Genomic DNA, 115,343 nt, shown 5'->3' on the forward strand with positions numbered 1-115,343 from the left:
GCTGAAAGCATCTAAGCGGGAAGCCTGCTTCGAGATGAGGACTCCCACCCACTTGATGGGGTAAGGCTCCCAGTAGACGACTGGGTTGATAGGCCAGATATGGAAGCCCGGTAACGGGTGGAGTTGACTGGTACTAATAGGCCGAGGGCTTGTCCTCAGACGCTCGCGTTCACTGTGTTGGTTCTGAAACCACGACCATGTCGCCGTAAGGCGTTCCGGTTGATAGTTTCATAGTGTTTCGGTGGTCATAGCGTGAGGGAAACGCCCGGTTACATTCCGAACCCGGAAGCTAAGCCTCACAGCGCCGATGGTACTGCAGGGGGGACCCTGTGGGAGAGTAGGACGCCGCCGAACAATTTTTGGGAAAACCCCCGCATCGTTTCGATGCGGGGGTTTTCTGCGTTCAGGAGTCGGTGTCCCTGAAGGGACGGCGGTGGACCGCGCTCTCAGAGCCGGCCCGCCGCTTTCAGTGCCAGATAGGCATCGGCTAGCGCCGGCGCCAGATCCTCCGGAATCGCATCCACCACCGTCACTCCGTGACGACGGAGCTGTTCCGCAGTGCGCCGACGTTCGCTCTGCGCCTGCGCCGCAGCGGCCGCCTCGTACACGGCCTCCGCGTTGCCCCTGGCCTCCGCCATGCGGGCAATGTGCGGATCGGCTACCGAGGCGACCAGAACGGTGTGGCGTTGAGTGAGCTGCGGAAGTACCGGCAGCAGACCCTGCTCGACCGGTGCCGCGTCCAGTGTGGTGAGGAGCACGATCAGCGAACGCCTAGGCGCGGTTCGGAGAGCGGTCGCGGTGAGGCCACGGGCGTCGGTCTCGACCAGTTCGGGTTCCAGCGAGGACATCGCGTTGACCAGGGACGGCAGCACGTCACCCGCTGAGCGGCCCTGGACCAGGGCGCGTACCCGGCGGTCGTAGGCGAGCAGGGCCACGCGGTCGCCGGCGCGGGAGGCGAGGGCCGCGAGCAGCAGCGCCGCGTCCATCGAGGCGTCCAGGCGTGGGGCGTCGCCCACCCGGCCGGCCGAAGTTCGGCCCGTGTCCAGGACCAGGAGGATGTGCCGGTCGCGTTCGGGCCGCCAGGTGCGGACGGCGACGGAGGACTGCCGGGCCGTGGCTCGCCAGTCGATCGAGCGGGTCTCGTCTCCGGGGACGTACTCGCGCAGGCTGTCGAACTCCGTTCCCTCACCACGGGTCAACACGCTGGTGCGGCCGTCGAGTTCACGCAATCGGGCGAGTTTCGACGGCAGATGCTTGCGGCTGGTGAACGGGGGCAAGACTCGTACCGTCCAAGGCACCTTGTGGGCGCCCTGGCGGGAGAACAGGCCGAGGGGGCCGTAGGAGCGGATCGTGACGCGGTCGGCCTGGCGGTCGCCCCGGCGGGTGGGGCGCAGCCGGGTCGTCACTCGCCGGCGTTCGCCCGGGGGGACGGACAGCCGGTGCCGGGAGGACTCGATCTCGGTGCCCGGCTGCCAGCTGCTCGGGGGCCACGCGTCCCGTACCTGCGCCCGCAGCTGGCGGCGGGACGGGTTGGTGATGGTGAGCGTGACGTCGGCGGTGTCACCGAGGCGGGTGGAGGTGTCGCCGGAGCGGGTCAGCAGCAGACGGCGTACCGGCGCGGCCAGTGCGTAGTCGCAGGCGCAGGCCAGCGCCAGGGGGCCGTTGACCGCGAGGATGCCCGTCCAGCCTGGTTCCAGGATGCCGACGGGGATCGAGCCGAGGGCCGCGAGGAGGGCGGCGCGTCCGGTGAGTGCCATCAGCGGGGGACCGGGACGTGGGCGAGGATCGCGTTGATGACCGCGTCGGCGGTCACGCCCTCCATCTCTGCCTCGGGGCGCAGCTGGACGCGGTGACGCAGGGTGGGCAGGGCGAGGGCCTTCACGTCGTCGGGGATGACGTAGTCGCGGCCGGTCAGCCAGGCCCACGCGCGTGAGGTGGCGAGCAGGGCGGTGGCGCCGCGCGGGGAGACGCCGAGGGTGAGAGAGGGCGACTCGCGGGTGGCGCGGCAGATGTCGACGACGTAGGCGGTGATCTCCGGGGACACGGTCGTCTTGGCGACGGCTGCGCGGGCCGCTTCGAGGTCGGCGGGGCCGGCGACCGGGCGCACGCCGGCGGCGCGCAGGTCGCGCGGGTTGAAGCCCGAGGCGTGCCGGGTGAGGACGTCGATCTCGTCCTGCCGGGAGGGCAGAGGGATCGTCAGTTTGAGGAGGAAGCGGTCCAGTTGGGCTTCGGGGAGGGGGTAGGTGCCCTCGTACTCGACCGGGTTCTGTGTCGCGGCGACGAGGAACGGTTCGGGGAGTGGGCGCGGGGTGCCGTCGACCGTGACCTGGCGTTCCTCCATGGCCTCCAGGAGGGACGACTGGGTCTTGGGCGGGGTGCGGTTGATCTCGTCCGCGAGGAGCAGGTTGGTGAAGACCGGGCCGGGCTGGAAGGAGAACTCGGCGGTGCGGGTGTCGTAGACGAGGGAGCCGGTGACGTCGCTCGGCATCAGGTCCGGGGTGAACTGGACGCGCTTGGTGTCGAGTTCGAGTGCGGATGCGAGGGCCCGGACGAGCAACGTTTTGGCGACCCCGGGGACTCCTTCTAGTAGGACGTGTCCGCGGCAGAGGAGGGCGACGACGAGGCCGGTCACGGCGGGGTCCTGGCCGACCACGGCTTTGGCGATTTCGGCGCGCAGGGCTTCCAGGGAGGCCCGGGCGGTGCCAGGGTCTCCGCTCTGCCCGGCGTTGTCAGTGGTCGGGTCCATCATGAACGGCGTACCTCTCTTTCGAGGGCGTCGAGTTGGTCGGTGAGTGCGATGAGGGCCGCGTCGTCGCCGGGCGGCGGTCCGAAGAGGAGGGAGTGCAGGGTCTGTCCGTCGCCGGAGAGGTGTGCGGACAGGGCGGGGAGCAGGGCCTCGGGCGTGTGTGCCTGTGCGACGGGGACGCCCACGAGGGGGGCGAGGCGGGTGCGGGTGGCGGCGCGAAGGGCGGCGGCGGCGCGTTCGCGGGCGTTGGCCTTGCGGTAGAGGCGGGCGCGGCCTTCGGCGGTCTCCGAGGCGCGGATCGCTACGGGGAGTTTTTCGGGCACGAGGGGGCCGAAGCGGCGTGCCCGCCAGAAGGCGGCGAGGGCCGCCGCGATGAAGAGCTGCAGGGTCGCCCAGAGCCAGCCCGAGGGGAGCAGCTCGAGGAAGCTTTTCTGCTCGCCGGTTTCGGTGGTGGCGGAGTCGGACAGCGAGGGGAGGTACCAGACCAGATGGTGGCGGGAGCCGAGGAGTTGGAGGGCGAGCGACGCGTTTCCCTGCTCGTCGAGGCGGTCGTTGTAGAGGATGTCGGGCGCGCCGAGCACGACGGTGTCGCCGCCTCCGGAGGCCGCGGGGATGCGCAGCAGGGTGGCGAGGCGTGCGCTGGGGTAGCAGGAGTCGGCGTCGAGGTGGGTGGTGGTGTAGCGGATGCCGCCGGTGTCGGCGGTGCCCGCGCGCCGGGCCTCGGGCAGGGTGCAGTCCGGGGCGAGTGTGTCTTCGCTGCTGGTGGCGGGGTCCGCGGTGACCCCGGGGACGAGCCGTTCGACGGACCAGATGCCGGGCGCGACGAGGACGGTCCGTCCACCGGAGGACGCTGTCGCGGCGTGCAGCCGGGTTTGCTGACGGTGGCTCAACAGGTCGGGTACGGCCACCAGAAGGGTGGTGTCCGGGCCGGCGGCGGCGCGGGCCGCACCGAGTGTGGTGACCACGCGGGTGGAGACACCCCGCTCGGCGAGGAGTTGGGCGACGGCCCGGCTGCCGTAGGGGTCGGCGGAGCGTGGGTCCAGTTCGCCGTGCCGGGCTGTGGAGCGTACGGCGGCCATGGCGACGGCCGCGGCCAGGAGCAGTACGACGGCGAGCGCGATGCCGCGTGCCCGGGTCCACACCTGGCGGCCGGTGGGCGCGAGGGAAGTGGTGGTCGACGTGGCCTCGGTGGTCACTCGGCTGCCCCCTGGCGGGTGCTGGGGGCCGTGCTGGTGGCACTGGCGGGGCTGTTGGCGAGGGCCGGCTTGGTGCGTTCCAGGTCGCGGTCGAGTTCGGCGAGGCGGTGGTACGACTGCTCACCGGCCCGGCGTCCGCCGTATGTCACGTCGTCGAACTCGCGGGCGGCGGCGCGCAGCCGATCCGTGTGCGCGGGGAGGACGCGGCCGGCTTCGGCAGCCGCCTCGTCGGCGGTGCGTCCGGGGCGTACGTCGAGCAGGGCGCGTTCTTCCAGGGAGCGGACGAGGGCTCGCATGCGCTCCTGGACGGCTTGGTTCCAGTGGCCCTGGGCCGCGTGGGCCTCGCTGGCGGCGCGGTGTTCGGCGGCGCTGCGGGGGCGCTCGTCGAACAGGACGGCGGTTGAGGTGGGTTGGCGGCGGGGGGTGCCCAGGCGCCACCACAGGGCGGCCAGCACGGCGACGACGGACAGGATCACGACGAGCAGGCCGACGGTGCCGCCCGGGGTCGCCGAGGCCGCTGTGCTGAACAGCCGGTCGACCCAGTCCCAGAACGCGTTCAGGGCGCGCTGGAGCAGGCTGGGGTCGTTCTCGTGGTACATCCGCTTGGACAGCTCGCGCCGGGCCGCTTCCTGGGCGGGATCGCGCGGGATGGTCAGCGGCGGTTCGTCTCCCGAGCCGCCGGCCGCCAGGACGGCGTGGTCCGACGCGCGCAGCAGCCGTCGTACGGCGGTGGCGGCGGCGCCCGATGGGGATGCCGCCGTGAGAACTTCCCCCGTGAGGCTCACCGCATCAGCTCCCGGGGACGGGGCCGGCGGGGCCGGTGCCGTAGCCCTGGACACCGGCGGCGCGGGCCAGTTCGAGGTCGAGGGCCTCGCGGCGGATGCGCTGGTCGATGTAGAGGAGCACGGTGACGCCGGCGCTGATCGGGAGGGTGAGCGTGGTGCCGATCAGGGAGCCGATGCCCCGGATGATCAGGAACGTCCAGCCGACGTGTTCGCCGCTGGTGCCGAGGAAGTTGTCCATGCCGTCGCCGCTCACGGCGGCTCCGATGAGGGCGAACGGGATGGTGATGATCGCCGAGATGATGTTGGCGATGAGCCAGGCGAGCAGCTGGATGCCGAGGACGCGCCACCAGGAGCCGCGCACCAGCTTGGCGGAGCGGCTCATGGACTTGGTGATGCCCTGGCGTTCCAGCATCAGGGCGGGTGCGGCCAGGTAGTAGCGGATGGCCAGCCACACCGCGACGACGACGCCTGCGAGGATGCCCAGCGCGAACAGCGCGGCTCCGCCGGCGTCGCTGCCGCCGGCGATCAGGACCAGGAAGCCGGGCAGTGCGCCGGTGATGATCACGCCGACGGTGATCAGGCCGAGCAGGATGAGCAGCCCGGCCAGCTTCGGGATCTGTGGGCGGGCTTCCCGCCAGGCCTCGCCGGCGCTGACCGGCTTGCCGAGCACGGCGCGGCTGGTGATGGTCGTGAGCAGGGCGGTGGCGACGATGACGGCGGCAGCGGAGATCACGGTGACGATCCCGCTGCCGATCATGGACTCGCGCAGGGCGCGGTAGACGTCGTCGGGGGTGGCGGTCCGGCTGTCGAGCTGCGCACTGGCGAGGGCGTCGTTGAGGAAGAGGCCCTGCACCAGGACGAGGCAGGTGTCGGTGACCGCGGCGACGGCCAGCGCGATGCCGAGGACCGTGCGCCAGTAGGTGCGCATGGTGGACACGGCGCCGTCGAGGATCTCACCGACGCCGAGCGGGCGCAGCGGGATGACACCGGGCTTGGCCGCGGGCGGGGGGCCTCCCCAGCCGCCGCCCCAGGCGGGGTAGCCGCCCGGGTGTCCGTAGCCGCCGTGGCCGGGCGGAGGGCCGCCGTAGCCGCCGGGAGGGCCGCCGTATCCGCCGCCGTAGCCGCCGGGGCCTGGGCCGCCGGGGTGCTGGCTGCCCCAGCCCGGGCCGGGCGGTGCGGGCGGCGGGGCCTGGTGGGGGCTCGGGGCACCGGTGGGAGCCGACCACTGGCCGGGTGGCGGCTGCTCCTTGGACCATTTCCCGCCTGGGGCCTGCGGGTCCGTGCCGGGCTGCGGCGCGGGCTCGGTGGGGCCGGGGCGGTCGGCGGGCTCGGCGGGGCCGGACGCACCGGGTTCCCGACCCTCGGACGACGGGGCGGATCCGGGCGAGGCCCAGCCCGGAGTGTCTGTCATCGAAGCTCCTTCTCGGTGCCCGTCCGCGGTCGCGGCGGCAGGTTGGCAGCCATCGTGCCATGGGCTGGTCACCGGGGTACCGGCCGCGGTAGGGGGCGGCCACCTTCAATTGTCCGCCGGATCCGGGGCAGACTTGCGGCATGGCTGATCAGCAGGCGCGAACCAGCAGCGGGGACAAGCGGCCGACCGAGATACCTGCAATCCGATGGGAGGAACCACCAGAAGGTCCCGTACTGGCCCTTCTTGATCAGACGCGGCTCCCGGCCGAAGAGGTCGAGTTGGTGTGCACGGACGCGGCGGCGCTGGTGGAGGCGATCCGATCGCTCGCCGTGCGCGGAGCGCCGCTGCTCGGAATCGCGGGGGCGTACGGCGTCGCGCTCGCCGCCGCGCGCGGCTTCGACGTGGCCGAGGCGGCGCGGGCGCTGGAGGAGGCCAGGCCCACCGCGGTGAACCTGTCCGTAGGGGTGCGCCGGGCCGAGGCCGCGTACCAGGCGGCGCTGGCCAGGACCGGCGACCCCACGGCCGGCGCCGTGGCGGCGCTGGCCGCGGCGCGGGCGCTGCACCAGGAGGATGCCGAGGCCAGTGCCCGGATGGCGGCGCATGGTCTGGCGCTGCTGGACGAACTGCTGCCCGGCGGCGGGCACCGGATCCTGACCCACTGCAACACCGGTGCGCTGGTGTCGGGCGGGGAGGGCACGGCCTTCGCGGTGGCTCTCGCGGCACACCGGGCGGGCCGGCTGCGGCGGCTGTGGGTGGACGAGACGCGTCCGCTGTTGCAGGGCGCCCGTCTGACGGCGTACGAGGCGGCCCGCAGTGGCATGGCGTACAGCCTGCTCACCGACAACGCGGCGGGTTCCCTGTTCGCGGCGGGTGAGGTGGACGCGGTGCTGATCGGGGCGGACCGGATCGCGGCCGACGGTGCGGTGGCGAACAAGGTGGGGAGTTATCCGCTCGCCGTGCTCGCCCGGTACCACCATGTGCCGTTCATCGTGGTGGCGCCGGTGACGACGGTGGACCTGGACACGCCGGACGGGGCGTCCATCGAGGTCGAGCAGCGTCCCGGCTTCGAGGTGACCGAGGTGATGGCGCCGCAGGTGCCGGTGGCGGGACCGGGCGGCGGGGTTCCGGTGGCCCCTCTGGGGACGCAGGCGTACAACCCGGCGTTCGACGTGACGCCGCCGGAACTGGTGACGGCGATCGTCACCGAGGAGGGAGCGGCCTCACCCGTGACGGCCGAGGCGCTTGCGGAACTGTGCGCCAGGTCGCGTCAGGTGACGACGACCTGATCAACGAGGTCCTGAGTCCCCCCGTGACAGCGAGGTGGGGAGGGTGAAAGGGCGGGGGCACGGCGGTCCGGCCTCCCTGCCGCTCTCCCCGCCGGGCCCGAGAAGTCCGGTGGTCGGCGGCCAGGGGCAGACAGTGACGGCTCCGTACGACTATCGTCACCGGCCAGTGACCTCCCTCACCAGGGCGCCTGTCGCTGTTATGAGAATGGGATGATGTCGTTTATGAAGGGACGAGTCCTTGTCGTCGACGACGACACGGCACTGGCCGAGATGCTCGGCATCGTGCTGCGTGGTGAAGGTTTTGAGCCGTCTTTCGTAGCCGACGGCGACAAGGCGCTGGCCGCTTTCCGTGAGAGCAAGCCCGATCTGGTGCTGCTCGACCTGATGCTGCCCGGGCGGGACGGCATCGAGGTGTGCCGGCTGATCCGGGCGGAGTCCGGGGTGCCGATCGTGATGCTCACGGCCAAGAGCGACACCGTCGACGTGGTCGTGGGCCTGGAGTCGGGCGCCGACGACTACATCGTCAAGCCGTTCAAGCCGAAGGAGCTGGTGGCCCGTATCCGGGCGCGGCTGCGGAGGTCCGAGGAGCCGGCGCCGGAGCAGCTCACCATCGGTGACCTGGTCATCGATGTCGCCGGGCACTCGGTGAAGCGGGACGGGCAGTCGATCGCGCTGACACCGCTGGAGTTCGACCTGCTGGTCGCGCTCGCGCGCAAGCCGTGGCAGGTGTTCACCCGCGAGGTGCTCCTGGAGCAGGTGTGGGGCTACCGGCACGCGGCCGACACGCGGCTCGTGAACGTGCACGTCCAGCGGCTGCGCTCGAAGGTCGAGAAGGACCCGGAGCGGCCGGAGATCGTGGTGACCGTCCGTGGTGTCGGTTACAAGGCCGGGCCGAGCTGACATGTCCGGGGACAGCGCCGCTTCGGCCCCCGGCGGTTCCGGGGCCCGTCCGGGGCGGTCTGTCGGCAGGCCGGCGGTGCGTGCGCGTTTCCGGGGCCTGTTCGACGGCGGGCTGCTGGAGGGCGGTGTCCAGGGCAGCCCGGTGCTGCGGCTGTTCCTGCGCTGGGTGCGCCGTCCGCTGCTGCCGGTGATGCGGCTGTGGCGGCGCAACATCCAGCTCAGGGTCGTCGCCACCACCCTGCTGATGTCGCTGGGTGTCGTCCTGCTGCTGGGCTTCGTCGTGATCGGGCAGGTGCGCAACGGCCTGCTGGACGCGAAGGTGAAGGCGTCGCAGAGCCAGGCCACGGGCGGGTTCGCGGTGGCCAAGCAGAAGGCCGACGAGGCGGCCAGCGGCACCGGTGCGGGCACCGGTGACGGCACCTCGACCGAGGACGGGCGGCAGTCGCAGAACGTCATCCCGTGGATGAGCGACCTCGTGGAGTCGCTGTCCAGCGGCGGCGCGGGCGCCTTCGACGTGGTGACGCTGCCCGTGGGCGACGACAGCGGCGGCGGGCGCAGCCCGCGCGGCTCCGGGAACGTCAACCCGACCTCCAGTGTGCCCGCGGCCCTGCGCGAGCGGGTCAACAGCGGTACGACGGCCGTGCAGAGCAACACGCGGATCGTCTACTACGGCGGCAAGGAGTCGCAGCCGGGCCTCGCCATCGGCAAGCAGGTCAACGACCCCAACGGCCGCCCGTACGAGCTGTACTACCTCTTCCCGCTCACGCAGGAGGAGAAGTCCCTCAGCCTGGTCAAGGGCACCCTCGCCACGGCCGGCCTGTTCGTCGTCGTCCTGCTCGGAGCCATCGCCTGGCTGGTGGTGCGGCAGGTCGTCACGCCGGTGCGGATGGCGGCCGGGATCGCGGAGCGGCTGTCCGCCGGGCGGCTGCAGGAGCGGATGAAGGTCACCGGCGAGGACGACATCGCGCGTCTGGGCGAGGCCTTCAACAAGATGGCGCAGAACCTCCAGGTCAAGATCCAGCAGCTGGAGGACCTGTCGCGGATGCAGCGGCGGTTCGTCTCCGATGTCTCGCACGAGCTGCGCACCCCGCTGACCACCGTCCGCATGGCCGCCGACGTCATCCATGAGGCGCGGGAGGACTTCGACCCGGTGACCGCGCGGTCGGCCGAGCTGCTCGCCGACCAGCTGGACCGGTTCGAGTCGCTGCTCGCGGACCTGCTGGAGATCAGCCGTTTCGACGCCGGCGCGGCCGCGCTGGAGGCCGAGCCGATCGACCTCCGGGAGGTCGTGCGGCGGGTGGTGAGCGGTGCCGAGCCGCTCGCCGAGCGCAAGGGCACGCACATACGGGTGGTCGGCGACCAGCAGCCCATCGTCGCCGAGGCGGACGCCCGGCGCGTGGAGCGCGTCCTGCGCAACCTCGTCGTCAACGCCGTCGAGCACGGCGAGGGCAAGGACGTCGTGGTCAAGCTCGCCGCGGCGGGCGGGGCCGTGGCCATCGCGGTGCGGGACTACGGCGTCGGGCTGAAGCCCGGCGAGGCGACCCGGGTCTTCAGCCGGTTCTGGCGGGCGGACCCGGCACGCGCGCGTACCACCGGCGGCACCGGTCTCGGGCTGTCGATCGCCCTGGAGGACGCGCGGCTGCACGGCGGCTGGCTGCAGGCCTGGGGGGAGCCGGGCGGCGGCTCCCAGTTCCGCCTGACGCTGCCCAGGACGGCGGACGAGCCGCTGCGGGGCTCGCCGATACCGCTGGAGCCCAAGGACTCGCGCCGCAACCGCGGCCTCGACGACGCCGGCGCGTCCCGCGGGGGCGGGGAGAAGCGGGCGACCGTTCCGGTGCAGCAGGCCGGCGCCCAGGCGCCCGCGCTGCCGCCGCGGAACCCGATCGCGCCGCGACTGTCCGCCACCCCGGCCGCCGACCCGACGGCCCTGCCCGGCAACGGCAACGGCGCGCGCGTGGTGCCCCGGCCCACCGGTGGCGGACGGCGTGCGGGCGACGGGCCCGCCGCACCTGCCGCGCCCGAGGCGGACGCGGGCCGGACGGAGGCGCCCGCGCCGCAGGACTCGACGGCGCCGCAGGACTCGACCGAGCCAGGGGAGGCATTTCGTGGCCGCTGACCGCAAAGGGGGCGCACGGCGGCGGTCGGCGCGCGCGGCGGCGTACGCCGCCTTGGGTGTCGTACTGCTGGCCGGTTGTGCCTCCATGCCCGACAGCGGGGACCTGCGGGACGTGGAGTCCACGCCGCGGCAGGACACCGGGGTCCGGGTGTTCGCCATGCCGCCGGCCGACGGCGCCGGTCCGGGCGAGATCATGCAGGGCTTCCTGGAGGCCCTGACCAGCGACGACCCGGAGTACGACACGGCGCGCAAGTACCTGACGGCCGACGCGGCGGACAGGTGGCGGCCGGAGCGGTCCACCACCGTCCTCGCGAACGGGCCGACCATCGAGACCGACTGCCGGCCGGGCGGCCGCGAGGAGACCAACAGCGTCACCTGCCTGCTGGCCGGCACCCGGGTCGCCACGGTCGACGCGCAGCAGGCCTACCAGCCCGCCGACGGCTCCTACCGCAAGAAGCTGCATCTGACGAAGGACGCCAAGAGCGGGCAGTGGCGCATCGACGGGCTGCCCGACGGCGTCGTCATGGGCAAGTCGGACTTCCAGCGGAACTACACGTCCGTCGACAAGTACTACTTCGCCTCCGAGGCGGCGGCCGGGGCGGGCGGGCAGCCGGTGGCGGTCGCCGATCCGGTGTTCGTGCGCAGCAAGGTGGACCCGATGACCCAGATGGTCCGCTCGCTGCTGAAGGGGCCCACCGACTGGCTCGAACCGGTGGTCAGGTCCAGCTTCCCGACCGGTACGGCGCTGGAGAAGGGCACCTCCGGCCTGGCGCCGGACGACCAGAACAAGCTGACGGTGCCGCTGAACCTCAAGGCGTCCCAGGTCGCCGCGGGCAAGTGCACCGAGATGGCGACGCAGGTGCTGTTCACGCTGCGGAACCTGGCGCCGACGCTGGAGTCCGTCGAACTGCGCGGGACCGGCGACGACCGGCTGTGCGAACTGACCGAGGAGCGCGCCGAGTCCACCGCCTGGCACGGGGCGACCAAGCGCCCCGAGTACCTGTACTTCCTCGACGGCAAGCGCCGGGTGGTACGGATGCAGACCGGGAGCACCGGCACCGGGTCCGTGCCGGTGCCGGGGCCGCTGGGCGAGGGCGGCAGGGGACTGCGGTCGGTGGCGGTGTCGCGGGACGAGCACACCGCGGCCGGGGTCGGCGACGAGGGCCGGTCGCTGTACGTGACGTCGCTGGCGTCGGGCGGTTCGCTCGGCGAGCCGCAGGTGACCAGCGGGGGGCCGGCCCCCGAGCAGCGGCTGACCACTCCGAGCTGGGACGCCCGCGGTGACCTGTGGGTGGCCGACCGCGACCCGAACCGGCCGCGGCTGTTCGTCCTGGGCCAGGGCGTGGAGAAGCCGGAGCAGGTCGCCGTCCCGGACCTGCCCGGCCAGATCAAGGACGCCCGGGTGGCCGCGGACGGGGCGCGTATCGCGCTGGTCGTGGCCGCGAAGGACGGCAAGCAGTCCCTGTACATCGGCCGGATCCAGCGCGACGACGGCACCGGCCAGGGCATCTCGGTGGACGGGCTGCGGTCGGCGGCGCCGGACCTGGAGCAGGTCAGTGCCATCTCCTGGGCCGGGGACAGCAGGCTGCTCGTCGTCGGCCAGGAGCAGGGCGGTGTGCAGCAGATGCGGTACGTCCAGGTCGACGGCTCCACGCTCGACGGCCCGGCTCCGGGCGCGCTGACCAGCGTGAAGGCGATCGCCGCGTCCGAGGACGAGCGGGTGCCGCTGGTGGCCTACTCGGAGGACGGGATCGTACGGCTGCCGTCCGGGGCGCAGTGGCAGAAGGTCGACAAGGACGGGACGGCGCCGGTCTATCCGGGCTGACGGCCGGTCTCCGCTGACGGTCTGACCGGGCCGGACGGTCTGTCCGGGCCGGTCAGCCGGATGTGCCCTCGCCGTACCTGCGGCGCGCGGCGCGCGGTGCACCGAGTTATCCACAGGGCGTTGTCCACAGGGGTGGCCGCCCGGCCCCGGCATTGGCACAGTGGTGGTCATGCGGGGGTGGTGGCAGGACCTCACCGACCTGGTGCTGCCGGCCGACTGCGCGGGCTGCGGTGCACCTCGTACGGCGCTCTGCCCGAGGTGCCGGGTCACGCTGGAGGCGGGTGTGCCCCGGCGGGTGCGGCCGGTGCCGGAGCCGGCCGGGCTGCCGGTGGTGCACGCGGTGGCTCCGTACGCGGCGGAGGTGCGTGCGCTGCTGCTCGCGCACAAAGAGCGGGGCGCGCTGCTCCTCGCGGGAGTGCTGGGTACGGCGCTGGCGGCGGCCGTTCGGGTGAGTCTCGGCGACGGTGGTGCCGGTGCGCGGCCGGCCGGGTTGCCGGGGGGTGGGCCCGTGCTGCTGGTGCCGGTGCCCTCCGCGCGGTGGGCCGTGCGGGCGCGTGGGCACGATCCGGTGCGGCGGATGGCGCTCGCGGCCGCCGGCGAGCTGCGGCGCACCGGAACGCCGGCCCGGGTGACGGCCGTGCTGTGCCAGCGGCGGGCCGTGGCGGACCAGGCGGGGCTGGACGCGCGGCGGCGCCTGGAGAACCTCGCCGGGGCGCTGGAGGTGAGCCCGGGCGGTGGCCGGCTGCTCGGCACGGGCCGGGTCGTGCTCGTCGACGACCTGATGACGACGGGCGCCTCTCTCGCGGAGGCGGCGCGGGCCCTGCGGGAGGCGGCGGTATCCCGTCGGGAGGGTGGATCGGCCGTGTATCAGGCCATAACTCGGGAAGGTAGGGAGGAACGACGGATCGGTGTACGGCGGGAGCGGACGGAGTGGGTGCACAGTGCACCGGAAAAGGCGGCCCCGAAGGCCCTCGGCAAGGTGCTCCATGCCGCAGTGATCGCCGCTCCGCACGATTCTTTCGAAATAAACAGGAACTGACCGCCGACCTGCATCGTTGCAGGTAGTGAGACGGCTAATTCACCTGAACGGAGGTACGCCGCAGTAGAGGGTGACGACATCCGTCCGGGCGAGATATGTTCGGGTGTGAGGAAAGGCGCAGGCCACACCTCGCATATCCGAATGCCGTGCCGCGGGTTTTTCCGCAATCACCCGCGCCGGTGGGGTGGAGCTCTCGCCCATGGGGGAGGAGGAGGTGGAAGTCACCGAGTCCGAGGTCCGGTGATCACCGGACCTGGTGCAAAAGGGAGATGCTCCGCCGATGCAGCGGAGCGATCCGGGAACGGAGTTCTGCGTGGACATCGTCGTCAAAGGCCGCAAGACCGAGGTGCCCGAGCGGTTCCGCAAGCACGTGGCCGAGAAGCTGAAGCTGGAGAAGATCCAGAGGCTCGATGCCAAGGTGATCAGCCTCGACGTCGAGGTGTCCAAGGAGCCGAACCCCCGTCAGGCCGACCGCTGTGACCGAGTGGAGATCACGCTCCGCTCCCGCGGTCCGGTGATCCGGGCGGAGGCGGCGGCCAGCGACCCGTACGCGGCACTCGACCTGGCGGCGGAGAAGCTGGACGCCAGGCTGCGCAAGCAGCACGACAAGCGGTTCTCGCGCCGAGGTGCGCGCCGGATCTCGGCGGCGGAGGTCCCCGACCACGTCCCGGGCGCGGCGACACTGAACGGCAGCGGCCTCCCCGTCCAGGAGGAGGAGACGGACGGCGTGCCGACCAAGAAGATCGGTTCCCTGGAGGTCAAGGGCGAAGGCCCCCTCGTCGTCCGCGAGAAGACCCACGTCGCCTCCCCGATGACCCTCGACCAGGCCCTCTACGAGATGGAACTGGTCGGCCACGACTTCTACCTCTTCGTCGACTCCGAGACGAAGGAACCGAGCGTCGTCTACCGGCGACACGCCTACGACTACGGCGTGATCCACCTCAGCACGGACCCGATGGTCGCCGAGGCGCAGCCCCCCGCGGCGGGTGGCACGCTGGGCGGCTGACCCACCCGGCTGAAGCTGAGCCGGTGCCCCTGGAGCGCGTGTGCGCCCCCAGGGGCACCGGTGTGCGACCACTTCGCGCCCCGCACGTCACCTCGGTGCCGTCCGAGCATGAAATCATGGCCGCACCGGCCCAACCGGTGGGCCGCTGCCTTGGGTTGGCGATGGCACAGGACCACAGGCCACAGCCTTCAGGGGGAGGAACGATGGCGGACACCTTCGGACCGATGCGGGACGGGGACGCCGACGACGATGTCATCGGCAGGCACCCGGACGCGGGCTCGTCACGCGACGAGCCGATCAGAGTCCTGGTCGTGGACGACCACGCCCTCTTCCGGCGCGGCCTGGAGATCGTGCTGGCGGCCGAGGAGGACATCCAGGTCGTCGGCGAGGCGGGCGACGGGGCCGAGGCCGTCGACAAGGCCGCCGATCTGCTGCCCGACATCGTGCTGATGGACGTCCGCATGCCCAAGCGCGGCGGGATCGAGGCCTGCACCTCCATCAAGGAGGTCGCCCCCAGCGCCAAGATCATCATGCTGACGATCAGCGACGAGGAGGCCGACCTCTACGACGCGATCAAGGCGGGCGCGACCGGATACCTCCTCAAGGAGATCTCGACCGACGAGGTGGCCACCGCCATCCGCGCGGTGGCCGACGGGCAGTCGCAGATCAGCCCGTCCATGGCGTCGAAGCTCCTCACGGAGTTCAAGTCGATGATCCAGCGCACCGACGAGCGCCGGCTGGTGCCCGCGCCCCGGCTGACCGACCGCGAGCTGGAGGTCCTCAAGCTCGTCGCCACGGGCATGAACAACCGGGACATCGCCAAGGAGTTGTTCATCTCCGAGAACACCGTGAAGAACCACGTGCGCAACATCCTGGAGAAACTGCAGCTGCACTCCCGGATGGAAGCCGTGGTCTACGCGATGCGCGAGAAGATCCTGGAGATCCGCTAGCGCCTATCCGAGCAGCCCGGCGACTTCCCTTCCGAGGGGCTCGCGCAGCTCGGGGGCGTCCACCCGCTCCACGCGGACGTTCGTGCAGTTCACCCATGCCGCCGCCTCGACCAGGGCCTGGGCGACCGCCGGGACCGCCTTCGGGCCGTCCAGGGTGACCTGCTTGGCCACCAGCGTGCGGCCCTCCCGGGCCGGATCGACACGCCCGACCAGCCGGCCGCCCGCGAGCACCGGCATCGCGAAGTAGCCGTGGACCCGCTTGGGCTTGGGGACGTACGCCTCCAACCGGTGGGTGAAACCGAAGATCCGCTCCGTGCGCGCCCGCTCCCAGATCAGCGAGTCGAACGGCGACAGCAGCGTGGTGCGGTGCCGGCCCCGCGGCGGCGTCGCCAGGGCCGCCGGATCCGCCCAGGCCGGCCTGCCCCAGCCCTCGACCTCGACCGGTACCAGCCCCGAGTCCGCGATCACCGCGTCGACCTGCTCGGCCTTGAGACGGTGGTAGTCGGCGATGTCCGCGCGCGTGCCGACCCCGAGCGACTCGCCCGCCAGCCGGACCAGTCGGCGCAGACACTCGGTGTCGTCCAGCTCGTCGTGCAGCAACGCGGCCGGGACCGCGCGCTCGGCGAGGTCGTACACCCGCTTCCAGCCGCGCCGCTCCACGCACACCACCTCGCCGTACATCAGCGCGCGCTCCACGGCGACCTTCGTGCCCGACCAGTCCCACCAGTCGTTCGTCTTCTTCGCGCCGCCCAGTTCCGTGGCGGTCAGCGGGCCCTCGGTGCGGAGCTGCTTGATGACCTGGTCGTAGGCGCCGTCGGGGAGTTCGTGGTGCCAGTGCGGGCGGTCGCGGTAGGCGCGGCGGCGGAAGGCGAAGTGCGGCCACTCCTCGATGGGCAGGATGCAGGCCGCGTGCGACCAGTACTCGAACGCGTGGGCGTCCGTCCAGTACGCGGCCTCCACGGTCTGGCGGCCGACCGCGCCCAGCCGGGCGTACGGCACCAGCTCGTGGGAGCGGGCGAGGACCGAGATGGTGTCGAGCTGCACCGCGCCGAGGTGGCGCAGCACCCCGCGGACACCCGCGCGCCGGTCGGGCGCGCCGAGCAGGCCCTGGGCCCGCAGGGCGATCCGGCGGGCGTCGTCCGCGGTGAGCGTGGTGGTGGGGCGCGGCTGGGTCGTCATGTGCCGGACGATAAAGGGTGCCACTGACAGTCCGCGACGACCTGCGCGTTCACCAGGACCGTCCCGGGCGCGGGGCTCAGGAACGCGCGGGCAGGTACGGCGCCGTGGAGGGCAGGCCCAGGTCCGAGGGGAGCAGGGAGCCGACCCAGCAGTCCCGGCGCACCCCCTTGTTGTTGATGCCGGAGCGCAGGGTGCCCTCGATCGTGAAGCCCGCGCGTTCCGCCACCGCGCGGGAGGCGTGGTTGCCGACCTCGGCCCGCCACTCGACACGGTCGACACCGACCTCGGTGAACACCCACCGGCAGGCGGTGAGCGCGGCCTCCACGACATACCCGCGGCCGCGGTGCTCCTTGGCCGCCCAGAAGCCGATCTCGGCCGTGCCCAGCGAGCGCATCGTGAGGGCGAGCATGCCGGCCAGCTCGCCGCCGCCGAGAAAGACGCCGAAGGTGAACATCGACCCCTGCGACCAGCCGTCGGGGACGACCTGCTCGGTGAAGCTGATCGCGTGTTCCGGCAGATAGGGCGAGGGGACCGTCGTCCAGCGCCGGATGTCGGGATCCTGCACGGCCTCGTACACCGCGTCGGTGTCGCGGGGGCCGACCGGGCGCAGCAGGAGACGGTCCGTGGTGAGCGTGACGGGTTCCATCGGCCGATTCTGCTCGGGACGCCCGTCCGGAGTCATGGATTTTCGCGATGCGTGAGCAGGCGATCACATTTCGCGTAATTCCGTGCCTCGATGCGGCACTATCCGGATGCACCGTCCGTTGTCCCGGGTGAAGCAGCCGTCGGGCCGCCAGGCCTCCCGGCGCAGCCGGGTCCTCGCATACGATGGCCGTTGCTCAGTACGTCAGAAGGAAAACCGACCGTCCCAGGCCCGACCGGCAAGGAGACCAGCCCCCGTGTCCGTCCTCTCGAAGATCATGCGTGCAGGCGAAGGCAAGATCCTGCGCAAGCTGCACCGCATCGCGGACCAGGTCAACTCCATCGAAGAGGACTTCGTCGACCTCTCCGACGCCGAGCTGCGGGCCCTCACCGCGGAGTACCAGCAGCGCTACGCCGAAGGTGAGAGCCTGGACGACCTGCTCCCCGAGGCGTTCGCCACCGTGCGCGAGGCCGCCAAGCGCGTCCTCGGCCAGCGGCACTACGACGTGCAGCTGATGGGCGGTGCCGCGCTCCACCTCGGCTATGTGGCCGAGATGAAGACCGGTGAGGGCAAGACCCTCGTCGGCACGCTGCCCGCGTATCTCAACGCCCTGTCCGGGGACGGCGTCCACCTCATCACGGTCAACGACTACCTGGCCGAGCGCGACTCCGAGATGATGGGCCGCGTCCACAAGTTCCTGGGCCTGTCCGTCGGCTGCATCCTCGCCAACATGACGCCGGCTCAGCGCCGCGAGCAGTACGCGTGCGACATCACCTACGGCACGAACAACGAGTTCGGCTTCGACTACCTGCGCGACAACATGGCGTGGTCGAAGGACGAGCTGGTGCAGCGCGGCCACAACTTCGCCATCGTGGACGAGGTCGACTCCATCCTCATCGACGAGGCCCGCACGCCGCTGATCATCTCCGGCCCGGCCGACCAGGCCACCAAGTGGTACGGCGACTTCGCCAAGCTGGTCACGCGCCTCAAGCGCGGCGAGGCAGGCAACCCGCTGAAGGGCATCGAGGAGACCGGCGACTACGACGTCGACGAGAAGAAGCGCACGGTCGCCATCCACGAGTCCGGTGTCAGCAAGGTCGAGGACTGGCTGGGCATCGACAACCTCTACGAGTCGGTGAACACCCCGCTCGTGGGTTACCTGAACAACGCGATCAAGGCCAAGGAACTCTTCAAGAAGGACAAGGACTACGTCGTCATCGACGGCGAGGTCATGATCGTTGACGAGCACACCGGCCGTATCCTCGCCGGCCGCCGCTACAACGAGGGCATGCACCAGGCGATCGAGGCGAAGGAAGGGGTGGACATCAAGGACGAGAACCAGACGCTCGCCACGATCACCCTGCAGAACTTCTTCCGCCTCTACAAGAAGCTCTCCGGCATGACCGGTACGGCGATGACCGAGGCCGCCGAGTTCCACCAGATCTACAAGCTCGGCGTGGTCCCGATCCCGACCAACAAGCCGATGATCCGCAAGGACCAGTCGGACCTGATCTACCGCACCGAGGTGGCCAAGTTCGAGGCGGTCGTGGACGACATCGCCGAGAAGCACGAGAAGGGCCAGCCGATCCTCGTCGGCACCACCTCCGTCGAGAAGTCGGAGTACCTCTCGCAGCAGCTCAGCAAGCGCGGCATCCAGCACGAGGTGCTGAACGCCAAGCACCACGAGCGCGAGGCGCAGATCGTCGCCCAGGCCGGCCGCAAGGGCGCCGTGACGGTGGCCACCAACATGGCCGGCCGTGGTACGGACATCAAGCTCGGCGGCAACCCCGAGGACCTCGCCGAGGCGGAGCTGCGCCAGCGCGGCCTCGACCCCGAGGAGCACATCGAGGAGTGGGCCGCTGCCCTGCCCGCCGCCCTGGAGAAGGCCGAGCAGGCCGTCAAGGCGGAGAAGGAGGAGGTCGAGGAGCTGGGCGGCCTCTACGTCCTCGGCACCGAGCGGCACGAGTCGCGGCGCATCGACAACCAGCTGCGCGGCCGTTCCGGCCGTCAGGGCGACCCGGGCGAGTCCCGCTTCTACCTCTCCCTCGGCGACGACCTGATGCGCCTGTTCAAGGCCCAGATGGTCGAGCGCGTGATGTCGATGGCCAACGTGCCCGACGACGTGCCGATCGAGAACAAGATGGTCACGCGCGCGATCGCGTCCGCGCAGTCGCAGGTCGAGCAGCAGAACTTCGAGACCCGTAAGAACGTCCTGAAGTACGACGAGGTGCTCAACCGGCAGCGCGAGGTCATCTACGGCGAGCGCCGGCGCGTCCTGGAGGGCGAGGACCTGCACGAGCAGATCCAGCACTTCATGGACGACACGATCGAGGCGTACGTCCGCGCCGAGACCTCCGAGGGCTTTCCCGAGGACTGGGACCTGGACCGGCTGTGGGGTGCCTTCCGGCAGCTGTACCCGGTGAAGATCACCATCGAGGAGCTGGAGGAGGCGGCCGGCGACCGGGCCGGTCTGACCGCCGAGTTCATCGAGGAGTCCATCAAGGAGGACATCCACGAGCAGTACGAGGCCCGTGAGGCGCAGCTCGGTTCCGAGATCATGCGTGAGCTGGAGCGGCGGGTCGTGCTGTCGGTCCTGGACCGCAAGTGGCGCGAGCACCTCTACGAGATGGACTACCTCCAGGAGGGCATCGGCCTGCGCGCGATGGCGCAGAAGGACCCGCTGGTCGAGTACCAGCGCGAGGGCTTCGACATGTTCAGCGCCATGATGGACGGCATCAAGGAGGAGTCCGTCGGCTACCTGTTCAACCTGGAGGTCCAGGTCGAGCAGCAGGTCGAGGAGGTGCCGGTCGAGGAGGCCCAGCCGGTGGGCGAGGGCGTGCAGGACACGGTGCCGGCGCAGGCGGGCGCGCGTCCCGAGATCCGTGCGAAGGGGCTGGACGTTCCGCAGCGGCGGGATCTGCACTTCTCCGCGCCTACGGTGGACGGTGAGGGCGGCGTCGTCGAGCGTGACCTCGAGGACGAGGAGCCGGTGCGGTCCGAGTCGGACGGGCTGACGCGGGCCGAGCGGCGGCGGCAGGCCAAGGGCGGCCGGCGCCGGAAGAAGTAACGCCGGCGTTTGAGAAGGGCCGGGTCTCCTTTCGGGGGCCCGGCCCTTCTGTGTGCCCACCGGTGCCGCACCAGCGGCGCTGTCGGCGGCGCTACGGCGTGCCCGTTTCCACCGCTGTGCAGCGCCAGCGGAGGTCCTTGCCGCGTTCCAGGCGGAAGGCCATGGCGCGGAGTCGGTCGCCGGCGGCGATGCGGGCGAAGACCTCCAGGGCGCCCTCGCTGGGGACGTAGTAGCCGATGTCGTGGACGACGGGGCGGGCGCCGAGGGTGCGCAGGGGCCTGCGTGCGGCCAGGCGGGCCAGTTCGTCGTAGGCGTGGCCGGCGGTGTGCCGGAGCATCCAGTGGACGGGGCGCTGGCCGCTCAGGACGGCCAGCAGACGCTCGGCGAAGAGGTCGGTGGGCCGTGGCTGCCCGGCGGCCGTTCCGGGCGGCGTACGGACCGTCTGTGCCCGCGTGGCCGCCGGACGGCTGGGCGTGCGGGGTGGGGCGCCGCCGGGGCGGCGGGAGTCGCGGCGGGTCGGCGGGCGGTGCCGCGGGCGGGGCTGGGCGGTACGGCTCATGACCTTGTTCATGGGGGTCCCCGTTCGGGCGGGGCCCGGGGATACCGGGCGGTAACTCGCTGGTGGGGATCTTGTACGGGGTGCCGGAGGGGTGGGCAAGGAGACGGAGGCGGGCGGGAGGGGGCCCGGAATGTTCACCTATCCGAGGGGTACGGGGAGGCGGGAACCCCGTGGGCAGGCGGCGGGACAGGGTGAACACCGGGCGCGGAGTGGACGCCTCCACGGGGGCGGGCAGGCGCCCGAAAGGGGACGGCGCACGTATCCTGAAGGCCCCTTCGGGAGACGCGCCAGCCGCCCTCCCCGAGGCCCCAGCGGAGCCTTCACCAGGAACAGGAAAGAGCGGCCAGCATGCGCGTCTACGTCCCCCTGACCCTCCCCGCTCTCGCCGAGGCGCACAAGACGGGTGAGCTGGGGAGCGGTCCCCTCGTCGCGTACGCCGTCACGCCCGCGCTCCGCGAGTGGTACCTCTCCGAGGACATCGAGGAGCTGGAGTACGCGGCGCTCGGCCGGGCCGCGCTGGCCTCGCTGCGGCTGCTGGCGGCGGACCCGGACGCGGTACGGCGCCGGGTCGTGATCGCCGTGGACGTGTCCGACGGCGCCGTGAGCGCCGACCCCGGCCGCGGGCTGGAACCGTCCGCCCTCGGCGAGGTCACCGTGACGGTGCCGGTGCCGCTCGCGAAGGCGGCCTCCGTGCACGTCGACGCCGAGGACGCGGAGCCGGACGTGGCCGCGGCGGCGGACGCGCTGGAGGCGGCGGACGGCGGGGACGACGACGCGCAGTTCGTCGTGGACGAGGCGGACGACCACGAGCTGCTGTGGTACGCCACGCAGGAGATCCCCAACCTCGTCGGGCAGGGCTGACCTGGGCCGATGCCGGGTGGCGCCGTGATTGTCAGTGGTGGCGGGTACGGTCTTGGACATGGGGATGCACGGAAGCGCGCACATCGTCTGGGACTGGAACGGGACGCTGTTCCACGACAATGACGCGATCATCGGGGCGACGAACGCGGCCTTCGCCGAGCTGGGGCTCGCGCCGATCACGCTGGAGCAGTACCGGGCGCTGTACTGCGTACCGGTGCCGAAGTTCTACGAGCGGCTGCTCGGCCGGCTGCCGACCGACGTCGAGTGGGAGCTGATGGACGGGGTCTTCCACCGGTACTACGCCGAGCACCGGGTGCGGTGTTCGCTGACCGAGGGCGCGGAGGAGCTGCTCGCAGGGTGGCGGTCGGCGGGGCACAGCCAGTCGCTGCTGAGCATGTACGGGCACGAGGAACTGGTGCCGCTGGTACGGGGCTTCGGGATCGAGGCGCACTTCATACGGGTCGACGGGCGGACGGGGCCGTCCGGGGGCAGCAAGGCCGAGCACATGGTGCGGCATCTGGAGGCGCTGGCGGGGGCGGTGGCGCCGGAGCGGACCGTGGTGATCGGGGACGCGGCGGACGACGCGGTCGCCGCGGGGTATGTGGGGGCACGGGCTGTGCTGTACAGCGGGGGGTCGCACAGCCGGGAGAGTCTGGAGGGAGCGGGGGTGCCGGTGGTGGACACGTTGGCCGAGGCGGTGGCGGAGGCGCGGCGGATAGCGGCGTAGCCGGAGGGGGACTTCTCGGCGTCCTGTGCTGCGGTTCCCCAGGGGCACAGGGAACCGCGCGAGGCGAGCACCACGGACCGGCAGCCGGGGGCGCACCGTCTGCGCGACGGCGCGTCCACGGCCCCAAAAACCCTTCAGCTCACCGGTGCCTTGGTCCGCAGCACCCCCAAGAACTCCCGCATCCAAGCCGGATGGTCCGGCCACGCGCGGGACGAGACCAGGGTGCCGTCGACGACCGCCTCCGTGTCCTGGAAGCCCGCTCCCGCGGCCTGCATGTCCGGCTCCAGCGCGGGGTACGCCGTGACACGGCGGCCCCGGAGGGAGTCGATCGCGGCGGTGAGCAGCGGGCCGTGGCAGATCTGCGCGACCGGCTTGTCCGCGTCGAAGAAGGCCTTGAGGATCTTGCGGAGTTCGGCGTCGTTGCGCAGGTACTCGGGGGCCCGGCCGCCGGGGATGACGAGGGCCGCGTAGTCACCGGGGTCGACCTCGGAGAAGGCCAGGTCGGCGGGCCAGGTGTAGCCGGGCTTCTCGGTGTAGGTGTCGTAGCCGGGTTCGAAGTCGTGGACGACGAAACGGAGGGTCTTGCGGGTGGGGGCCGCGATGTGGACCTCGTACCCTTCCTCCAGCAGCCGCTGGTAGGGGTAGAGGACCTCCAGGGACTCCGCTGCGTCGCCGGTGACGATGAGGATCTTCGTGGGCATGTCGGCTCCTCCGGTCGTACTCCGGGCTCTGCGGTGGGACTCCGGGCACCGTGCCCCCGCCGGGCGCGCTTGCCAAGAGGGCCCGGTCCTTTTCAGAGTGCGTCCGGGGGCGCGGCGGCGCGACCGGTTACGCCACGCGCCCCCGCCCCGCCGCTGTGCAGAACGTCAAACTTCACCCCTCGGTTTTGTACACATACGGCTCATGACGGGCCCCGGGTAAGTGGCGATAGCCTTGTGGCGTGATCAGCGCGATAGCTCGCGGGGGCGATCCTGCTCCTGCCCTGCGCCCGGGTTGCACGGAACACCTCCGTGACCGGGCGGCGGTCGCTGGTCTTCGCGGGCGGGACGGGGGCGCCGACGCCCCCAGGACGCCGAGGACGCTCCGGGACACGGCGGTGCCGAGCGCAGCGTCGCAGTCGACGGGCATGCCGAGAATGGCCGAATACCCCCCGCTCATCTCACCTCGCGGCATAGCGTCGGATCGGACCGGACACCCCGGGCCGTGGCGTCGAGCCGGAGGGAAAGAGACCGTACTTCCTTCTACGTCACGCAACGGCGCGCGACAGGAGCCAGAGGACAATGCAGACCAAGCTGGACGAAGCCAAGGCCGAGCTGCTCGAACGGGCCGCCCGGGTAGCTGAGAACAGCCCGGTCGGGGGGCACCTACCGACCGGGACGACGAGCGAGGGCACCCCCGGCACCCCGGACAGCGAATCCGTGCTCGCGTTCCTCCAGCGTTACTACCTGCACACCGCCCCGGAAGACCTCGCCGACCGCGACCCGGTCGACGTCTTCGGCGCCGCGGTCTCGCACTACCGTCTCGCCGAGAACCGCCCGCAGGGCACCGCGAACGTCCGGGTGCACACCCCCACCGTGGAGGAGAACGGGTGGACCTGCAGCCACACCGTCGTGGAGGTCGTCACCGACGACATGCCCTTCCTCGTCGACTCGGTCACCAATGAGCTGACCCGGCAGGGGCGTGGCATCCACGTCGTCATCCACCCGCAGTTCGTCGTCCGGCGCGATCTGACCGGCAAGCTGATCGAGGTGCTGCCGACCCAGTCCACCGGGCTCACCGGCGACCTCCCGCACGACGCGCACATCGAGTCCTGGATCCACGTCGAGATCGACCGGGAGACCGACCGCGCCGACCTCAAGCAGATCACCGCCGACCTGCTGCGCGTCCTGTCCGACGTCCGCGAGGCCGTCGAGGACTGGGAGAAGATGCGGGACGCGGCGACCCGGATCGCCGACGACCTGGAGAGCGAGCCCGTCCCCGGCGACCTGCCCCGGCCCGAGGTCGAGGAGGCCCGCGAGCTGCTGCACTGGCTGGCCGCGGACCACTTCACCTTCCTCGGCTACCGCGAGTACCAGCTGCGCGACGACGACACCCTCGCCGCCGTCCCCGGCACCGGTCTCGGCATACTGCGCTCGGACCCGCACCACGCGCAGGACGACCAGCACCCCGTCAGCCCGTCCTTCGAGCGGCTCCCGGCCGACGCCCGCGCCAAGGCCCGCGAGCACAAGCTGCTGGTGCTGACCAAGGCCAACAGCCGGGCCACCGTGCACCGGCCGTCGTACCTGGACTACATCGGCGTCAAGAAGTTCGACGCGGACGGCAACGTCGTCGGTGAGCGCCGCTTCCTCGGCCTGTTCTCCTCCGCCGCCTACACCGAGTCCGTGCGCCGCGTCCCCGTCATCCGCCGCAAGGTGGACGAGGTGCTGGAGCGCGCCGGGTTCTCGCCCAACAGCCACGACGGCCGCGACCTGCTCCAGATCCTGGAGACCTACCCGCGCGACGAGCTGTTCCAGACCCCGGTCGCCGAACTGCAGTCCATCGTCACGAGCGTGCTCTACCTGCAGGAACGCCGCCGGCTGCGGCTGTACCTGCGCCAGGACGAGTACGGCCGCTACTACTCGGCCCTCGTCTACCTCCCGCGCGACCGCTACACCACCGGCGTCCGCCTCAGGATCATCGACATCCTGAAGGAGGAGCTGGGCGGCACCAGCGTCGACTTCACCGCCTGGAACACCGAGTCGATCCTGTCCCGGCTGCACTTCGTCGTCCGGGTCCCGCAGGGCACCGAGCTGCCCGAGCTGTCGGACAGCGACAAGGAACGCATCGAGGCCCGCCTGGTCGAGGCGGCCCGCTCCTGGGCCGACGCGTTCGCCGAGGCGCTGACCGCCGAGTGCGGCGAGGAGCGCGCGGCCGAGGTGCTGCGCCGCTACAACCACGCCTTCCCCGAGGGCTACAAGGCCGACCACAGCCCGCGCGCGGCGGTCGCCGACCTGGTCCACATGGAGCAGCTCGGCGAGGACAAGACCTTCTCGCTGAGCCTGTACGAGCCGGTGGGCGCCGCGCCCGACGAGCGCCGCTTCAAGATCTACCAGAAGGGCGGCTCGGTCTCCCTCTCCAAGGTGCTGCCGGTGCTGAGCCGGCTCGGCGTCGAGGTCACCGACGAGCGGCCGTACGAACTGCGCTGCGCCGACCGCACCACCGCCTGGATCTACGACTTCGGTCTGCGCATGCCCAAGGCGGTGAGCGTCAGCGGGGAATACGCCGGCGACGACGCCCGCGAGCGGTTCCAGGACGCGTTCGCCGCGACCTGGACCGGCAAGGCCGAGAACGACGGCTTCAACGCCCTGGTGCTGAGCGCCGGGCTGAACTGGCGGCAGGCGATGGTGCTGCGCGCCTACGCCAAGTACCTGCGGCAGGCCGGCTCGACCTTCTCGCAGGACTACATGGAGGACACCCTCCGCAACAACGTCCACACCACCCGGCTGCTGGTCTCCCTGTTCGAGGCGCGGATGTCCCCGGACCGGCAGCAGGCCGGCCTGGAGATCACCGACGCCCTGCTGGAGGAGCTGGACGCGGCCCTGGAGCAGGTGGCCAGCCTGGACGAGGACCGCATCCTGCGGTCCTTCCTGACCGTCATCAAGGCGACCCTGCGCACCAACTTCTTCCAGGAGGCGCTCGGCGGCCAGCCGCACGACTACGTCTCCATGAAGTTCGACCCGCAGGCCATCCCGGACCTGCCCGCGCCGCGCCCGGCGTACGAGATCTGGGTGTACTCGCCGCGCGTGGAGGGCGTGCACCTGCGCTTCGGCAAGGTCGCACGCGGTGGTCTGCGCTGGTCCGACCGGCGTGAGGACTTCCGCACCGAGATCCTCGGCCTGGTCAAGGCGCAGATGGTGAAGAACACCGTCATCGTGCCGGTCGGCGCCAAGGGCGGCTTCGTCGCCAAGCAGCTGCCGGACCCGGGCGTGGACCGCGACGCGTGGCTCGCCGAGGGCATCGCCAGCTACAAGACGTTCATCTCGGCGCTGCTGGACATCACCGACAACATGGTGGCCGGCGAGGTCGTGCCGCCGCAGGACGTGGTCCGGCACGACGGCGACGACACCTACCTGGTGGTCGCCGCCGACAAGGGCACCGCGACCTTCTCGGACATCGCCAACGAGGTCGCGAACACCTACAACTTCTGGCTCGGCGACGCCTTCGCCTCCGGCGGTTCGGCCGGCTACGACCACAAGGGCATGGGCATCACCGCGCGTGGCGCCTGGGAGTCCGTCAAGCGGCACTTCCGCGAGCTGGGCGTGGACACGCAGAGCGAGGACTTCACGGTCGTCGGCATCGGTGACATGTCCGGTGACGTGTTCGGCAACGGCATGCTGCTCTCCGAGCACATCCGCCTGGTCGCCGCCTTCGACCACCGGCACATCTTCATCGACCCCACCCCGGACGCGGCCGTTTCCTACGCCGAGCGCCGCCGCCTGTTCGAGCTGCCCCGCTCCAGCTGGGCCGACTACAACACCGATCTGCTGTCGGCGGGCGGCGGGATCTTCCCGCGCACGGCCAAGTCGATCCCGCTCAACAGCCACATCCGCGAGGCCCTCGGCATCGAGGGCAAGGTCACCAAGATGACCCCGGCGGACCTGATGAAGACGATCCTCAAGGCGCCGGTGGACCTGCTGTGGAACGGCGGCATCGGCACGTACGTGAAGGCGTCCACGGAGTCGAACGCCGACGTCGGCGACAAGGCCAACGACGCGATCCGCGTCGACGGCAAGGACCTCAGGGTCAAGGTCGTCGGCGAGGGCGGCAACCTGGGCCTGACCCAGCTCGGCCGGATCGAGTTCGCGCTGCACGGCGGCCGGATCAACACCGACGCGATCGACAACAGCGCCGGTGTGGACACCTCCGACCACGAGGTGAACATCAAGATCCTGCTGAACGGCCTGGTCGCGGACGGCGACATGACCGTCAAGCAGCGCAACAAGCTGCTCGCCGAGATGACCGACGAGGTCGGCGCGCTGGTCCTGCGCAACAACTACGCGCAGAACACCGCCCTGGCCAACGCCCTGTTCCAGGCCAAGGACATGCTCCACGCCCAGCAGCGGTTCATCCGCCACCTGGTGCGCGAGGGCCACCTGGACCGGGCGCTGGAGTTCCTGCCCACCGACCGTCAGATCCGCGAGCGCCTCGCCGGTGGCCAGGGTCTGACCGGCCCGGAGACGGCCGTCGTCCTGGCGTACACGAAGATCACGGTCGCCGAGGAGCTGCTGCACACCTCGCTGCCGGACGACCCGTACCTGCGCGGCCTGCTGCACGCCTACTTCCCGACGGCCCTGCGCGAGCGGTTCGCCGAGGCGATCGACAACCACCCGCTGCGCCGCGAGATCACCACGACCGTGCTGGTCAACGACACGGTCAACACGGGCGGTACGACGTATCTGCACCGGCTGCGCGAGGAGACCGGAGCCTCCCTGGAGGAGATCGTCCGCGCCCAGACCGCGGCCCGCGCGATCTTCTGCTCGGCACCGGTGTGGGACGCGGTCGAGGCCCTGGACAACAAGGTCGACGCCGCCGTCCAGACCCGCATCCGCCTCCACTCGCGCCGCCTGGTCGAGCGCGGCACCCGCTGGCTGCTCAACAACCGGCCGCAGCCGCTGCAGCTCGCCGAGACGGTCGAGTTCTTCGCCGAGCGGGTCGAGCGGGTCTGGCAGGAGCTGCCGAAGCTGCTGCGCGGCGCGGACCTGGAGTGGTACCAGCACGTGTACGACGAGCTGTCCGCGGCCGGAGTCCCGGACGAACTCGCCACCCGCGTGGCCGGCTTCTCCTCCGCCTTCCCGAGCCTGGACATCGTGTCGGTGGCCGACCGCATGGGCAAGGAGCCGCTGGACGTCGCCGAGGTCTACTACGACCTCGCCGACCGGCTGCACATCACCCAGCTCATGGACCGCATCATCGAGCTGCCCCGCGCCGACCGCTGGCAGTCCATGGCCCGCGCCTCCATCCGCGAGGACCTGTACGCGGCCCACGCGGCCCTCACCGCGGACATCCTCGCGGTGGGCAACGGGACCTCGACGCCGGAGCAGCGGTTCAAGGCCTGGGAGCAGAAGAACAGCGCGATCCTGAGCCGGGCGCGCACCACGCTGGACGAGATCCGCGGGTCGGACTCCTTCGACCTCGCCAACCTGTCGGTGGCGATGCGGACGATGCGGACGCTGCTGCGCACGCACTCGTAGCGGTACGACACGACAGGCGCCCCCGGCAGTGCACCGGGGGCGCCTGCTTTAGGGTCGACGGTGTGCACACCGCGCCGTCCGACACCGAACAGGTGAGCCCCACGGCACCATCGAGCAGCTCCGCGTCGCGCGCCGGCCGGGAGCTGCCGCAGATCGCCGCCGCGCTCGTCGTGGTGCTGCTGCTCCTGGTCGTCGTCCGCCTCCCCTGGGCGGGCGACCTCGGCATGCACGCGGCAACCGTCCAGCGCCTGGGGCACAGCCTGCTGCACCCCGGGAACCCGCTGGTCGACGCCGACACGCCGAGCCCGTACTACTCACCCTGGATGCTGCTGCTCGGCACCGTCGCCAAGGTGACGGGCCTGTCGGTCTTCGTGGTCCTGCGCCTGGCCGCGCTCGCCGGACTGGGCCTGCTGGTGACCGGGGTACGGCGCTACGTCCGCACCCTCAGCGACCACCGCGCCGCCCCCGCGCTGGCCTTCCTGAGCCTGCTGCTCCTCTGGGGCCCGCTGCTGTTCAACTGGAGCGGCTTCCTCGGGCTGAACTCCCTCGCGCTGACGGTGTCGTACCCCAGCGTGTTCGCGCTCGGGCTCACCTTCCACTTCTGGTCCTGGCTGACGCGGACGGTGCGCGGCTCGGCCGCCGGACGGGGGGCGTGCCTGGGCCTGGGCGTGCTGTGGGCGCTGATCCTGCTGTGCCACCAGTTCACGGGTGTCGTGGCGTCGTTGGGCGGGCTGGCCATGGTGCTCGCGGCACGGCCGGCGCGCGGTGTGCTGCTCCGGCTCGGCTCCGGGCTGCTCCTGGGGCTGGTGGTGCTGTGGCTCTGGCCGTACTACGACTTCTTCGCGCTGTTCTCCGCCGGCGCGGACCTGGAGGCCATCCACCGGCCGCTGTACGAGGACCTGGCCGCGCGGTTCGGGTTCGTACTGCTCGGGGTGGTGGCGCTGGGCTTCCGCTGGCGCCGGGACCACCGCGACCCGCTGGTCCTCTTCTTCCTGTCCGGCGCGCTGGTGTTCGCGGCCGGGGGCCTCACCGGCCACTACTCCTGGGGCCGCGCCCTGCCCGCCGCGCTCGTCCCGGCGCAGCTCGCGGCCGCGGTCGAGGTGGTATCGGCGGGGCGGGCCGTGGTGCGGAGGGGGTGGGCGTGCCTGCTGCTCGCCGCGCTGGCGGCCGGGGCGTGGACGCAGGCCGGGACGCTCGGGTACGTGGTGCCGCGGGACGCGCTGCCGGGGGTGGTCGCGGAGAAGTACCGGGTGCCGTGGGTGGGGTACCAGTGGATCGTGCGGGCGGGGGTGCGGTACGGGGATGTGGTGATGGCTCGTACGTTTCCGGCTCGGCAGATCCCGGCGTACGGGGCGTACACCGTGGCGCCGGGGTATCCCGATGTGTTCCTTTCGGATGCGGGGCGGAGGGAGGCGGCGGTGGAGCGGTACTTCTCGACGGCGACGGGGGGTGCGGAGCGGCGGGGGATTCTGCGGGAGTACGGGGTGAAATGGGTCGTGGGGGGCAGCCCGGCGCCGTGGCTCCGCACGGTGGCGGTGGGCCCGGGCGGCCAGACCCTGTACCGAGTGGTGCCCTGAGCTGTAGCGCCCCGAAGGGGCGCCGGCGCTCCGAAACGCCCCTTACTTCAGCGCACTCGCCACCAGCCGCGCAGCGCTCCGTACCCGGGGCCGGGCGATCCTGCGGATCAGAGGTCGGGTGACCTGGGCCGTCACCCCCACCGGAGTCCAGCGGAGCTGTAGGCGGCCGGGGTTGCGGGACTCTGGTTCGAGGGTCACCTGGTGGGGGGCGGCGCCGGAGTGGTAGGGGATGCGGATCGTGCGGGTCGGGAAGTCCAGCGGGGCGAGGAGCAGGGCCGAGTTGGACAGGCCCTGCTGGTCCAGGCGGAGCAGGGGGTGTCGTACGCCCGCGAAGCCGTGCAGCGGGACCGGGGCCGACGCGAGGTCCAGGCGGACCGTGCCTTCGAAGACGCCCGGGCGGACCGGGTCCAGGCGGAAGGGCACCGTCATGCGGCGTCTGCCGGGGGTGAGGAGCAGGGACGCGCGCTGGGGGCCGACCGGCAGGCGCAGGCCGGGGTCGTACGTGCGGATCGTGAGGGTCAACGAGGCGCCGGGGCCGGGTGTCAGCTCCGTGATCTCGTGGCGGAAGTGGGCCGTGGGGAAGGGCCGTGTGTCCAACTCCAGCTCGGACACGTCCAGTTCGCGGCGGGCGCGGTCCGTCGACGGGACCCTGTCGCCCCAGTACGGGACCCCTGTACCGTCCGTGGTCACCTGCCGCGGCGCCACCGCGTGCCCCAGCCCGCGTGCCGCCAGCCGGGCCTCGGCCGTGCGGCCGTCCCGCAGCAGCTCCAGCACCACCCGCTCGGCGCGGGGCAGCCGGGCGTAGGCGTCGGGGGAGAGCGTGTCCAGGTAGGGGTTCATGATGTCCGCGAAGGACGCCAGCCACTCCTCGTCCCGGTACGGCAGGTCGCCCGCGTACATCCGGAAGTCGTGCTTGAGGAACTTGTAGTCCTTGTCCTCCCGCAGCCCCGCGTGCCCGCTGCTCACCAGGAAGTCGTCGATCAGCCGCTGCACATGCACCCGGTCGCGCACGTTGGAGATCTTGTGCCGCTGGTTGGAGATGGAGGCGGAGGCCGCCGCGGCGAACGGCTCGATGTACCAGACGTACACCGGCTCCGGGATGATCGTGAACGCCTTCGCCAGGCAGTACGCCTGCGCCGAGAACAGCTGGTCCTCGTAGTGGATGCCCTCGGGGAAGCGCAGCTGGTGGCGGTCCAGGAAGGCGCGGGCGTACATCTTGCTGGTCGACAGGTGCTCGAAGAGGAGACGGGGGTCCTGCTCGATGCCCTCGACCGTGCGGCGCTCGCTGACCAGGTGCGGCATCCAGGTCGAGCGGCGGCCGTTGTCCACCCGGACCCGGCGGACCGCGCCCATGGCGAAGTCCACCTCCCGCTCCCGGTGCGCGGCGAGCAGCAGCTCCACGGCCCGCGGCGGCAGTTCGTCGTCGCTGTCGAGGAACATCAGGTACGGCGCCCGGGCGATCTCGATGGCCCGGTTGCGCGGTGCGCTGCACCCGCCGCTGTTCTCCGGCAGCCGGATGTAGCGGATGCGGTGGTCCTGGGCGGCCAGCTCCCGGGCCACCCGCGGGGTGTCGTCGGTCGAGTGGTCGTCGCTGATGACGATCTCGATGTTCGCGTGCGTCTGGGCGCGCAGCGAGGCGACCGCGCGGGGGAGGCGGGCCGCGTCGTTGAAGACGATGACCGTGACCGTGACGTCGGGGATGGTCATGCCGTGGCCTCCTCGGGCGTCGGGGCGGGGGTGCGGTCCTCGATGGGGAGCACGGGTGGCAGCGACTCCTCCGGTTCGCCCAGGAACACCCGGCGTACGACCCGTTCGGCGGCGCGCCCGTCGTCGTACTCGCAGAACCGGCGCCGGAACGCGGCCCGCGCCTTGGCCGCGCTGTCGTCGCGCCAGGCGCCGGAGACGAAGATCTCCGCGAGTTCCTCCTGGGTGCGGGCGACCTGGCCGGGGTGTTCGGCCATCAGGTCGAAGTAGACGCCGCGGGTGGTGCGGTACGTCTCCCAGTCGTCGGCGTAGACGACGATCGGGCGGTCCAGGTTGGCGTAGTCGAACATGATCGAGGAGTAGTCCGTGACCAGCGCGTCGGCGGCCAGGCAGAGTTCCTCGACGGGGTCGTAGGAGGAGACGTCGATGATCCGGCCGGAGCGGCGCAGGCCGGTCAGCGGGGAGGCGGCGCCGCCGTAGAAGTAGTGGGCGCGGACCAGCAGGACGGTGTCCTCGCCGAGGCGGTCGGCGAGGGCGGCGAGGTCGAGGCGGGGGGTGAAGCCGGCCTCGTAGTCGCGGTGGGTGGGGGCGTAGAGGACGGCGGTCCTGCCGGGGGCGATGCCGAGGCGCTCGCGGGCGGCGCGGACGTCGGCTGCCGTGGCGGTGTAGAAGACGTCGTTGCGCGGATAGCCGTAGTCCAGCGAGGTGTAGCGGGACGGGTAGGCGCGCTCCCACATGCGGGTGGAGTGGCTGTTGGCGCTGACGCTGTAGTCCCACTTGTCGATCCGGGCCAGCAGGGCGGCGAAGTCCAGGCCCTTGGCGGCGGCCGGGTGGTCCATCTGGTCCATGCCCATGCGTTTGAGCGGGGTGCCGTGGTGGGTCTGGAGGTGGATGGAGCCCGGGCGTTTGACCACCGCGTTCGGGAAGTTGACGTTGTTCGTCAGGTACGTGGCGGTGGCCAGGGTCTCCCAGTAGCGGCGGGTACCGGGGACGACGTGGTCGGTGCCGGGCGGCAGCAGGGCCGCGTTCTCCTTGTTCACCACCCACACCGGGTGGATGTGCGGGGCGAGTTCGGCGAGTTTCGCGGCGATCGCGGCGGGGTTGCAGGCGACCCCGCGGTCCCAGTAGGCCGCGAAAACGGCGAGGTTGGGGTCCAGGGGGCGGCCGAGGGCGCGCTGGTACTGGTGGTCGCGGACCTTGGCGCCGAGGCGCCGCTTGCGGGTCCGTACGGCCTTGCGGGCGGCGCGGCGGGTGCGGTTGGCCGCCTGGAACGCGCGGTACTTGGCGTAGGCGCCCTCCTCCAGCAGCGAGTGCCGTACGCCCTCCAGGCCCGCCGGGCGCCGGTGGCCCTCGGGACGCCAGCGGACCGCGGCCAGGGAGGCGCGGTGGAAGAACTCGCGGGCCACCGGGGCGGGCAGGTCCTCGCGGGCGAAGGTGCGCAGCAGGTCGCGCACCATCAGGTCGTACAGCACCGTGTGGGGGCCGCGGCGGTCCCTGGTGAGCGGGAGCAGGGACTCGTAGCGGTCGATGAGCGCGAGCCGGTCCTCGGGGGCGCGCGGCGGCAGGCTCTCGGGGCGCAGTACGCGGTGGTCGTACGCCGGCTGGTTCAGGCAGGCGACGCGGCCGGCGTGCAGCAGGGCCGCGTGGGCGGCGCGCGGCTCGTCGTCGGTGTTCAGCTGCTCCTCGTGGGCCTGCCAGAAGGCGGCGAGCAGGGCGCGGTTGCCGAGCAGCGGGGTGAGTCGCAGCAGGTCGACGGCCTCGTGCAGGGGCAGGGCCGCCCGGCCGACGGCGGCGAGGTGGCGGCCGTCGCGGGAGGGGCGGGCGGCGGTCTGCCAGGTGGTGGTGACGTGGTCGAAGAGGAGGACGTCGACGGGCTCGGGGGGCTCCGGGGCGGCTGTGGCGGCCGCGGCGTCCAGTTCGGCGGTCCGTTCGGCGATCAGGCGGGGCGCGCCGGCCGGCAGGCCGTCCTTGGCGTGGACGAAGTGCAGCCAGCGGCCGGAGGCGCGGGCGGCGCCGGCCGCCCTGGCCGCCGGGTCACCCGTGCCGTCCGGCAGCGGTACGACGATCGTCTCGGGGGCGTGGCCCTCGGCCGTCTCCCGGGCCCAGTCGCCGACCGCGGCGACGATCACCTCGGCGTCGGCGAGCGGGTGGGCCTCCAGGGAGTCCAGAAGCTCGGTCAGATGCCCCTGTGCGTTCGGCCCGTAGACGATCACACTCAGCTGGGGCATCGCAGTGGACTCCTTCGGCTCGCGGTCTCCGGGCGCACCCTTCATAACATACTGTCATTAAGCGGATGAAAGGGATAACTGCGCTTGGCGTAAGGGCTGACTCAGGAAGGAAGAGCGACTTTCGGCGCGTCCGGTTGCGATGTGTCCGTTTTTGTGGCGGCAGCCTTCGGTGCGGGCTTCTTCGGGGCCGGTTTCTTGTCGCCGGTGAAGGCCTCGTACTCCTTCATGACCTCCTCGGTCGGCCCGTCCATGCGCAGTTCGCCGCGCTCCAGCCACAGGACCCGCTCGCAGGTGTCCCGGATGGACTTGTTGTTGTGGCTGACCAGGAACACCGTGCCCGCGCGCTGCCGCAGTTCCCGGATCCGCGCCTCGGAGCGCTTCTGGAAGGAACGGTCGCCGGTGGCCAGGGCCTCGTCGATGAGCAGGACGTCGTGGTCCTTGGCGGCGGCGATGGAGAAGCGGAGCCGGGCGGCCATGCCGGAGGAGTAGGTGCGCATCGGCAGGGTGATGAAGTCGCCCTTCTCGTTGATCCCGGAGAAGTCCACGATGTCCTGGTAGCGCTCCTTGATCTGTTCCCGGGTCATGCCCATGGCGAGGCCGCCGAGGAAGACGTTCCGCTCGCCCGTGAGGTCGTTCATCAGGGCCGCGTTGACGCCCAGCAGGGAGGGCTGGCCGTCGGTGTAGATGTGCCCGTTCTCCACCGGGAGCAGGCCCGCGACCGCCTTCAGCAGGGTCGACTTGCCGGAGCCGTTGGTCCCGATGAGCCCGATCGCCTCACCCTTGTAGGCGACGAACGACACTTTCTTCACCGCGTGCACCCGGCGTACGCCGGCCGCCCGCTCGGTCTGCTCGCGGCGCAGGATGCGGTTGAGGGCGGCGGTGGCGGAGCCGCGGCCCGCGCCGGTGCCGTTGACCCGGTAGACGATGTCGACGCGGTCGGCGACGACGGTGGGGACCTTGTCGTTCACGTTCTCAGCCACGGCCGTACGTCTCCTCAGCCTTCCAGAAGTAGATGAAGCCGCCGATGCCGGCGAGCAGGGCCCAGCCGGTGGCCACCGCCCACACGTGCGGGGGCAGCTGGTGCGCGTGGAAGCTGTCGATCAGCGCGAACCGCATGAGGTCGATGTAGACCGCGGCCGGGTTGAGCTCCAGCAGGACGGTGACGATGTGCGGCAGGTCGTCTTTCCTGGCCAGCTTGTCGATGCTCCACATCACGCCGGACACGTACATCCACGTGCGCAGCACGAACGGCATGAGCTGGGCGATGTCCGGGGTCCTGGCACCCATCCGCGCCACGATCATGGACACCCCGGCGTTGAACGTGAACTGGAGCACCAGGGCCGGGAGCGCCAGCACCCAGGAGGCGGCGACCGGAACCCCGAAGCAGAGCAGGATGACGATCAGCGCGGCCATCGAGAACAGCAGCTGCTGGAGCTGCTGGAGCGCGAAGGAGATCGGCAGGGCGGCGCGCGGGAAGTGCAGGGCGCGGACGAGGCCGAGGTTGCCGGAGATGGCGCGGGTGCCCGCCATGATCGAGCTTTGCGTGAACGTCCAGATGAAAACGCCCGTGACCAGGAACGGCACGTAGTCGGGCACGTTGTGCTTGGTGCCGAGCAGCACGCCGAAGATGAAGTAGTAGACCGCCGCGTTCAGCAGCGGGGTCATGACCTGCCAGACCTGGCCGAGCTTCGCCTGGCTGTACTGCGCGGTGAGCTTGGCGGTGGCGAAGGCGCTGATGAAGTGGCGGCGGGCCCACAGCCGGCGGACGTACTCCGGCAGGGAGGGGCGGGCCCCGCTGACCGACAGGCCGTGCCGGGCGGCCAGCGCCGCGAGGTCGTCGGCGGCCGGGGCCTGGGTCGGGGGCGGTGTGTGGAGGACCTGGCTCACATCCGCTGCTTTCGCTCGGGGGCGGGGGTGCTGCGTCCGACTTTCGCCGGGATCGTCGCGTTCGTGGCCGTCGCCCGGCGTTTCCTTACGCTTCTCTTCACGTTCTCTTACGTCGGGACGGGACCGTATCGTCGCAACGTGAGCGTAGGCGCAACGGACGTCGGAACGCAACCGTTTCGTCGTGACGCCCCTATGCTGTGCGGTATGACGACGAACGCCGCCGAGTCCGCCGACGAGCCGCCGGCGCGTCCGCGCCGCCGGGCGCCCGCCGGGGCTGCCGTGCTCCGGGAGGACGTGACCGAGGCCATCCGGGCGGCCGTCTTCGAGGAGCTGGCCGCCGTCGGCTACGCCCGCATGTCCATCGAGGGGATCGCCCGCCGGGCCGGGGTCGGCAAGACGGCGGTGTACCGGCGGTGGCGGTCGAAGCTCCACCTGGTTCTGGACGTGGTGTCGGCGCTGGCGGTGACCGGGTTCCCGGTGCCGGACACCGGCTCACTGGAGGGTGACCTGCGGCTGCTGTACGAGGTCACGTCCCGCGCCCTCCGGCACCCCGTGGCGTCCCAGATCATCCCCGACCTCCAGGCCGAGGCGGCCCGCAATCCCGACCTCGCGGAGGCCTTCCAGAAGGCGCTGCGGGACGGTCAGGAGGGGGTGGCCAGCCGGATCGTGGCGGCGGCGGAGGCGCGCGGGGAGGTGCCGGCGGGACTTGACCCCGAGCTGGTGCTCGATCTGATCTCCGGTCCGCTGTACTGGCGCTCGGTGGTGGTACGGTCCCCGAAGCTGCCGAAGGGGTATCTGGAGAAGCTGGCGCGGGCTACGGCGGGTGCGCTGAAGGCGTTGTGAGCCGCCCTGCGGCGCAGCCTCAGCCGGCGACGGACCATGGCCCCCACGGCGCGTTGCCTACGACCGCGCCGCTTCCGGGTGCAGTCGCACCCAGCCCTCCCATGCCGACGTGATCATGTCCTGGACGTCGTACTTGGCGTGCCAGCCCAGTTCCGTGGCGATGCGGCTGGCCGAGGCGACCACGCGGGCGGGGTCGCCGGGGCGGCGCGGGGTGACGGTCGGGGGGCGGTTGTAGCCGGTGACCGCGTTGACACGGTCGATCATCTCGCGGACCGACACCCCCTCCCCGCGGCCGATGTTGAAGGTCAGGTCGGCACCCGGCGCGGAGCGCAGCGCGCGGGCGACGGTCACGTGGGCCTCGGCCAGGTCGGCCACGTGGATGTAGTCGCGGACGCACGTGCCGTCGGGCGTCGGGTAGTCGTCGCCGAAGATCCGTGGCGCCGCGCCCTCCGTGAGCCGCTCGAAGACCATCGGGATCAGGTTGGACACGCCGGTGTCGGCGAGTTCGGGGGTAGCCGCGCCGGCCACGTTGAAGTAGCGCAGCGACGCCGTGGCGAGGCCGGTCGCCCGGCCCGTGGCGCTCACCAGCCATTCGCCGGCCAGTTTCGTCTCGCCGTAGGGGGACAGCGGCCGGCAGGGGGTCTCCTCGGTCACCAGGCCGACGTCGGGCATGCCGTACACGGCCGCCGAGGAGGAGAAGAGGAAGGACGGGATCCGGGCCGCCGTCACCGCCTCCAGCAGGACACGCAGACCCTCGACGTTCTCCCGGTAGTAGTGCAGCGGGCGCTCCATCGACTCGCCCACCTGCTTCTTCGCCGCCAGATGGACGACCCCGGTGATCCCGTGCTCGGCGAGGGCGCGGGTCACCCGCTCCGCGTCCAGGGTCGAGCCGCGCACCAGCGGGACCTCGGCCGGTACGCGCTCGGCGACCCCCGTGGACAGGTCGTCGTAGACGACCGTGCGCTCACCCGCCTCGGTCATCGCGCGGACGACGTGCGCCCCGATGTATCCGGCGCCGCCGGTGATCAGCCAGGTCATGTGCGGCCATCCCCTCGTCGTTCTTCGGTCGGCCCGTGTCTCAGTGAAGCAGGCGGCGCAGCCGGCCGCGGAGCACCCTCAGCACTCCGCTCAGGCCCGTCGCCACCCGCACCGCCAGTGCGCCGGAGTGCGTGGCGTACGGCTGTGCCAGGAGTACGCCGTGCACGGCGCTCGGGACGGCGCGGCGGCGTAGTCGGCCGGCGCCCGTGAGGGCGTGCGCCGTGACCTCCCGCTGCTCGCCGTCCGCGAAGCGGAGCGTCAGCCGCAGGTCCCAGGTGCCCGAACCGAGCCCCGCCAGGTCGACGGGAACCTGGGCCGACCAGGTGCCCGCGGCGTCCGCGGCGTCCGTGGCGTCCGTGGCGTCCGCGGTGTCCGGGCCGCAGGGCGTGAGTGCCACCGTCGTGCGCCCGCGCGTACGGTCGTCGTCGCGCGCGTGCCACTCCACGTCCACCTCGCGCGGGTCCGCCTCGGCCACCCTGCCGTACAGCTCGTGCAAGCGCAGGCGCAGCACCGAGGCACCCGCGCGGGGGCGCAGTTCCGCGTCCACCGCGAGCGGGAGCGTGGGGACGGGCCGGTCCAGCAGGGGGGCCAGCGAGACCTGGGGGAGGTCGGGAGACCAGACCGGGGTTCCGTCGGCCGTGCGGGCGTACGGCGGGAGCATGCGCGCCGGGCGGGCGGCGAGTTCCCGCAGGCGGGGCAGGTCGCGCGGCTCGGGCGACTCCAGGACGACCCGGCCGATCAGGCGGCCGGGCGCGGCGGGGTTCAGCTCCCAGTCGGCCGCGTCGTAGCGCGCGAGGTGCTCCCGGGTGCGCGCCCACCACGCACGCCGGTAGTGCGCGTCGCGCAACCCCAGCTCGCGGGCGTACATCCGCACCTCGTGGTCGAGGAACTTGGCGCGTGCCGCCCGCGCCAGCTCCTTCTGCCCGGCGCCCAGCAGAATGTCGTACGCCAGCGCGCACGCCTCGACGCGCGCCGCCCAGTTGTCGACGTGCCCCCGGTCCAGCGAGAGCGACAGCCGCTCGGCCGACCGGCGTACCTGCCACACGTACACCCGGTCCGGTACGAGCGCGATGCGCGGGCCGGTGGCCAGCACGCGCGCGGTGAAGACGATGTCCTCGTAGAGGAAGCGGCCCTCGGGGAAGCGGATGCCGTGATCGCGCAGGAAGTCGGTGCGGTACAGCTTGTTGACGCACAGCGTGTCGTGGACCAGGCGGGGGCGCTGGGCGGGGCCGGCCAGGACGGTGTGCTCCGTGTACAGGGGCGCCTGCCAGGACTGTTCACGTCCCGAGGGCAGCTCCCGGCGCACGCACAGGCCGCTCGCGACCTCGGCGCGCGCCTCGGTGGCCGCTGCCAGCAGCGCGTCCACCGCGCCGGGCGGCAGCACGTCGTCGCTGTCCAGGAACATCACGTACGGCGCCGTCGCCGCGTCGATCCCGGTGTTGCGCGGACTGCCGCAGCCGCCGCTGTTCACGCTCCGGCGCACCACCCGCAGCCGTGGCTCGTCGGCGGCCAGCCGGGCGAGCAGTTCCGCACTGCCGTCGGTGGAGCAGTCGTCGACGGCGATCACCTCGGCGACCGCGGGCCCCTGCGCCAGCGCCGAACGCACCGCATCGCCCACATGGGCGCGGTCGTTGTAGCCGATGACGACGACGGCTGCCTGAGGCGCCGGTGCCGGGTGCGGTTCAGGCGCTTCTGAGGGTTCTGGCGGTTCTGGATGCATGGGGTCCACGGGCCGGGAGCGTACGAATATTCGGTAATACCCCGTTAAGAGAGGCTTAGTGCTCGCTCCGGAAGACGGTCGGAACCCGGCCGGGGTTGCGTCGTCGGTACGGACTTTCCGGCCGGCGGCCGCGCGGCCCGCCACAACCGCGCGAAGGACAGCACGGCGGCGGCCGTCAGCAGCCCGTTCCGGGCCAGCATCAGCAGGACCCCGGCCCAGGTGCCGTCGATCACCTCGCGGTAGTACATCGGGAACACCACGGTGCTCAGCGCGGACGCCGCCAGGATCAGCACCGCCACCGGCCGCTGGCTGGTGTGCCGCGAGGTCAGGCACACGGCGGCCAGCCCGATCAGCCAGATCATGTACTGCGGGCTGATCACCCGGCTGGTGACCGTGAACAGCAGCACCGCGCTCAGCGCCGCGTCGTACGGCGTGGCCTCGGTCCAGTGCCGGGCCCGCACCCGCCACAGCACCAGCAGCCCGAGGGAGACCGCCGTCAGCGCGAGGGAGGCGGTGGCGACGGCGTGCACGTGCGGGCCGACCATCTCCATCGCGCCGTACTGGTAGCGGGCCCGGCCCGGCCAGCCGGCCTGCCGGGCCAGATTGAGCGCCGTACCGCCGAGCGACTCGATCTGCACACCCCGGCCGCCCTGTTCCCGCAGGAAGGACAGGGGGTGGGTGAAGCAAGCCGCGAGCAGGGCGAGACACGCGGCCCCGGTCCACACCGCCCACGCCCACGCCGTGCGCGTCGGCCGCCCGCGGGGCGTGCCCAGCAGCACCAGCGCCGGCCACACCTTCACCAGCGCGCCCAGCGCCCCGAACACGCCGCCCGCGCGCGGGGAGCGTGCCGAGGCCAGCAGGGACAGCACGGCCAGCGCGGTGACCTGGACGTCGTACCGGGCGAGCGGCAGGTGCAGCAGCAGCGGCAGGCCGCCGGTCCACAGGGCCGCGCCGAGCAGGCTGCGCCCGGGCCGGGCGCCCGCACGGACCAGCGCCGCCACGGTCAGCGCGTCCACGGCCAGCGTGAGCAGCACGAACGCCTCGAAGTACGTCAGGCCCGGCAGCAGGCCCGGCGCCAGCAGCACCGCGCCCGCACCCGGCGGGTACTGCCACAGCGTGTCGTGCGCCGGGAACGAGCCGTGCGCGAGGACGCCGTACCAGTGGAAGTAGAGCCGCCACACCTCCCGGGTCACCGAACCGCCGCCGAGCAGCCGGGCGCCGCCGTGCGTGAGCAGCCACAGCATCAGGGCACGGGTGGTGAGCCAGATGGCGGTCAGAGTGAGGACCGGGCCGGGGGTGACGCGGAGACGGTTCATCACATGGGAGCCTAAGTCGTGCGGATGGTGTATCGATGCTGATACGCCGTCAACAACCGCAAATATTGGCTAATCGCAAGAGATCGGGCCATGGTGAACGTCGGGCTTCCTGCGAAACCCCAGTCGCGTCGGTCGGCTGGAGCGACCACTGGCGTACCGACCGGTGCAACGAGCCACCCCCCGCATCGGGCACCGGTACCCGCCGGGACGCGGCTGACCCGGGCCGCCGCCATGGGCGTGCCCGCGCTCGTGATGCTCGCGCTCGGGCTCTGGGGGCTCGACCGGGGCGGCATGTGGCGCGACGAGGCCGTCAGCCTCCAGGTCGGGCGCCGTACCGTGCCGCAGATCTGGCATCTGCTGCACGACGTGGACGCGGTGCACGGCCTGTACTACCTGCTGCTGCACGCCGTCCTCGCCGTCCACCCCGGCGAGGTCGCCCTCCGGCTGCCGTCGGTGTGCGCGGCGGCCGGCACGGCGGCGCTGGTGGCCGCTCTCGGCACCCGGCTGGTCCGGCCGCGGGTGGGCCTGTGGGCCGGACTGCTGTACGCCGTCACGCCGATGGCCGGTCACTACGCCCAGGAAGGCCGCTCCTACGCGCTCGTCGCGGCCGGCGCCACGGCCGCGACGCTGCTGTTCGTCCGGGGCGTCGGGGGTGGTTCCTGGTGGCCCTACGGCGCCGTCCTCGGACTCACCTGCTGGCTGCACGAGTTCGCGGTGCTGCTGCTCCTCGCCCACGCGGTGTCGCTCGCGCTGGCGCGGGCCGAGCGGCGGGTGTGGAGGGGGTGGGCGGGTGCGGCGGGGTCCGTCGTACTCGCGCTGGTGCCGATGGTGGTGGTGTCGCGGGGGCAGGCGGCGCAGGTGGCATGGCTGAGGGCGCCTACGGCGGATACCGCGGAAAGGTTGCTGCGGGGGTTTCTGGGGCCGACGGACGAGGTGTTCTGGGTGTGCCTCGGGCTGGCTGTGGTGGGACTGGCGGGGCTGGTGGGGCGGCGGGGGGAGGTCACCTGTGCGGGGGTGGGGTTGCCGGTGGTCGTGGTGCCGCCGGTGGTGTTGATGCTGGCGTCGCAGGTGTCGCCGCTGTATGTGGACCGGTATGTGCTGTACGCGCTGTCGGGGGCGCCGCTGTTGGTCGCTTCGGGGGCTGAGCGGGTGGCGGGGCTCGTCGGGCGCGTGCGGCCCGGTGGTCGCCCGAGAAGGTCCCCCCTGCCGCGGTCGCCGTACCTCACCCTCACCGGCGTCCTGGCCCTCGCCTTCTCCCTCCTCCACCAGTTCCCCCTCCTCCAGAAGGACCGGGACCCCGGGCGGCGGCCCGACGATCTCGCCGCTGTCTCTCGTGTCGCCGCGCGCAAGCTGGGCCCCGGCGACTCCGTGCTGTATCTGCCGGTGCAGATGCGGAACGTGGCGCTCACGTATCCGGGGGCGTTCCGTGGGACGCGGGACGTGGCGTTGGCGGCGGGGGCGGACGAGTCGGGGACGTTGTACGGGGTGGAGGCCGGGGCGGCCGAGGTGCGGCGCAGGCTGGCGGGGGTGGACCGGGTGTGGGTCGTCGCGGACCGGAGGGTGCTCGCCGGCCGCTGGGCACCGCGCAACCCCGTGGAGCGGGTGAAGGCGGCCGTGCTCCGGCAGGAGTTCGTGGCCCGGGGCGAAGCGGTGCGGGGCGGGGTGACCGTACGGCTCTACGTCCGCCCGGTCAGCGCGCCGCCCGCGCCTCCGCCTCCGCCGCCGCGTCCAGAGCGGTGGTGAGCTGGTCCAGCCGGGCGCGCAGGTCGACGATCTCGGACAGGTCGAAGCCGGTCGCCGACATGATCCGGCGGGGCACCTCCAGCGCCCGCTCGCGCAGTGCCGCGCCCTCGTCGGTGAGGTGGACCAGGACCGAGCGCTCGTCCTGGGCGCTGCGCTCGCGCCGCACCAGACCGGCCCCCTCCAGCCGCTTGACCAGCGGGGACAGCGTGCCGGAGTCGAGCCGCAGCTGTTCGCCGAGCTTCTTGACCGGCAGGTCGCCCTGTTCCCACAGCACCAGCATCACCAGGTACTGGGGGTAGGTGAGCCCGAGGTCCTTGAGGATCACGCGGTAGACGCCGTTGAAGGCGCGGGACGCCGCGTGCAGCGAGAAGCAGATCTGGCGGTCCAGGCGCAGCCACTCGAGTTCGGTCATGCCTCCAGGATAGCTCTTGCGAGCCATTTAGTTGTGCACAACTTAATTGTGTGCTCTACTTGTGGACACAACGAACCGCACACCCGAGAGGGATGGTCTTCATGGACGCGCTCTACACCGCCGTCGCCACCGCCACCCACGGCCGCGAGGGCCGTGCCGTCTCCTCCGACGGCACGATCGACCTCGCCCTGGCCATGCCGGTGGAGCTGGGCGGCAACGGTCAGGGCACCAACCCCGAGCAGCTCTTCGCCGCCGGGTACGCCGCCTGCTTCGGCAGCGCCCTCGGTCTCGTCGGCCGCCAGGCCAAGGTCGACGTGAGCGACGCGGCCGTGACCGCCGAGGTCGGCATAGGCAAGCAGGGCGAGGGCTTCGGGCTGAAGGTCACCCTCCGCATCGAGCTGCCGGAGACCGTGGACCAGGAGACCGGCCGCAAGCTGGTCGAGACCGCTCACCAGGTCTGCCCGTACTCCAACGCCACCCGCGGCAACATCGACGTCGACCTGGTCATCGAGTAATCGCCGAGCCAGTAGCGAGCAGCGAGCAGCCAGTAGCGGCGGGGCCGGTCCTGACAGGGGCCGGCCCCACCGCATGTCCTACGCCGACGTCAGCGCGTCCGGTGCCGACACCTGCCCCGGGATCCGTACCGGCTCCGGGCCGGACAGCGGCTCGCCCAGCAGCAGCGTCCGTACCACCCGTTCGGCGGCCTGCCCGTCCTCGTACGCGCAGAACCGGGCCCGGAAGTCCGCGCGCAGCCGCGCCGACTCCTCGTCCCGCCACGCGCCCGAGGCGAACAGCCAGGCCAGCTCCCGGTAGGAGGACGAGACATGGCCGGGCGGCTCGGCCGTGATGTCGAGATAGGCGCCCCGGCTCGCCGTGAACGCCGGCCAGTCGTCGGCGTGCACCACGATCGGGCGGTCCAGGACGGCGTAGTCGAACATGACGGACGAGTAGTCGGTGACCAGCGCGTCCGCCGCGAGCAGCACGTCGGTCAGGTGGGGTTCGTCGGTCGCGTCGACCACGATCCGGCGCCGGGCCAGCTCCGCGAGGCCCATGCCCCGCGCGGGGCCGTTCGCCAGCGACGGGTGCAGCCGGACCACCAGCGTGTGCCCCTCGCCGAGGTCGGCCGCGAACCGGGCCAGGTCGATCCGGTCCACGTGCCCGCCCCGGCGGTAGTCCCGGCGGGTCGGCGCGTACAGCACGACCGTGTGGTCCGCCGGGATGCCGTGCCGCTCCCGGAAGTCGCCGGCGCCGCCGGCCACCAGCACGTCGTTGCGCGGGCTGCCGGTGCGCACCGAGGTGAAGTGGCACGGGTAGGCCCGCTCCCAGACCAGCTCGGAGTGGTGGTTGGCGACCAGGCTGTAGTCCCAGCGGTCGGCCCGGCGCAGCATCTGCGGCACGTCGAAGCCGAGGCGGGCGCCCGGCTTGTCGAGCAGGTCGGCGCCCACGTACTTCAGCGGGGTGCCCTGGTGGGTGTGGATGTGCACGCTGCCGGGCCGTTTGGCCAGCGCACCGGGCCAGTTGACGTCGTTCACGAAGAACTTCGCGCGCGCGGTGATCTCCAGGTAGCGCCGCGAGCCGACGGTCACGTGCTCCACGTCGGGCGGCAGCTGCGCGGCCGTCTCCGCGTCCCGCACCACCCACACCCCGCGCACCTCGGGGGCGATCTCCCGGGCCTTGCGGTAGATCGCCGCCGGGTCGCCGAGCAGACCCCGGTGCGAGGACGCCGAGTAGACCACCAGCTGCGGGTCGAGCGGCCGGTGCGCGTGCAGGGCCGTCCAGCCGGAGCGGGCCCGCCCCGCGGCCGCGCGGCGCGCCCGGTCCGCCCGCCGGGCCGCCTCCCGCCCGGCCCGCGCCGCCTGCCGCTTGATCCGGTACCCGGTCCAGGAACCGGTCAGCACGGCGACCTCGCCGTCCACCGGGGCGCCCTCGGGCCGGTGGCGGCGGAACATCTCCGCCGTACGCCGGAAGAACTCGGCCTTGTCGGCGGGCGGCAGCCGGTCCGGCTTGGCCAGGATGTCCAGGCAGTGCTCGCCCATCTTGCGGTGCAGGTACGGCCGCCAGTCCGCCAGCTCCGGCCGCTCGGCCACGAACGCGAAGACCCGCTCGTACTGGTCGTGGATGTCGAAGTGCTTGCGGCTGGTGGTGGACAGGATGTTGCCCTGCCGGCGCTGCCGGTAGTTCAGGCAGATGCGGTCCAGGGCGGCGATCCGGCGGGCGCTGAGCATCACCGGGAAGGTCCAGGGGGTGTCCTCGTAGTAGCCGGGCGGGAACTCGAAGCCGCCCGCCGTGACGAAGTCCCGCCGGTAGACCTTGTTCCAGACCACCATCAGCAGGTCGAGGATCTGCGGGTACTCCGAGACGGCGAACGTGCCGGGGGCCTCGGCCAGCACGTGCGCGAGGACGTTGCGCCGGGTGCCGCCCCACCAGTAGGTGCGCGCGTAGTCGAAGACGAGCACGTCCGGGTCCTCGGCCTCGGCGAGCCGGTCGGCCACGGCCCGCAGCGCCCCCGGGGTGAGGGTGTCGTCGCTGTCCAGGAAGAAGAGGTAGTCGCCGGTGGCGTGCGGCATGCCCGCGTTGCGGGCGCGGCCGAGGCCCACGTTCTCCGGCAGGTGCAGCACCCTCACGCGCGGGTCGCGCTCGGCGTACTCGTCCAGGATCGCGCCGGAGCCGTCCGGGGAGCAGTCGTCCACGGCGATCAGCTCGAAGTCGCCGAAGGACTGGTCGAGCACCGAGTCCAGGCACTCGCGCAGAAAGCCCTGCACCTTGAAACAGGGCACGATCAGACTGAAGCGGGGCACGGCGGGTCAGCTCCTCACGAGGGTCGCGGCGGCGGGGGCGGGGATGCGTTCCGCGAGCGGGATCACCGGCGGGACCGCCTCCGGCGGCTCCCCGAGCAGCACCCTCCGCACCACCCGCTCGGCGGCCCGCCCGTCGTCGAACTGGCAGAACCGCTCCCGGAACGCGGCCCGCAGCGCCCGCGCCTGAGGGCCCGCGTACGAGCCGTCGCGGAAGACGGCGGCCAGCTCCTGAGGGGTCCGGGCGACCAGCCCGGGCGGCTCGGCCATCAGGTCGAAGTAGACGCCCCGGGTCTCCCGGTAGACGTCCCAGTCGTCGGCGTACACGACGATCGGCCGGTCCAGGTTGGCGTAGTCGAACATGATGGACGAGTAGTCGGTGACCAGCGCGTCCGCGGCCAGGCACACGTCCTCCGAGGAGCGGTGCGCGGTGACGTCGATGATGCGGTCCGAGCCCCTGGAGCGGCCCCGGTCGTAGAAGTAGTGGGCGCGCAGCAGGACGACGACGTCCTCGCCGGCCGCCGCGCAGAACGCCTCCAGGTCCAGGCCGGGCTCGAAGCCGGTGTGGTGGTCGCGGTGGGTCGGCGCGTACAGCACCGCCGTGCTGCCCTCCGGGACGCCCAGCTCCCGCCGGATCCGGGCCACGTCGGCCGCGGTCGCCGTGTAGTAGACGTCGTTGCGCGGATAGCCGTACTCCAGGTGCTCGTAGGAGCCGGGGAAGGCGCGCTCCCACATCTGGGTGGAGTGGAGGTTGGACGACAGGTTGAAGTCCCAGCGGTCGACCCGGCCGAGCAGCTTGGTGAAGCTGCCGGACTGCGCGGCCACCACCGGGTACGTCGACTGGTCCACGCCCATCGTCTTCAGCGGGGTGCCGTGCTGGGTCTGCAGGTGCACGCTGCCCGGCCGTTTGACGACGCCCTCGGCGAAGTTCGCGTTGTTGACCAGGTACGTGGCGCGGGCCAGCACCTCCCAGGAGCGCCGGGAGCCGATCACCGCGTACTCGACGCCCTCCGGTACGGCGTGTTCCTGGCCGGCCTCGACCAGGAACACCGAGCGCAGGTGCGGGGCGAGTTCGCGGGCCTTGGCGTGGATCGCGGCCGGGTTGCAGGCGTAGCCGCGGCCCCAGTAGGCGCAGTACACGGCGAGGTTCGGATCCAGTGGGCGGCGCAGGTCGCGGGCGTAGCGCAGCCGGGTGCGCAGCATCCGCGGGCGCGGCAGCCGTTCGACGGCGCCGCCGGCCGCCCGGTTGGCGCCGCGCAGGGCACGGAACGCGGTGTACGCGCCGGCCGCCAGCAGCCGGTGCTGCACCCCGAGGCTGCCGCCCGGCACCCGGTGGCCGGCCGGCCGGTGGAGCCGGTGCAGCCGGGCCGCGCGGCGGAAGAACGCCCGGTGCCCGGAGGGCAGCCGCTCCGGCCGGGACGCCGTCTTCAGCACCACGGCGAACAGCTGGTCGAACAGGGGCCCGGTGCGCTCGGCGGGCAGGGCGCGTTCGGCCGCCCGCGTCAGCACCCGCTCCACCTGGTCCAGCAGGGTGTGCTGGTGCGGCCCCGGCAGATTGAGCCGGCTGCCCTGGCGGCGCAGCCGGTGCCGTACGACGGTCCGGCGCAGCACCGCGATCCGCTCGGCGGCGACGGTCACCAGCCCGCCCCAGCCCAGGTCGGTGAAGTGGCCCTCCGGGAAGGCGAGTTCGTGCTCGGTGAGGAAGGCGCGGCGGTAGACGGCGCTCCACGCCGGCAGCTGGACGCCGGTCAGCGCGGGCCGCTCGGCGGGGGCGAAGGCGTCCTTCGGGGCGCCCGCGAGCAGCGGCGCGGCCGGGTTCGTCGGCTCGCCCTCCCACCAGGGGGCGCGCTCGTGCTCGGCGTACAGCACGTCCACGCCGGCGGTCTCGGACAGTCGGGCGTCCAGCGCCGCGAGCGCGCCCGGCAGCAGCAGGTCGTCGCCGTCCAGGAAGAGCAGGTACGCGCCGGTCGCCGCCCGGATCCCGGTGTTGCGCGCCCCGCTGAGCCCTGCGGACGGCGGCGAGTGGACGGGGGTCACCCGGCAGTCCCGCTCGGCGTACCCGGCGGCGACGGCGGCGGCCGGGGCGTCGGGGGCGTCGCAGACCGGGATCAGCTGGAGGTCGCCGAAGGACTGGCCGAGGACCGAGTCCAGCGCCTGGGACAGCCGGCCGGCGACCCCGTGGGACGGGACGATGATGCTGAAGCGGGGCATTCTGTTCTTTCTGTCGTCTTGCGGACGCGGCCGGGCCGTCCCGCCGGACGCCAGGTGGACGGCCGGCTCGGGGTGGGCCGCGTCGAGCCGAGGGGCATGGGAACTCCCGGAAGAACCAACGGTGTTCAGCGGCTCTCGGTGACGGGGAGGGGACCGGAAGGTTGCGGCACGGTGGCCAGCGGCGACCGCGCACAGGCCGGCGGTGCCGGGGTGCGGTCCGCGAGCGGCACCACCGGCGGCAGCTCCGTCTCGCCCAGCACCACCCGCCGTACGACCCGCTCGGCGGCCCGGCCGTCGTCCCACGGGCAGAACCGCTCCCGGAACGCAGCCCGCAGCTGTGCCGAGCGCGAGCCGCACCAGTGGCCGGTGGCGAAGATGTCGATCAGCTCGTCCTCGCTGCGCGCCACCGCGCCCGGCGGGAACTCCCGCAGGTCGACGTAGACGCCGCGGCACGCCTCGTACGCCGCCCAGTCCTCGGTGTGCACCACGATCGGCCGGTCCAGGCCCGCGTAGTCGAACATCACCGGCGCGTAGTCGGTGAGCAGCACGTCCGAGGCGAGGCACAGGGCGGCGGTGTCGGGATGACCGGAGACGTCGATGATCCGGGTGCCCCGGGCGGGGACGGGGGTGCGGGCCAGGACCACGAAGCGCGGGCCCAGGCGGCGCAGGATCCGCTCCAGGTCGAGCAGCGGGTGCTGGGTGCGCCGGTGGTCGCGGTGGGCGGGCGCGTACAGGATCGCGACCGCGCCCTCCGGGACGCCCAGCGAGGAACGCGCCCGGGCCACGTCCGCCGCGGTCGCCCGCTGGAGGGCGTCGTTGCGGGGCAGCCCGTACTCCAGCGTGGTGTAGCCGCCCGGGTGGACCCGCTCCCAGGTCAGGGTGGCGTGCCGGTTCCCCGAGAGCACGTAGTCCCACTGGTCGACGCTGCGCAGCAGCTCCGCGAAGTCCAGGCCGCGGGCCGCCGCCGGGCGCTCCAGCAGGTCCAGGCCGGCGTGTCCGAGCGGGGTGCCCTGCTGGGTCTGGACGAAGACCTGCCCGGGCCGCTTGCGCAGCCGCCGCTCGAAGGCGGCGTCGGCGACCAGGTAGCGGGAGCGGGCCAGCGCCTTCCAGTAGCCGGCCGTGCCGGGCCGCAGCCGGCGCGGGCCCGGCGGCACCGCCCGCTCCTGCCCGGGCCGGGCGATCCACGCCGTGCTCACCCGCGGGACGAGCGCCCGGAACGCCTCCTCCAGCGCGGCCGGATCGCCGTACCCCTCCTCGGCGGCGAACACCGCCCGGTCCGGGTGCAGCGGCAGCCGCAGCTGGATGCCGTAGTGCAGCCGGAGTGCGCCGGCGCGCAGGGCGCGGACCAGCTTCACCGTGGCCCTCGCCGTCCGCCGGCGGACGGCCGCGGCCAGCCGCAGTGCCCGGAAGGTGCGGTGCAGCCCGAAGCGGACCAGGGTGTGCCGCATGCGCAGGCGCGCCCCCGGGACCCGGTAGCGGCGGTAGTGGGCGCGGGCCCGGCGCAGGAACTCGCCGTGGCTGCCGCGGGGCAGCCGGCCCCGCTTGGTGAACACCGTCGTGTAGTGGTCGACCATCCGGCGGAACAACTCCGGCCGCCACCGCGCGAGTTCCGGCCGCTGCTCGACGTACGCGAACACCCGGTCGTACTGTTCGAACAGGTCGAAGTGCTTGCGGCTGGTGGTGCCGAGGATGCTGCCCTGCCGGCGCTGCCGGTAGTGCACGCACACCCGGTCCAGCGTGGCGAGCGAGCCGGCGGTGAGCATGACCGGGAAGGTCCAGGGGGTGTCCTCGTAGTAGCCCGGCGGGAACCGGAAGCCGTGCTCCGTGACGAACTGCCGCCGGTACGCCTTGTTCCAGGCCACCATCAGCACCCGCAGCAGCCCCGGCCGGTCCTCCAGCCGGAACGGCGCCGGGCCCTGCTCGGTGAGCTGCGCGGCGAGCTGGTTGCGCACCTCGCGGCCGTCCCAGTAGGTGCGCGCGTAGTCGAAGACCAGGACGTCCGGGTCGCCGGTCTCCTTGAGCCGGTCGGCGACGGCCCGCAGCGCGTCCGGGGTGAGCGTGTCGTCGCTGTCCAGGAAGACCAGGTAGTCGCCGCTCGCCTCGGCGAGCCCCGCGTTCCGGGCGCGGCCCAGGCCCTGGTTCTCGGCCAGGTGCACGGGCTTCACGCGGGCGTCGCGGGCCGCGTACTCGTCGATGATGGCGCCGCAGGCGTCGGGGGAGCAGTCGTCCACGGCGATCAGTTCCAGATCGGGGTACGACTGCGAGAGCACCGAGTCCAGGCACTCGGGGAGATACGCCTGGACCTTGTACGCGGGGACAATGACACTGAACCTGGGCAAGGGACATCCATGGGTCGGTCGGCGCGGGCGTTCTGCCCGGGAACGGCCGATGGAGTGACTTGGTTACGGCCCGTACGGCATTCGGGGGACACCCGGTGAACGACACGGGGCGGGCCGCTGAAGGCCCGCCCCTGGCAAAACGCCCTTTTCCGCGGCTACTTGACCGCGCCGGCCATCACGCCGGACACGAACTGCCGCTGGAACGCGAAGAACACGGCCAGCGGGATCACCATGGAGATGAACGCGCCGGGCGCCAGGACGTCGATGTTGTTGCCGAACTGCCGTACCTGCGTCTGCAGCGCGACCGTGATCGGCTGCGTGCCCGACTTGGTGAACACCAGCGCCACCAGCATGTCGTTCCACACCCACAGGAACTGGAAGATGCCGAGGCTCGCGATCGCCGGTCCGCCGAGCGGCATCACCACCCGTGCGAACAGCCGGAGTTCACCGGCGCCGTCGAGCCGCGCCGCCTCCAGCAGCTCGCGCGGGATCTCCGCGAAGAAGTTCCGCAGCAGGAACACCGCGAACGGCAGACCGAACCCGGTGTGGAACAGGATCACCCCGAAGATCGTCCCGAACAGCCCGAGCTTGCCGAACAGTTCGGCGATCGGGATCAGCGCCACCTGCACGGGCACCACCAGCAGGCCCACCACGCCCAGGAACCACCAGTCCCGGCCGGGGAACTCCATCCACGCGAACGCGTACCCGGCGAGCGCCCCGATCACCACGACCAGGATCGTCGCCGGGACCGTGATCAGCACCGTGTTCACCAGGGAATCGGTGATGTCGGAGTTCTCCAGCAGCCTCTGGTAGCTGTCCACGGTGAGCTGGGACGGCTTGGTGAACACCGTCCACCAGCCGCTGCCGCTCATGTCCTGCGGGGCGCGCAGCGAGGAGACGAGCAGCCCGATGGTCGGCACCAGCCAGAACAGGCCCACGACGATCAGGACCACGCGGACCAGCCCGCCGCTCAGCTTCTGAGCGATCCGCGAGCCGACCGACTGCCTGGCCTTCACCGTGCCGACCGGGTCGGCCTTCCCGATGCTTCCGGCACTTCCGGCGGCCGCCGTCATCGCCGCACCTCCCGCCGCAGCCTGCGGATGTTGAACAGCATCACCGGGATCACCAGCAGCAGCAGGAACACCGAGATCGCGCTCGCGATGCCCGGCTGGCCCTCCGCGAAGCCCTTGCGGTACAGCTCCAGCGCCAGCACGTTCGCGTCGTCCTGGGAGGAGCCCGGCGCGATGATGAACACCAGGTCGAACACCTTCAGCACGTTGATCATCAACGTGACGACGACGACCGCCAGCACCGGCGCCAGCAGCGGCACGGTGACCTTGCGGAACACCTGCCACTCGGAGGCGCCGTCCACCCGGGCCGCCTCCAGCAGCTCCCGGGGCACGCCCGCGAGCCCGGCCGCGATCAGCACCATCGCGAAGCCCGCCCACATCCACACGTACGCCCCGATGATCGACGGCGTCACGAGCGCCGGGCCGAGCCAGTCGACCCCGTTGTAGGGCTCCCTGAAGTTGCTCGCGGGCAGCCTCAGGCGGGCCCCGTCGGCCGCCGCGGGCAGCGTGAAGGTGCCGTCACCGGAGGCCTCGGTGGAGGCCACCACCGTGCCGTCCTTCACCGCCTCGATCCGCATCCCGGCATAGCCCAGCTCGGACGGGTCCGGCGCGCCGAGCTTGCCGACGCCCTTGCCCCGGGTGAAGTCCTGCCAGGTGGTGCCGGTGACCTTCCCCCGCTCCGGCTGCGCGGCGACGGCCTTCTTCGCGCCGTCCGGCAGCTGGTCCGGGGCCACTCCGACGAGGGGCAGGGTGACGGGCTGCCCGGCGTGCACTGCGGCCTTGGTGATGAACCCTCCCTGCTCGGCGCGGAGGGGCGAGTCGCGGCCCGGGTGCGCCTTCGGGAACGCCGACGACTGCGCGAACGTGTCGTGCACGCCCACCCACACCGCGTTGGCGACCCCCTTGTCCGGGTCCTGGTCGTACACCAGCCGGAAGATGATCCCGGCGGCCAGCATCGAGATGGCCATCGGCATGAAGACGACCAGCTTGAACGCCGTTCCCCAGCGCACCCGTTCGGTCAGCACCGCGAAGACCAGACCGAGCGCGGTGGAGACGGTGGGCGCGAACACCACCCAGAGGACGTTGTTCTTCAGCGCGGTGCGGATGCTGTCGTCGGTGAAGAGCGTCTTGTAGTTGTCGACCCCGGCGAAACCGTCGCCGGAGGCGTTGTAGAAGCTGCGGACCAGCGAGTACCCGATCGGGTAGACCACGAGCGCGCCGAGCAGCACCAGCGCGGGCAGCAGGAACAGCGCTGCCACCGTCCTGCGGGTACCGGTCACGCTCTTGCGACTGCGGGGTGCGGCGGGACCCGGTGGGGCCCCGGCCGCCGCTGCCGACGCCATGGCCGGATCAGCCCCCGTTCCCGTACGCCGCCGCCGCGTCCTTCTCCAGCTTCGCCTGCGCGCCCGCCACATCGCCCGGGTTCTTCAGGAAGTCCTGGAGGTCCTTCCACTCACCCTTGCCGGGCGTCCCGCCGAAGGCCTGCGGGGCCTGGTCGGACATGTCGAAGCGGAAGTCGTCGCCGGACGCGATCAGCGCCTTGGCGATCTTCTGCTGCACCGCGTTCGGGTACGCCGACAGCGGCACGTTCTTGTTCGGCGAGAGATAGCCGCCGAGCTTCGCCTGGATCGTGGCCGCGTCCGGGGAGGCGAGGAAGGTGGCGAGGGCCTGCGCCGCCTTGGAGTCCTTCAGGATCACCGCCGCGTCGCCGCCGGAGACCACCGGCGCGGACCGGCCGACCGCCGGGAACGGGAACACCTTCGCGTCCGTGCCCACCTTCGACTTGGTCTCCCCGATGTTCACCTGCACGAAGTCGCCCTCGTACACCATCGCGGACTTCGGCTGGTCGCCGCCGGTGAAGGTCTGGGTGACCGACTGCGGGAACTCCGTCTGCAGCGCGCCCTTCTGGCCGCCCGCCAGATAGTTCTTCTTGCCCCAGATCTCGGCGAGCGTGGTCAGCGCCTGCTTCACCGACGGATCGGTCCACTTGATCTTGTGCTGGGCCAGCTGGTCGTACTTCTCCGGCCCCGCCTGGGACAGGTACACGTTCTCGAACCAGTCGGTCAGCGGCCAGCCGTCCGCGCCGGCCACGGAGAAGGGCGTGACCCCGGAGTCGTACACCGCCCGCGAGGCCGTCAGCAGGTCCTTCCAGGTCTTCGGCTCCTGGGCGCCCGCGTTCGCGAAGACCTCGGCGTTGTACCAGATCAGCGACTTGTTGGCGGCCTTGTAGTAGACGCCGTACTGCTTGCCGCCGACCTTGCCGATGTCCTGCCAGCCCTGCGCGTAGTTCTTGGCCAGCTCGGCCTGCACGCCGGCGTTCAGGGGCTTCGCCCAGCCCTTGTCGACCGCCTGCTTGATGGCGCCGGGCTGCGGCAGCAGCGCGACGTCCGGCGGCTGACCGCCCGCGATCTTCGAACCGAGGAAGTTGATGATCGGGTCCTGCGCGGGCACGAAGGTGACCTGCGCGCCGGTCCGCCTCTCGAACTCGGCGAGGACCTTCTTGAAGTTGGCCTGCTCCGCGCCGGTCCAGACGGCGGCCACCTCCAGCCTGGCGCCGTTCAGCTTGGGCAGGGTCACGGTGGAGCCGGTGGCCCCGCCGCTCTTCTCCCCGTTGTCCTTCTTGTCGTTGTCACTGCTGGAGCAGGCGGAGAGCGCGAGGGCTCCCGCGAGCAGTGCGGCGAGTGTGGTGACGGCCCTGTGTGTCCGGAACGTGCTGCTCTTGCTGCGCATCACTTCCCCGTTCGTCGTTCTCCGTTGAACGTCGTTGAACGTGTTGAACGTCAGAACTCTGTCCCGTGCGGTCCGGTGTACGCCGGGCCGCTCCGGGCGGGCAAGAGCGCCTGCGGTGTCCACGGGCTCATCGTGACCGGCTCGTGACCAGGGGTGTATGCGTCCCGATTTTCCGACAGGGGGCGGCGCGTCCCGGTCTCCCGCGGGCCCCAGGTTCACCTGGAGGGATGACGGGCTCGTTCGGAGAGCGACGACGGGCTCGCTCAGAGAAGGGAGGGCACTTCCGCCGCCGCGACCTCCCGGGCCGCCCGCTCCACCGCGCTGGCCAGCAGCGCCAGGTCGGTCGGGCCGTTGCCCAGCTCCCGCACGGGCCGGCGGGTGGGCGGGTCGCCCATGCGCTGCCAGTCCAGCGGGACGACCGTGGGCCGCTGCGTCGCCGTACGCGGGATACGGCCCGTCACCCGGCCGCCCTGGAGGCCCACGGTCCGCCCGTCCGCGTACGCCAGCGTGCCCCGGCCCGGCGCCGGCTGGTCCGGGCCCGGCTGCGGGGTGTCCAGCGTGACCCGCAGGGTGGCCCGGCGCGCCGGCTCGGACTCCGCCGTACGACCGCCGGTCCCGGCCGCCGCCACCAGGTGCACCCCGAGCCGCTCGCCGTCCCGGGCCACCGCCTCCAGCGCCCGTATCACCGACCCGGCGGCGGGCCGGCCCGGAGAGCCGAGCGCCGGGGAGACCAGCGCGTCCAGGTCGTCGACGACGACCACCAGGCGGGGCAGCGGCGGAGCCGCCGCGGCGCGCTGCCGGGCCGCCGCGCCCGGCCGCAGCCGCAGGGTGGAGCTGGGCGGCGACTCGATGTCCCCGGAGGCGGCACCCGGTGCGGGGGCGGCCGTGCGCTGGGCGGCGAAGTCGCCGGAGGCGGGCGTACGCTGGGCGACCATCCGGCCGGCCACCGCCTGCCCGGCGTGCCACCGGGCGAAGTCCGTCCGGCCCAGCAGCTCCGCCCGGCGCTTCAGCTCGGCGGTCAGCGACTGGGCGAACTCCCGCATCCGCACGGGATCGTTGGCGATCAGATGCGTGGTGACATGGGGTATGTCGGTGCACGCGCGCAGGCCCTCACCACGTCCGGCGCCCGCGCCGATCCCGTCCCGGCCGTCGAGCAGCACCACGGCCAGCCGGTCCGGCCGCTCGGCGGCGGCCAGCGAGGCGACCACGGTCCGCAGCAGCTCGGTACGGCCGCTGCCGGCCGGGCCCTCGATCAGCAGATGCGGCCCGTCGGCCACGAGGTCCACGGTGACCGGGCCGCGCGGTCCGGCGCCCAGCACCGCCCGGGCCCGCCCGCCGAGCGACTCCGTGTCGTCGGCCGCGTCCGCCCAGCGCGCCATCAGCGACGCCGGGGTGGCCCGGGCCAGCCCCAGCTCGTCCAGCAGCCGCGCCGACCGGGGCAGCGGCGTGGCCACCCGCGCGTGCCGTTCACCGGCCGGGCCGTCCGGGCGCAGCGGCGCCAGCGCCCGCGCGAACCGCTCCGCCCAGGCGGCGGAGACGGCGTCGACCGTGGCGAGCGCACCGGGGCCGACGGGGCCTCCCGGCGCGACCCGCAGCAACTGGATCGCGGCGGCGACATCCCCGCTGAGCAGGGCCACGGCACCGCAGTGCCGGAACGTCGGCGTCACCGCGCACGCGGCCTCGTAGGTCCGTGTCACCGGGGAGGCCGGCGTGGCGGTCTCCGTCTCGGCGAGACACACCACGTGGATCCCGGCCCGCGGCCCGGCCACCGCCAGCCGCGCCAGCCCCTCCCGCAGCGCCGCGCCTCCCGGATCGCCGTCCACGACGACCACGGTGTACGGCCCCGCGAACCCGGCGACACCGGTGTCGTCCCTGGCCCAGGAGGGGCGCCGGGGGCCTGGTTCGGCGGGGGTGTGCGGGGCGGGGGCACCGGGGGAGCGGGGGGGTGCGCCGTGGGTGGTGCCGGTGCCGGTGCCGGTGTCAGTGCCGGTGTCGGCGTCGGTGCCGGGGGTCCGGGGCCGGGCGGGGTGGGCCGTGGTGCGGCCCGTCGCCGCGTGGTCCTCCAGCCGGCGCAGCAGTTCCTCCGTGCGGGCCGCCGCCTGTTCGCGGTCGTAGGCCAGCAGCAGCCGGCAGTCCTGGCCGTGGCCCGGCCGGACATGCGGCAGCCAGCCCAGCCAGGCCCACTCGGCCGTGCGGTCCGCGACCGGCCGCGAGTGGTCCGCGCTGATCAGCACGATCTCCAGCAGGTCGGGGGAGTGCAGCGCGGCGAGCTGGGCCAGCACCGCGCGGGCCAGCCCGGACAGCCGGGGGCGCGGACCGGCCAGGCCCAGCGCGCCCGCCTCGCGCAGCGCGGCGGTCACCGGCACCGCGGGCAGCAGACCCGAGCCGTCCGGCGCGCTCCGGTCGGCCGTGCCGAGCCGCACGGTCAGTGCCTCGGGGTGTCGGGGCCCGCGCTCCCACAGCCGGGGCCCGGGACCCAGCGCGGTCAGCAGCAGGGCGGCCGGGTCCGGCCAGGTCTCCGGGCGCCGCGGGGCACCGGCCGCCGGAGCAGGGTGGACGTCGGCGGCCGTGCCGTCGTACGTCTCGGGGCCGGCCGGCTGCTCCCCGCGCCCGCCGGCCAGCCGGCGCGCCCAGGCGCCGAGCCCGCGCCGCCGGGTGCCCTGCGGGGAGTCGGCGTCCCTGAGCGCGCTGCCCCTGAGGGGGGTGTCCTTACGTCCGTCCGCCCGGGCGTCCTCGCTGCCGTACGCGGCGGCTCCGGGCAGTCCGCCCGGCCCGCCGACACCGAAGCGCCCCGCGTGGGTGTCCCCGCCGGCCGCCGTACCAGGAGCCTCGCCCCGGCTCTCCACGCTCGGTGCCCCGCCCTGCCCGGGCACCACCGCCGACGGGCCCCGCCGGTGCTCCTGGGCCCCCGCGTCCCAGCCGGCGGAGCCACGGGCGTCGTAGGCGTGCTGCACGCCTTCAAAGCCCCCACGCCCCGCACCGGCGGAAGAGCCCCCGCCGAGGCCACGCGCATCGCCGGAGGGCGCCGTGCCGTCGCCCGGACGCCGCAGGCCGCCGGGAACCGCACCGAGCCCGCGGGCACCGCCGGAGGGCGCCGTGCTCCCGCCGGGACGCCCGTCGCGGCCGGACACCGAACCGACCGTCGGGCCCGGCCCCTGCCCCGGTTCACCCGCACCCGTCGGCGCCTGCCGCGCGGCCGGTGCGGAGGGGGGAGCGGAACCGTCCCCGCCGACGGCGACCCGTACGCACCCCTCCCCGTCGGCCACCGTCCGCACCCGCATCCCGGGGCCCCCGGCCGGAGTGACCCGCAGCGCGGACTCGCCGATCCGCAGCAGGCCCCCGGCAGGGACCCGGACCGGCCGGTCGGTCACCCGCACGCCGTCCAGGGTCGTGCCGTTCGTGGAGCCGAGGTCGGTGACCGAGACCCGGCCGTCCGCGCCGACGGTGACCGCGCAGTGCAGGCGGGAGACGTCGAGGTCGTCCAGCGGGACGTCGGCGTCGGCGGACCGGCCGACGGTGATCCGGCCGCCGTGCAGCAGATGGACCCCGCCCGCGTCGGGGCCGGCGACCACGTGCAGCTGGGTCGGGGCGTCGTCCAGCTCGGGATGCGGTTCCGGGGCCGCCGGGGCGCCCAGGGAGAGCACCGCGCCGTCGACCAGCGGCGGCTCGCCGAGCGTGCTGCGCCGGGGGTCGAGCCGCTCGGTGCCCGCGTACAGGACCACGGAGGCGCCGCCGGCCTCGCGCCCCGTGCCGCCCTCGCCGGTGACCGCCCCGGCCAGCGCCGACGCGACCGCGGCCAGCTCCGTGCCCGCGGGCGCCGTGACCAGCACGTCGCGGCTCGCGGCGCGGCCCCGCTGCGGTGCCGGACCGAGCGGGTCCACGACGGTCAGCCGGATCTGCATCCCCACCCCAACACGAGCACGTCGGCAAGTACCAGTACTGGAAGGCATCCTCGCACCTGCCACCGACAGCGCGCCCGGAACCCGGTGACAAGTGATCTTGATTGGTCGGCTCTGCCCCCAAAAATGCCTGAGTAAGCGGACGCCGACGATCAGTTGAGATCGGTCACGTCCGATTTCGGCAACCAGTGGACCGGGCCATGCGTCTTCCCGTCGAGCACCTGACGCCCCCAGGGGCGGCACTACAGTGGGTCGGAACAAACGGAATGCAGGCAAGCAAGCAACAGCAACCAGCAGGGAGCGCGTGACGTGCGGCCAGTCGGCAGCAAGTACCTGCTTGAGGAGCCGCTCGGACGCGGCGCCACAGGCACCGTCTGGCGTGCCCGCCAGCGGGAGACCGCGGGCGCCGAGGCCGCCGTGCCCGGACAGCCGGGAGAGACGGTCGCGATCAAGGTCCTGAAGGAGGAGCTGGCGAGCGACCCGGACATCGTGATGCGCTTCCTGCGCGAGCGCTCCGTACTGCTCCGGCTCACCCACCCCAACATCGTCCGGGTCCGCGACCTGGTCGTCGAGGGCGACCTGCTGGCCCTGGTCATGGACCTCGTCGAGGGCCCCGACCTGCACCGCTACCTGCGCGAGAACGGCCCCTTCACGCCCGTCGCCGCGGCCCTGCTGACCGCCCAGATCGCCGACGCGCTCGCCGCGAGCCACGCCGACGGCGTCGTCCACCGCGACCTGAAGCCCGCCAACGTGCTGCTCCAGCAGGGCGACGGCCAGATGCACCCGATGCTGACCGACTTCGGCATCGCCCGCCTCGCCGACTCCCCGGGCCTGACCCGCACCCACGAGTTCGTCGGCACGCCCGCGTACGTCGCCCCGGAGTCCGCCGAGGGCCGCCCGCAGACGTCCGCCGTCGACATCTACGGCGCCGGCATCCTGCTGTACGAACTGGTCACCGGCCGTCCGCCGTTCGGCGGCGGCACCGCGCTGGAAGTCCTGCACCAGCACCTGAGCGCCGAGCCGCGCCGCCCCTCCACCGTCCCGGACCCGCTGTGGACGGTCATAGAGCGCTGCCTGCGCAAGAACCCGGACGAACGGCCGAGCGCCGAGAACCTCGCGCGGGCCCTGCGGGTCGTCGCCGAGGGTGTCGGAGTGCACGCGAACGCCGCGCAGATCGCCGCCGCCGAGGGCGTCGGCGCGCTGCTCGCCCCCGACCCGGCCCCGGCCGCCGTGCCGGGCGTGCCCGGCGCCGCCGACCCCACCCAGGTGCTGCCGACGAACGCGCCGCAGGGGTCGTACGGCCAGCACGATCCCAATGCGGCGACCAGCGTGCTGCCGCACACCGGCGGCCCGGCCGGTGCCGCGGACCCCACCGCCGTCCTGCCGAACACGGGCGCGGCGGACCCGACGGCCGTGCTGCCGCCGGTCCCGCAGGGCCAGCAGGGCCAGTACGGCCAGCAAGGGCAGTACGGCCAGCAGGGACAGCAGCCGCCCGAGCAGCCGCACCCCTGGCAGACGCAGCTGCGGGCCGCCCGCGACCGCAACGAGCAGACGCAGATCCAGTACCTGGACCCGGACGAGGACCCGCTGCGCCGCCGCCCCCAGCGCCAGGTGGCCCCCCGGCCCCAGCAGCAGCCGCGCCCGGCCCCGCAGGCCCGCCCGCAGCAGCCGCAGCCGCGCGGCCGGCAGCGCGCGCCGCAGTCCCCCGGGTACGGCTATCCGCAGCAGCAGCCCCAGCAGTACGCCCCGCCGCAGGCGCCCCAGCAGCCGCAGCAGCCCCAGCGGCCCGCGCGGGAGCCCCGGGCGCCGCGGCAGCGCAACGCGAACCCGATGAAGATCCCCGGGCTGGGCTGTCTGAAGGGCTGCCTGTTCACGATCGTCATCCTGGTCGTGGCGAGCTGGCTGATCTGGGAGCTGACCCCGCTGCAGGACTGGATCGGCACCGGCAAGGGCTACTGGGACCAGATGAGCGAGTGGGTCGGCAAGGTCGGCGGCTGGATCAAGGATCTCGGCGGCTCCTCCGGCAGCGGAAGCTGATCACTGGTTTAGGGATTTGTCGACATCTGTCGGGTGATTTCCGTCTCCGCGGTGAAGGTTGGCTCTCCGGACGCGTAGTTTTGGCGACAACACGCGTCTGTAGGAGCAGTCTTGGCACGGAAGATCGGCAGCCGGTACACCGCGAACCAGATCCTGGGGCGGGGGAGCGCCGGCACGGTGTGGCTCGGCGAGGGACCGGACGGCCCCGTCGCCATCAAGCTGCTGCGTGAGGACCTCGCCTCCGACCAGGAGCTGGTCGGACGCTTCGTGCAGGAGCGCACCGCGCTGCTCGGCCTGGAGCACCCGCACATCGTCACCGTCCGCGACCTGGTCGTGGACGGCAACGACCTGGCGCTGGTCATGGACCTCGTGCGCGGCACCGACCTGCGTACCCGGCTGGAGCGGGAACGGCGGCTCGCGCCCGAGGCGGCCGTGGCGATCGTCGCCGACGTCGCCGACGCGCTGGCCGCGGCCCACGCGGCCGGGGTCGTCCACCGGGACGTCAAGCCCGAGAACGTCCTGCTCGACATGCAGGGCCCGCTCGGGCCGGGCGGGGCCCATCCGGCGCTGCTGACGGACTTCGGGGTGGCCAAGCTGATCGACTCCCCGAAGCGCACCCGGGCCACGAAGATCATCGGCACGCCGGACTACCTGGCTCCCGAGATCGTCGAGGGCCTGCCGCCCCGGGCCGCCGTGGACATCTACGCCCTCGCGACGGTCCTGTACGAGCTGCTGGCCGGCTTCACGCCGTTCGGCGGCGGACACCCGGGCGCGGTACTGCGACGGCACGTCACGGAGACGGTCGTCCCCCTCCCCGGCATCCCCGAGGAGCTGTGGCAGCTGCTGGTGCAGTGCCTGGCCAAGGCCCCCGCCTCCCGGCTGCGCGCCTCGGAGCTGGCGGCGCGGCTGCGCGAGCAGCTGCCCGTGCTGGCCGGGATGCCGCCGCTGGACGTGGACGAGCCGGGGCTCGCCGAGGAGGAGCCCGAGGACCCGGCCCCGTCGGCTCCGTCCGGGGGTGAGCCGGTACGGCGGCGAGGCGCGGTCTCGCTGGTCCCCGGCGCCAAACCGGACTCCAACCGCGACACGCATACGTCGATGCGGGTGCCGGCGCCGGACGAGCTGGCCGGCGGCGCCCACGGGACCGCGCGCGCCCCCCGGGCCCCCGGCACGCCCCGCCCCGGCTCCGCCCGCCACAAGGCCGCGGTGCGCAGGCGCCGGGTGACTCTGGGAGTGGCCGGGGTGGTGCTGGCGGCTGCCGTGGGCGTCGGCGCGTGGTGGGCGTCCACCGACGGGGACTCCGAGGCACCGCCGGCCACCCCCACCACGTCGACCCCCTGACCCACCCAGTGGCTCCGCCCCCGGACCCCCTTGCCCCACCCGACGCGGCCGACCGAGAGACCACCGTCCCACCCCACCCCTCCCACCAGCCACCCGCCCTCCCCTACCGCCTGGATCAGGGGGCGGCCCGGCAAGCGGATCGGGTCAGGGTGGTTAAGGGGGTGGGGGGAACTGACCGGGTCAGCGGGGGGCGCACCGACCGGGTCAGCAGGGGGGTGGGGGCGAGCTGACCGGGTTCAGCAGGGGGGTGGGCAAGCCCCCGGAGTCGGGCGGGCGAGCCCCCGGAGTCGGGCGGGTGGGCGAGCCTACCGAGCCAGGCGGATGGGTGGGTAAGCCCACCGAGCCAGGCGGGTGGGCGGGCAGCCCCCGGAGTCGGGTGGAGGGCAAGCCCCCGGAGCCGGGTGGGTGGGCGAGCCGACGGGTCAGGTGGGCGGGTGGGCGCGTAAGAGGCCGCAGTGTGTTCCGGTCGACCGAGCCCGGGCGCGGGTCGGCACTTCTCTGGCGACCGACTCGGGCGGGGCCCGGCAAGAGGCCGCAGTACGTCCCACAGTCGTCCCGCCCTCCCCGCCCGGACCGGACCGGATCGGGTCGGGTGGACGGGTGGGCGAGCTCAGCGGGCCAGGTGGGTGGGTGGGCGGGCTCGTCGATCGGTCCCCGCAGCCGCCCCGTGCTCCTCGGCCCACCGGGTCACGCGGGTGGGCGGAGGAGGGGTCTGGGGGCGGAGCCCCCAGGGGTGGGGGCAGGTACCGGGTGCAGCCCGGCCCCCGGCGCTCGGCGGAGCCGTTACGCTGGAAGGCGTGGCAGTCGTCGATGTATCCGAAGAGCTGAAGTCCCTCTCCTCGACCATGGAGTCGATCGAGGCCGTCCTGGACCTCGACAAGATGAGGGCAGATATCGCCGTGCTTGAGGAGCAGGCGGCGGCCCCGTCCCTGTGGGACAACCCGGACGAGGCGCAGAAGATCACCAGCAAGCTCTCCCACCTCCAGGCCGAGGTCAGGAAGGCGGAGGCGCTGCGCGGCCGGATCGACGACCTCGCGGTCCTCTTCGAGATGGCCGAGGAGGAGGACGACCCGGACACCCGCGCGGAGGCCGAGTCCGAGCTGGCCGCCGTACGCAAGGCGCTGGACGAGATGGAGGTCCGTACCCTCCTGTCCGGCGAGTACGACGCCCGTGAGGCGCTCGTCAACATCCGCGCCGAGGCCGGTGGCGTCGACGCCGCCGACTTCGCCGAGAAGCTCCAGCGCATGTACCTCCGCTGGGCCGAGCAGCGCGGTTTCAAGACGGAGCTGATCGAGACGTCGTACGCCGAAGAGGCCGGCATCAAGTCGACCACCTTCGCCGTGCACTCGCCGTACGCCTACGGCACCCTCTCCGTCGAGCAGGGCACGCACCGTCTCGTGCGTATCTCGCCCTTCGACAACCAGGGCCGCCGGCAGACCTCCTTCGCGGGCGTCGAGGTGCTCCCCGTGGTCGAGCAGTCCGACCACGTCGACATCGACGAGTCCGAGCTGCGCATCGACGTCTACCGGTCCTCCGGCCCCGGCGGCCAGGGCGTCAACACGACCGACTCCGCGGTCCGCATCACGCACCTCCCCACCGGCATCGTGGTCTCCTGCCAGAACGAGCGGTCGCAGATCCAGAACAAGGCCACCGCGATGAACGTCCTCCAGGCCAAGCTGCTGGAGCGGCGCCGGCAGGAGGAGCAGGCCAAGATGGACGCCCTCAAGGGCGACGGCGGCAACTCCTGGGGCAACCAGATGCGTTCCTACGTGCTGCACCCGTACCAGATGGTCAAGGACCTGCGCACCGAGTACGAGGTGGGCAACCCGGAGGCCGTGTTCAACGGCGAGATCGACGGGTTCCTGGAGGCCGGCATTCGCTGGCGCAAGCAGCAGGAGAAGTAACTTTGTCGACATGACAACTGCCGTCCGAAGGGCGGCAGTTGTCTTTTGTCTGGGTTTTACATCACACTCACAGCCTTCATCTCCCCGCAAACGCCACCCCACCGGACATTGCGCGCGCAACGCCCTTGACGTTGCTTTGAAAAATGGGAAGGGTGAGGCGCGGCATGCGTACTTGAGGGGCGCATGTGAACCGGGGGATCAAGTTGACGCTCTTCGTCACCAGCTGCCTCCGTCGATCACGGCACGCCCCACGCGAAGCCTCATTGACGAACAGCTACTGGGGGTAGCAACCATATGACGAAGAAGACGCGGATCCGGGTCGCGCGGATAGCCGCCGGCGCCGTGATCGCGGCCGGTGCGTCGCTGACGGCCGCCGGCGCGGCTTCCGCCCTGGACCTCGATGTCCAGGCGGGCCCGATCAGCCTCGGTGTGAGCGGTGTCGGCGCCGACGGCGGCAACACCGACGGCGGTGGCGACCCTTGCCCGATCGGTATCTGCACCGACGGCGGCACCGACGGCTCGGGCGGTACCGACGGCGGCTCCACCACCACCGACGGCGGTACCACTGACGGTGGTACGACGGACGGCGGTACGACGGACGGTGGCGCCGCCGACGGCGGCTCGACCACCGACGGCGGCACCGTCACCATCGGCGGCTCCACCACCGACGGCGGCACCGTCACCATCGGCGGCTCCACCACCGACGGCGGCACCACCGACGGCGGCTCCACCACGGACGGTGGCTCCACCGACGGCGGCAACGGCAACTCGGGTGGTAACGGCAACTCGGGCGGCAACGGCAACTCGGGTGGCAACGGCAACTCCGGCGGCAACGGCAACTCCGGCGGCAACGGCAACTCCGGTGGCAACAGCGGCACCAGCGGTTCCACCGACGGCGGTTCCACCGACGGCGGTTCCGTCGGCGGCTCCGGCAGCACCGGTGGCGGCTCCACCGACGGTGGCTCCAGCAGCACCGGCGGTAACCACACCGAGCCCGAGGGCGGCAACAACAACGTGCCCCAGGCCGAGGGCTCCTCGGCGCTGACCGAGACCGGCTCCGGCGACAGCTCGGCCCAGGGCGGCGGCAAGCAGCTCGCCGAGACCGGTGCCGGCCAGACCGCGTTCCTGCTCGTGGGCGCGGCCACGATGATCGCCGGCGGCGTCGGCTTCCGCATCCTGCCGCGTCTGGTGAGCGGCCGGGGCGGCGCCGCCGCCTGACCGTAGCCCTACGGTCACGCAGCGCACGCACAGCACACCGTAAAGGGCCCGGAGCTTCGCGCTCCGGGCCCTTTACGACGCTTCGGCGGGTCTTCTCACCCGGTCACACGGTCTGGTGCGCCAGCAGCGCCACCGCTGCGATCAGCACCGCCAGCAGCGCGATCAGCGCCATCGGGTTCAGCCCGTTCAGGCCCCCGAGGAAGCCCTCCTGCTGCAGACGCTCGCGGTTGGCACGGCACACCGGGCACCGGCCCTCACTCACGGGCGCCGCGCAGTTCGCGCACACCAACCGGTCGTACGTCATGCGCTCGCCCTCCTTGCACCGGCCATCACGCGTACAACGTTCGTGGGGACGAGAACGTTCCCCCGCGTTCCCGTTCTCCTTCGTTTCCCTTCCACTGTGCCAGGTTCCCGCGGACCGTGCGCGGGGCCTGTCGGGAACGGGCCCGGGGCGGCGGCCGGTACAAAAACGTACAAGTCTTGCCCAACCTCAACCTGCGACTGCACTTGCACACCCGGTTCGCGTATGGTCACGCTCATCTACCCCCGGCGACCCGTGGTGCATCCGTGATCCGATTCGACAACGTCTCCAAGGTCTACCCCAAGCAGACCCGCCCCGCACTCAGGGATGTCTCCCTGGAGGTGGAGAAGGGCGAGTTCGTCTTCCTCGTGGGGTCCTCCGGCTCCGGAAAGTCCACTTTCCTGCGGCTCATCCTCCGCGAGGAGCGGTGCAGCCACGGCCAGGTGCACGTGCTGGGCAAGGACCTCGCGCGGCTGTCCAACTGGAAGGTGCCGCAGATGCGCCGCCAGTTGGGCACGGTCTTCCAGGACTTCCGGCTGCTGCCGAACAAGACGGTCGCGGAGAACGTGGCCTTCGCGCAGGAGGTCATCGGCAAGTCCCGCGGCGAGATCCGCAAGTCCGTTCCGCAGGTGCTCGATCTCGTCGGGCTCGGCGGCAAGGAGGACCGGATGCCGGGCGAGCTGTCCGGTGGTGAGCAGCAGCGCGTCGCCATCGCGCGCGCGTTCGTCAACCGGCCGAAGCTGCTCATCGCCGACGAGCCCACCGGCAACCTCGACCCGCAGACCTCCGTCGGCATCATGAAGCTGCTCGACCGCATCAACCGGACGGGCACCACCGTCATCATGGCGACGCACGACCAGAACATCGTGGACCAGATGCGCAAGCGCGTCATCGAGCTGGAGAAGGGCCGCCTCGTCCGCGACCAGGCCCGCGGCGTCTACGGCTACCAGCACTGACCGCACCAGCACCCAGTTCCCGAAAGGCCTGAAGAACCCGCCATGCGCGCCCAGTTCGTCCTGTCGGAGATCGGTGTCGGTCTCCGCCGCAACCTGACGATGACCTTCGCCGTCATCGTCTCCGTCGCCCTGTCCCTGGCCCTGTTCGGCGGTTCGCTGCTGATGAGCGACCAGGTGAGCACCATGAAGGGCTACTGGTACGACAAGGTCAACGTCTCGATCTTCCTGTGCAACAAGCACGACGCGGAGAACGACGTGCACTGCGCCAAGGGCGCGGTCACCGAGGACCAGAAGAAGCAGATCCTCGCCGACCTGAAGGAGGTGCAGGTCGTCGAGAAGGTGACCTACGAATCGCAGGACGAGGCCTACAAGCACTACAAGGAGCAGTTCGGCAACTCCCCGCTGGCGGGCTCGCTCACGCCGGACCAGATGCAGGAGTCGTACCGGATCAAGCTCAAGGACCCGCAGAAGTACCAGGTGATCGCGACCGCGTTCAACGGGCGGGACGGCGTGCAGTCGGTGCAGGACCAGAAGGGCATCCTGGACAACCTCTTCCAGCTGCTGAACCTGATGAACCGGGGCGCGCTCGGCGTGATGGCGATGATGCTGATCGTCGCCCTGCTGCTGATCGTCAACACCGTGCGCGTCTCGGCGTTCAGCCGTCGGCGCGAAACCGGGATCATGCGCCTGGTCGGTGCCTCGGGCTTCTACATCCAGGCGCCGTTCATCGCCGAGGCCGCGGTCGCCGGACTGATCGGCGGCGGCCTCGCCTGTGTGGCGCTCGTGGTCGGCCGGTACTTCACCATCGACCACGGCATGGAGCTGTCCCACAAGCTCACGCTCATCAACTTCGTGGGCTGGGACGCGGTGTTGACCAAGCTGCCGCTCATCCTCGCGACCAGTGTGCTGATGCCGTCGCTCGCGGCGTTCTTCGCACTGCGCAAGTACCTGAAGGTGTGACGCATGCCAAGGGGGTCGTACGGTCATCCGGCCGTACGGCCCCTTCGCGTTGCCCTAGACTCGCCGCCATGTCAGGCCGTGACCTGTTCTGTCAGCCCCGCCGCGTCCGCCGTGGGGCCGCCCTGACCTTGGTTTTCGCCGGTGTGCTGATCGCCGGCGCCGCCACCGGTTCCTTCCCGGAGTCCGACGCTTCCGCGCGGAAGGCGGCTGCCGGTCCGGCGGGGGCGGCGAGCCGGCACGAGGCCGTCGAGAGGGCCGCCGCCGAGGCGATGGCCGACGGCAAGTCCCCGGTGGAGGCCGCCGAACGGGCCGTCAGCCGCAGCGGGGACCGCTGGGCCGCGGTCTACTCCGAGGGCGAGTACGAGGAGTTCCAGGACGCGCTCGACGGCCGCTACACCGGCGTCGGCCTGTCGGCGCGGCAGGAGCCGGACGGCCGTATCGAGGTCACGCGGGTGCAGCCCGGCTCGCCCGCCGCCGACGCCGGGATCCGCACCGGCGACCGGCTGCGCACCGTCGACGGCCAGGCGGTCGACGGGCGGCCGGTCACCGAGGTGGTCGCCTTACTGCGCGGCGACGCACTCCGCGGGGAGGCCGAGGACGCCCCGGCCGGTACGACGGTCACCCTCGGTCTGCAGCGCGGCACGCGCGCGTGGAGCGAGACCCTGCACCGGGCCCGGCTGTCCACCGACTCCGTGACCGTGCGCCGGCTGCCCGGCGGGGTGACCGTCCTGAAGATCGCCGCCTTCACCAAGGGCTCCGCCGACGCGGTCCGCGAGGCCCTGCGCACCACCCCGGCCGACGGCCGGACCGTCCTCGACCTGCGCGGCAACTCCGGCGGCCTGGTCACCGAGGCGGTGGAGACCGCCTCCGCCTTCCTGGACGGCGGCCTGGTCGCCACCTACGACGTCGACGGCGCCCAGCGCGCCCTGCACGCCGCCCCCGGCGGCGACACCACCCGGCCCCTGGTCGTCCTCGTCGACGGCGGCACCATGAGCGCGGCCGAGCTGCTCACCGGCGCCCTCCAGGACCGGGGCCGCGCGGTGGTGATCGGCTCCCGCACCTTCGGCAAGGGCTCCGTCCAGATGCCGACGACCCTGCCCGACGGCTCGGTGGCCGAGCTGACCGTCGGCCACTACCGCACCCCCTCCGGCCACACGGTCGACGGCCGGGGCATCACGCCCGACCTGGAGGCGGGCGCGCACGCGCTGGAGCGGGCCGAGACGGTCCTCACCGGCCTCGGCGACCCGTCGTAGCCACGCCCCGCGGTCACGTAATCGGCTGTACGCAGACCCCCTGTGTGGTGCGAAAATGGGCGGCACTATGAGCAAGGGAATGTACGTACCGAAGGAGTCCCAGCCCAAGCAGGGCGGCGGGGCCGCCAAGGCCAGGGACGGCGAGAAGGGCGGCAAGCGCAAGATCGTCGCCCAGAACAAGAAGGCCCGGCACGACTACGCGATCATCGACACCTACGAGGCCGGGCTCGTGCTCATGGGCACGGAGGTCAAGTCGCTGCGCGAGGGGCGGACCTCGCTGACCGACGGCTTCGTCCAGATCGACCGGGGCGAGGCGTGGCTGCACAACGCCCACATCCCCGAGTATCACCAGGGCAGCTGGACCAACCACTCCGCGCGCCGCAAGCGCAAGCTGCTCCTGCACCGCGAGGAGATCGACAAGCTGGAGTCGAAGTCCCAGGAGACGGGACACACGATCGTGCCCCTCGCCATCTACTTCAAGGACGGCCGGGCGAAGGCCGAGATCGCTCTCGCACGGGGCAAGAAGGAGTACGACAAGCGGCAGACCCTGCGGGAGAAACAGGACCGCCGCGAGTCGGAGCGGGCGATCGCGGCGGCGAAGCGCAGGCAGCGCGGCGTCTAGCCGGCCGGCCGCCGGGAATAGGCTGGCATCGTCGGGCGTTGGTCACGTACGATGGCGGTGCACTCCACAGAGGGTGCGCGAGCCCCTCCACGGAGGGGATTGAAAAATCAACATGGGGATGATCGGTTTCGACAGCGGCTGTCGAAGCAGGGGAAGCGTGTCGAGGAAGCGGCAATGATCTCGTAAACCATATGTCGCAAAAAATAATCGCCAACACCAAGCGCGATTCCTTCGCCCTCGCTGCCTAAGTAGCGACTTGCGAAGTGTCAGCCCGGGGCTGTTCCCGACCCGGATCCTGGCATCAGCTAGGGAACTAAACCTCTAGACCCGGTCACGGGGTGTAGAGGGAAATCAAACAGTGACTGAGCCCGTCGGAGACTTGTCCGCGTGATCTCCGGGGCCGAGAAAATCGCAGCGGACTGCACACGGAGAAGCCCTGATTCCGCACCGTTGGACGCGGGTTCGATTCCCGCCATCTCCACGAGGCCCCCTAGGGGGTCACCCCATGTGGGCGAAGGCCCCGCCGCGCGAAGCGGCGGGGCCTTCGTCATGCCCGTCCGCGGGCCGGCCGTCGTACCGCCTCCGCGACCCCATGGACGAGCAGCGCCAGCGAGGCCGCCGCGGCCGGTACGGCGAAGGCGGTCACCCGGGAGACGTGCTCCGCCGCCCAGCCGCCCGCCGCCGAACCGCAGGCGATACCCGTGAGCAGCCCGGTCACCATCAGGCTCATGCCCTCGTTCAGCCGGTCGGCCGGGGTGCGCCGCTGCACCAGGGTCATCGCCGTGACCATGGTGGGCGCGGTCGCCATGCCCGCCACCAGCAGCGCACCGGCCAGCACCAGGAGCGAGCCCGTACCGGCCGCCGCCCAGGGCAGGGCCATGAGGACGGCCATGGCCGCCAGGCACCGGGCGAGCCGGGGACCGGCCGGCTTCAGCGCCCCGTACGCGAGCCCCGCCGCGCACGAGCCGGCCGCCTGCAGCGCGAGCACGACACCGGCCGCCGCCCGCTCTCCCCGCGCGTCGGCGAACGCGATCGTGGCCACCTCCATCGCGCCGAACACCACGCCGGTGGCCGTGCAGCAGGCCAGCAGCGGCAGGACACCGGGGCTGCGCAGCGGCGACGGCGCCTTCGAGCGGGCACGCGGCGGCGGCTCGGTCGCCCGCTGGGCGGTGAACAGCAGCATGCCGGCGAGCAGCAGCACCGCCGCGGCCAGCGTGCCCGCCTCCGGGAAGAACGTGCCGGTCAGGAAGGACGCCAGCACCGGTCCGAGCATGAAGCACAGTTCGTCCGCGGCCTGCTCGAACGCGTTCGCGGTGTGCAGCGCGCCCGGCTCGTCGCGCAGCAGATGGGCCCAGCGGGCGCGGGACAGGCCGCCGATGTTGGGGGTGGCCGCGGTGCCGGCGTAGGCGGCGAACAGGGTCCAGTCGGGGGCGTCGCAGCGGACGCACAGCAGCAGCGCGAGGCCGCCCAGCACCGCGACCACCGTGGCCGGCAGCGCGATGCGGGCCTGCCCGTGCCGGTCCACCAGCCGGGCGAGCCAGGGCCCGGCCACCGCGGTCGCCGCGAGCCCGGTCGCGGACACCGCACCGGCGAGGGCGTACGAGCCACGGGAACCGGCGATCATCACGACCGCGCTCACACTGAACATGCCGACGGGGAGGCGGGCGAGGAGGTTGCCGGCGGTGAAGGCGCGCGTGCCGGGAAGAGTGAAAAGGTAACGGTATCCAGTGCTTTGCGAGGCGGCAGGTGATATCTGTCTGTCTTCGGCGGTCTGTTGCGGCATGGCTCCACCGTCACCCGGAGTCGATCACCGGGTCCAACACCTTCTGCGTACCGATTCACGCACTCGCGTTGTAAGTTCGCCGGCATGCCCGCCCCCACCCACATGGACCCCCGCCTGCTGCGCGCCTTCGTCGCCGTCGCCGAGGAACTGCATTTCACCCGGGCCGCGGCCCGCCTCTACGTCGCCCAGCAGGCGCTCAGCCGGGACGTACGGCGGCTGGAGCGGGAGCTGGGCGCCGAACTGTTCGTCCGGACCACCCGGCAGGTCACGCTGACCCCGGACGGTGAACGTCTGCTGCCGCACGCGCGCCGGGTTCTCGCCGCCCAGGACGACCTGCTCGCCGCGTTCGCGGCCGGCCAGGCCCGCCCCCTGCTGGTCGACCTCAACACATCCGGCCTGGTCACCGGCCGCCGCGTCCTGCACCGGGCCCGCGAACTCGCCCCCGACTGCGAACTGATGGCCCGCTACGAGAGCGGCCTCACCGGAGCCGCCGCCGAACTGCTCGCCGGCCGCCTGGACGCCTCCTTCGGCCGGTTCGCCGGCCTCGACCCGGCGCTCCGCTCCGGCCTGGAGCAGCAGCCGGTGCGGTACGAGCCGATGGCCGTCGTCCTGCCCGAGGACCACCCGCTGGCCGCGTCGGCCGAGGTGCCGCTGTCCGCGCTGGCCGGGGAGACGGTGTACGCCGGTGCCGGCAACCCGCGCACCCGGGAGTGGACCGACCTTGCCGTGCGGCTCTTCGACCACCGCGCCATCCGGCTCGCCCCGCCCCTGCCGCTGGCCGTCGGGGACGAGGAGTTCAGCCGCGTCATGGCCAAGACCCGGCACCCGGTGCTCGCCGTCATGGACTTCCCGCCCATGCCCGGAACGGTACGGCGGCCCCTCGTCGACCCGGTTCCGCTGTCGCCCGTCTCCCTGGTCTGGCGGAAGGGACTGGTTCATCCCGGACTGACCGCACTGCGGAAGGCGGTGGCCGAGATCGCCCGGGAGGAGGGGTGGCTGCGGCGGCCTGCCGGGGGATGGATTCCGGCCATGGATGAGGAGGTGATGAACGACGTGCGCTACATTCATGGCCCGGGCACAGGGTGGTAATGGGGGCGCTCGGGCCGGGTGGGGGCCTGGTCCGGTCGACGGAGGCCCGGATCGTGAGCGCGCCCTTCGAACTGTCCCGTGGGGGGATGTACGCGCGTGAAAAAGTGTCCTGAAGACGCCCAACCTGAGGGCCGCGAAGTCGCGTCCGCAGGGCGGAGTGTGCCTGCGGGCGGGGGCGAGGAGCGGACGCTTTCGGCCGCGGGGCCGGTGGGGTCCGTTGAGTCGGCCGAGCCGGGGGAGTCCGTCGAGCCGGGCGCGCCTGGGGTGGCTGCCGCCGAGTCGGGCGAGTCGGGCGAGTCGGCGGGGGCTGCCGCCGAGTCCGCCGAGTCCGCCGAGTCCGGGGGTGCTACCGAGCCTGCCGCTTCGGTCGAGGCTGCGGCTGAGCCCGTCGAGGGTGCCGTGCCTGCCGCCGAGCCCGCCGAGCCGACCGAGGGTGCTACCGAGCCTGTTGCGTCGGTCGAGGCTGCGGCCGAGTCCGCCGAGGCTGCCGGGGCTGCCCCCGAGCCGGTCGAGGCTGCCCCGCCTGGCGAGGGTGCCCCCGCGTCCGCCGAGGCTGCCCCCGAGCCCAGCGCGTCCGCCGAGCCGGACGACGTGACCGTCCAGTTGGAGGACGTCCGTATCGTCCCCGTGGGTGCGGAGTCGGTCCTGGACGAGGCGCGTGGTTCCGAGGGGCCGGTGTTCGTGGACGAGTCGGGGCGTCGTAGCCGGCGTTTCCGTCGGCTCGGTGTGGCCGTGGGTGTGGCCTGTGCCGGTTACGCCGCCGTCATCGTCGCCACCCTGCTGTCCGGCAACTCCGCCGCCCCCTGGCTGCCGGTACCGGGCCAGGACGAGGACAAGCCGGCCAGCAAGGTGGACACCTCGCCGCTGCCCAGCGCCTCCACCACCTCGACCCCGTCCGGAACCGGCGCGGTGAACGGACCGGCCGTGGGCGCCGCGGCGACCGGCACCGCCGTACCCGGCAGCGGGGCCCCCGCCGACGCCGACGCCGGGGCCGACGCGTCGGCTTCCGGTGAGCCGGCGGCCGGCACGTCCACCACGCCCGGCGCCACGGACTCCCCGTCCCCGGCCGCACCCTCCGCCGGCGAGACCCCGGCACCGTCCGCCTCCGGCACCGCCACCGCTCCGGCGCCCACGCCGACCCCGACGGGCAGTACCCACATCCCGCCCGGCCGCACCCGGCACCCGCACCCCAAGCTCTCCCTCTGACCAGGCGGAACCCCTTCAGATGGCCTCACACCCCCGGCGCCGTACCCGGCTGCCGCTGCGCTACCTGCTGCCCCTCGTGGTCCTCGGCGCCACCCTGGCGATGCTGATGCTGCGCGGCTACGTGCACAACGAGATCCTCGCGGACCACCGCGTCCGCCCCGCCGCGGCGAACGACGAGGTGCCGCGGCGCATCCTGGACGGCGGCCCGGTCATCGACACCCGCCACGACCGCGCCCGCAGCCTGCGCATCCCCGACCACCGCATCGTCCTCACCTTCGACGACGGTCCCGACCCGACCTGGACCCCGAAGGTGCTCGACGTGCTGAGGAAGCACCACGCGCACGCGGTCTTCTTCGTGACCGGCACCATGACCTCCCGCCACCCGGAGCTGGTCCGGCGCATGGTCGCCGAGGGCCACGAGGTGGGCCTGCACACCTTCGCCCACCCCGACCTGTCGTACCACTCCACGAAGCGGATCGACTGGGAGCTGTCCCAGAACCAGCTGGCGCTCGCCGGAGCGGCCGGTATCCGCAGCTCGCTGTTCCGGCCGCCGTACTCGTCCTCCGCGAACGCGATCGACAACAGGTCCTGGCCGATCGCCCGGTACATCGGCAGCCGCGGCTACCTCACCGTCGTGGACGACACCGACAGCGAGGACTGGCGCAAGCCGGGCGTCGAGCAGATCATGCGCAACGCCACCCCGCACGGCGGCCGGGGCGCGGTCGTCCTGATGCACGACTCGGGCGGCGACCGGCACCAGACCGTCCAGGCGCTGGACCGGCTGCTGCCCCGGCTCCAGCAGCAGGGCTACACCTTCCGGACCCTCACCGGCGCGCTGCGCGCACCGAGCGCGGACACCAAGGTCACGGGCCTGGACCTGTGGAAGGGGAAGGCCTGGGTCTTCCTGGTGAGGGCGTCCGACAACATCACCGCGGTCCTCGTCGTCGGCCTGGCCGCCGTCGGTGTCCTCGTCCTCGCCCGTTTCGCCCTGATGCTGCTGCTGTCCGGCGCGCACGCCCGCCGCACCCGGCGCCCCGACTTCCGCTTGGGCGAGGGGCCGGTCACCGAGCCGGCGTCGGTGCTCGTGCCGGCGTACAACGAGGCCAAGTGCATCGAGAACACGGTCCGTTCGCTGATGCGCAGCGAGCACCCCGTCGAGGTGCTGGTCATCGACGACGGCTCCAGCGACGGCACGGCGGACATCGTCGAGGCGCTCGCCCTGCCCGAGGTCCGGGTGATCCGCCAGACCAACGCGGGCAAGCCGGCCGCCCTCAACCGGGGCCTGGTGAACGCCCGGTACGACCTGGTCGTGATGATGGACGGCGACACCGTCTTCGAACCCGCCACCGTCCGCGAACTCGTCCAGCCCTTCGCCGACCCGCGCGTCGGCGCCGTCGCCGGCAACGCCAAGGTCGGCAACAAGAACCGGCTCATCGGCGCGTGGCAGCACATCGAGTACGTGATGGGCTTCAACCTCGACCGCCGGATGTACGACGTCCTGCGCTGCATGCCGACGATCCCCGGCGCGGTCGGGGCGTTCCGCCGCTCGGCGCTGGAGCGGGTCGGCGGCATGAGCGACGACACGCTCGCCGAGGACACCGACGTCACGATGGCCCTCCACCGCGACGGCTGGCGCGTGGTGTACGCCGAGAAGGCCCGTGCCTGGACGGAGGCGCCCGAGTCGGTCCAGCAGCTGTGGTCCCAGCGTTACCGCTGGTCGTACGGCACCATGCAGGCCATCTGGAAGCACCGCCGGGCGTTCTTCGAACGGGGTCCGTCGGGCCGCTTCGGCCGCGTCGGCCTGCCCCTGGTCTCCCTCTTCACGGTCGTCGCCCCGCTGCTGGCCCCCCTGATCGACCTGTTCCTCGTCTACGGCCTGGTCTTCGGCCCGACCGGAAAGACGATCGCGGCCTGGTCCGCCGTCCTCGGCGTGCAGGCGGCTTGCGCGGCCTACGCCTTCCACCTCGACCGGGAACCGCTGACGCCGTTGCTGGCCCTCCCCCTCCAGCAACTCCTCTACCGCCAGCTGATGTACGTCGTCCTGCTCCAGTCCTGGATCACCGCCCTCACCGGCGGCCGCCTCCGCTGGCAGAAACTCCGCCGCACCGGCGGGGTGACGGCACCGCCGGCTCCTACTCCGGGTGGGCCACCGCTTCCTTCTGCAACTGCACCGCGGCCAGCAGACTGAGCCCCGGCTCGGCCTGGCGCAGCGCCTTGATGGCGGCGACGGACGTGATGTCCCCGGTGAACCCGACGTCGGCCAGCCGGGTACGCACCCAGTCGGCCCGCAGCTGCCCCTCACTGGCGCCGGCCGTCTGCCCGACGATCGCGACGGCCCGCTCCAACCCCGCCCGCTCCTCCTCCGAGGCCCCGTCCAACGCCTCCCGCAGCGCCGCCGCGACGAGGTCGGAGTCCCGGATGACCAGCACGAGGTCCTGGCGCTTGGTGAATCCCGTGAAACCCTTCATGGTGATCATGCTGGACGTCTCGACCGGCCCTCTTCAAACCACTTGAGCAGTTCCAGAGCCTTGTCCCGCTTCCGGTGCCGCGGGACAGGCGAGGGTGGGCATCGAGCGGTTGGGGGAACAGGTCACGACGGCCAACGACAGATAGGCGGGACGCTCCAGATAAGCCCCGCAGGACACATCCTGTCCCCGACAGAGCTGCTCGGCGGCCCGGTCGACCAGTGCGGCCAGTCGGTCGGCATCCCGTTCCCGGCCCGAGGCGAACCGGTGCGCGTACTCGGCCAGCCGCTCTCCCAGCCAGGCCGCCGCCTCCTTGGGCTCTTCCCAGGTACCACGGATCAGCGAACGCGGCTTGACGAGCCAGTACGCCGTTTCCAGGGGCGGTAGATCCACGACAGGAAACTCGCTCGCGACTTCCCGGTACCGCCGGAACAGCCGCTCCGCCGCCGGGTCGTCAGGGCCGGGTGGGGGCGGGGGCTCCGGATGCGGAGGCCGCCGTAGAGCCTCGTTGTCGAAGCGCTCTTTCGGGCCGGTCCAGAGGTAGCCGTGGTGGTGCACCAGTCGTTCCCGCTGTGAGAAGCGCCGACCGGTCCGGATCCGGTGAGGGGGATCCGGCCCGGCCGACGGAGGGGGAGGTTCAGACACGCAGACCGAAGCGGGTCGGGTCGATCCCGGCCGCCGCCAGCTCCGCCGAGCTGAAGCGCAACGGCTCCAGCTCCGGCCGCTTGCTGTCACCGAGGGCCCAGGCGTCCTCCCCGATCCGGGCGAGCACCACGCACCCTTCGGTGCGGGGGCCGCCGCAGGCCTGGACGAAGTCCACGGCGTCGATGTCGAGGGCGTACAGATCGGTTCCGTTCTGCATCAGGTGCCTCCTGATCGTCTTGCGGCCGTTGCCCGACCGCCACCGCTGCGGAATGGGCGGAAGTCTTTTGGGAAGGGGTGCTGCCAACTGGAGGTGTGAGTCGGCTTCCTGGGCGGAACGCGTCAGGCTTCGTATGAGATCAGTGCGCCTCGTCCTGGTGCGCGCGCAGTTCCACGTTGCGGTCGGACACGGCGCTGTAGCCCCCGGTGGAGCGCGCGTTCAGCCTGGCGTTGACGAGCGACAGGCACCTGGCGCAGCCCGGCACGGCGGTGGGCTCGGCCGGCAGCTCGGCCAGGTGGTAGTCCCGCGGCCTCTGTGACAACTCTGCCTCCCCGGCTGGTTCTGTGATGCAACGACCGTAGGGAGACGGCAACCTGGACATCCACGATGTTGCAGGCTGTTGCACACCAATCACCCGAGAGAGTCAAGGGCCCTGCTGATCAGCGAACGAGCGCGCGTACCGTACACAGCCATCCGTGAGAGCCGGGCGAATGCCCGGAGATAGACATCGACCTCAGTCGGTGTGGTCACGGTGACCTTGGCGGCCAACAGTTCAACGTGGACCCGCACGTCGTCGAACACCATGAACGTCTCCGGGCCCCACATCACCCGAGGAGCAGTTCGCGGAATGATGCCCAAGGACACGGCAGGGTAGGACATGGCCGTCAGAAGGTAGCCGAGCTGCTCACCCATCACCGCGTCGCTGCCGATGCGATGGGTGAGCACGTCCTCTTCCACCAGCATGACTACGCGGTGCAGCCCATCCCGGATGATGTGTGACCGGCCGACACGCGCGGCTGCTGCTGCGTCCACGTCGTTCGGCAGCTTGCGGAAGTCAGAGATGAGCGACAGAAGCGCACGGGCGTAGCCCTGTGTCTGGAGCAGGCCAGGCATGACACGGGAGCAGTAGACCCGAAAGAGCTGTGTGCGCTCGTAGAGAGGAACGTTGGCCTCTTGGAGTCTGCGCAGTCCGGTGCGCTGTACCCGCCGCCATTCGACGTACATGGAATCGGCCGAACGGGACGATTCGATGAGATCCGGGGCCTGCTCCTCCGCCTGACAAGCGCGGCACCAGGCCCGGATGTCGGCGTCCGAGGGAGAGGTCTTGGCCGCCTCGATGCGGGAGGTCTTGGCCTTGTTCCACCCGCAGCGATCAGCCAGCCCCTGCATGGTCAGGCCTGCATCCCGGCGGAGATCTCTGAGACGCGCGGCGACGGACTCCCGAGCAGCCTGGGCGCTGGAGGACGGAGACGAAGGCATGGGCCGGCTGATGGGTGCTGCCAGTGGTCAGATCTTGTAGTCCTCGTGCGGTATGCCTCGCTCCCAAGCCGCCTCGAAAGATGCGGCAAACAGCTTCAAGACATCCGGCTCTGAGCTGAAATCGTCGTTCACGAAGGACCCGTCTCCTGTGAAGTGGTGAATTCGGGCCAGCCGGTCATCGAACACCCAGAAGTCGTTGCACGGGACCGTGAGATCGGAGGCGAGACGTCGGGGCACCCACCGGACCTGTTCACCAGCGGTGACATTGGCTCGTGTCACATAGTGCTCCCAGCGGATGTATTCGGAAACCGGCTCACTGACGATCCGCACGCGGCGGACGGCCACTCCGCGTGCAACGGCCTGCGCGATCTGTTCGTGAAACGGACGCCACCAGGATGCGCGATCGTCCCAGTCCACGCGCTCGCCGCGCCGCCAGGCGGCAAACCGCTCGTTGTCTCCGTAGGTGTCTCGTGTCTCCAGGTGGACCGCTGAGCGATCCGTGGTCTGGAGGCACTCAGCGAAGCTAGGCTTGTGAGCGTTCTGCGGCATCGCATGCCTTCCTGATCTGGGCCACCATTCGGGCCGGGATACGGATGACTGCCTCGGTGCCCGGGATCGGTCCCACTTCCAGACACTTCTCGCGGGTCGCTTCATCCGCCTTCCAGCCTTGCAGGACAAGGTCGGCGTTTTCGTCGTCCACCCAGACCGCGGGGCACTGGTCCTCGTCTGATTCGGGATCCTTGCCGAAGAACAGCAGAGACATGGCAACCTCTCCACGCGTTGAGTGCGTTGGAACGTGCTGCACGAACCTGACCAGCACGAGCCTTCAGCGGCAAGGGGGCATGAGGAGCAGGGTGGGGCGCGAGCGGTGCACGACAGTCGCTAATGGGCTCGTGCACGAGTGGAGAGTTCAGCCTTCCCCGCGTACGGCAGGAATGCGGCCCAAGTGGAGGGGGCCAGTGTGAGGTGGGGGGTGGTGGGGGTCTTGGAGTCACGGATGCGGACGGTGGTGGGGGTGGTGGCTACCTCGACGCAGTTGGAGGCGTCGGGGCTGTAGGTGGACTTCTTCCAGCGGAGATCGGGCACGATTACCTCAGACACTTCGGGCGATGCGGTGGATCAGGTCACGGGACTGTGTCGGCTTGAGGGCGTTCGCCTCCATACGGTCGAGAACGATGCGGTACTTGTCCAACTGCGCTTCGGCGTCCAGGAACTCGCAGCCGTGATGGGTGTCCAGCTGAACGGTGTCGAGCTGAGGAACCTGCCCCACCAGGTAGTCGACGGACTGACCGGTACCCGGAAAATGGCCCTTACCGAAGGGGATGACCCTCACGGTCACATGGTCCATTTCGCTCATCTCCAGCAAGTGGCCGAGCTGAGCGCGAACTGTGGCGGCGCCGCCGTATCCCATGTGAAGCGCGCACTCGTGGATCACCGCGGTGTATGGGGGCGGGTTGTCCCGGTACAGGATTTCCTGCCGCTTGACCCGGTGGCTGACGCGGTGCTCGATCTCGTACGGCCGCAGTGACGGCACCGCCTCCTTGAAGAGGGCGCGAGCGTGATCGGTCGTCTGGAGTAGGGCCGGGATGTGGATGACCAGGGCGACGCGCAGCGCTGCCGCGTGGTACTCCAGCTCGGCAAGGTCGATAAGGCCGACTGGTAGGTGGTCGCGGTAACTGTCCCACCAACCATGCGCCTGGCGCTGAGTCATCGCGGCCAGCGCGTCCACCAGGGCTGCGTCCCCGCAGTCGTAGGCCCGGGCGAGGGAGCGGACGCGGTCGGCGCTGAGGGGACTGCGCCCAGTCTCGATCATGCTGACGCGACCTTGGTTGACGCCCAGCCGAGCGGCGGCGCCGGTAGCCGTAAGGCCTGCCCGCTCGCGAAGCTTTCGCAGTTCAGCCCCGAGGCGCCGTTGGCGCAGGGTGGGTGTGCTACTGGGTGACAACAAGCCTCCTTCCAGCCGCCGTCTCGACGTGCGGGTACCTCACACGAGGTAATTACTGATGCACTTCTCTTGATTCACTGAGAAGTATCTCAGTGCTGCGCTAGCGTACAGCGCATCGCCCAACTCCCCTGGCCCGTAAGCCGGAAGCGCACCTCCCCAGGCAAAGCCACCGCCCGGCGCAGTCAGTTGAGCGAGTCCAGGTAGTCCCTTCTCTCACCGGAGGTTTCCATGGGCACCTTATCCCTGCCCGACACCTGGGTGTACGCCCTTCGCCTGCCCCATGATCCCCGCGCGGCACGCGTCGCACGTATGACCGTACGGGCCGTGCTGAACGGACACGGCAGGCACGAAGTCCTCGACGCGGTCGAACTGTTGACGTCGGAGCTGGTCACCAACGCCTACCGGCACACCCATGGCCCCGCCTCCCTGCGGCTCACCGCGCTCGCGGACGGCCGGCTGCGGGTCGGGCTCTGGGACAGTCACCCGCGCATCCCCGCGCCCTTCGGGCAGCCGCCGTGGGACCGGGTGCCGCCTGCCCCGGTGGAGGCCGAGGAGGGGCGCGGACTGCACCTCGTACAGTCGTACGCCGACTCCTGGGGCGGCCTGTCCATCGGCGACGGCCCGCTGGACCGGGGCGCCGGGAAGTTGTTGTGGTTCGAGGTGGGCGGGGGCGGGGCGGCGAGCCCGTGACGCCACGCCGTTGTCCGCGGGGCCCAGTACGGTGGGTGCAGGAAGCTGAGCGCGTGAGCACGGAGGAGCCGCCACGTGACCACACAACCGGATCACGACCATGAGCTGATTCCCCGCCCCGAGCGCACTCCGGCGGCGGTTCGCATCGCGCTGGCGCGCCTCGCCCCTCACCGGCTGAGCGAAATGGAACAGCACAAGGAGCAGGCCTTGGGGGCGGCCCTCCAGGACGGCAAGATCGGTCACCTCCAGTACTGGCTCACGTACTGGCAGGCGCAGGTGAAGATCGAACGCCGACCCGACCTGCGTTCTCGTTACCAGGCTGCCCTGGTATCCGTGCACCACACGGACAGCCGGGACGATCCGGAGTTCCGCGCGGCCATGGCAGAGCTCCGCGCCGTCGAGTCGGAGGCCCGGCAGGCGGTGTCCGCATGACCTGAGATGGGAGTACGACCCGGACGAGGAGTACATCATCGGCGGAGCCCCGCCCGCCTTCGTGGCCGAGGTGGAGAAGCAAGCCGACGAGCTGGTCCGGGCCGCAGCCGCTTTCCACCTCGACGGCGCCTCGTACCAGGAAGCCGGCCCGAAGGGCAACGTCGCGCATGTCCCCGGCGGATTCTTCCCGTATTTGATTGTCCCTCGGCACGAGTGCCTGTACATCCACCAAGCCACGTATCTGTGAGCAGAGGCCCGGCTCCGGCTCACGCGTCCGCGTACTTCGCGTCCGCCGCCGGATCCAGGGCCAGCCGGTACCCCCGCTTCACCACCGTCTGGATCAGCTTCGGGGCGCCCAGGGCCGTGCGGAGGCGGGCCATCGCTGTTTCCACGGCGTGTTCGTCGCGGCCCGCGCCCGGCAGCGCGCGGAGGAGGTCGGCTCGGGCGACCACCCAGCCGGGGCGGCGGGCCAGGGCGCGCAGGAGGGACATGCCGGCCGGGGGGACGGGCTTGAGGTCGCCGTCGACCAGGACCGCGTGGCCGCGGATCTCGACGTGGTGGCCGGCGATGGGCAACGAGCGGGCGCGGGCCGGGAGTTCCTGGCAGAGGAGCTGGACCAGGGGGCCCAGGCGGAAGCGTTCCGGCTGGATGGTGTCGACTCCCCGGGCCTGGAGGGGGATCGCGGTGACCGGGCCCACGCAGGCCGGCAGGACGTCGTGGCCCAGGGCCGCCAGCAGCTCGTCCAGCAGGCCGCGGTCCTCCGCGCGGGAGAGGAGGGAGGCGGCGGCGGGGGCGCTGGTGAAGGTGAGGGCGTCCAGGCCGCGGGTGACGGCCGAGTCCAGGAGGCGGTCGAGGGGGCTGAGGTCCTCCGGGGGCATCCAGCGGTAGACCGGGACCGGGACCACTTCCGCCCCGGCGGCGCGGAGCGACTCCACGAAGCCGGGGAGGGGCTCGCCGTGCAGCTGGACGGCTATCCGGTTGCCGTCGACGCCTTCCTCCAGGAGGCGGTCGAGCACCTCGGCCAGGGATTCCGAGGACGGTGACCACTCCTCGGTGAGGCCCGCCGCGCGGATCGCGCCCTTGACCTTCGGGCCGCGAGCCAGCAGCCGTGCCCCGCGCAGCCGGCCGAGGAGCTGCTCGCCGAGGCCCCAGCCGTCGGCGGCCTCGACCCAGCCCCGGAAGCCGATCGCGGTGGTGGCCACGACCACGTCCGGCACGTGGTCGATGATCTCCTTCGTGGCGGCGAGCAGTTCGCTGTCGTCCGCGAGCGGCACGATCCGCAGCGCGGGGGCGTGCAGGACGGTGGCGCCGCGCCGCTGTAGCAGGGCGCCCAGTTCCTCGGCCCGGCGCGCGGCGGTGATGCCCACGGTGAACCCGGCGAGGGGGCCGTGCTCGGGATGCTGCTCTTCGTCGTACATGGGGCTCTCCTAGCTGACCGGCACGCCGAACGAGCCTGTCAACGATGCGTGACAGGCTCGGTTCGGCTTGATGTCACCGGTGTTACGTCACACCTCGGCATAACTGAGCTGGGACTTTTCCTGCGAAGCGGCCGCTGTGGCCGGAAGCTGCGCCGGGCGGCGAAGGTATACGGCCCAGGTGACCGCGAAGCAGACACCGTAGTAGGCGAGGAAGGCGACGAACGCGCCGGTCCCGGAGCCGTAGGAGAGGAAGGACTGGCGGAAGGCGAGGTTGATGCCGACACCGCCGAGCGCGCCGACCGCTCCGATCAGGCCCATGGAGGCACCGGAGAGGCGTCGGCCGTACGCGACGGCGGCCTCGCCCTCCAGGCCCTTGGCCAGCGCCTTTGCCTGGAAGATGCCGGGGATCATCTTGAACGTCGACCCGTTGCCGAGCCCGCTCAGCACGAACAGGACGACGAAGACGGACACGAACAGCGCCAGCGACTTCTGCATGCTGGCCGCGATGAGTACGGCGGTGGCGGCGGCCATGCCGACGTAGTTCCACAGGGTGATGCGGGCGCCGCCGTAGCGGTCGGCGAGCCAGCCGCCGAGGGGGCGGATGAGCGAGCCGAGCAGCGGGCCGATGAAGGTGAGGTACGCCGCCTGGAGCGGGGTCCGGCCGAACCCGTTCGTCAGCACCTGGCCGAAGGCGAAGCTGTAGCCGATGAACGAGCCGAACGTGCCGATGTAGAGGACCGACATGATCCAGGTGTGCGCGTCCCTGGCCGCGTCCTTGGCCGCGCCGGTGTCGTTCTGCACCGAGGCCAGGTTGTCCATGAACAGCGCGGCCAGTACGGCGGCCACGACGATCAGCGGGATGTAGATCCCCAGCAGCACGCGCGGGCCGCCGCTCGCGCCGATGATGGCGAGCGCGACGAGCTGGATGACGGGGACGCCGATGTTCCCGCCGCCGGCGTTGAGGCCGAGCGCCCATCCTTTCTTCCGCAGGGGGAAGAAGGCGTTGATGTTGGTCATGGAGGAGGCGAAGTTGCCGCCGCCGATACCGGCCAGCAGGCCCACCAGGAGGAAGGTGGAGTACGGCGTCCCCGGCTCCATCACCCAGAACGCGGCGACCGTCGGGACGAGCAGCAGGCTCGCCGAGATGATCGTCCAGTTACGGCCGCCGAAGACGGCGACGGCGAAGGTGTACGGCACCCGGACCACCGCGCCGACCAGCGTGACCATCGAGGTCAGCAGGAACTTGTCGGCGGGGGTGAGGCCGTACTCCGGGCCCATGAACAGGACCAGTACGGACCACATGGTCCAGACCGAGAACCCGATGTGCTCGGAGAGCACGGAGAACCACAGGTTCCGGCGCGCGATCCGCTCCCCGGTCGCCTTCCAGAATCCCTCGTCCTCCGGATCCCACCGCTCGATCCAGCGGCCACTGCGACGGGTTGGGGCTGGGGCTGTCATCACGCCTCCACGGTGCTCCGGCTGCTCGGTCTGCCAACCACTGACTGAGCCCGAAGGTAGGGATGACGCGTTTCCGCCCTGTGGCTGTGGGTGACCGGAAGGGAACGTTGCTCTCACTCGGCCCGGGGGCGGCCGGTGAGGGCGCGGCCCGCGGAGGACCGGTGCCGGCGGCGGTCCCTGGAGGGCCGCCCCGGCGGAAAGACCGGAAAGAGGGGAACAGCAGCCGGTACGAGGGGTTCCGGCGGCCCCCTCCGGCGGGCACTGTGGGGGAGACCCCGCACGGTTCCTGCCCAGGCGGTGACTCGCACATGGCACTCGGTAGCGCCAACCCCGCGTACCCGGTCCGGTTCGACGCCGGGCGGGTATGTCTGGATCTGCTCGCCACCACCCATCCCGGCGAACGGCTGGACGGGGTCGGGGCGTTGTGCGCGTGGATCCGGGGGGCCGGGCTGGTGCCGGACGGGACGGCGCTCGATCACGCCGACGGGGCCTGGCTCGCCGGGTTCCTGGAACTGCGCGCGCAGCTCGGGGTGTTGGTGCGGGGCGGTGACACGCTGTCGTACGGGCGGGCGCTCCGGCGGGTGAACGAGGTCGCCCGGGGCGCACCGCCCGCTCCCGTCGCCGTACGTACGGAAGACGGGCGGCTCGTGCGGGAGTTGGCCGGGCCGCCCGGCTGCGGGGCCCTGCTCGCCGTCGTCGCGCGGGACGCCGTCGAGTTGCTCACCGATCCCGTCGCGCGGGCCGCCGTACGGGAGTGTGAAGGGGACAACTGTCCCCTCGTGTACCTGGACACCTCCCGGGGCCGGCGCCGGCGCTGGTGTTCGAGCGAGGTCTGCGGGAACCGGGAGCGGGTCGCCCGGCACCGGCGGCGGGTGGCCGCCCTCACCCAGGCCTGAGACCGGAGTGATTTCTGTTACACCGGGTTTAGGTGGGTCGTACACGGGAATTGCGGACCGTCCTCGGTGGCGTGTCGGAAATGTAAAGATCGCGTGGCAGGAATGTGCACCCATGTCCCGCTCGTCACGTCACCCCCGAGAAATCTGTCACTCCGGTTTGAACACCGGGCCGTCCCCGTCCGTACGGGTGGGCGAGCGACCGACTGGGGGAACCCCCGGACACCGGAGGTGGGCGTGCGCAAGGATGCGGCCGTGGCCAATGAACGTGGAACGAGGGCCCGACATCGCATGTCCTCACAGCCCTCGGAGCCGGATGAGGAGCTGATGCGTGCGCTGTATCGAGAGCACGCCGGACCTCTGCTCGCGTATGTCCTGCGGCTGGTCGCCGGTGACCGGCAGCGCGCCGAGGACGTCGTACAGGAAACGCTCATCCGTGCCTGGAAGAACGCCGGTCAGCTCAATCGGGCGACCGGATCGGTACGCCCCTGGCTGGTGACGGTCGCGCGCCGCATCGTCATCGACGGCCACCGCAGCCGGCAGGCCCGGCCGCAGGAGGTCGATCCGTCGCCGCTGGAGGTCATCCCCGCGGAGGACGAGATCGACAAGGCGCTGTGGCTGATGACGCTGTCGGACGCGCTCGACGACCTGACCCCGGCCCACCGGGAGGTGCTCGTCGAGACGTACTTCAAGGGGCGTACCGTCAATGAGGCGGCGGAAACACTGGGCATACCCAGCGGAACTGTCCGTTCCCGGGTGTTCTACGCCCTGCGGTCGATGAAGCTGGCACTGGAGGAGCGGGGGGTGACGGCGTGATGAGCAGCGGGTACGGGGGAATGCAGGGATTCGGACCGGGTGGTCCGGGTATGTCTGGGCCTATGAACCCCAGTCAGGGATCTTCGGTGCCGAGCGAGCACGAGACCGTCGGCGCCTACGCCCTCGGGATTCTGGACGACGCCGAGGCAACCGCTTTCGAGGCCCACCTCGCCGGCTGCGAGTGGTGCGCCCAGCAGCTGGACGAGCTGGCCGGGATGGAGCCGATGCTGGCCGCGCTCGCGGACCTGCCGGGCTCCGGCAGTACGCCCGCGATCGGTGAGTCGCTGTCCGCCAGGCCCAGCCCGCGGGTGGTGGAGAAGCTGGTGGACGAGGTCGCCGAGCGGCGGGCTCAGAAGCGCCGGCGCAGTATGTACATGATCGCGGCCGCGGCCGCGCTGATCATCGCCGGCCCGCTGGCCGCGGTGGCGGTGAACGGCGGCTCGGACGGCGGGCAGCAGGTCGCGGCGACGCCCGCCCAGCAGACCTTCCGGACCATGTCCGACAAGAAGTCCGCCACGGACGCGTCGACCCACGTCAGCGCGACCGTCGCCATGGCGCCGAAGGACTGGGGCACCCAGGCCGTTCTGGAGCTGAAGAACGTCAAGGGGCCGCTGAAGTGCTCCCTGGTGCTCGTCGCGAAGAACGGGCAGCGCGTGACCATGTCGTCGTGGTCGGTGCCCAACTGGGGGTACGGCATCCCGGACGCCAAGACCGAGCAGTCCAAGCAACCGCTCTACATCGGCGGGGCCGCGGCCTTCCAGCCCAACGAGATCGACCACTTCGAGGTGGTGACCTTCGAAGGCAAGAAGCTCGTGCAGGTGCAGGCGTAGCCGCCGTAGCTTCCACGGGTCCCCTTCGCGTACGGTTGACGGCTGCCCAGCACGTCAGAAGGGGGCCCGGTGGCCGCTCAGGTTCAGCAGTCCGCGGTCGGCTCGGTACACGGCGCACACGATTCCGTCCGTGACCGGGAGATCAGCGTCGAACAGGAACACCTGGACCGGGTGTACCGGCGGCTGGAGGAGAAGATCCACGAGGCCGAGTTCCTGATGAACGACGCGGCCAAGCGCGGCCAGGTCGGCACCCCGGGCGCGCTGGCCGAGCGGGACGCGCAGGTCTTCCGGGCCGGCGTCCATCTGAACCGGCTGAACAACGAGTTCGAGGACTTCCTCTTCGGGCGGATCGACCTGCTGCTCGGCAAGGACGGGAAGAAGGGGCCCGACGGCGCCTACACCGCCGTGGAGCCCGCCGAGGGCGCCGTGCGGGAGGACAACACCGCCGACATCGCCGAGACCCTGCACATCGGGCGGATCGGCGTCCTGGACGAGGACTACTCACCGCTGGTCATCGACTGGCGCGCCCCCGCCGCCGCGCCCTTCTACCGGGCCACGCCCGTGGATCCGGGCCGGGTGGTACGGCGCCGGGTCATCCGGTCCAAGGGGCGCCGGGTGCTCGGCGTCGAGGACGACCTGATGCGGCCCGAGCTGACGGCCCGCCTCGACGGCCGTGAGCTGCCCGTCATCGGCGACGGCGCCCTGATGGCCGCCCTCGGCCAGGCCCGCAGCCACACCATGCGGGACATCGTCTCCTCCATCCAGGCCGAGCAGGACCTCGTGATCCGCGCTCCCGCCGCCTCCATCACCTACGTGGAGGGCGGTCCGGGCACGGGCAAGACCGCCGTCGCCCTCCACCGCGCCGCCTACCTGCTCTACCAGGACCGCAGACGCTACGCCGGCGGCATCCTGATCGTCTCGCCGACCCCGCTGCTCGTCGCCTACACCGAGGGCGTGCTGCCCTCGCTCGGCGAGGAGGGCCAGGTCGCGATCCGCGCGATCGGCTCGCTGGTCGACGGCGCGGAGGCCACCCTGTACGACTCCCCGGCCGTGGCCCGCGCCAAGGGCTCGTACCGGATGCTGAAGGTGCTGCGGAAGGCCGCCCGGGGCGCCCTGGAGCTGGGGCCCGCCGCGCCGCGGGAGGAAACGGTCACCGGTCCGCCGTCCCGCCTGCGTGTCGTCGCTTTCGGGCGCCGCCTCGAACTGGAGGCCGACGAGCTGGAACGTATCCGCCGTACCGCCCTCGGCGGCACCGCGCCCGTCAACCTGCTCCGCCCGCGCGCCCGCAGGCTGCTGCTGGACGCCCTGTGGGCCAAGTCCGGCGCCGCCGGCCGGCACACCGACCCGGAGCTGGCCGCCGAGCTGCGTTCCTCCTTCGACGAGGACGTCACCAGCGAGGACTCCTTCATCGGCTTCCTCGACGCCTGGTGGCCCGAGCTGACCCCGAGGTCCGTGCTCGCCGCCATGGCCGACGAGAGGCGGCTCGGCCGCTGGGCCCGGCGGATCCTGAACCCCGGCGAGGTCCGCAAGGTCGCCCGCTCGCTCCGCCGCGACGGCTTCTCCGTGCACGACATCGCGATGCTGGACGAGCTGCAGGCGATCCTCGGCGCACCGGCCCGGCCGCGCAAGAAGCGCGAACTCGATCCGCTGGACCAGCTCACCGGCCTGGAGGAGCTGATGCCGGTGCGCGAGGAGACCCAGCGGGAGCGGGCCGAGCGGCTCGCGCAGGAGCGCACCGAGTACGCCCACGTCATCGTGGACGAGGCACAGGACCTCACGCCGATGCAGTGGCGCATGGTCGGCCGCCGTGGCCGGCACGCCACCTGGACGGTCGTCGGCGACCCGGCGCAGTCCTCCTGGTCCGACCCGGACGAGGCGGCCGAGGCCCGTGACGAGGCCCTCGGCACCCGGCCCCGGCGCCGCTTCCAGCTGACCGTGAACTACCGCAACCCGGCCGAGATCGCCGAGCTGGCCGCGAAGGTGCTGGCGCTCGCCATGCCCGGCTCCGAGGCGCCGTCGGCCGTACGGTCCACCGGGGTCGAGCCGCGCTTCACGGTCGTGGCGGACTCGCTGGAGAAGACCGTGCGCGCGGAGGCCGAGCGGCTGCTCGGGCTGGTGGACGGCACGGTCGGCGTGGTCGTCGCGATGAACCGTCGCGAGGAGGCCCGGCGCTGGCTGGCCGGGCTCGGCGACCGGGTGGTGGCCCTCGGCAGCCTGGAGGCCAAGGGCCTGGAGTACGACGCGACGGTCGTCGTCTCGCCCGCGGAGATCGCCGACGAGTCGCCGGCCGGGCTGCGCGTGCTGTACGTCGCGCTGACCCGGGCCACCCAGCAGCTCACGGTGGTGTCGGGGGAACGGGACGCGCCGGACGCGGCGGGGGTCCCGGACCTGCTCAGGGACTGAACCTTCCGCACGGGAATGGCCTTGCGGGATCCGTTTGTTAGCCTGGGTGTGGCACCGGCCCGATCCAAGCCCCCGGGCCCAACCTTCGTCCCTCAGAGGGACCACTTGCCGCGAGGCGAGCATGGCGGGTCGGTGTCATGAACGTGTGAGAGACCCACGTCACCCCAGTGACGTGGGTCTCTTTCTTTGTCTGATCGTTTCTCGTATGGTGGAAGTGGTTTTCCGAAACCAGCACCTGCCGGGGAACCCCGCGTGAACAAAACGTCCGCAACTCAGGGCGACTACCACGTACTGAGCGGTAGGTGCGACGATCGGACGGCACAACTCGCGACACGGTGAAAGCAGAGGAAGTCGGCCATGGCAACGGCGCCCAGCGTCTCCTACTCGATGACGATCCGGCTGGAGGTGCCCGCGAGCGGAACCGCCGTCTCGCAGCTCACCACCGCCGTGGAGTCCTCCGGAGGCTCGGTGACCGGCCTCGACGTCACCGCGTCCGGCCACGAGAAGCTCCGTATCGACGTGACCATCGCGGCCACCTCCACGGCCCACGCCGAGGAGATCGTCGAGAAGCTGCGCGGCATCGAGGGCGTCACGCTGGGCAAGGTCTCGGACCGTACGTTCCTCATGCACCTCGGCGGCAAGATCGAGATGGCGTCCAAGCACCCCATCCGCAACCGTGACGACCTCTCCATGGTCTACACGCCCGGTGTGGCCCGCGTCTGCATGGCCATCGCCGAGAACCCCGAGGACGCCCGCCGCCTCACCATCAAGCGCAACTCCGTTGCGGTCGTGACCGACGGCTCCGCCGTGCTCGGCCTCGGCAACATCGGCCCCAAGGCCGCGCTGCCCGTCATGGAGGGCAAGGCGGCCCTCTTCAAGCGCTTCGCCGGCATCGACGCCTGGCCGATCTGCCTGGACACCCAGGACAGCGACGCCATCGTGGAGATCGTCAAGGCGATCGCCCCCGGGTTCGCCGGCATCAACCTCGAGGACATCTCCGCGCCCCGCTGCTTCGAGATCGAGGCCCGGCTGCGCGAGGCCCTCGACATCCCCGTCTTCCACGACGACCAGCACGGCACCGCCATCGTCGTGCTCGCCGCCCTGACCAACGCCCTGCGCGTCGCGGAAAAGGCGATCGAGAACATCCGGGTCGTCATGTCCGGCGCCGGCGCGGCCGGTACGGCCATCCTCAAGCTGCTGATCGCCGCCGGCGTCAAGAACGCCGTCGTCGCCGACATCCACGGTGTCGTCCACGCCGGCCGCGAGGACCTGGTGAACGCCCCGGCCGACTCGCCGCTGCGCTGGATCGCCGACAACACCAACCCCGAGGGCCTCACGGGCACCCTCAAGGAGGCCGTGCGCGGCGCCGACGTCTTCATCGGCGTCTCCGCCCCGAACGTCCTGGACGGCACCGACGTGGCCGCCATGGCCGAGGGCGCCATCGTGTTCGCGCTCGCGAACCCGGACCCCGAGGTCGACCCGGCGGTCGCCCGCCAGACGGCGGCCGTCGTGGCCACCGGCCGCTCCGACTTCCCGAACCAGATCAACAACGTGCTGGTCTTCCCGGGCGTCTTCCGCGGCCTGCTGGACGCCCAGTCCCGCACGGTCAACACCGAGATGATGCTCGCCGCCGCCAAGGCCCTCGCCGACGTGGTCACCGAGGACGAGCTGAACCCGAACTACATCATCCCCAGCGTCTTCAACGACAAGGTCGCGGGCGCCGTCGCCGGAGCGGTCCGCGAGGCCGCCAAGGCGGCCTGATCGCGGCGTGTCGTAGTGTGCAAGGGGGCTGTGAGCATCACCACGGCAGCCCCCGCACCGGCGCGTCGTGGAACCGCCAGATGCCGGACGCGCTCTAGGGTGACGGCCGAGCGGGCGCTTTTCGTGTGACTCCCCAGGGTGTTCTCACGACTCCTACGGGTGCCGGATTGGCTTTCCCGCCGCAGGTAGGGGCAGGATGCGTCCCTGGGCGCGAGCGCATCGGCATCGCAGTGCCTCGGGCGGCTCCGCCGCGTGGCACACCCCAACGGCAAGAAAAACACGGGAGTAACAACATGAACCGCAGTGAGCTGGTGGCCGCGCTGGCCGACCGCGCCGAGGTGACCCGCAAGGACGCCGACGCCGTGCTGGCCGCGTTCGCCGAGACCGTCGGCGAGATCGTCGCCAAGGGCGACGAGAAGGTCACCATCCCCGGCTTCCTGACCTTCGAGCGCACCCACCGTGCCGCTCGCACCGCGCGCAACCCGCAGACCGGTGAGCCCATCAACATCCCGGCCGGTTACAGCGTGAAGGTCACCGCGGGCAGCAAGCTCAAGGAAGCGGCGAAGGGCAAGTGACCTTGCCGTCCCTGTGCCAACGGGACGGTGCGGGGATCCTCTGAAACAACCGCGATGGGGCGGCACCCGAACACCGGGTGCCGCCCCATCGCCGTGGGAGGACTCAGCCGAGCGCCTTGCCCGGCAGTTCCACCTTCGCGCCGAGTTCCACGAGCTTCTCCATGAAGTTCTCGTAGCCGCGGTTGATGAGTTCGATGCCGTGCACCCGTGAGGTGCCCTCGGCGGCCAGGGCCGCGATGAGGTACGAGAAGCCGCCGCGCAGGTCGGGGATGACCAGGTCGGCGCCCTGGAGCCGGGTCGGGCCCGAGACGACCGCGGAGTGCAGGAAGTTGCGCGCGCCGAAGCGGCAGGCGGAGCCGCCCAGGCACTCGCGGTAGAGCTGGATGTGCGCGCCCATCTGGTTCAGCGCGGAGGTGAAGCCGAGCCGGGACTCGTAGACCGTCTCGTGGATGATGGACAGGCCCGTGGCCTGCGTCAGGGCCACCACCAGCGGCTGCTGCCAGTCCGTCTGGAAACCGGGGTGCACGTCCGTCTCCAGCGCGATGGACTTCAACTGCCCGCCGGGGTGCCAGAAGCGGATGCCCTCGTCGTCGATCTCGAAGGCACCGCCCACCTTCCGGTAGGTGTTCAGGAACGTCATCATCGAGCGCTGCTGGGCGCCGCGGACGTAGATGTTGCCGTTGGTCGCGAGCGCCGCGGACGCCCAGGAGGCGGCCTCCAGGCGGTCCGGCAGGGCGCGGTGGGCGTAGCCGCCGAGCTTGTCCACACCCGTGATGCGGATCGTGCGGTCGGTGTCCATCGCGATGATCGCGCCCATCTTCTGCAGCACGCAGATGAGGTCCTCGATCTCCGGCTCCACGGCCGCGTTGGACAACTCGGTGACGCCTTCGGCCAGTACGGCCGTCAGCAGCACCTGCTCCGTCGCGCCGACGGACGGGTACGGCAGCCGGATCTTCGTGCCGCGCAGCCGCTGCGGGGCCTCCAGGTACTGGCCGTCCGCCCGCTTCTCGATGGTCGCGCCGAACTGCCGCAGCACGTCGAAGTGGAAGTCGATGGGCCGGCCGCCGATGTCGCAGCCGCCGAGGCCCGGGATGAACGCGTGGCCGAGGCGGTGCAGCAGCGGGCCGCAGAACAGGATCGGGATACGGCTGGAACCCGCGTGGGCATCGATGTCAGCCACGTTGGCGCTCTCGACGTGCGTCGGGTCCAGCACCAGTTCGCCGGGCTCCTCGCCCGGTCGGACCGTCACCCCGTGCAGCTGGAGCAGGCCGCGGACGACCCGCACGTCACGGATGTCCGGAACGTTGCGCAGTCGGCTCGGCTCGCTGCCCAGCAGGGCGGCGACCATGGCCTTCGGTACGAGGTTCTTCGCACCGCGGACACGGATCTCGCCCTCCAGCGGGGTTCCGCCGTGGACAAGCAGGACATCGTCGTTGACGGTCATGAATCTCGCGTTCCGATGAGTTGGTCAGGGGCCGGCCGGTCACTGTGCGCGGGGGCCGGGAAGACAGGGTAATCGCCGATCACCCCCCGCCCGTAAGCCCGAGGACCGCCCAGCCGCGTCATAGGTGTGTCACAACACGAACCGTTCCGTGACGGGCACATGGGGTCACCGGCGTACGGGCGTGCGCCCGTACGGCTTCGGTGCGCCCTGAGCTGCTCACACCCCCGCCCCCCGATTGGCTCCCCACACCGGGGGAAGATGCGGGATCATGTCTGGCATGACCGAGGTGTCCTCGCTCACAGGGCGGCTGCTCGTGGCTACCCCCGCCCTGGCGGACCCGAACTTCGACCGCGCGGTGGTGCTCCTTCTCGACCACGACGAGGAGGGCTCCCTCGGTGTCGTCCTCAACCGGCCCACCCCGGTGGTCGTCGGCGACATCCTGGAGGACTGGGCCGACCTCGCCGGCGAGCCCGGTGTCGTCTTCCAGGGCGGCCCCGTCTCGCTGGACTCGGCGCTCGGCGTCGCCGTCATCCCCGGCGGCGCTAACGGCGACGGCGCGCCGCTCGGCTGGCGGCGGGTGCACGGTGCGATCGGCCTGGTCGACCTGGAGGCCCCGCCGGAACTGCTCGCCTCCGCCGTCGGGTCCCTGAGAATCTTCGCGGGGTACGCCGGCTGGGGCCCGGGCCAGCTGGAGGACGAGCTGGTCGAGGGCGCCTGGTACGTCGTCGAGTCCGAGCCGGGGGACGTCTCCTCACCGGCCCCGGAGAGACTCTGGCGGGAGGTGCTGCGCCGCCAGCGCAACGAGCTGGCGATGGTGGCCACGTATCCGGACGACCCGTCGCTCAACTGATGCGTGTGAGCTTCAGTACCCTTGCTGATATGAGCACTCTCGAGCCCGAGCGCGGGACTGGTACGGGGACCCTCGTAGAGCCGACGCCGCAGGTGTCCCACGGCGACGGTGACCACGAGCGCTTCGCCCACTACGTCCAGAAGGACAAGATCATGGCGAGCGCCCTCGACGGCACCCCCGTCGTGGCGCTGTGCGGGAAGGTCTGGGTGCCGGGCCGCGACCCGAAGAAGTACCCGGTGTGCCCGATGTGCAAGGAGATCTACGAGTCCATGGGCAGCGGCGGCGACGAGGGCAAGGGCAAGGGCGGCGACAAGTAGGCCGTCCCCGGTCCGCCCGCAGACGGTGAGGTCCCTGGGGCGCGCGTCAGGCGCGTCCCGGGGATCTTTGTGTTCTCCGGCCGATGACTGGTCCAGACCTCTTGTGGTGGCTCGGTCCGGTCCTTAGCCTTCGAGGCGTCGCGCAGGGGAACAGGGGAGGGGCCGATGTCCGTGGAACTGATTCCGGCGCCGCGCGCCGTCGAGGGGACGACGGGGGCCGCCGTGCCGCTCGGCCACGGCACCACGCTGTGGGCCGGCCCGGGCACCGAACGCACCGAGCGCTGGCTGCGCGCCACCCTCGGCCAGGCCCTGGGGCTGCCGCTGCGCCCCGGGTCCCCGGACGACCCGGACGGGGTACGGCTGCTCCTGGACGACAGCCTGGCACCCGAGGCGTACCGGCTCGCCGCCGTCGCCGGCCGGGGCGTAGAGATCCGCGGCGGCGGGCCCGCCGGCGTGTTCTGGGGCGCGCAGACCCTGCGTCAGCTGCTCGGTCCCGAGGCCTTCCGGCGCGCCCCCGTACGGCGGGATGCCGCCCTCACCGTGCCGCCCCAGGTCATCGAGGACGCCCCCCGCTTCCGCTGGCGCGGCCTGCTCCTCGACGTCGCCCGGCACTTCATGCCCAAGGAGGGGGTGCTGCGCTATCTGGACCTGATGGCCGCGCACAAACTCAACGTCCTGCACCTCCATCTGACGGACGACCAGGGCTGGCGGATCGAGATCGGGCGGTATCCGAAACTGACCGAGATCGCCTCCTGGCGTACGAGGACGAAATTCGGCCACCGCGCCTCACCGCTGTGGGACGAGAAACCGCACGGCGGTCACTACACCCAGGACGACATCCGGGAGATCGTCGCCTACGCCGCCGAACGGCACATCAGCGTCGTCCCCGAGATCGACGTACCGGGCCACTCGCAGGCCGCCATCGCCGCGTACCCCGAACTCGGCAACACCGACGTCATCGACACCACCGCCCTCTCCGTCTGGGACACCTGGGGCATCTCGGCCAACGTCCTGGCTCCCACCGACACCACCCTGCGGTTCTACGAGGGGGTGTTCGAGGAGGTCCTGGACCTGTTCCCCGCCGAGGCGGCCGAGTTCTCGGCGTTCGTCCACGTCGGCGGCGACGAGTGCCGCAAGGAGCAGTGGACCGAGTCCGTGACCGCCAAGACCCGTATCGCGGACCTCGGGCTCGCCGGCGAGGACGAGTTGCAGTCCTGGTTCATCGGGCACTTCGACGCCTGGCTCGCCGCGCGCGGGCGCCGCCTCATCGGCTGGGACGAGATCCTGGAGGGGGGACTGGCGCCCGGCGCGGCCGTCTCCTCCTGGCGCGGCTACGCGGGCGGGATCGCCGCCGCGCGCGCGGGCCACGACGTGGTCATGTGCCCCGAGCAGTACGTGTACCTGGACCACCGTCAGGCCCCGGGCGAGGACGAGCCCGTACCGATCGGCTTCGTGCGCACCCTGGAGGACGTCTACCGGTTCGAGCCCGTGCCGGAGGGGCTCACCGAGGCGGAGGCCCGGCATGTGCTCGGCACCCAGGCCAACGTGTGGACCGAGGTGCTGGAGGACACCGCGCGTGTGGACTACCAGACCTTCCCCCGCCTCGCGGCCTTCGCCGAGGTCGCCTGGAGCCCGCTGCCCGCCCCCGCCGAACGGGACTACGCCGATTTCGAACGCCGGATGACCGCCCACTACCGGCGACTTGACGCCCTCGGCGTCGCATACCGGCCACCCGCCGGACCCCGCCCCTGGCAGAAGCGCCCCGGCGTGCTCGGCCGCCCGATCGAGGGGCCGCCCCCGAACCGGTAGCCGCGCGGGGCCGTCACCGAACAGGTAACGGGAAAACCCCGGCACTGCCACCGAAGAGTGGCAATCGGTGCGCACCGGTGAAGCCGTGCGAAAACGGACCATCCCCCTGGTGAGGTGGGCGAATGCCTCCTAGCGGACCCCCGCGTTCGGGCGTTGCGAAGATGTGCCAGAGTTGCGTCGTCCGCCCTGTCAGCACGTACCGTACGGCAACACAGGCGGGACCAGGTGGGGCAGCGGGAAGGGGCAGCCGGTTTGACCACGCACGCACCGCAGGCGGCGCAGGCCGTCACCTTGCCCACGACACTGGACGAGGCCGTGGCGGCCCTGACCGCCATGCCCACCGCCGTCCCCGTGGCGGGCGGCACCGACCTGATGGCCGCCGTCAACTCCGGCCAGCTCAGGCCCTCCGCGCTGGTGGGCCTCGGCCGGATCAGCGAGATCCGCGGCTGGCAGTACCTGGACGGCCACGCGCTGCTCGGCGCGGGCCTCACGCACGCGCGCATGGGCCGCCCCGACTTCGCGGCCCTCATCCCGGCGCTCGCCGCCGCCGCGCGCGCCGCGGGCCCGCCGCACATCCGCAACGCGGGCACCCTGGGCGGCAACATCGCCTCCGCCGCCCCCACCGGCGACGCGCTGCCGGTGCTGGCCGCCCTCGAAGCGACGCTGATCATCGCGGGCCCGGGCGGAGCCCGCCGGGAGATCCCGGTGTCGCACCTGCTGGCCGGCGTGGAGATGCTGCGCGGCGGCGAACTCATCGGCTACGTGCGCGTACCGCTGCTGCACGCCCCGCAGGTCTTCCTGAAGGCGACCGGACGCACCGGCCCGGGCCGCGCGCTGGCCTCCGTGGCCCTCGTCCTCGACCCCGCCCGGCGCGGCGTGCGCTGCGCCGTCGGGGCCATAGCGCCGATGCCGCTGCGGCCCCTGGAGGCCGAGCAGTGGGTGGCGCGGCTCATCGACTGGGACAACGACCGCGCGCTCGTCCCGGAGGCCCTGCAGGCCTTCGGGGAGTACGTCGCCGCGGCCTGCATCCCCGACCCGGCCCCCGAGCCCGACGGCTCGGTGAGCCCGCTTCCGCCCGCCGTACTGCACCTGCGGCGCACCGTCGCCGCGCTGGCCCGACGAGCACTGGGGAGGGCGCTGTCGTGACCGACGACCAGCACGGAGAGGGCACGCCCCAGGGCGGCGGACGCTGGGACCCGCTGCCCCAGGGCGACTACGACGACGGCGCGACCGCCTTCGTCAAGCTCCCCGAGGGCGGCATCGACGCCCTGCTGTCCGGTGACAGCCCGTTGGCCGCGCCCGGACACGGCTACGTGCCGCCGCAGATCACGGCCACGCACGCCGACGGCGCCGCGGACACCTGGCCCGCGCCCGAGGGCGGCGGCCAGTGGCCCGACCCGAACGCCACGCCGGGCCGGCCGCAGCCCGCGGACGACCGGTTCACGTACCAGCCGGGGGCCACCCAGCACTGGACCTTCGAGGAGCCCCCGGCACCGGCCGCCCCGGGCCACGACGTCACCGGGCAGTGGTCCATCCCGGTCGCCGGCGGCGACCTTCCGGACGAGTCGGGCGAGTACACCACGTCCTCGCTGGTCGAGCAGTGGGGCGGTACCCCGCCGGCCACCCTGCCCGGCGGCGCGCCGGCACCCTGGGCGACGGACGGCGCGGGCCACGCGTGGGACCACACCGGCGCCCATCCGGCGGGGGGCGCCCCGGCAGCGGTGCCGGACGCGTACGGTCCGGAGGACGGGTACGGGTACGTTCCGCAGGACGCGGGTCACATCGACGGCGTCGATGCCGCCGAGGCCGTGGACGCGGTGGACGCCTTGGATCCGGTGGACGCCTTGGACCCGGTGGACGCCGGGGAGGCCGACACGCCCGGCGCGGCGGGCGAGCCCGGTACGGCGCCTGACGAGGACGCCCACGCCCTCGCCGAGGCCCCTGAGCGCCCCGCTGACGTCCCCGCGGGCCACGAGCAGCCGGCGGACCCGGTCGAGGCGCCGGAGCCCGCCACAACGCCGGCCACGGCCGGCCCGGCGGCACCGGAGGCCCCCGCCGACGCCCCGGAGGCAGCCGCACCCCCGGCCGAAGCCCCCGCACCCGAGCACGCCGTCGAGGCACCCGCGCCGGACGGCGCCCCCTCCGAAGACCCGGGCGCCCACGAGGACCCCGCCCCCGCGCAGGAGGACGTACCCGAGGCAGCCGTGGAGCAGGCGGCCGTGGAGCACGCGGCCGTGGAGCACGCGGACGAGGAGCCGGCGGGCGGCGAGCCGGCGGACGAGGAGCAGGACGCCGTACCCCTGCCCCCGCACGACGACCACCCCCTCGCCTCCTACGTCCTGCGCGTCAACGGCACCGACCGCCCGGTCACCGACGCCTGGATCGGCGAGTCCCTGCTGTACGTGCTGCGCGAGCGGCTCGGCCTCGCGGGCGCCAAGGACGGCTGCTCCCAGGGCGAGTGCGGGGCCTGCAACGTGCAGGTCGACGGCCGCCTGGTGGCCTCCTGCCTGGTCCCGGCGGTCACCGCGGCCGGCAGCGAGGTGCGGACGGTCGAGGGCCTGGCCGCCGACGGACAGCCCTCCGACGTACAGCGCGCGCTCGCCCGCTGCGGTGCCGTGCAGTGCGGTTTCTGCGTGCCCGGCATGGCGATGACCGTGCACGACCTGCTGGAGGGCAACCCGGCGCCGACCGAGCTGGAGACCCGGCAGGCCCTGTGCGGCAACCTGTGCCGCTGCTCGGGCTACCGGGGCGTCCTGGAGGCCGTCAAGGAGGTCGTCGCCGAGCGCGAGGCGTCCCACGCCGGCGCGGAGGGCGAGACGGACGAGGCACGCATCCCGCACCAGGCGGGCCCCGGCGCCGGCGGCGTCCACCCGTCGGCGTTCGAGGCACCGGGCGCCTTCGCCACCCCGCAGGCCCCGGAGCCGTACGGCACCCAGGACGCGTACGACACCCCCGGCGCGTACGACACCCCCGACGCGTACGACACCCCCGGCGCGTACGGCACCCCGGACGGGTACGACACGCCGGACCCGTACGGCACCCCGCCGGGACCGCAGGACCAGCACTACGGCCAGGACGGAGGCCAGGCGTGAGCAACGAAGCCGGCACCGCGACCACCGCCGCGGAACCCGCCCCCGCGGCCGAGCCGTTGCCGCACGGCATCGGCGCCTCCCTGCCGCACGCCGACGCCCGCGCCAAGACCGAGGGCACCTTCCCGTACGCGGCCGACCTGTGGGCCGAGGGTCTGCTGTGGGCGGCCGTGCTGCGCTCCCCGCACGCGCACGCGCGCATCGTCTCCATCGACACCACCCACGCGCGCGAGATGCCCGGCGTCCGTGCCGTCGTCACCCACGAGGACGTGCCCGGCACGCCCCGCCACGGCCGGGGCACGCCCGACCGGCCGGTGTTCGCCTCCGAGGTCGTACGCCACCACGGCGAGCCCATCGCGGCCGTGGCCGCCGACCACCCGGACACCGCGCGGATGGCCGCCGCCGCCGTCATCGTGGAGTACGAGGTCCTCGACCCGGTCACCGACCCGGAACAGGCCTTCGAGGCCGAGCCGTTGCACCCCGACGGCAACCTGATCCGGCACATCCCGCTGCGCCACGGCGACCCGGAGGCGGTCGGCGAGGTGGTGGTCGAGGGCCTGTACCGCATCGGCCGCCAGGACCCGGCCCCGATCGGCGCCGAGGCCGGCCTCGCCGTGCCGCGCCCGGACGGCGGGGTGGAGCTGTACCTGGCCTCCACCGACCCGCACACCGACCGCAACACGGCCGCCGCCTGCTACGGCCTGCCCCCCGATCGAGTGAAGATCGTCGTCACGGGGGTGCCCGGCGCCACCGCCGACCGCGAGGACCAGGGCTTCCAGCTCCCCCTCGGCCTGCTCGCGCTGAAGACCGGCTGCCCGGTGAAGCTGACGGCGACCCGCGAGGAGTCCTTCCTCGGCCACGCCCACCGCCACCCCACCCTGCTGCGCTACCGCCACCACGCCGACGCCGAGGGCAAGCTGGTGAAGGTCGAGGCGCAGATCCTGCTGGACGCGGGCGCGTACGCCGACACCTCCGCCGACGCCCTGGCCGCCGCCGTCTCCTTCGCGTGCGGCCCGTACGTCGTCCCGAACGCCTTCATCGAGGGCTGGGCCGTGCGCACCAACAACCCGCCCTCCGGGCATGTGCGCGGCGAGGGCGCCCTCCAGGTGTGCGCCGCCTACGAGGCCCAGATGGACAAGCTGGCGAAGAAGCTGGCCCTGGACCCGGCCGAGCTGCGCCTGCGCAACGTCCTCGCGACCGGGGACGTCCTTCCGATCGGCCAGACCGTGACCTGCCCGGCCCCGGTCGCCGAACTCCTCCAGGCGGTACGGGACTTCCCGCTCCCGGCGCTGCCCAAGGACACCCCCGAGGAGGAGTGGCTGCTGCCCGGCGGCCCCGAGGGCGCGGGCGAACCGGGCGCGGTGCGCCGGGGCGTCGGCTACGGCCTGGGCATGGTGCACATGCTCGGCGCGGAGGGCGCCGACGAGGTGTCGACCGCGACGGTCAAGGTCCACGACGGCATCGCGACCGTGCTGTGCGCGGCCGTGGAGACCGGCCAGGGCTTCACCACCCTCGCCCGGCAGATCGTCCAGGAGACGCTCGGCGTCGAGGAGGTCCACGTCGCCCCCGTCGACACCGACCAGCCGCCGGCCGGCGCGGGCTGCCGGGGCCGGCACACCTGGGTGTCGGGCGGCGCGGTGGAACGGGCGGCCAAGATGGTCCGCACGCAACTGCTCCAGCCCCTGGCGCACAAGTTCGGCATGTCCACCGAGCTGCTCCAGATCACCGACGGCAAGATCACCTCGTACGACGGGGTGCTGTCGACCACCGTCACGGAGGCGCTGGAGGGCAAGGAGCTGTGGGCCACGGCCCAGTGCCGCCCGCATCCCACCGAGCCGCTGGACGCCGCCGGCCAGGGCGACGCCTTCGTGGGCCTCGCGTTCTGCGCGATCCGCGCGGTGGTGGACGTCGACGTCGAGCTGGGCTCGGTCCGGGTGGTGGAGCTGGCGGTCGCCCAGGACGTGGGCAGGGTGCTGAACCCGGCGCAGCTGGCGGCGCGCATCGAGGCGGGCGTCACCCAGGGCGTGGGCATCGCCCTCACCGAGAACCTCCGTACGCCCCGTGGCCTGATCCGCCACCCCGACCTGACCGGCTACGCCCTGCCGACCGCCCTCGACGCCCCCGACATCCGGATCGTCAAACTGGTCGAGGAACGGGACGTGGTGGCGCCCTTCGGCGCCAAGTCGGTCAGCGCGGTCCCGGTGGTGACGGCCCCGGCCGCGATCGCCTCCGCGGTCCGCGCCGCCACCGGCCGCCCGGTCAACCGCCTGCCGATCCGCCCGCAGGCGGCCGTGGTGACGGACCGGTGAGCACCCCGCCGCCCGGGGAGCCGCGCTACGAACCCACGCCCGGCGTGGGCCGGCTGGCCCTGTGGATCCTGCTGTTCGCGGTGGCCGCGCCGGCCGTCGTGCTGGGCGGGATCTACCTCACCTGATGGCCGGCATGGACGGTGTCGTCCTGGTCAGCGGGGTGATGGCGGCGGGCAAGTCGACGGTGGCCCAGCGCCTGGCCGAACGGCTGCCGCGCGCCGCGCACGTGAGGGGCGACGCGTTCCGCCGGATGATCGTGTCGGGGCGGGCCGAGTACGCCCCCGGGGCGCGGGGCGAGGCCGCCGCCCAGCTCGCATTGCGGTACCGGCTGTCGGCGGCGACGGCGGACGGGTACGCGGCGGCGGGCTTCACCGCGGTCGTGCAGGACGTCGTACTCGGCGAGCACCTGCGGTCGTACGTCGGCCTGGTCCGCACCCGCCCCCTGCACGTGGTGGTGCTGGCGCCCGCCGCGGCGGAGGTCGCGGCCCGCGAGGCCGGCCGGGCGAAGACCGGGTACGGCGGGGAGTGGACCGTGGCCGCCCTGGACGAGGAACTGCGCCTGCGCACCCCGCGCATCGGCCTCTGGCTGGACACGTCCGGGTGGACACCGGAGGAGACGGTGGAAGCGATCCTCGCGGACGCGCAACGAGCCCGGGTCGCCTGACGTCTTCCCTTCTCGAGGGCCGTTGTCAGTGGGGCGGCGTAGTGTGCTGAGCAGTGGGGGGCACCTGCCCGGGTCCGCGTACGACGGTGTGCGCGGGACTGTCACGTCCAGGGAAGCTCGCAGGGGGAGCGATGAGCACGACCGACGCCGGCGTACCGGTGATCACGCTGACCGAGGCGGAGCTGGACCGTTACGTCTCGCACCCGCCCACGCGCGGTCTGCTCACGGGCGCCGGCCTGCCCGCGGAGACCGGCCTGCTGACCTTCTCCCCGCTGCGCACCCACGGCCTGCGCACGCTCGCCGACGCCGCCGACAGCCCCTTCGGCCTGGCGGAGGAGCTGCGCGGCCGCCTGGTGATAGGCGAACTCCTCACCCCGGCCGGCATGGAGCGCGAGTCGATCCTGCTCGACGGGGTGACCGGCGAGCTGACGACGGCCTACCTCTTCGACCCGTCCGACCCCCGCCCCTTCGCGCCCTCCCTGGCCACGCTGCTGCGCTTCGCCGCGGTCACCGAGGAACTGGCGGGCCTGCGCGGCCGGTTCGCCGCCCTGGCGGGCCAGTACGGCCCCAAGACGGTGACCGAGGCCTCCCGCCGACTCCTCACCCTCTTCGAGGAGGGCACGGACGGGCAGGTCCCGCCGTACTGGAAGGCGGCGGCCCTGATCCGCCCGCTCTCCCTCGTCGCCGGCCCCGGTACGGCCTCCGGTCTCACCCTCGACGTCCCCGCGCGCGTCCTGGACCAGGAGTTCGGGCACGGCAGGGTGGCCCGCTTCGAGGAGGTCGACTTCCCGACGACGCTCACCCACGAGCCGACCCGCCGTTTCCTGCGCGAGACCGGCCTGCCGGAGGACGCGGTCTTCTTCCACGCCGACACGGACGTCCCGCTCCCGACCCTCCGCGAGTACTTCACCGAGGAGCGCCCCGACTACCCCGTTGCGGAACTCCCCGCCCACTGCGACCACTTGATCCGCCTCGGCCGGCTCCTGGAGGAGAACAGCCTGGTCGTCGACGGCAGAACGGGCGCGGTGCTCACCTTCAACGAGCCCGAGGCGGCGCTCTACCCCCTCAACACCGACGTCTCCACCCTGGCGTTCACCCTCTGGCTCATCCACCACGAGCGCACGATCGACGAACACCTCGGCGGGGAACTGGCGACCCACGCCTACGACCACCTGGTCGCCCTGATGATCCACACCCTCCGGTCGATCGACCCGACGGGCACGCTCCCGGAGACGACCTGGCACTACTGGACGGAACTCTTCCAGGACGAGGCGGGCGGCGTCTTCTAGACCTCCCCGCCCGTCAGGGTGCCGATCGTGTCGACCCCACCCACCTCGTGGAGGGCGGTCGGCAGTCCCAGCGTCCCGCACTGATTACCCGGGCTGCCGACCGGCAGGGCCACACCGAGACCGCCGCCGGCACCACTGGCCTGCTCCGTGGCTGCGCCGGCCCGAGGCCCGCCGAGGTTGGCGCAGACGTTCCCGAAGGCCGCGTTCCCGAACCCGATGACCGAGGTGGCCCTCGCGGGCCCCGCAACGACAAGCGCGCCGACGACCGCGAGGAGCAACGTCAGCGCGCGAGTGACGTGGATACCGTTCATACACGGCCCAACGCGCACCGACCCGGGTCGGATACGACGCCGTAGCGCGATTCTGGAGGCCGTGGCGGGAATTGAACCCGCGTACCTCCCCGCGAGCGGAGCTCGCTGTCGGATGCGGCGCAGGCGAGTCCCTGAGCCACTCGGGCACGCGGCCGGTCACCCGCCTGTGACCGGCCGTCGAAGCCCTCTGGAGGCCGTGGCGGGAATTGAACCCGCGTACCTCTCCGCGAGCGGAGCTCGCTGTCGGATGCGGCGCAGGCGAGTCCCTGAGCCACTCGGGCACGCGGCCGGTCACCCGCCTGTGACCGGCCGCCGAAGCCCTCTGGAGGCCGTGGCGGGAATTGAACCCGCGTACCTCGCTTTGCAGGCGAGTCCCTGAGCCACTCGGGCACACGGCCGTGTTTCGTGAGAAGAACGTACGGGGCCGTCGGCAGGGGGCTCAAGGGGAGTGGTGGGGCTGCAACGGGACTGCCATACGGCGTTCATGAAGGGGGGTGGGTGTACGACCAAGGGCTGAGGGAGGGTGGGACTCCTGACAGGGGCCAAAGGTGGTCGTGGGCCTTACTCTGGCGAGCATGAGTGCCCTTGGATCCCGTGACCCCGCTGTTCTCGATCCGGTCGTCGAGCAGGACGGCGGCGTGCTGAGCAGGGCGTACCGGGCGCTCAGTATCGGGATCGTGTCGGTCGTGGTGCTCATCGCGTTCGAGGCGACGGCCGTCGGGACCGCCATGCCGGTTGCCGCGCGGGAGCTGGACGGCGTGGCGCTGTACGCGTTCGCCTTCTCCGGGTACTTCACGACCAGCCTGTTCGGCATGGTGCTCGCCGGGCAGTGGTCCGACCGGAGGGGACCCCTCGGGGCGCTCACCACCGGCATCGGGGCCTTCGCGGCGGGGCTGGTCGTCGCGGGGACCGCCCAGGTCATGTGGGTGTTCATCCTGGGTCGGGCCGTGCAGGGACTCGGCGGCGGACTGGTCATCGTGGCGTTGTACGTCGTCGTGGGGCGCGCCTACCCCGAGCGGCTCCGGCCGGCGATCATGGCCTCCTTCGCGGCCGGCTGGGTCGTCCCCTCCATCGTCGGCCCCCTCGCCTCCGGCGCCGTCACCGAGCACCTCGGCTGGCGCTGGGTGTTCCTCGGCATCCCGGTCCTCGTCGTGTTCCCGCTCGCCCTCGCCCTGCCCCGGATACGGCGGCGGGCGTCCGGCCCGGTGGACGAGCAGGCCGGGGCCGAGCCCTTCGACCGGCGGCGGATCCGGCTCGCGCTCGGTATCTCCCTCGGCGCCGGGCTCCTCCAGTACGCCGCCCAGGATCTGCGCCCCCTGTCCCTGCTCCCGGGCCTGGCCGGGGCGGCTCTCCTCGTGCCCGCCGTGCTCGGGCTGCTGCCCCGCGGCACCTACCGGGCCGCCCGCGGCCTGCCCTCCGTCGTGCTGCTGCGCGGCCTCGCGGCAGGGGCCTTCATCGCCGCCGAGTCCTTCGTGCCGCTGATGCTGGTCACCCAGCGCGGGCTGTCGCCGACCCTCGCCGGCTTCTCGCTGGCGGCGGGCGGCGGGACGTGGGCACTGGGGTCCTTCGTGCAGTCCCGGGCGCGCCTGGCGCCGTACCGGGAGCGGCTGATGACCGTCGGGATGGTGCTGGTCGCCGTGGCGATCGTCACCGCGCCGAGCGTGCTCGTGCACTCCGTGCCCGTGTGGACCGTCGCCGCCGCCTGGGGGGTCGGCTGCTTCGGTATGGGCCTGGTGATCTCCTCCACCAGCGTGCTGCTGCTCCAGCTGTCCGCCCCGGAGGAGGCCGGCACGAACTCCGCCGCGCTCCAGATCTCCGACGCCCTCTCCAACGTCGTCCTCCTCGCGGCGACCGGCGCGGCCTTCGCCGCCCTCGGCGGCGGCAGCACCGCGGCCACCACGGCCACGGAGGCCGACGGCGGGCATCCCGCCGCCTTCGCCGCCGTCTTCCTGCCGATGGCGGTGGTGGCGCTGGTGGGGGCCTGGGTGACACGGCGGCTGCGGGAACGGACACCGGCGCGCTGAGTGACGGGCCGGTGGTCGAGGGGTGGTTGCGGCTGCTGTGACGTGGCTCCCACCCGGGGGCGACCCGGGGCCGTTCGCGCGTGGACGGGAGGGCGGCGCCGGTAGGGTGGCCCGGTTGTCATACGTAGCCGCCCGACCCTGATTCACGGAGACCGTGACTACTACCGCCTCCTCCTCCGCTCACTCCCACCACCTCTCGCCCGCCTTCCCGGGCCGGGCCCCCTGGGGTACCGCCAGCAAGCTGCGTGCCTGGCAGCAGGGGGCGATGGAGAAGTACATCCAGGAGCAGCCGCGTGACTTCCTCGCCGTCGCGACGCCCGGCGCCGGCAAGACGACCTTCGCCCTGACGCTGGCCTCCTGGCTGCTGCACCACCATGTCGTGCAGCAGGTGACCGTGGTCGCGCCCACCGAGCACCTGAAGAAGCAGTGGGCCGAGGCCGCGGGCCGGATAGGGATCAAACTCGACCCCGAGTACAGCGCGGGCCCGCTCGGCCGGGAGTACGACGGGGTCGCCGTGACGTACGCCGGTGTGGGTGTGCGCCCGATGCTGCACCGCAACCGGGTCGAGCAGCGCAAGACCCTCGTCATCCTGGACGAGATCCACCACGCCGGCGACTCCAAGTCCTGGGGCGAGGCCTGCCTGGAGGCGTTCGAGCCCGCCACGCGCCGGCTCGCGCTGACCGGTACGCCCTTCCGCTCCGACACCAACCCCATCCCCTTCGTGACGTACGAGGAGGACAACGCGGGTATCCGGCGCTCCGCCGCCGACTACACCTACGGTTACGGTTCCGCGCTGGCGGACGGGGTCGTCCGGCCGGTGATCTTCCTCTCCTACAGCGGCAACATGCGCTGGCGGACGAAGGCCGGTGACGAGATCGCCGCGCGGCTCGGCGAGCCGATGACCAAGGACGCGGTCAGCCAGGCCTGGCGTACGGCGCTCGACCCGCGCGGCGACTGGATGCCGAGCGTGCTGCGCGCCGCCGACCAGCGGCTGACGGAGGTCCGCAAGGCCATCCCGGACGCCGGCGCCCTCGTCATCGCCTCCGACCAGGACTCCGCGCGCGCGTACGCCAAGCTCATCCGCGAGATCACCGGCACCAAGGCCACGCTCGTGCTGTCGGACGACGCCGGGGCCTCGAAGAGGATCGACGAGTTCAGCGCGAGCAACGACCGCTGGATGGTCGCCGTGCGGATGGTGTCCGAGGGCGTCGACGTGCCGCGGCTGGCGGTCGGGGTGTATGCCACCACCATCTCGACCCCGCTGTTCTTCGCGCAGGCCGTCGGGCGTTTCGTGCGGTCCAGGCGGCGCGGCGAGACCGCGTCCGTGTTCCTGCCGACCGTGCCCGACCTGCTGACCTTCGCCAACGAGATGGAGAAGGAGCGGGACCACGCCCTCGACAAGCCGAAGAAGGAGGGCGAGGAGGACCCGTACGCCGAATCCGAGAAGGAGATGGAGGAGGCGAACAAGGAGCAGGACGAGGACACCGGCGAGCAGGACATGCTGCCCTTCGAGGCGCTGGAGTCCGACGCCGTCTTCGACCGGGTGCTCTACGACGGCGCCGAGTTCGGCATGCAGGCCCACCCCGGCAGCGAGGAGGAGCAGGACTACCTGGGGATCCCGGGCCTGCTGGAGCCCGAGCAGGTGCAGCTGCTGCTGCAGAAGCGGCAGGCACGGCAGATCGCGCACAGCCGGAAGAAGCCGGACACCGAGGCGGATCTGCTGGAGCTGCCGGCCGAGCGGCGGCCCGTGGTCACGCACAAGGAGATGATGGAGCTGCGCAAGCAGCTGAACACGATGGTCAGCGCGTACGTCCACCAGAGCGGCAAGCCGCACGGGGTGATCCACACCGAGCTGCGGCGGGTGTGCGGGGGCCCGCCCAGCGCGGAGGCCACGGCGGGGCAGCTGCGCCAGCGCATCGCCAAGGTCCAGGAGTGGGCCACGCGCATGCGGTGAGCGCCGGTCCCCCGGCCGGGACGGTGTGCGTATCCGGACGAATGCAGGCAGGCCGGATCTGGTCTTGCCCGGATTCTGGACTAAGACTTCCGCTCAGCGAACCGCCTTCGCTACTGTCCGGCTACGCACACGCCCCGTGGCAGCGCCGCCGCGGAGCGCAGCCGTGAAGCGACTTGGCCCGGAGCCGCCGGGCCTCCTGCCGATCGGCGGCCTCTGAGGCGCGTCGCCGACGGGACTCGGTGACGCATCCGCCACCTCAGGGTCCCGCCGACCTCACCGCCGAAGGAGTGGGCGTCGTGACCGCGGAGACCTCTCAGACGCTCGACCGGGGACTGCGTGTCCTCAAGCTGCTGGCCGACACGGACCACGGGCTGACCGTCACCGAGTTGTCCACCAAACTGGGCGTGAACCGGACCGTGGTGTACCGGTTGCTCGCCACGCTGGAACAGCACGCGCTCGTACGACGTGATCTGGGCGGCCGAGTCCGGGTCGGGCTCGGGGTGCTGCGGCTCGGGCGGCAGGTGCACCCGCTGGTACGGGAGGCCGCGCTGCCCGCGCTCAGGTCGCTCGCCGAGGACATCGGGGCGACGGCGCACCTGACTCTGGTGGACGGTTCCGAGGCGCTGGCCGTGGCGGTGGTCGAGCCGACGTGGACCGACTATCACGTGGCCTACCGGGCCGGGTTCCGGCATCCGCTGGACCGGGGTGCGGCCGGCAAGGCGATCCTCGCCGCACGGCAGTCGCCGGCGGCCGACCCCGGGTACACGCTCACCCACGGTGAGCTGGAGGCGGGGGCGAGCGGGGCCGCGGCGCCGCTGGTCGGGGTGACCGGCGTCGAGGGCAGTGTGGGTGTGGTGATGCTGGCGGACGCCGTGCCCGAGCGGGTGGGGGCGCGGGTGGTGGAGGCGGCGCGGGAGGTCGCGGAGGCGCTGCGCTGAGCCTGGCCGGCTGTTCGGCGCCCTGTGCTGCTGCGCTGGGCGGGGGATGGGTTTTTCCAGCGGCACGACTGCCCCCAGCGGGCTTCTTTGGCTGCTGCTCCAACCCGTCCGCCCTGCCTTTGGCCGATCGGCACACCCCCAACCGGCTCCTCCCTCCGCATGATCGAGGGCATGAGCGCCCTCGATCTCGCCGCTGACGTCGTCACCCTCACCCGCGCCCTCGTGGACCTGCCCTCCGAGAGCGGGCGGGAGGAGCGGATCGCGGACGCCGTGGAGGCGGCGCTGCGTGGGCTGCCGCACCTCACCGTGGACCGGGTCGGCAACTCCGTCATCGCCCGCACCGGGCTCGGGCGGGGCGAGCGTGCCCTGATCGCCGGGCACCTGGACACCGTGCCGGCCGCCGGGAACCTGCCCTCCCGGCTCGACGGCGGGCGGGTGTACGGACTCGGCGCCTGTGACATGAAGGGCGGGGTGGCGGTGGCGCTGCGGCTCGCGGCCACCGTGCCCGAGCCCGTCCGCGATCTCACCTACGTCTTCTACGAGTGCGAGGAGGTGGAGGGCGAGCGGAACGGACTCGGCCGGATCGCCGCCGCCCGGCCCGGCCTCCTGGAGGAAGCCGGCCTCGCGCTCCTCATGGAGCCCTCCGGCGCCGGCGTGGAGGCCGGCTGCCAGGGCATCCTCACCGCCGACATCGTGGTCAAGGGCGCCCGCGCGCACACCGCCCGCGCCTGGCAGGGCACCAACGCCGCGCACAAGGCGGGCCACGTGCTCCAGTGGCTGGACGCGCATGTCCCGGAGCGGGTCGTGATCGACGGGCTGGAGTACCGGGAGGGGCTCAGTGCCGTCGCCGTACGCGCCGGGGTCGCCGGGAACGTCGTACCGGACGAGTGTGTCGTCACCGTCAACTGCCGCTTCGCGCCGAGCCGTTCGGCGGAGGAGGCGGAGGCGTACGTGCGCGGGCTCTTCCCGGGGTACGAGGTGCGGGTCACCGAGGTCGTCGGCGGTGCCCTGCCGCACCTGGACCGGGTGGGCCCGCTGGTCGCCGCGCTCGGGGCCGAGCCCCGGGCCAAGCTGGGGTGGACCGACGTGGCCCGGTTCGCCGCGCTGGGTGTGCCCGCGCTGAACTACGGCCCCGGGGATCCGTCCCTCGCGCACACGGCGGGGGAGTACGTGCCCGTCGCGCACCTGCGGCGGTGCGAGGAGCGGCTCAGGGCGTGGCTGCGCTGAGCCCCGCGAGCGCCCGCAACTGCAGCCACAGCACCAGCCGTTCGTCGGGGTCGTCCAGGTCGACGCCGGTGTGCTGCTGGAGCTGCCTGAGCCGGTAGCGGCAGGTGTTGGGGTGTACGGACAGCAGCCTGGCAGCGCCCGCCATGTCGCAGCCCGCGTCGAACCAGCAGACCAGGGTGCGCGCGTACTCGGTGCCGTGCCCGGCGTCGTACGCCAGCACCCGCCGCCACCCGCCCGCGCTCAACTCCCGCCGCTCGCCCATCACTTCGGCCAGCCGCAGCAGTGTCACCCGGGCCCGTACCTCGTCCACCACGGCCACCGGCAGCTCCCCGTCCAGCACCCGCAGCACGAGGTCCGCGTCCGCCCGCGAGTCCGCGAGCCCGTCCGAGCCCGGCACCACCTCGCCCAGCGCCGCCCGCACCGGCACCCTGAGCGCCTGCCCGGCCCGCGCCACGATGTCCTCGGCGAGCCTCCGGTGCCGCTCGCCGGGGCCCGGCAGCACCGCGTACACCACCCCGTCCAGCAGCACGCACGCGTGCCGGCCGTAGCGGGCCTCGCACTGCAGGCGTACGACGTCGAGCAGGCGCAGCGCGGTGCGTTCGGCGTCCGGGACGCTCGCGGCGGCGTCCAGGACGAAGGCCGCCACCCGGGCCGGGCCGTCGACGCCCAGGCGGGCGGCGGCCGTCGCCGGGTCGTCCGCCGTGCCGTCCAGGAGCCGGCGCAGCAGGTCGCCGCCCCGGTGCCGGGCCAGCTCCCGGGCCGCCCGCGCCCGCAGCAGGAGCAGCGCGGCGGTGGAGGCGCCCTGGGCGAGGGTGGCCTCGGCGTCCGGGGCGAGCGAGCCGCTGTCGATCACCCACACCGAGCCGAGGGTCTCCCCGCCGGCCCGTACCGGCACCGCCAGCCGGGGCAGGCCGGTGCCGTTCAGCGCGGGCAGCCGGACCGGCCGGTCGGCTGCGAACAGCCGCCGGTACTGCTCGGTGTTCTCCGCGCCGGCCGGTACCTGCCGGCCGAGGATGCCCTGCCGGCGGTCCTCGTCCACGGGCTGGCCGGGAACGGTGGAGTAGGCGAGGAGCCGCTGGCGCGGGTCCTCGACGGCGGTGGCCCCGCCCGTCGCCGCCGCGATGGCGTCGGCCAGCGCGAAGAGGTCCCCGAGCCCCGTGTCGCCGAACCCGCCGTCACCGAACCCGCTCCCGCCGAGCTCCGTGGGGACGCCACCGTGCCGGGCCGTGATCGCCGAGGCCAGCAGCAGATGGACCCGGTGCCAGGGCGCGTCGTCCGCGACGGACAGCAGGGCCACGCCGTGCGCCTCGGCCGCCGCGACCGGGCCGTCCGCGCCGCGCACCACCACCCCGGTCAGCCCGGCCCGCGCCGCCGACCCCAGCAGCGGGCCCGCGTCCGCCGCCCGCACCCCGACCGCCAGCAGCAGCGCGCCGGGCTGCCGGGGGAGGGGGGTACCGCCGTCGTACAGGACCGCCTCGGTGACCGGGGCGCCGAGGCCGGCGGGAGCGGTGTGCAGGCGCAGTGCGGGGGCGCCGACGACGTTCAGGAGGTCGCCGAGCGTGCAGGCGTCCATGAGGAGTCCTCGGGCAGACGGGCTTGGCGGATGGCGCAACGAACGTACGCCCGTCTTGGCCGCCCGCACAACACACGCGGGCGCGGTGGCTCCGAGACTCGTGCCATGACAGCAGGAGCCACCATCCGTACCGTCCACGACGTCGCCGGGCTCGCGGCCGTCGCCGACCACTTCAGCGACGTCTGGCGGACGCCCCGCACCGCCCCGCCCTACCCGGCCGAGGTCCTGCACAGCCTGGTGCACGCTGGCGGCGCCGTGCACGCCGCCTACGACGGGCGGCGGCTCGCCGGGGCGGCCGTCGCCGTGTCCGCCCCGGACCGGGGCACGTACTCCCTGGTGGCCGCCGCCGAGCGCGGTCTCGGGCCCGCCCTGAAGCGGGCCCAGCGGGACTGGGCCCTCGCCCTCGGCGCCCGCACCATGCGCTGGACCTTCGACCCGCTGGTCGGCCGCAACGCCCGCTTCAACCTGGTCAAGCTGGGTGCCGTCGGCACGGAGTACCTGGTCGACTTCTACGGCCCCATGGCCGACGGCGTGAACGACGGCGACGAGAGCGACCGGCTGACGGTGACCTGGGACCTGACGGCGCCGGGGACGCCGTACGACGTCGAGCCCCAGGGGCCCGTGCTGCGCACCGCGCCCGACGGCGGCCCGCTCGTCCGGCGCGCCGGCGGACACCTGTGGTGCCGGGTCCCGCAGGACGCCGTCGCGCTGCGCGCCGCCGATCCCGCGCTGGCGCTGCGCTGGCGGCACGCGGTGCGCGAGGTCTTCCTGGACGCCTTCGTGGACGGGTTCCGGGCCACCGGGATGTCCCGCGACGGCTGGTACACCCTCGGCCGGGCGGAGGAGGCCGCGTGAAGCTGGAACGCGTGGAGATCGTGCATGTGGCGATCCCGCTGGTCACCCCGTTCCGCACCTCGTTCGGGACCATGACGGCGAAGGACACCTTCCTCCTGCACGTCGTGACGGACGAGGCCGAGGGCTGGTCGGAGTTCGCCGCCGACCCCGAACCGCTGTACTGCTCGGAGTTCGTCGCCGGAGCCGAGATCGTGCTGCGCGACTTCCTGCTGCCCCGCGTGGCCGCGCTCCCGCGCCTCACCACGGCCGCGCTGGCCGCGGCGACGGCGAGGATCAAGGGGCACGAGCTGGCGAAGGCGGCCCTGGAGACGGCCGTGCTCGACGCCGAGCTGCGCGGCCACGGCATGCCGCTCGCCACCTACCTGGGCGCGGTACGGGACCGGGTGCCCGCCGGGGTCTCCGTCGGCATCAGGAACTCGCTGCCCGAGCTGCTGGACGGCGTCGAGCGCTACCTCGCCGAGGGGTACGTCCGCATCAAGCTGAAGATCGAACCGGGCTGGGACGTGGAGCCGGTGCGGGCGGTCCGCGAACGCTTCGGCGACGCCCTGCCCCTCCAGGTCGACGCCAACACCGCCTACACCCTCGCCGACGCCGAGCACCTGCGGCGGCTGGACGCGTTCGGGCTGCTGCTGATCGAGGAGCCGCTGGAGGAGAACAACCTGCACGCCCACGCACAGCTCCAGCGGCGGCTGGCCACGCCCGTCTGCCTGGACGAGTCCCTGCACCACGCCCGTGACACCGCGTCCGCGATCGCCCTGGACGCCTGCCGGGTGGTGAACGTCAAGCCCGCCCGGGTCGGCGGCTACCTGGAGGCCCGCCGGGTCCACGACGTGGCCCACGCGCACGGGGTGCCGGTGTGGTGCGGCGGCATGCTGGAGACCGGCATCGGGCGGGCGCCGAACCTCGCCCTGGCCGCGCTGCCCGGCTTCACCCTGCCCGGGGACACCTCGGCGTCCAGCCGTTACTTCGCCGAGGACATCACCGAGCCGTTCGTCCTCCAGGACGGCCATCTGCCCGTGCCCACCGGCCCCGGCATCGGCGTCGAGCCCCTGCCGGACGCGCTGCGCCGGTTCACGCGGGAACGGCGGGACCTGTACACGGCACACACGGCATGAGGCGCGGGACCTGTACACGGCTCAAGGGGCAGGTGGCGGTCACGTTAGATTGAATCCGTGCTCTCACGTCTCACACGCCCCCAGGCCCTCGCCGTCTGCGCGCTGCCCGTCGTGGCCCTGCTCGCCACGGCGGTGTTCGCGCCGCTGCCGTTCTCGGTGGCGCAGCCCGGCATGACGGCGAACGTGCTCGGCGAGAACAAGGGCACCCCGGTGATCTCCGTGTCCGGCGCGGCGACCCGGAGGACCAGCGGGCAGCTGCGGATGACCACGATCGAGGCGACCGGCCCGGACGCCTCGATCTCCCTCGGTGACGTGCTCGGCAACTGGTTCCGCACCGACCGGGCCGTCATGCCGCGCGACTCGGTCTACCCGAGCGGCGACACCGTCAAGGAGATCGAGAAGCACAACCAGGCGCAGATGCGGCAGTCCCAGGACGCGGCGACCCAGGCGGCCCTGAAGTACCTCGGGCTCGGCTCCGACCAGGTCAAGGTCACGCTGAAGCTCGCCGACGTGGGCGGGCCCAGCGCGGGGCTGCTGTTCACCCTGGGCATCATCGACAAGCTGGACGGCGACGGCAGCGGCGGCGACCTCACCGGGGGCCGCACCATCGCCGGCACGGGCACGATCGACGCCGCCGGGAAGGTCGGCGCGGTCGGCGGGGTGGCCCTGAAGACCCAGGCCGCCCGCCGGGACGGCGCCACCGTCTTCCTGGTCCCGAAGGCGGAGTGCGCCGACGCCAAGGCCGAGCTGCCGCAGGGGCTGCGGCTGGTCCCGGTGACCACACTGAAGGGCGCGGTCGACTCCCTGGTGGCGCTGGAGAAGGGCAAGGGCTCGGTCCCCAGCTGCTAGCCGTCCCCGCTGTCCGCCGCGGCCTGTTCCACCAGCGGGATGATCCGCAGGGGAACGGGGTTCTCCATGACGATCGTCGTGGAGGCCCGGACGATGCCATCGAAACCGACAACCCGGTCGATCACCCGTTGAAGGTCGGCGTTCGAGCGGGCCACCAGCCGCACCAGCATGTCCCCGCTGCCGGTGGTGGTCAGCAGCTCCAGCACCTCCGGCACGGTCGCCAGGTGCGCCCGTACGTCGGCCCCTTGGCCCTGCCGGATCTGCAGCGTGGCGAACGCGGTGACCGGGTAGCCGAGGGCCGCCGGATCCACCTGCGGACCGAATCCGCAGATGACCCCGTTCGACTGAAGCCGGTCCAGCCGCGCCTGCACCGTGCCCCGGGCCACCCCCAGCCGCCGGGACATCTCCAGCACCCCGATGCGCGGCTGCTCCGCCAGCAGCACGATGATCCGCCCGTCCAGATGATCGATCGCCATGTGACCCCCTGAGATGGTCATCCTGTACAGAAAGACCGCCGATACGGCCGTGCCGCTGGTCAGATTGCCCAGCGATGAAGCGAACTATTGCGCACCTTGCAGAGCAGAGCCACCCTTCCGCTATGACGCAGACCACACACCACACTCCCGACACGACCGCCCGGCAGGACGACCCCTTCCCGGTCAAGGGAATGGACGCGGTCGTCTTCGCCGTGGGCAACGCCAAACAGGCGGCGCACTACTACTCGACCGCCTTCGGCATGCGGCTGGTCGCCTACTCCGGACCGGAGAACGGCAGCCGCGAGACCGCCAGTTACGTGCTGGAGAACGGCTCCGCCCGGTTCGTCCTCACCTCGGTGATCAAGCCGAGCAGCACCTGGGGCCACTTCCTCGCCCAGCACGTGGCCGAGCACGGCGACGGCGTCATCGACCTCGCCATCGAGGTCCCGGACGCGCGCGCCGCCCACGCCTACGCGATCGAGCACGGCGCGAAGAGCGTCACCGAGCCGTACGAGCTGAAGGACGAGCACGGCACCGTCGTCCTCGCCGCCATCGCCACCTACGGCCAGACCCGCCACACCCTGGTCGAGCGCAGCGGCTACGACGGCCCCTACCTGCCCGGGTACGTCGCCGCGAAGCCGATGGTCGAGCCGCCCGCCCAGCGCACCTTCCAGGCCATCGACCACTGCGTCGGCAACGTCGAGCTGGGCAGGATGAACGAGTGGGTGGCCTTCTACAACAAGGTCATGGGCTTCACGAACATGAAGGAGTTCGTGGGCGACGACATCGCCACCGAGTACAGCGCGCTGATGTCGAAGGTGGTCGCGGACGGCACCCTCAAGGTCAAGTTCCCGATCAACGAGCCCGCCATCGCCAAGAAGAAGTCCCAGATCGACGAGTACCTGGAGTTCTACGGCGGCGCGGGCGTCCAGCACATCGCGCTGAACACCAACGACATCGTGCAGACGGTCCGCACCATGCGCGCGGCCGGCGTCGAGTTCCTCGACACCCCCGACTCGTACTACGACACCCTCGGCGAGTGGGTCGGCGACACCCGCGTGCCCATCGAGACCCTGCGCGAGCTGAAGATCCTCGCCGACCGCGACGAGGACGGCTACCTGCTGCAGATCTTCACCAAGCCGGTCCAGGACCGGCCGACCGTGTTCTTCGAACTCATCGAGCGGCACGGGTCGATGGGCTTCGGCAAGGGCAACTTCAAGGCCCTGTTCGAAGCGATCGAGCGCGAGCAGGCCAAGCGGGGCAACCTGTAACGGCGCGCCCTAATCGCTGGGCGGCGGCTCCTCGGGTACGTCGCCCAGCGCCCGCAACGCCTCCCGGGCCACGGGCACCCCCAGCGGGGAGAAGTACGGGTTGATCCGCAGCGCCTCCTCCAGATACCGCCGGGCCGGCCCGTACCGCTCCAGCTCCGCCTCGATCACCCCCCGGTGGAACGCGTACAGCGCGCTGCGCACCCCACCGCCCTTCGCCTCGTCCGTCGCGGCGGTCGCGTAGGTCAGCGCCTCCTGGTCCTCGCCGGACCGGTGCAGCGCCCAGCCCAGCGCGTCGGCCACCTCGATCCCGGGCTGGCGCCGCCACTCCTCCCGCAACCGCTCCACCGCCTCCCACGGGTCCCCGTGGTCCGCCTCGAACCGCCCGATCAGCAGTTCCTCGTCCACCCCGCCGGCCACCGACTGCCGTACCGCCGCCTTCAGCCGCTCGTACTGCTCCTCCGCGGGC

94 protein-coding genes, 3 tRNA genes, 2 rRNA genes and 1 other RNA gene (1 of these 100 running past the window's edge) are annotated in these 115,343 nt (G+C 72.3%); 55 read left to right on the forward strand and 45 right to left on the reverse strand.

The genetic code is table 11. The features are described 5' to 3' along the window. Both ACZ4U1_RS05840 and rrf read left to right on the forward strand, forming a co-directional pair. Positions 1–157: ribosomal RNA gene (locus tag ACZ4U1_RS05840) — 23S ribosomal RNA — on the forward strand; the annotation flags it as partial. 80 nt (positions 158–237) lie between these two features. Further along, positions 238–354, forward strand: a 5S ribosomal RNA gene (rrf, locus tag ACZ4U1_RS05845). A gap of 92 nt (positions 355–446) precedes the next feature. Here the strand turns inward: rrf and ACZ4U1_RS05850 are convergent. From ACZ4U1_RS05850 to ACZ4U1_RS05870, 5 genes are read right to left on the reverse strand one after another with little or no spacing between them, the layout of a single operon-like run. Next, a complete protein-coding gene (locus tag ACZ4U1_RS05850) occupies positions 447–1,757 on the reverse strand; it encodes a DUF58 domain-containing protein (RefSeq protein ID WP_467900126.1) in 1,311 nt (436 codons plus the stop codon). Beyond that, complete coding sequence (locus ACZ4U1_RS05855) at positions 1,757–2,746, reverse strand: AAA family ATPase (protein ID WP_467900128.1); 990 nt, start codon at positions 2,744–2,746, stop codon at positions 1,757–1,759. Before ACZ4U1_RS05855 ends, ACZ4U1_RS05850 begins: the two co-directional genes overlap by 1 nt. Beyond that, positions 2,746–3,942, reverse strand: a complete 1,197-nt coding sequence (locus ACZ4U1_RS05860) for a DUF4350 domain-containing protein (RefSeq protein WP_467900130.1) — start codon at positions 3,940–3,942, stop codon at positions 2,746–2,748. The genes ACZ4U1_RS05855 and ACZ4U1_RS05860 overlap by 1 nt, the downstream gene beginning before the upstream one ends. Continuing rightward, complete coding sequence (locus ACZ4U1_RS05865) at positions 3,939–4,727, reverse strand: DUF4129 domain-containing protein (protein ID WP_467900133.1); 789 nt, start codon at positions 4,725–4,727, stop codon at positions 3,939–3,941. The genes ACZ4U1_RS05860 and ACZ4U1_RS05865 overlap by 4 nt, the downstream gene beginning before the upstream one ends. Before the next feature lie 4 nt (positions 4,728–4,731). Beyond that, entirely contained in the window at positions 4,732–6,138 is a 1,407-nt protein-coding gene (locus ACZ4U1_RS05870; RefSeq protein ID WP_467900135.1) for a glycerophosphoryl diester phosphodiesterase membrane domain-containing protein, read from the reverse strand. 140 nt (positions 6,139–6,278) lie between these two features. Between ACZ4U1_RS05870 and mtnA the strand changes: the two genes are divergently transcribed. The 7 genes from mtnA to ACZ4U1_RS05905 all read left to right on the forward strand — a co-directional run bounded on the left by mtnA (position 6,279) and on the right by ACZ4U1_RS05905 (position 15,260). Then, a complete protein-coding gene (gene mtnA / locus ACZ4U1_RS05875) occupies positions 6,279–7,424 on the forward strand; it encodes an S-methyl-5-thioribose-1-phosphate isomerase (RefSeq protein ID WP_467900137.1) in 1,146 nt (381 codons plus the stop codon). Positions 7,425–7,634: 210 nt separating this feature from the next. Beyond that, positions 7,635–8,324, forward strand: a complete 690-nt coding sequence (gene mtrA, locus ACZ4U1_RS05880) for a two-component system response regulator MtrA (protein WP_187279108.1) — start codon at positions 7,635–7,637, stop codon at positions 8,322–8,324. A 1-nt stretch (position 8,325) separates the two neighbouring features. Further along, positions 8,326–10,440, forward strand: coding sequence for an MtrAB system histidine kinase MtrB (gene mtrB, locus ACZ4U1_RS05885; protein WP_467900139.1), 2,115 nt, complete (start codon positions 8,326–8,328; stop codon positions 10,438–10,440). Continuing rightward, a complete protein-coding gene (locus ACZ4U1_RS05890) occupies positions 10,430–12,265 on the forward strand; it encodes an LpqB family beta-propeller domain-containing protein (protein WP_467900141.1) in 1,836 nt (611 codons plus the stop codon). Before mtrB ends, ACZ4U1_RS05890 begins: the two co-directional genes overlap by 11 nt. A gap of 169 nt (positions 12,266–12,434) precedes the next feature. Further along, positions 12,435–13,304: a ComF family protein gene (locus ACZ4U1_RS05895; RefSeq protein WP_467900143.1), complete on the forward strand. Its 870-nt coding sequence runs from the start codon at positions 12,435–12,437 to the stop codon at positions 13,302–13,304. 313 nt (positions 13,305–13,617) lie between these two features. Next, positions 13,618–14,310, forward strand: coding sequence for a ribosome hibernation-promoting factor, HPF/YfiA family (gene hpf / locus ACZ4U1_RS05900; RefSeq protein ID WP_373303887.1), 693 nt, complete (start codon positions 13,618–13,620; stop codon positions 14,308–14,310). A gap of 203 nt (positions 14,311–14,513) precedes the next feature. After that, entirely contained in the window at positions 14,514–15,260 is a 747-nt protein-coding gene (locus ACZ4U1_RS05905) for a response regulator (RefSeq protein WP_467900145.1), read from the forward strand. A 3-nt stretch (positions 15,261–15,263) separates the two neighbouring features. Here the strand turns inward: ACZ4U1_RS05905 and ACZ4U1_RS05910 are convergent, their stop codons facing one another. Together ACZ4U1_RS05910 and ACZ4U1_RS05915 are read right to left on the reverse strand one after the other, a co-directional pair. After that, positions 15,264–16,439, reverse strand: a complete 1,176-nt coding sequence (locus ACZ4U1_RS05910) for a winged helix-turn-helix domain-containing protein (protein WP_467900147.1) — start codon at positions 16,437–16,439, stop codon at positions 15,264–15,266. Positions 16,440–16,515: 76 nt separating this feature from the next. Beyond that, positions 16,516–17,085 carry a GNAT family N-acetyltransferase gene (locus tag ACZ4U1_RS05915; RefSeq protein ID WP_467900148.1) on the reverse strand — a complete coding sequence of 190 codons (570 nt, stop codon included), beginning with the start codon at positions 17,083–17,085 and terminating at the stop codon, positions 16,516–16,518. 253 nt (positions 17,086–17,338) lie between these two features. On the opposite strand from ACZ4U1_RS05915, the gene secA reads away from it, so the two are divergent. Continuing rightward, positions 17,339–20,149: a preprotein translocase subunit SecA gene (gene secA / locus ACZ4U1_RS05920; RefSeq protein WP_467900150.1), complete on the forward strand. Its 2,811-nt coding sequence runs from the start codon at positions 17,339–17,341 to the stop codon at positions 20,147–20,149. Between the two features lie 91 nt (positions 20,150–20,240). Here the strand turns inward: secA and ACZ4U1_RS05925 are convergent, their stop codons facing one another. Then, positions 20,241–20,720: an Rv3235 family protein gene (locus ACZ4U1_RS05925; RefSeq protein WP_467900151.1), complete on the reverse strand. Its 480-nt coding sequence runs from the start codon at positions 20,718–20,720 to the stop codon at positions 20,241–20,243. 336 nt (positions 20,721–21,056) lie between these two features. Between ACZ4U1_RS05925 and ACZ4U1_RS05930 the strand changes: the two genes are divergently transcribed. Both ACZ4U1_RS05930 and ACZ4U1_RS05935 read left to right on the forward strand, forming a co-directional pair. After that, positions 21,057–21,569: a DUF6912 family protein gene (locus tag ACZ4U1_RS05930; RefSeq protein WP_467900153.1), complete on the forward strand. Its 513-nt coding sequence runs from the start codon at positions 21,057–21,059 to the stop codon at positions 21,567–21,569. A gap of 58 nt (positions 21,570–21,627) precedes the next feature. Beyond that, positions 21,628–22,296: an HAD family hydrolase gene (locus tag ACZ4U1_RS05935; protein ID WP_467900154.1), complete on the forward strand. Its 669-nt coding sequence runs from the start codon at positions 21,628–21,630 to the stop codon at positions 22,294–22,296. Between the two features lie 134 nt (positions 22,297–22,430). Here ACZ4U1_RS05935 and ACZ4U1_RS05940 read toward each other — a convergent pair whose 3' ends face one another. Beyond that, a complete protein-coding gene (locus ACZ4U1_RS05940) occupies positions 22,431–22,997 on the reverse strand; it encodes a DJ-1/PfpI family protein (protein WP_467900156.1) in 567 nt (188 codons plus the stop codon). 579 nt (positions 22,998–23,576) lie between these two features. Between ACZ4U1_RS05940 and ACZ4U1_RS05945 the strand changes: the two genes are divergently transcribed. Together ACZ4U1_RS05945 and ACZ4U1_RS05950 are read left to right on the forward strand one after the other, a co-directional pair. After that, positions 23,577–28,526, forward strand: coding sequence for an NAD-glutamate dehydrogenase (locus ACZ4U1_RS05945; RefSeq protein ID WP_467900159.1), 4,950 nt, complete (start codon positions 23,577–23,579; stop codon positions 28,524–28,526). Positions 28,527–28,669: 143 nt separating this feature from the next. Further along, complete coding sequence (locus ACZ4U1_RS05950) at positions 28,670–30,103, forward strand: hypothetical protein (protein WP_467901435.1); 1,434 nt, start codon at positions 28,670–28,672, stop codon at positions 30,101–30,103. A gap of 42 nt (positions 30,104–30,145) precedes the next feature. On the opposite strand, the gene ACZ4U1_RS05955 is transcribed toward ACZ4U1_RS05950, so the two are convergent. The 4 genes from ACZ4U1_RS05955 to ACZ4U1_RS05970 all read right to left on the reverse strand — a co-directional run bounded on the left by ACZ4U1_RS05955 (position 30,146) and on the right by ACZ4U1_RS05970 (position 35,922). After that, positions 30,146–31,810, reverse strand: a complete 1,665-nt coding sequence (locus ACZ4U1_RS05955) for a glycosyltransferase family 2 protein (RefSeq protein WP_467900161.1) — start codon at positions 31,808–31,810, stop codon at positions 30,146–30,148. Beyond that, positions 31,807–34,035 (reverse strand): CDP-glycerol glycerophosphotransferase family protein, encoded by a 2,229-nt coding sequence (locus ACZ4U1_RS05960; protein WP_467900163.1) that lies wholly within the window; start codon positions 34,033–34,035, stop codon positions 31,807–31,809. Before ACZ4U1_RS05960 ends, ACZ4U1_RS05955 begins: the two co-directional genes overlap by 4 nt. 101 nt (positions 34,036–34,136) lie before the next feature. Further along, positions 34,137–35,015, reverse strand: a complete 879-nt coding sequence (locus tag ACZ4U1_RS05965; protein ID WP_467900164.1) for an ABC transporter ATP-binding protein — start codon at positions 35,013–35,015, stop codon at positions 34,137–34,139. Further along, entirely contained in the window at positions 35,008–35,922 is a 915-nt protein-coding gene (locus ACZ4U1_RS05970; protein WP_467900166.1) for an ABC transporter permease, read from the reverse strand. Before ACZ4U1_RS05970 ends, ACZ4U1_RS05965 begins: the two co-directional genes overlap by 8 nt. A gap of 204 nt (positions 35,923–36,126) precedes the next feature. Here ACZ4U1_RS05970 and ACZ4U1_RS05975 point away from each other — a divergent pair, with 204 nt between their 5' ends. Continuing rightward, positions 36,127–36,765 carry a TetR/AcrR family transcriptional regulator gene (locus ACZ4U1_RS05975; protein WP_467900169.1) on the forward strand — a complete coding sequence of 213 codons (639 nt, stop codon included), beginning with the start codon at positions 36,127–36,129 and terminating at the stop codon, positions 36,763–36,765. Between the two features lie 57 nt (positions 36,766–36,822). On the opposite strand, the gene galE is transcribed toward ACZ4U1_RS05975, so the two are convergent. From galE to ACZ4U1_RS05990, 3 genes are read right to left on the reverse strand one after another with little or no spacing between them, the layout of a single operon-like run. Continuing rightward, positions 36,823–37,803, reverse strand: coding sequence for a UDP-glucose 4-epimerase GalE (gene galE, locus ACZ4U1_RS05980; protein ID WP_467900171.1), 981 nt, complete (start codon positions 37,801–37,803; stop codon positions 36,823–36,825). Between the two features lie 40 nt (positions 37,804–37,843). Beyond that, a complete protein-coding gene (locus tag ACZ4U1_RS05985) occupies positions 37,844–39,523 on the reverse strand; it encodes a glycosyltransferase family 2 protein (RefSeq protein ID WP_467901437.1) in 1,680 nt (559 codons plus the stop codon). A 44-nt stretch (positions 39,524–39,567) separates the two neighbouring features. Then, a complete protein-coding gene (locus tag ACZ4U1_RS05990) occupies positions 39,568–40,839 on the reverse strand; it encodes a glycosyltransferase 87 family protein (protein ID WP_467900174.1) in 1,272 nt (423 codons plus the stop codon). Positions 40,840–41,070: 231 nt separating this feature from the next. Here ACZ4U1_RS05990 and ACZ4U1_RS05995 point away from each other — a divergent pair, with 231 nt between their 5' ends. Then, a complete protein-coding gene (locus ACZ4U1_RS05995) occupies positions 41,071–42,582 on the forward strand; it encodes a glycosyltransferase family 39 protein (RefSeq protein WP_467900176.1) in 1,512 nt (503 codons plus the stop codon). On the opposite strand, the gene ACZ4U1_RS06000 is transcribed toward ACZ4U1_RS05995, so the two are convergent. After that, positions 42,530–43,021, reverse strand: coding sequence for a MarR family winged helix-turn-helix transcriptional regulator (locus ACZ4U1_RS06000; RefSeq protein WP_467900179.1), 492 nt, complete (start codon positions 43,019–43,021; stop codon positions 42,530–42,532). The two genes, ACZ4U1_RS05995 and ACZ4U1_RS06000, sit on opposite strands and share 53 nt — an antisense overlap. A gap of 74 nt (positions 43,022–43,095) precedes the next feature. Between ACZ4U1_RS06000 and ACZ4U1_RS06005 the strand changes: the two genes are divergently transcribed. Further along, positions 43,096–43,509: an organic hydroperoxide resistance protein gene (locus ACZ4U1_RS06005; protein ID WP_467900181.1), complete on the forward strand. Its 414-nt coding sequence runs from the start codon at positions 43,096–43,098 to the stop codon at positions 43,507–43,509. A 78-nt stretch (positions 43,510–43,587) separates the two neighbouring features. Here the strand turns inward: ACZ4U1_RS06005 and ACZ4U1_RS06010 are convergent, their stop codons facing one another. The 7 genes from ACZ4U1_RS06010 to ACZ4U1_RS06040 form a co-directional block, all read right to left on the reverse strand. Continuing rightward, the gene (locus tag ACZ4U1_RS06010) at positions 43,588–45,792 is read right to left on the reverse strand and encodes a bifunctional glycosyltransferase/CDP-glycerol:glycerophosphate glycerophosphotransferase (RefSeq protein WP_467900184.1); all 2,205 of its coding nucleotides are present in this window, start codon (positions 45,790–45,792) and stop codon (positions 43,588–43,590) included. Positions 45,793–45,798: 6 nt separating this feature from the next. Beyond that, the gene (locus ACZ4U1_RS06015; protein ID WP_467900186.1) at positions 45,799–48,000 is read right to left on the reverse strand and encodes a bifunctional glycosyltransferase/CDP-glycerol:glycerophosphate glycerophosphotransferase; all 2,202 of its coding nucleotides are present in this window, start codon (positions 47,998–48,000) and stop codon (positions 45,799–45,801) included. 125 nt (positions 48,001–48,125) lie between these two features. Beyond that, the gene (locus tag ACZ4U1_RS06020; protein WP_467900188.1) at positions 48,126–50,339 is read right to left on the reverse strand and encodes a bifunctional glycosyltransferase/CDP-glycerol:glycerophosphate glycerophosphotransferase; all 2,214 of its coding nucleotides are present in this window, start codon (positions 50,337–50,339) and stop codon (positions 48,126–48,128) included. Positions 50,340–50,494: 155 nt separating this feature from the next. Beyond that, positions 50,495–51,412 (reverse strand): carbohydrate ABC transporter permease, encoded by a 918-nt coding sequence (locus ACZ4U1_RS06025; RefSeq protein ID WP_467900190.1) that lies wholly within the window; start codon positions 51,410–51,412, stop codon positions 50,495–50,497. After that, a complete protein-coding gene (locus tag ACZ4U1_RS06030; protein ID WP_467900191.1) occupies positions 51,409–52,689 on the reverse strand; it encodes a carbohydrate ABC transporter permease in 1,281 nt (426 codons plus the stop codon). The genes ACZ4U1_RS06025 and ACZ4U1_RS06030 overlap by 4 nt, the downstream gene beginning before the upstream one ends. Before the next feature lie 70 nt (positions 52,690–52,759). Continuing rightward, the gene (locus ACZ4U1_RS06035; RefSeq protein ID WP_467900193.1) at positions 52,760–54,139 is read right to left on the reverse strand and encodes an ABC transporter substrate-binding protein; all 1,380 of its coding nucleotides are present in this window, start codon (positions 54,137–54,139) and stop codon (positions 52,760–52,762) included. Between the two features lie 263 nt (positions 54,140–54,402). After that, positions 54,403–58,041 carry an FtsK/SpoIIIE domain-containing protein gene (locus ACZ4U1_RS06040; RefSeq protein ID WP_467901438.1) on the reverse strand — a complete coding sequence of 1,213 codons (3,639 nt, stop codon included), beginning with the start codon at positions 58,039–58,041 and terminating at the stop codon, positions 54,403–54,405. A gap of 306 nt (positions 58,042–58,347) precedes the next feature. Here ACZ4U1_RS06040 and ACZ4U1_RS06045 point away from each other — a divergent pair, with 306 nt between their 5' ends. The 4 genes from ACZ4U1_RS06045 to ACZ4U1_RS06060 all read left to right on the forward strand — a co-directional run bounded on the left by ACZ4U1_RS06045 (position 58,348) and on the right by ACZ4U1_RS06060 (position 64,535). Next, positions 58,348–60,075, forward strand: a complete 1,728-nt coding sequence (locus tag ACZ4U1_RS06045; protein ID WP_467900195.1) for a serine/threonine-protein kinase — start codon at positions 58,348–58,350, stop codon at positions 60,073–60,075. Between the two features lie 111 nt (positions 60,076–60,186). After that, positions 60,187–61,413, forward strand: a complete 1,227-nt coding sequence (locus ACZ4U1_RS06050) for a serine/threonine-protein kinase (RefSeq protein WP_467900197.1) — start codon at positions 60,187–60,189, stop codon at positions 61,411–61,413. A 797-nt stretch (positions 61,414–62,210) separates the two neighbouring features. After that, on the forward strand, positions 62,211–63,317 hold the full coding sequence (gene prfB, locus ACZ4U1_RS06055) for a peptide chain release factor 2 (RefSeq protein WP_467900199.1): 1,107 nt from the start codon (positions 62,211–62,213) through the stop codon (positions 63,315–63,317). Positions 63,318–63,611: 294 nt separating this feature from the next. Beyond that, on the forward strand, positions 63,612–64,535 hold the full coding sequence (locus ACZ4U1_RS06060; protein WP_467900200.1) for a hypothetical protein: 924 nt from the start codon (positions 63,612–63,614) through the stop codon (positions 64,533–64,535). A gap of 103 nt (positions 64,536–64,638) precedes the next feature. Here ACZ4U1_RS06060 and ACZ4U1_RS06065 read toward each other — a convergent pair whose 3' ends face one another. Further along, positions 64,639–64,839 carry a hypothetical protein gene (locus ACZ4U1_RS06065; protein ID WP_467900202.1) on the reverse strand — a complete coding sequence of 67 codons (201 nt, stop codon included), beginning with the start codon at positions 64,837–64,839 and terminating at the stop codon, positions 64,639–64,641. A 263-nt stretch (positions 64,840–65,102) separates the two neighbouring features. Between ACZ4U1_RS06065 and ftsE the strand changes: the two genes are divergently transcribed. The 5 genes from ftsE to ssrA all read left to right on the forward strand — a co-directional run bounded on the left by ftsE (position 65,103) and on the right by ssrA (position 69,111). Further along, positions 65,103–65,792, forward strand: coding sequence for a cell division ATP-binding protein FtsE (ftsE, locus tag ACZ4U1_RS06070; RefSeq protein ID WP_055707746.1), 690 nt, complete (start codon positions 65,103–65,105; stop codon positions 65,790–65,792). A 42-nt stretch (positions 65,793–65,834) separates the two neighbouring features. Then, a complete protein-coding gene (gene ftsX / locus ACZ4U1_RS06075; protein ID WP_467900205.1) occupies positions 65,835–66,752 on the forward strand; it encodes a permease-like cell division protein FtsX in 918 nt (305 codons plus the stop codon). 68 nt (positions 66,753–66,820) lie between these two features. Continuing rightward, entirely contained in the window at positions 66,821–68,005 is a 1,185-nt protein-coding gene (locus ACZ4U1_RS06080) for a S41 family peptidase (protein ID WP_467900208.1), read from the forward strand. Positions 68,006–68,084: 79 nt separating this feature from the next. After that, on the forward strand, positions 68,085–68,627 hold the full coding sequence (gene smpB, locus ACZ4U1_RS06085) for an SsrA-binding protein SmpB (protein ID WP_467901439.1): 543 nt from the start codon (positions 68,085–68,087) through the stop codon (positions 68,625–68,627). A 114-nt stretch (positions 68,628–68,741) separates the two neighbouring features. Beyond that, positions 68,742–69,111, forward strand: a transfer-messenger RNA (tmRNA) gene (gene ssrA, locus ACZ4U1_RS06090). 63 nt (positions 69,112–69,174) lie between these two features. Here the strand turns inward: ssrA and ACZ4U1_RS06095 are convergent. Beyond that, entirely contained in the window at positions 69,175–70,410 is a 1,236-nt protein-coding gene (locus tag ACZ4U1_RS06095; RefSeq protein WP_467900210.1) for an MFS transporter, read from the reverse strand. Positions 70,411–70,494: 84 nt separating this feature from the next. On the opposite strand from ACZ4U1_RS06095, the gene ACZ4U1_RS06100 reads away from it, so the two are divergent. The 3 genes from ACZ4U1_RS06100 to ACZ4U1_RS06110 all read left to right on the forward strand — a co-directional run bounded on the left by ACZ4U1_RS06100 (position 70,495) and on the right by ACZ4U1_RS06110 (position 74,893). After that, positions 70,495–71,499, forward strand: a complete 1,005-nt coding sequence (locus tag ACZ4U1_RS06100; protein ID WP_467900213.1) for a LysR family transcriptional regulator — start codon at positions 70,495–70,497, stop codon at positions 71,497–71,499. A gap of 399 nt (positions 71,500–71,898) precedes the next feature. Beyond that, entirely contained in the window at positions 71,899–72,705 is an 807-nt protein-coding gene (locus tag ACZ4U1_RS06105; RefSeq protein ID WP_467900215.1) for a hypothetical protein, read from the forward strand. 19 nt (positions 72,706–72,724) lie between these two features. Beyond that, a complete protein-coding gene (locus ACZ4U1_RS06110; RefSeq protein WP_467900216.1) occupies positions 72,725–74,893 on the forward strand; it encodes a bifunctional polysaccharide deacetylase/glycosyltransferase family 2 protein in 2,169 nt (722 codons plus the stop codon). Here ACZ4U1_RS06110 and ACZ4U1_RS06115 read toward each other — a convergent pair. The 9 genes from ACZ4U1_RS06115 to ACZ4U1_RS06155 form a co-directional block, all read right to left on the reverse strand. Continuing rightward, complete coding sequence (locus tag ACZ4U1_RS06115) at positions 74,838–75,173, reverse strand: hypothetical protein (RefSeq protein ID WP_467900218.1); 336 nt, start codon at positions 75,171–75,173, stop codon at positions 74,838–74,840. The genes ACZ4U1_RS06110 and ACZ4U1_RS06115 overlap by 56 nt on opposite strands. 33 nt (positions 75,174–75,206) lie before the next feature. Further along, positions 75,207–75,728, reverse strand: a complete 522-nt coding sequence (locus tag ACZ4U1_RS06120; RefSeq protein ID WP_467900220.1) for a hypothetical protein — start codon at positions 75,726–75,728, stop codon at positions 75,207–75,209. 79 nt (positions 75,729–75,807) lie between these two features. After that, a complete protein-coding gene (locus tag ACZ4U1_RS06125; protein WP_467900223.1) occupies positions 75,808–76,032 on the reverse strand; it encodes a DUF397 domain-containing protein in 225 nt (74 codons plus the stop codon). A gap of 139 nt (positions 76,033–76,171) precedes the next feature. After that, a complete protein-coding gene (locus tag ACZ4U1_RS06130) occupies positions 76,172–76,354 on the reverse strand; it encodes a hypothetical protein (protein WP_467900225.1) in 183 nt (60 codons plus the stop codon). Positions 76,355–76,443: 89 nt separating this feature from the next. Beyond that, on the reverse strand, positions 76,444–77,292 hold the full coding sequence (locus ACZ4U1_RS06135; protein ID WP_467900227.1) for a helix-turn-helix domain-containing protein: 849 nt from the start codon (positions 77,290–77,292) through the stop codon (positions 76,444–76,446). Positions 77,293–77,319: 27 nt separating this feature from the next. Beyond that, the gene (locus ACZ4U1_RS06140) at positions 77,320–77,841 is read right to left on the reverse strand and encodes a DUF6879 family protein (protein WP_467900229.1); all 522 of its coding nucleotides are present in this window, start codon (positions 77,839–77,841) and stop codon (positions 77,320–77,322) included. Then, entirely contained in the window at positions 77,816–78,055 is a 240-nt protein-coding gene (locus ACZ4U1_RS06145; RefSeq protein WP_467900231.1) for a hypothetical protein, read from the reverse strand. Before ACZ4U1_RS06145 ends, ACZ4U1_RS06140 begins: the two co-directional genes overlap by 26 nt. Positions 78,056–78,174: 119 nt before the next feature. Further along, positions 78,175–78,378, reverse strand: a complete 204-nt coding sequence (locus ACZ4U1_RS06150; RefSeq protein ID WP_467900233.1) for a DUF397 domain-containing protein — start codon at positions 78,376–78,378, stop codon at positions 78,175–78,177. A 7-nt stretch (positions 78,379–78,385) separates the two neighbouring features. After that, on the reverse strand, positions 78,386–79,237 hold the full coding sequence (locus ACZ4U1_RS06155; RefSeq protein WP_467900235.1) for a helix-turn-helix domain-containing protein: 852 nt from the start codon (positions 79,235–79,237) through the stop codon (positions 78,386–78,388). Between the two features lie 228 nt (positions 79,238–79,465). On the opposite strand from ACZ4U1_RS06155, the gene ACZ4U1_RS06160 reads away from it, so the two are divergent. The 3 genes from ACZ4U1_RS06160 to ACZ4U1_RS06170 all read left to right on the forward strand — a co-directional run bounded on the left by ACZ4U1_RS06160 (position 79,466) and on the right by ACZ4U1_RS06170 (position 80,606). Further along, positions 79,466–79,927 carry an ATP-binding protein gene (locus ACZ4U1_RS06160; RefSeq protein ID WP_467900237.1) on the forward strand — a complete coding sequence of 154 codons (462 nt, stop codon included), beginning with the start codon at positions 79,466–79,468 and terminating at the stop codon, positions 79,925–79,927. A gap of 75 nt (positions 79,928–80,002) precedes the next feature. Further along, entirely contained in the window at positions 80,003–80,359 is a 357-nt protein-coding gene (locus ACZ4U1_RS06165; protein WP_467900239.1) for a hypothetical protein, read from the forward strand. Between the two features lie 61 nt (positions 80,360–80,420). Next, positions 80,421–80,606 carry a hypothetical protein gene (locus tag ACZ4U1_RS06170; RefSeq protein WP_467900242.1) on the forward strand — a complete coding sequence of 62 codons (186 nt, stop codon included), beginning with the start codon at positions 80,421–80,423 and terminating at the stop codon, positions 80,604–80,606. A gap of 19 nt (positions 80,607–80,625) precedes the next feature. On the opposite strand, the gene ACZ4U1_RS06175 is transcribed toward ACZ4U1_RS06170, so the two are convergent. Further along, entirely contained in the window at positions 80,626–81,777 is a 1,152-nt protein-coding gene (locus tag ACZ4U1_RS06175; RefSeq protein ID WP_467900244.1) for a uroporphyrinogen-III synthase, read from the reverse strand. A gap of 87 nt (positions 81,778–81,864) precedes the next feature. After that, positions 81,865–83,235, reverse strand: a complete 1,371-nt coding sequence (locus tag ACZ4U1_RS06180) for a nitrate/nitrite transporter (RefSeq protein ID WP_467900246.1) — start codon at positions 83,233–83,235, stop codon at positions 81,865–81,867. Between the two features lie 308 nt (positions 83,236–83,543). On the opposite strand from ACZ4U1_RS06180, the gene ACZ4U1_RS06185 reads away from it, so the two are divergent. From ACZ4U1_RS06185 to ACZ4U1_RS06210, 6 genes are all read left to right on the forward strand, one after another. Beyond that, positions 83,544–84,131 carry a CGNR zinc finger domain-containing protein gene (locus ACZ4U1_RS06185; RefSeq protein ID WP_467900249.1) on the forward strand — a complete coding sequence of 196 codons (588 nt, stop codon included), beginning with the start codon at positions 83,544–83,546 and terminating at the stop codon, positions 84,129–84,131. A 228-nt stretch (positions 84,132–84,359) separates the two neighbouring features. Next, positions 84,360–84,944: a sigma-70 family RNA polymerase sigma factor gene (locus tag ACZ4U1_RS06190; RefSeq protein WP_079071569.1), complete on the forward strand. Its 585-nt coding sequence runs from the start codon at positions 84,360–84,362 to the stop codon at positions 84,942–84,944. A 50-nt stretch (positions 84,945–84,994) separates the two neighbouring features. Further along, a complete protein-coding gene (locus ACZ4U1_RS06195) occupies positions 84,995–85,774 on the forward strand; it encodes an anti-sigma factor family protein (RefSeq protein ID WP_467900252.1) in 780 nt (259 codons plus the stop codon). 69 nt (positions 85,775–85,843) lie between these two features. Beyond that, complete coding sequence (locus ACZ4U1_RS06200; protein WP_467900254.1) at positions 85,844–88,177, forward strand: HelD family protein; 2,334 nt, start codon at positions 85,844–85,846, stop codon at positions 88,175–88,177. Positions 88,178–88,534: 357 nt separating this feature from the next. Next, entirely contained in the window at positions 88,535–89,938 is a 1,404-nt protein-coding gene (locus ACZ4U1_RS06205; RefSeq protein WP_467900256.1) for an NAD-dependent malic enzyme, read from the forward strand. A gap of 293 nt (positions 89,939–90,231) precedes the next feature. Next, entirely contained in the window at positions 90,232–90,513 is a 282-nt protein-coding gene (locus ACZ4U1_RS06210) for an HU family DNA-binding protein (RefSeq protein ID WP_023550134.1), read from the forward strand. Positions 90,514–90,616: 103 nt separating this feature from the next. On the opposite strand, the gene murA is transcribed toward ACZ4U1_RS06210, so the two are convergent. Next, on the reverse strand, positions 90,617–91,957 hold the full coding sequence (murA, locus tag ACZ4U1_RS06215) for a UDP-N-acetylglucosamine 1-carboxyvinyltransferase (protein WP_467900258.1): 1,341 nt from the start codon (positions 91,955–91,957) through the stop codon (positions 90,617–90,619). Between the two features lie 277 nt (positions 91,958–92,234). On the opposite strand from murA, the gene ACZ4U1_RS06220 reads away from it, so the two are divergent. The 9 genes from ACZ4U1_RS06220 (at position 92,235) to ACZ4U1_RS06260 (ending at position 102,284) form a co-directional block, all read left to right on the forward strand. Next, positions 92,235–92,807 carry a YqgE/AlgH family protein gene (locus ACZ4U1_RS06220; RefSeq protein WP_030651615.1) on the forward strand — a complete coding sequence of 191 codons (573 nt, stop codon included), beginning with the start codon at positions 92,235–92,237 and terminating at the stop codon, positions 92,805–92,807. Between the two features lie 29 nt (positions 92,808–92,836). Then, entirely contained in the window at positions 92,837–93,124 is a 288-nt protein-coding gene (locus ACZ4U1_RS06225) for a DUF3039 domain-containing protein (RefSeq protein ID WP_189294548.1), read from the forward strand. 165 nt (positions 93,125–93,289) lie between these two features. Continuing rightward, positions 93,290–94,933, forward strand: coding sequence for a beta-N-acetylhexosaminidase (locus tag ACZ4U1_RS06230; RefSeq protein ID WP_467900261.1), 1,644 nt, complete (start codon positions 93,290–93,292; stop codon positions 94,931–94,933). A 252-nt stretch (positions 94,934–95,185) separates the two neighbouring features. Beyond that, complete coding sequence (locus ACZ4U1_RS06235) at positions 95,186–96,079, forward strand: FAD binding domain-containing protein (protein WP_467900263.1); 894 nt, start codon at positions 95,186–95,188, stop codon at positions 96,077–96,079. Next, positions 96,076–98,025 (forward strand): (2Fe-2S)-binding protein, encoded by a 1,950-nt coding sequence (locus ACZ4U1_RS06240; RefSeq protein WP_467900265.1) that lies wholly within the window; start codon positions 96,076–96,078, stop codon positions 98,023–98,025. Before ACZ4U1_RS06235 ends, ACZ4U1_RS06240 begins: the two co-directional genes overlap by 4 nt. Next, on the forward strand, positions 98,022–100,331 hold the full coding sequence (locus tag ACZ4U1_RS06245) for a xanthine dehydrogenase family protein molybdopterin-binding subunit (protein WP_467900267.1): 2,310 nt from the start codon (positions 98,022–98,024) through the stop codon (positions 100,329–100,331). Before ACZ4U1_RS06240 ends, ACZ4U1_RS06245 begins: the two co-directional genes overlap by 4 nt. Further along, positions 100,328–100,456: a hypothetical protein gene (locus ACZ4U1_RS06250; RefSeq protein ID WP_467900269.1), complete on the forward strand. Its 129-nt coding sequence runs from the start codon at positions 100,328–100,330 to the stop codon at positions 100,454–100,456. The genes ACZ4U1_RS06245 and ACZ4U1_RS06250 overlap by 4 nt, the downstream gene beginning before the upstream one ends. An 8-nt stretch (positions 100,457–100,464) precedes the next feature. Further along, positions 100,465–100,995, forward strand: coding sequence for an AAA family ATPase (locus ACZ4U1_RS06255; protein ID WP_467901441.1), 531 nt, complete (start codon positions 100,465–100,467; stop codon positions 100,993–100,995). 131 nt (positions 100,996–101,126) lie between these two features. Continuing rightward, positions 101,127–102,284 (forward strand): SUKH-4 family immunity protein, encoded by a 1,158-nt coding sequence (locus ACZ4U1_RS06260; RefSeq protein WP_467900270.1) that lies wholly within the window; start codon positions 101,127–101,129, stop codon positions 102,282–102,284. Here ACZ4U1_RS06260 and ACZ4U1_RS06265 read toward each other — a convergent pair. The 4 genes from ACZ4U1_RS06265 to ACZ4U1_RS06280 all read right to left on the reverse strand — a co-directional run bounded on the left by ACZ4U1_RS06265 (position 102,281) and on the right by ACZ4U1_RS06280 (position 102,993). Then, complete coding sequence (locus ACZ4U1_RS06265) at positions 102,281–102,595, reverse strand: chaplin family protein (protein ID WP_467900273.1); 315 nt, start codon at positions 102,593–102,595, stop codon at positions 102,281–102,283. The two genes, ACZ4U1_RS06260 and ACZ4U1_RS06265, sit on opposite strands and share 4 nt — an antisense overlap. A gap of 53 nt (positions 102,596–102,648) precedes the next feature. After that, positions 102,649–102,749, reverse strand: a tRNA-OTHER gene (locus tag ACZ4U1_RS06270). 34 nt (positions 102,750–102,783) lie between these two features. Beyond that, positions 102,784–102,884, reverse strand: a tRNA-OTHER gene (locus ACZ4U1_RS06275). A gap of 34 nt (positions 102,885–102,918) precedes the next feature. Beyond that, positions 102,919–102,993: transfer RNA gene (locus ACZ4U1_RS06280), tRNA-Cys, on the reverse strand. Between the two features lie 177 nt (positions 102,994–103,170). On the opposite strand from ACZ4U1_RS06280, the gene ACZ4U1_RS06285 reads away from it, so the two are divergent. From ACZ4U1_RS06285 to dapE, 4 genes are all read left to right on the forward strand, one after another. After that, positions 103,171–104,619: an MFS transporter gene (locus ACZ4U1_RS06285; protein ID WP_467900275.1), complete on the forward strand. Its 1,449-nt coding sequence runs from the start codon at positions 103,171–103,173 to the stop codon at positions 104,617–104,619. Positions 104,620–104,773: 154 nt separating this feature from the next. Beyond that, a complete protein-coding gene (locus ACZ4U1_RS06290) occupies positions 104,774–106,573 on the forward strand; it encodes a DEAD/DEAH box helicase (RefSeq protein WP_467900277.1) in 1,800 nt (599 codons plus the stop codon). Positions 106,574–106,869: 296 nt separating this feature from the next. Then, a complete protein-coding gene (locus ACZ4U1_RS06295; protein WP_467900279.1) occupies positions 106,870–107,511 on the forward strand; it encodes an IclR family transcriptional regulator in 642 nt (213 codons plus the stop codon). Positions 107,512–107,682: 171 nt separating this feature from the next. Then, complete coding sequence (dapE, locus tag ACZ4U1_RS06300; protein WP_467900281.1) at positions 107,683–108,738, forward strand: succinyl-diaminopimelate desuccinylase; 1,056 nt, start codon at positions 107,683–107,685, stop codon at positions 108,736–108,738. Here dapE and ACZ4U1_RS06305 read toward each other — a convergent pair. Beyond that, the gene (locus tag ACZ4U1_RS06305; protein WP_467900283.1) at positions 108,719–110,311 is read right to left on the reverse strand and encodes a PucR family transcriptional regulator; all 1,593 of its coding nucleotides are present in this window, start codon (positions 110,309–110,311) and stop codon (positions 108,719–108,721) included. The two genes, dapE and ACZ4U1_RS06305, sit on opposite strands and share 20 nt — an antisense overlap. 105 nt (positions 110,312–110,416) lie before the next feature. Here ACZ4U1_RS06305 and ACZ4U1_RS06310 point away from each other — a divergent pair, with 105 nt between their 5' ends. From ACZ4U1_RS06310 to ACZ4U1_RS06320, 3 genes are read left to right on the forward strand one after another with little or no spacing between them, the layout of a single operon-like run. Beyond that, entirely contained in the window at positions 110,417–111,166 is a 750-nt protein-coding gene (locus ACZ4U1_RS06310; RefSeq protein WP_467900285.1) for a chorismate synthase, read from the forward strand. Continuing rightward, positions 111,163–112,281, forward strand: a complete 1,119-nt coding sequence (gene menC / locus ACZ4U1_RS06315; protein WP_467900287.1) for an o-succinylbenzoate synthase — start codon at positions 111,163–111,165, stop codon at positions 112,279–112,281. Before ACZ4U1_RS06310 ends, menC begins: the two co-directional genes overlap by 4 nt. Before the next feature lie 57 nt (positions 112,282–112,338). Continuing rightward, entirely contained in the window at positions 112,339–113,130 is a 792-nt protein-coding gene (locus ACZ4U1_RS06320; protein ID WP_467900289.1) for a YlbL family protein, read from the forward strand. On the opposite strand, the gene ACZ4U1_RS06325 is transcribed toward ACZ4U1_RS06320, so the two are convergent. Beyond that, complete coding sequence (locus ACZ4U1_RS06325) at positions 113,127–113,606, reverse strand: Lrp/AsnC family transcriptional regulator (RefSeq protein WP_467900292.1); 480 nt, start codon at positions 113,604–113,606, stop codon at positions 113,127–113,129. The genes ACZ4U1_RS06320 and ACZ4U1_RS06325 overlap by 4 nt on opposite strands. A gap of 122 nt (positions 113,607–113,728) precedes the next feature. Between ACZ4U1_RS06325 and hppD the strand changes: the two genes are divergently transcribed. Beyond that, complete coding sequence (gene hppD / locus ACZ4U1_RS06330) at positions 113,729–114,877, forward strand: 4-hydroxyphenylpyruvate dioxygenase (RefSeq protein ID WP_467900294.1); 1,149 nt, start codon at positions 113,729–113,731, stop codon at positions 114,875–114,877. Between the two features lie 9 nt (positions 114,878–114,886). Here the strand turns inward: hppD and ACZ4U1_RS06335 are convergent, their stop codons facing one another. Further along, positions 114,887–115,343, reverse strand: partial view of a tetratricopeptide repeat protein gene (locus ACZ4U1_RS06335; RefSeq protein ID WP_467900297.1) — the 3' end only. Its footprint extends 1,022 nt past the window's final position; only the last 457 of its 1,479 coding nucleotides appear in the window; its start codon lies beyond the right edge, outside the window — the gene reads right to left on this strand; it ends in the stop codon at positions 114,887–114,889.

It is taken from the genome of Streptomyces sp. NPDC028928 (assembly GCF_055564915.1).

Bases quoted from the DNA above. Each gene is read 5' to 3' on its own strand.
- ACZ4U1_RS05850 (WP_467900126.1), bottom strand. From the start codon at position 1,757: ATGGCACTCACCGGACGCGCCGCCCTCCTCGCGGCCCTCGGCTCGATC.
- ACZ4U1_RS05855 (WP_467900128.1), bottom strand. From the start codon at position 2,746: ATGGACCCGACCACTGACAACGCCGGGCAGAGCGGAGACCCTGGCACC.
- ACZ4U1_RS05870 (WP_467900135.1), bottom strand. From the start codon at position 6,138: ATGACAGACACTCCGGGCTGGGCCTCGCCCGGATCCGCCCCGTCGTCC.
- mtnA (WP_467900137.1), top strand. From the start codon at position 6,279: ATGGCTGATCAGCAGGCGCGAACCAGCAGCGGGGACAAGCGGCCGACC.
- mtrA (WP_187279108.1), top strand. From the start codon at position 7,635: ATGATGTCGTTTATGAAGGGACGAGTCCTTGTCGTCGACGACGACACG.
- mtrB (WP_467900139.1), top strand. From the start codon at position 8,326: ATGTCCGGGGACAGCGCCGCTTCGGCCCCCGGCGGTTCCGGGGCCCGT.
- ACZ4U1_RS05895 (WP_467900143.1), top strand. From the start codon at position 12,435: ATGCGGGGGTGGTGGCAGGACCTCACCGACCTGGTGCTGCCGGCCGAC.
- ACZ4U1_RS05905 (WP_467900145.1), top strand. From the start codon at position 14,514: ATGGCGGACACCTTCGGACCGATGCGGGACGGGGACGCCGACGACGAT.
- ACZ4U1_RS05910 (WP_467900147.1), bottom strand. From the start codon at position 16,439: ATGACGACCCAGCCGCGCCCCACCACCACGCTCACCGCGGACGACGCC.
- ACZ4U1_RS05915 (WP_467900148.1), bottom strand. From the start codon at position 17,085: ATGGAACCCGTCACGCTCACCACGGACCGTCTCCTGCTGCGCCCGGTC.
- ACZ4U1_RS05925 (WP_467900151.1), bottom strand. From the start codon at position 20,720: ATGAACAAGGTCATGAGCCGTACCGCCCAGCCCCGCCCGCGGCACCGC.
- ACZ4U1_RS05930 (WP_467900153.1), top strand. From the start codon at position 21,057: ATGCGCGTCTACGTCCCCCTGACCCTCCCCGCTCTCGCCGAGGCGCAC.
- ACZ4U1_RS05935 (WP_467900154.1), top strand. From the start codon at position 21,628: ATGGGGATGCACGGAAGCGCGCACATCGTCTGGGACTGGAACGGGACG.
- ACZ4U1_RS05940 (WP_467900156.1), bottom strand. From the start codon at position 22,997: ATGCCCACGAAGATCCTCATCGTCACCGGCGACGCAGCGGAGTCCCTG.
- ACZ4U1_RS05945 (WP_467900159.1), top strand. From the start codon at position 23,577: ATGCAGACCAAGCTGGACGAAGCCAAGGCCGAGCTGCTCGAACGGGCC.
- ACZ4U1_RS05955 (WP_467900161.1), bottom strand. From the start codon at position 31,810: ATGACCATCCCCGACGTCACGGTCACGGTCATCGTCTTCAACGACGCG.
- ACZ4U1_RS05960 (WP_467900163.1), bottom strand. From the start codon at position 34,035: ATGCCCCAGCTGAGTGTGATCGTCTACGGGCCGAACGCACAGGGGCAT.
- ACZ4U1_RS05975 (WP_467900169.1), top strand. From the start codon at position 36,127: ATGACGACGAACGCCGCCGAGTCCGCCGACGAGCCGCCGGCGCGTCCG.
- galE (WP_467900171.1), bottom strand. From the start codon at position 37,803: ATGACCTGGCTGATCACCGGCGGCGCCGGATACATCGGGGCGCACGTC.
- ACZ4U1_RS05985 (WP_467901437.1), bottom strand. From the start codon at position 39,523: ATGCATCCAGAACCGCCAGAACCCTCAGAAGCGCCTGAACCGCACCCG.
- ACZ4U1_RS05990 (WP_467900174.1), bottom strand. From the start codon at position 40,839: ATGAACCGTCTCCGCGTCACCCCCGGCCCGGTCCTCACTCTGACCGCC.
- ACZ4U1_RS05995 (WP_467900176.1), top strand. From the start codon at position 41,071: ATGGGCGTGCCCGCGCTCGTGATGCTCGCGCTCGGGCTCTGGGGGCTC.
- ACZ4U1_RS06000 (WP_467900179.1), bottom strand. From the start codon at position 43,021: ATGGCTCGCAAGAGCTATCCTGGAGGCATGACCGAACTCGAGTGGCTG.
- ACZ4U1_RS06005 (WP_467900181.1), top strand. From the start codon at position 43,096: ATGGACGCGCTCTACACCGCCGTCGCCACCGCCACCCACGGCCGCGAG.
- ACZ4U1_RS06015 (WP_467900186.1), bottom strand. From the start codon at position 48,000: ATGCCCCGCTTCAGCATCATCGTCCCGTCCCACGGGGTCGCCGGCCGG.
- ACZ4U1_RS06025 (WP_467900190.1), bottom strand. From the start codon at position 51,412: ATGACGGCGGCCGCCGGAAGTGCCGGAAGCATCGGGAAGGCCGACCCG.
- ACZ4U1_RS06035 (WP_467900193.1), bottom strand. From the start codon at position 54,139: ATGCGCAGCAAGAGCAGCACGTTCCGGACACACAGGGCCGTCACCACA.
- ACZ4U1_RS06040 (WP_467901438.1), bottom strand. From the start codon at position 58,041: ATGCAGATCCGGCTGACCGTCGTGGACCCGCTCGGTCCGGCACCGCAG.
- ACZ4U1_RS06060 (WP_467900200.1), top strand. From the start codon at position 63,612: ATGACGAAGAAGACGCGGATCCGGGTCGCGCGGATAGCCGCCGGCGCC.
- ACZ4U1_RS06065 (WP_467900202.1), bottom strand. From the start codon at position 64,839: ATGACGTACGACCGGTTGGTGTGCGCGAACTGCGCGGCGCCCGTGAGT.
- ftsX (WP_467900205.1), top strand. From the start codon at position 65,835: ATGCGCGCCCAGTTCGTCCTGTCGGAGATCGGTGTCGGTCTCCGCCGC.
- ACZ4U1_RS06080 (WP_467900208.1), top strand. From the start codon at position 66,821: ATGTCAGGCCGTGACCTGTTCTGTCAGCCCCGCCGCGTCCGCCGTGGG.
- smpB (WP_467901439.1), top strand. From the start codon at position 68,085: ATGTACGTACCGAAGGAGTCCCAGCCCAAGCAGGGCGGCGGGGCCGCC.
- ACZ4U1_RS06095 (WP_467900210.1), bottom strand. From the start codon at position 70,410: ATGCCGCAACAGACCGCCGAAGACAGACAGATATCACCTGCCGCCTCG.
- ACZ4U1_RS06100 (WP_467900213.1), top strand. From the start codon at position 70,495: ATGCCCGCCCCCACCCACATGGACCCCCGCCTGCTGCGCGCCTTCGTC.
- ACZ4U1_RS06110 (WP_467900216.1), top strand. From the start codon at position 72,725: ATGGCCTCACACCCCCGGCGCCGTACCCGGCTGCCGCTGCGCTACCTG.
- ACZ4U1_RS06115 (WP_467900218.1), bottom strand. From the start codon at position 75,173: ATGAAGGGTTTCACGGGATTCACCAAGCGCCAGGACCTCGTGCTGGTC.
- ACZ4U1_RS06125 (WP_467900223.1), bottom strand. From the start codon at position 76,032: ATGCAGAACGGAACCGATCTGTACGCCCTCGACATCGACGCCGTGGAC.
- ACZ4U1_RS06135 (WP_467900227.1), bottom strand. From the start codon at position 77,292: ATGCCTTCGTCTCCGTCCTCCAGCGCCCAGGCTGCTCGGGAGTCCGTC.
- ACZ4U1_RS06140 (WP_467900229.1), bottom strand. From the start codon at position 77,841: ATGCCGCAGAACGCTCACAAGCCTAGCTTCGCTGAGTGCCTCCAGACC.
- ACZ4U1_RS06145 (WP_467900231.1), bottom strand. From the start codon at position 78,055: ATGTCTCTGCTGTTCTTCGGCAAGGATCCCGAATCAGACGAGGACCAG.
- ACZ4U1_RS06160 (WP_467900237.1), top strand. From the start codon at position 79,466: ATGGGCACCTTATCCCTGCCCGACACCTGGGTGTACGCCCTTCGCCTG.
- ACZ4U1_RS06175 (WP_467900244.1), bottom strand. From the start codon at position 81,777: ATGTACGACGAAGAGCAGCATCCCGAGCACGGCCCCCTCGCCGGGTTC.
- ACZ4U1_RS06180 (WP_467900246.1), bottom strand. From the start codon at position 83,235: ATGACAGCCCCAGCCCCAACCCGTCGCAGTGGCCGCTGGATCGAGCGG.
- ACZ4U1_RS06185 (WP_467900249.1), top strand. From the start codon at position 83,544: ATGGCACTCGGTAGCGCCAACCCCGCGTACCCGGTCCGGTTCGACGCC.
- ACZ4U1_RS06195 (WP_467900252.1), top strand. From the start codon at position 84,995: ATGTCTGGGCCTATGAACCCCAGTCAGGGATCTTCGGTGCCGAGCGAG.
- ACZ4U1_RS06205 (WP_467900256.1), top strand. From the start codon at position 88,535: ATGGCAACGGCGCCCAGCGTCTCCTACTCGATGACGATCCGGCTGGAG.
- ACZ4U1_RS06210 (WP_023550134.1), top strand. From the start codon at position 90,232: ATGAACCGCAGTGAGCTGGTGGCCGCGCTGGCCGACCGCGCCGAGGTG.
- murA (WP_467900258.1), bottom strand. From the start codon at position 91,957: ATGACCGTCAACGACGATGTCCTGCTTGTCCACGGCGGAACCCCGCTG.
- ACZ4U1_RS06220 (WP_030651615.1), top strand. From the start codon at position 92,235: ATGACCGAGGTGTCCTCGCTCACAGGGCGGCTGCTCGTGGCTACCCCC.
- ACZ4U1_RS06225 (WP_189294548.1), top strand. From the start codon at position 92,837: ATGAGCACTCTCGAGCCCGAGCGCGGGACTGGTACGGGGACCCTCGTA.
- ACZ4U1_RS06230 (WP_467900261.1), top strand. From the start codon at position 93,290: ATGTCCGTGGAACTGATTCCGGCGCCGCGCGCCGTCGAGGGGACGACG.
- ACZ4U1_RS06255 (WP_467901441.1), top strand. From the start codon at position 100,465: ATGGACGGTGTCGTCCTGGTCAGCGGGGTGATGGCGGCGGGCAAGTCG.
- ACZ4U1_RS06260 (WP_467900270.1), top strand. From the start codon at position 101,127: ATGAGCACGACCGACGCCGGCGTACCGGTGATCACGCTGACCGAGGCG.
- ACZ4U1_RS06265 (WP_467900273.1), bottom strand. From the start codon at position 102,595: ATGAACGGTATCCACGTCACTCGCGCGCTGACGTTGCTCCTCGCGGTC.
- ACZ4U1_RS06285 (WP_467900275.1), top strand. From the start codon at position 103,171: ATGAGTGCCCTTGGATCCCGTGACCCCGCTGTTCTCGATCCGGTCGTC.
- dapE (WP_467900281.1), top strand. From the start codon at position 107,683: ATGAGCGCCCTCGATCTCGCCGCTGACGTCGTCACCCTCACCCGCGCC.
- ACZ4U1_RS06305 (WP_467900283.1), bottom strand. From the start codon at position 110,311: ATGGACGCCTGCACGCTCGGCGACCTCCTGAACGTCGTCGGCGCCCCC.
- ACZ4U1_RS06310 (WP_467900285.1), top strand. From the start codon at position 110,417: ATGACAGCAGGAGCCACCATCCGTACCGTCCACGACGTCGCCGGGCTC.
- ACZ4U1_RS06325 (WP_467900292.1), bottom strand. From the start codon at position 113,606: ATGGCGATCGATCATCTGGACGGGCGGATCATCGTGCTGCTGGCGGAG.
- hppD (WP_467900294.1), top strand. From the start codon at position 113,729: ATGACGCAGACCACACACCACACTCCCGACACGACCGCCCGGCAGGAC.